At 71.6% G+C, this 111,291-nt stretch carries 112 protein-coding genes (2 of these 112 running past the window's edge); 67 read left to right on the plus strand and 45 right to left on the minus strand.

Going from position 1 to position 111,291, the window contains the following annotated elements:
- From EUA06_RS08890 to EUA06_RS08910, 5 genes are all read right to left on the minus strand, one after another.
- A protein-coding gene (locus EUA06_RS08890; RefSeq protein ID WP_129474720.1) for an AMP-binding protein crosses the window boundary here: on the minus strand, positions 1 to 1,828 show its 5' portion. It extends 701 nt beyond the left edge of the window; the window shows 1,828 of its 2,529 coding nt (coding positions 1–1,828); its start codon is at positions 1,826 to 1,828; the stop codon falls past the left edge of the window.
- A complete protein-coding gene (locus EUA06_RS08895; RefSeq protein ID WP_129474722.1) occupies positions 1,825 to 2,862 on the minus strand; it encodes an ABC transporter ATP-binding protein in 1,038 nt (345 codons plus the stop codon). The genes EUA06_RS08890 and EUA06_RS08895 overlap by 4 nt, the downstream gene beginning before the upstream one ends.
- Positions 2,859 to 4,373, minus strand: coding sequence for an ABC transporter permease (locus EUA06_RS08900; RefSeq protein WP_242498044.1), 1,515 nt, complete (start codon positions 4,371 to 4,373; stop codon positions 2,859 to 2,861). Before EUA06_RS08900 ends, EUA06_RS08895 begins: the two co-directional genes overlap by 4 nt.
- Before the next feature lie 89 nt (positions 4,374 to 4,462).
- The gene (locus tag EUA06_RS08905) at positions 4,463 to 5,479 is read right to left on the minus strand and encodes an iron ABC transporter substrate-binding protein (RefSeq protein WP_129474724.1); all 1,017 of its coding nucleotides are present in this window, start codon (positions 5,477 to 5,479) and stop codon (positions 4,463 to 4,465) included.
- A gap of 100 nt (positions 5,480 to 5,579) precedes the next feature.
- Complete coding sequence (locus EUA06_RS08910; RefSeq protein WP_129474726.1) at positions 5,580 to 6,980, minus strand: alkaline phosphatase; 1,401 nt, start codon at positions 6,978 to 6,980, stop codon at positions 5,580 to 5,582.
- Between the two features lie 64 nt (positions 6,981 to 7,044).
- Here EUA06_RS08910 and EUA06_RS08915 point away from each other — a divergent pair, with 64 nt between their 5' ends.
- Positions 7,045 to 8,244 carry an acyl-CoA dehydrogenase family protein gene (locus tag EUA06_RS08915; RefSeq protein ID WP_129474728.1) on the plus strand — a complete coding sequence of 400 codons (1,200 nt, stop codon included), beginning with the start codon at positions 7,045 to 7,047 and terminating at the stop codon, positions 8,242 to 8,244.
- A 12-nt stretch (positions 8,245 to 8,256) separates the two neighbouring features.
- Here EUA06_RS08915 and EUA06_RS08920 read toward each other — a convergent pair whose 3' ends face one another.
- The 3 genes from EUA06_RS08920 to EUA06_RS08930 all read right to left on the minus strand — a co-directional run bounded on the left by EUA06_RS08920 (position 8,257) and on the right by EUA06_RS08930 (position 10,777).
- Positions 8,257 to 8,592, minus strand: coding sequence for a YnfA family protein (locus EUA06_RS08920; protein ID WP_129474730.1), 336 nt, complete (start codon positions 8,590 to 8,592; stop codon positions 8,257 to 8,259).
- A gap of 28 nt (positions 8,593 to 8,620) precedes the next feature.
- Complete coding sequence (locus EUA06_RS08925) at positions 8,621 to 9,994, minus strand: HNH endonuclease (RefSeq protein ID WP_129474732.1); 1,374 nt, start codon at positions 9,992 to 9,994, stop codon at positions 8,621 to 8,623.
- 96 nt (positions 9,995 to 10,090) lie between these two features.
- Positions 10,091 to 10,777 carry a hypothetical protein gene (locus EUA06_RS08930; protein WP_129474734.1) on the minus strand — a complete coding sequence of 229 codons (687 nt, stop codon included), beginning with the start codon at positions 10,775 to 10,777 and terminating at the stop codon, positions 10,091 to 10,093.
- A 70-nt stretch (positions 10,778 to 10,847) separates the two neighbouring features.
- Between EUA06_RS08930 and EUA06_RS08935 the strand changes: the two genes are divergently transcribed.
- The 4 genes from EUA06_RS08935 to EUA06_RS08950 are packed head-to-tail and all read left to right on the plus strand — an operon-like array spanning position 10,848 to position 14,997.
- Positions 10,848 to 12,167: a sensor histidine kinase gene (locus EUA06_RS08935; protein WP_129474736.1), complete on the plus strand. Its 1,320-nt coding sequence runs from the start codon at positions 10,848 to 10,850 to the stop codon at positions 12,165 to 12,167.
- On the plus strand, positions 12,164 to 12,862 hold the full coding sequence (locus EUA06_RS08940; protein WP_129474738.1) for a response regulator: 699 nt from the start codon (positions 12,164 to 12,166) through the stop codon (positions 12,860 to 12,862). The genes EUA06_RS08935 and EUA06_RS08940 overlap by 4 nt, the downstream gene beginning before the upstream one ends.
- A gap of 51 nt (positions 12,863 to 12,913) precedes the next feature.
- A complete protein-coding gene (locus EUA06_RS08945) occupies positions 12,914 to 13,795 on the plus strand; it encodes an ABC transporter ATP-binding protein (protein ID WP_129474740.1) in 882 nt (293 codons plus the stop codon).
- Positions 13,792 to 14,997 (plus strand): ABC transporter permease, encoded by a 1,206-nt coding sequence (locus EUA06_RS08950; RefSeq protein WP_129474742.1) that lies wholly within the window; start codon positions 13,792 to 13,794, stop codon positions 14,995 to 14,997. The genes EUA06_RS08945 and EUA06_RS08950 overlap by 4 nt, the downstream gene beginning before the upstream one ends.
- 7 nt (positions 14,998 to 15,004) lie before the next feature.
- Here EUA06_RS08950 and EUA06_RS08955 read toward each other — a convergent pair whose 3' ends face one another.
- The 7 genes from EUA06_RS08955 to EUA06_RS08985 form a co-directional block, all read right to left on the minus strand.
- Positions 15,005 to 15,463 carry a YqaA family protein gene (locus EUA06_RS08955; RefSeq protein ID WP_129474744.1) on the minus strand — a complete coding sequence of 153 codons (459 nt, stop codon included), beginning with the start codon at positions 15,461 to 15,463 and terminating at the stop codon, positions 15,005 to 15,007.
- On the minus strand, positions 15,463 to 16,104 hold the full coding sequence (locus EUA06_RS08960; protein ID WP_242498045.1) for a CDP-alcohol phosphatidyltransferase family protein: 642 nt from the start codon (positions 16,102 to 16,104) through the stop codon (positions 15,463 to 15,465). The genes EUA06_RS08955 and EUA06_RS08960 overlap by 1 nt, the downstream gene beginning before the upstream one ends.
- Before the next feature lie 18 nt (positions 16,105 to 16,122).
- A complete protein-coding gene (locus tag EUA06_RS22960) occupies positions 16,123 to 16,740 on the minus strand; it encodes a Maf family protein (RefSeq protein WP_129474746.1) in 618 nt (205 codons plus the stop codon).
- Positions 16,737 to 18,431: a DUF885 domain-containing protein gene (locus EUA06_RS22965; RefSeq protein WP_129474748.1), complete on the minus strand. Its 1,695-nt coding sequence runs from the start codon at positions 18,429 to 18,431 to the stop codon at positions 16,737 to 16,739. The genes EUA06_RS22960 and EUA06_RS22965 overlap by 4 nt, the downstream gene beginning before the upstream one ends.
- A gap of 41 nt (positions 18,432 to 18,472) precedes the next feature.
- A complete protein-coding gene (locus EUA06_RS08975) occupies positions 18,473 to 19,474 on the minus strand; it encodes a type IV toxin-antitoxin system AbiEi family antitoxin domain-containing protein (RefSeq protein ID WP_129474750.1) in 1,002 nt (333 codons plus the stop codon).
- A 121-nt stretch (positions 19,475 to 19,595) separates the two neighbouring features.
- Complete coding sequence (locus EUA06_RS08980) at positions 19,596 to 19,817, minus strand: acyl-CoA carboxylase subunit epsilon (RefSeq protein WP_129474752.1); 222 nt, start codon at positions 19,815 to 19,817, stop codon at positions 19,596 to 19,598.
- On the minus strand, positions 19,817 to 21,424 hold the full coding sequence (locus tag EUA06_RS08985) for an acyl-CoA carboxylase subunit beta (protein ID WP_129474754.1): 1,608 nt from the start codon (positions 21,422 to 21,424) through the stop codon (positions 19,817 to 19,819). Before EUA06_RS08985 ends, EUA06_RS08980 begins: the two co-directional genes overlap by 1 nt.
- A 62-nt stretch (positions 21,425 to 21,486) precedes the next feature.
- Here EUA06_RS08985 and EUA06_RS08990 point away from each other — a divergent pair, with 62 nt between their 5' ends.
- The 6 genes from EUA06_RS08990 to purE all read left to right on the plus strand — a co-directional run bounded on the left by EUA06_RS08990 (position 21,487) and on the right by purE (position 26,034).
- Positions 21,487 to 22,287 (plus strand): biotin--[acetyl-CoA-carboxylase] ligase, encoded by an 801-nt coding sequence (locus EUA06_RS08990; RefSeq protein ID WP_129474756.1) that lies wholly within the window; start codon positions 21,487 to 21,489, stop codon positions 22,285 to 22,287.
- A 38-nt stretch (positions 22,288 to 22,325) separates the two neighbouring features.
- Positions 22,326 to 22,829, plus strand: coding sequence for a PH domain-containing protein (locus EUA06_RS08995; RefSeq protein ID WP_129474757.1), 504 nt, complete (start codon positions 22,326 to 22,328; stop codon positions 22,827 to 22,829).
- Positions 22,819 to 23,871: an adenylate/guanylate cyclase domain-containing protein gene (locus EUA06_RS09000; protein ID WP_129474759.1), complete on the plus strand. Its 1,053-nt coding sequence runs from the start codon at positions 22,819 to 22,821 to the stop codon at positions 23,869 to 23,871. The genes EUA06_RS08995 and EUA06_RS09000 overlap by 11 nt, the downstream gene beginning before the upstream one ends.
- Positions 23,872 to 23,962: 91 nt before the next feature.
- Positions 23,963 to 24,280 carry a winged helix-turn-helix domain-containing protein gene (locus EUA06_RS09005; RefSeq protein WP_129474760.1) on the plus strand — a complete coding sequence of 106 codons (318 nt, stop codon included), beginning with the start codon at positions 23,963 to 23,965 and terminating at the stop codon, positions 24,278 to 24,280.
- 109 nt (positions 24,281 to 24,389) lie between these two features.
- Positions 24,390 to 25,493, plus strand: a complete 1,104-nt coding sequence (locus EUA06_RS09010) for a 5-(carboxyamino)imidazole ribonucleotide synthase (RefSeq protein WP_242498075.1) — start codon at positions 24,390 to 24,392, stop codon at positions 25,491 to 25,493.
- Positions 25,494 to 25,503: 10 nt separating this feature from the next.
- Positions 25,504 to 26,034, plus strand: coding sequence for a 5-(carboxyamino)imidazole ribonucleotide mutase (purE, locus tag EUA06_RS09015; protein WP_129474764.1), 531 nt, complete (start codon positions 25,504 to 25,506; stop codon positions 26,032 to 26,034).
- On the opposite strand, the gene arfB is transcribed toward purE, so the two are convergent.
- Entirely contained in the window at positions 26,035 to 26,472 is a 438-nt protein-coding gene (arfB, locus tag EUA06_RS09020) for an alternative ribosome rescue aminoacyl-tRNA hydrolase ArfB (RefSeq protein WP_129474766.1), read from the minus strand. It lies immediately after the preceding gene.
- Positions 26,473 to 26,536: 64 nt separating this feature from the next.
- Between arfB and lhgO the strand changes: the two genes are divergently transcribed.
- From lhgO to EUA06_RS09035, 3 genes are read left to right on the plus strand one after another with little or no spacing between them, the layout of a single operon-like run.
- Positions 26,537 to 27,742 carry an L-2-hydroxyglutarate oxidase gene (gene lhgO, locus EUA06_RS09025; RefSeq protein WP_129474768.1) on the plus strand — a complete coding sequence of 402 codons (1,206 nt, stop codon included), beginning with the start codon at positions 26,537 to 26,539 and terminating at the stop codon, positions 27,740 to 27,742.
- A 10-nt stretch (positions 27,743 to 27,752) separates the two neighbouring features.
- The gene (locus EUA06_RS09030; RefSeq protein ID WP_129474770.1) at positions 27,753 to 28,754 is read left to right on the plus strand and encodes a Gfo/Idh/MocA family protein; all 1,002 of its coding nucleotides are present in this window, start codon (positions 27,753 to 27,755) and stop codon (positions 28,752 to 28,754) included.
- Positions 28,751 to 29,632, plus strand: a complete 882-nt coding sequence (locus EUA06_RS09035; RefSeq protein WP_129474772.1) for a phosphotransferase enzyme family protein — start codon at positions 28,751 to 28,753, stop codon at positions 29,630 to 29,632. Before EUA06_RS09030 ends, EUA06_RS09035 begins: the two co-directional genes overlap by 4 nt.
- Here the strand turns inward: EUA06_RS09035 and EUA06_RS09040 are convergent.
- Together EUA06_RS09040 and EUA06_RS09045 are read right to left on the minus strand one after the other, a co-directional pair.
- Positions 29,629 to 30,987 carry a hypothetical protein gene (locus EUA06_RS09040; RefSeq protein WP_129474774.1) on the minus strand — a complete coding sequence of 453 codons (1,359 nt, stop codon included), beginning with the start codon at positions 30,985 to 30,987 and terminating at the stop codon, positions 29,629 to 29,631. The two genes, EUA06_RS09035 and EUA06_RS09040, sit on opposite strands and share 4 nt — an antisense overlap.
- Before the next feature lie 44 nt (positions 30,988 to 31,031).
- The gene (locus EUA06_RS09045; RefSeq protein WP_129474776.1) at positions 31,032 to 31,475 is read right to left on the minus strand and encodes a CoA-binding protein; all 444 of its coding nucleotides are present in this window, start codon (positions 31,473 to 31,475) and stop codon (positions 31,032 to 31,034) included.
- A 54-nt stretch (positions 31,476 to 31,529) separates the two neighbouring features.
- Here EUA06_RS09045 and EUA06_RS09050 point away from each other — a divergent pair, with 54 nt between their 5' ends.
- On the plus strand, positions 31,530 to 32,702 hold the full coding sequence (locus EUA06_RS09050) for an acyl-CoA dehydrogenase family protein (protein ID WP_165354317.1): 1,173 nt from the start codon (positions 31,530 to 31,532) through the stop codon (positions 32,700 to 32,702).
- A gap of 32 nt (positions 32,703 to 32,734) precedes the next feature.
- Here EUA06_RS09050 and EUA06_RS09055 read toward each other — a convergent pair whose 3' ends face one another.
- The 3 genes from EUA06_RS09055 to EUA06_RS09065 form a co-directional block, all read right to left on the minus strand.
- Positions 32,735 to 33,154, minus strand: a complete 420-nt coding sequence (locus EUA06_RS09055) for a DUF1707 SHOCT-like domain-containing protein (RefSeq protein WP_129474778.1) — start codon at positions 33,152 to 33,154, stop codon at positions 32,735 to 32,737.
- Positions 33,151 to 33,798, minus strand: a complete 648-nt coding sequence (locus tag EUA06_RS09060) for a PadR family transcriptional regulator (RefSeq protein ID WP_129474780.1) — start codon at positions 33,796 to 33,798, stop codon at positions 33,151 to 33,153. Before EUA06_RS09060 ends, EUA06_RS09055 begins: the two co-directional genes overlap by 4 nt.
- 114 nt (positions 33,799 to 33,912) lie before the next feature.
- Positions 33,913 to 35,133: an LCP family protein gene (locus tag EUA06_RS09065; RefSeq protein WP_129474782.1), complete on the minus strand. Its 1,221-nt coding sequence runs from the start codon at positions 35,131 to 35,133 to the stop codon at positions 33,913 to 33,915.
- Positions 35,134 to 35,158: 25 nt separating this feature from the next.
- Here EUA06_RS09065 and EUA06_RS09070 point away from each other — a divergent pair, with 25 nt between their 5' ends.
- The 10 genes from EUA06_RS09070 to EUA06_RS09115 all read left to right on the plus strand — a co-directional run bounded on the left by EUA06_RS09070 (position 35,159) and on the right by EUA06_RS09115 (position 47,603).
- Positions 35,159 to 35,656: an acyl-CoA thioesterase gene (locus tag EUA06_RS09070; protein WP_242498046.1), complete on the plus strand. Its 498-nt coding sequence runs from the start codon at positions 35,159 to 35,161 to the stop codon at positions 35,654 to 35,656.
- Positions 35,657 to 35,663: 7 nt separating this feature from the next.
- Positions 35,664 to 36,275 carry a GNAT family N-acetyltransferase gene (locus EUA06_RS09075; RefSeq protein ID WP_129474786.1) on the plus strand — a complete coding sequence of 204 codons (612 nt, stop codon included), beginning with the start codon at positions 35,664 to 35,666 and terminating at the stop codon, positions 36,273 to 36,275.
- A gap of 122 nt (positions 36,276 to 36,397) precedes the next feature.
- Entirely contained in the window at positions 36,398 to 37,903 is a 1,506-nt protein-coding gene (locus EUA06_RS09080) for an LCP family protein (RefSeq protein ID WP_242498047.1), read from the plus strand.
- A 50-nt stretch (positions 37,904 to 37,953) separates the two neighbouring features.
- Positions 37,954 to 38,883, plus strand: coding sequence for a glycosyltransferase family 2 protein (locus EUA06_RS09085; RefSeq protein ID WP_242498048.1), 930 nt, complete (start codon positions 37,954 to 37,956; stop codon positions 38,881 to 38,883).
- Positions 38,880 to 39,794, plus strand: a complete 915-nt coding sequence (locus EUA06_RS09090) for a glycosyltransferase family 2 protein (RefSeq protein ID WP_129474789.1) — start codon at positions 38,880 to 38,882, stop codon at positions 39,792 to 39,794. Before EUA06_RS09085 ends, EUA06_RS09090 begins: the two co-directional genes overlap by 4 nt.
- A 48-nt stretch (positions 39,795 to 39,842) precedes the next feature.
- Positions 39,843 to 41,048, plus strand: coding sequence for a UDP-galactopyranose mutase (glf, locus tag EUA06_RS09095; protein WP_129474791.1), 1,206 nt, complete (start codon positions 39,843 to 39,845; stop codon positions 41,046 to 41,048).
- Positions 41,045 to 43,045: a glycosyltransferase gene (locus tag EUA06_RS09100; protein ID WP_129474793.1), complete on the plus strand. Its 2,001-nt coding sequence runs from the start codon at positions 41,045 to 41,047 to the stop codon at positions 43,043 to 43,045. Before glf ends, EUA06_RS09100 begins: the two co-directional genes overlap by 4 nt.
- On the plus strand, positions 43,038 to 43,964 hold the full coding sequence (locus EUA06_RS09105) for an ABC transporter permease (RefSeq protein ID WP_129474795.1): 927 nt from the start codon (positions 43,038 to 43,040) through the stop codon (positions 43,962 to 43,964). Before EUA06_RS09100 ends, EUA06_RS09105 begins: the two co-directional genes overlap by 8 nt.
- Positions 43,964 to 44,734: an ABC transporter ATP-binding protein gene (locus EUA06_RS09110; protein WP_129474797.1), complete on the plus strand. Its 771-nt coding sequence runs from the start codon at positions 43,964 to 43,966 to the stop codon at positions 44,732 to 44,734. Before EUA06_RS09105 ends, EUA06_RS09110 begins: the two co-directional genes overlap by 1 nt.
- A 139-nt stretch (positions 44,735 to 44,873) precedes the next feature.
- Positions 44,874 to 47,603: an FG-GAP-like repeat-containing protein gene (locus tag EUA06_RS09115; RefSeq protein ID WP_129474799.1), complete on the plus strand. Its 2,730-nt coding sequence runs from the start codon at positions 44,874 to 44,876 to the stop codon at positions 47,601 to 47,603.
- 15 nt (positions 47,604 to 47,618) lie between these two features.
- On the opposite strand, the gene EUA06_RS09120 is transcribed toward EUA06_RS09115, so the two are convergent.
- The 4 genes from EUA06_RS09120 to cofD all read right to left on the minus strand — a co-directional run bounded on the left by EUA06_RS09120 (position 47,619) and on the right by cofD (position 51,082).
- Positions 47,619 to 48,326: a TIGR03089 family protein gene (locus EUA06_RS09120; RefSeq protein WP_129474801.1), complete on the minus strand. Its 708-nt coding sequence runs from the start codon at positions 48,324 to 48,326 to the stop codon at positions 47,619 to 47,621.
- A gap of 13 nt (positions 48,327 to 48,339) precedes the next feature.
- Positions 48,340 to 49,077: a DUF3105 domain-containing protein gene (locus EUA06_RS09125; RefSeq protein ID WP_129474803.1), complete on the minus strand. Its 738-nt coding sequence runs from the start codon at positions 49,075 to 49,077 to the stop codon at positions 48,340 to 48,342.
- A gap of 62 nt (positions 49,078 to 49,139) precedes the next feature.
- Positions 49,140 to 50,066 (minus strand): coenzyme F420-0:L-glutamate ligase, encoded by a 927-nt coding sequence (cofE, locus tag EUA06_RS09130; RefSeq protein WP_129474805.1) that lies wholly within the window; start codon positions 50,064 to 50,066, stop codon positions 49,140 to 49,142.
- Complete coding sequence (gene cofD, locus EUA06_RS09135) at positions 50,063 to 51,082, minus strand: 2-phospho-L-lactate transferase (RefSeq protein ID WP_242498049.1); 1,020 nt, start codon at positions 51,080 to 51,082, stop codon at positions 50,063 to 50,065. Before cofD ends, cofE begins: the two co-directional genes overlap by 4 nt.
- Before the next feature lie 118 nt (positions 51,083 to 51,200).
- Between cofD and EUA06_RS09140 the strand changes: the two genes are divergently transcribed.
- The 3 genes from EUA06_RS09140 to EUA06_RS09150 are packed head-to-tail and all read left to right on the plus strand — an operon-like array spanning position 51,201 to position 55,811.
- Entirely contained in the window at positions 51,201 to 51,458 is a 258-nt protein-coding gene (locus tag EUA06_RS09140; protein ID WP_121140335.1) for a WhiB family transcriptional regulator, read from the plus strand.
- Between the two features lie 41 nt (positions 51,459 to 51,499).
- Positions 51,500 to 54,418, plus strand: a complete 2,919-nt coding sequence (locus EUA06_RS09145) for a glycosyltransferase family 2 protein (protein ID WP_129474809.1) — start codon at positions 51,500 to 51,502, stop codon at positions 54,416 to 54,418.
- The gene (locus EUA06_RS09150; protein ID WP_129474811.1) at positions 54,411 to 55,811 is read left to right on the plus strand and encodes a DUF5719 family protein; all 1,401 of its coding nucleotides are present in this window, start codon (positions 54,411 to 54,413) and stop codon (positions 55,809 to 55,811) included. Before EUA06_RS09145 ends, EUA06_RS09150 begins: the two co-directional genes overlap by 8 nt.
- A gap of 18 nt (positions 55,812 to 55,829) precedes the next feature.
- Here EUA06_RS09150 and EUA06_RS09155 read toward each other — a convergent pair whose 3' ends face one another.
- On the minus strand, positions 55,830 to 56,261 hold the full coding sequence (locus EUA06_RS09155; RefSeq protein WP_242498050.1) for a metallopeptidase family protein: 432 nt from the start codon (positions 56,259 to 56,261) through the stop codon (positions 55,830 to 55,832).
- Positions 56,262 to 56,310: 49 nt separating this feature from the next.
- Between EUA06_RS09155 and EUA06_RS09160 the strand changes: the two genes are divergently transcribed.
- The 4 genes from EUA06_RS09160 (at position 56,311) to EUA06_RS09175 (ending at position 58,569) form a co-directional block, all read left to right on the plus strand.
- Entirely contained in the window at positions 56,311 to 56,676 is a 366-nt protein-coding gene (locus EUA06_RS09160; protein WP_129474812.1) for a DUF3499 domain-containing protein, read from the plus strand.
- A 15-nt stretch (positions 56,677 to 56,691) separates the two neighbouring features.
- On the plus strand, positions 56,692 to 56,868 hold the full coding sequence (locus EUA06_RS09165; RefSeq protein WP_129474814.1) for a Trm112 family protein: 177 nt from the start codon (positions 56,692 to 56,694) through the stop codon (positions 56,866 to 56,868).
- Complete coding sequence (locus EUA06_RS09170; RefSeq protein WP_129474816.1) at positions 56,868 to 57,899, plus strand: SIS domain-containing protein; 1,032 nt, start codon at positions 56,868 to 56,870, stop codon at positions 57,897 to 57,899. Before EUA06_RS09165 ends, EUA06_RS09170 begins: the two co-directional genes overlap by 1 nt.
- Positions 57,900 to 57,972: 73 nt before the next feature.
- Positions 57,973 to 58,569 (plus strand): hypothetical protein, encoded by a 597-nt coding sequence (locus EUA06_RS09175; protein WP_129474818.1) that lies wholly within the window; start codon positions 57,973 to 57,975, stop codon positions 58,567 to 58,569.
- 62 nt (positions 58,570 to 58,631) lie between these two features.
- Here EUA06_RS09175 and EUA06_RS09180 read toward each other — a convergent pair whose 3' ends face one another.
- Genes EUA06_RS09180 through EUA06_RS09190 form a run of 3 tightly spaced genes read right to left on the minus strand, consistent with a single transcriptional unit; the run spans position 58,632 to position 59,881 of the window.
- On the minus strand, positions 58,632 to 59,135 hold the full coding sequence (locus EUA06_RS09180; RefSeq protein WP_242498051.1) for a GNAT family N-acetyltransferase: 504 nt from the start codon (positions 59,133 to 59,135) through the stop codon (positions 58,632 to 58,634).
- Between the two features lie 4 nt (positions 59,136 to 59,139).
- Positions 59,140 to 59,511 (minus strand): nuclear transport factor 2 family protein, encoded by a 372-nt coding sequence (locus tag EUA06_RS09185; protein ID WP_129474820.1) that lies wholly within the window; start codon positions 59,509 to 59,511, stop codon positions 59,140 to 59,142.
- A 31-nt stretch (positions 59,512 to 59,542) separates the two neighbouring features.
- On the minus strand, positions 59,543 to 59,881 hold the full coding sequence (locus EUA06_RS09190; protein WP_129474822.1) for a VOC family protein: 339 nt from the start codon (positions 59,879 to 59,881) through the stop codon (positions 59,543 to 59,545).
- 71 nt (positions 59,882 to 59,952) lie between these two features.
- Between EUA06_RS09190 and EUA06_RS09195 the strand changes: the two genes are divergently transcribed.
- Positions 59,953 to 60,384, plus strand: a complete 432-nt coding sequence (locus tag EUA06_RS09195; protein ID WP_129474824.1) for a hypothetical protein — start codon at positions 59,953 to 59,955, stop codon at positions 60,382 to 60,384.
- An 11-nt stretch (positions 60,385 to 60,395) separates the two neighbouring features.
- Here the strand turns inward: EUA06_RS09195 and EUA06_RS09200 are convergent, their stop codons facing one another.
- Together EUA06_RS09200 and uppS are read right to left on the minus strand one after the other, a co-directional pair.
- Positions 60,396 to 61,142 carry a nucleotidyltransferase domain-containing protein gene (locus tag EUA06_RS09200; protein ID WP_129474826.1) on the minus strand — a complete coding sequence of 249 codons (747 nt, stop codon included), beginning with the start codon at positions 61,140 to 61,142 and terminating at the stop codon, positions 60,396 to 60,398.
- A complete protein-coding gene (gene uppS, locus EUA06_RS09205; protein WP_129474828.1) occupies positions 61,139 to 61,840 on the minus strand; it encodes a polyprenyl diphosphate synthase in 702 nt (233 codons plus the stop codon). The genes EUA06_RS09200 and uppS overlap by 4 nt, the downstream gene beginning before the upstream one ends.
- A 135-nt stretch (positions 61,841 to 61,975) precedes the next feature.
- On the opposite strand from uppS, the gene EUA06_RS09210 reads away from it, so the two are divergent.
- Positions 61,976 to 62,362: a hypothetical protein gene (locus EUA06_RS09210; RefSeq protein WP_129474830.1), complete on the plus strand. Its 387-nt coding sequence runs from the start codon at positions 61,976 to 61,978 to the stop codon at positions 62,360 to 62,362.
- A gap of 82 nt (positions 62,363 to 62,444) precedes the next feature.
- Here EUA06_RS09210 and EUA06_RS09215 read toward each other — a convergent pair whose 3' ends face one another.
- Positions 62,445 to 63,854 carry an HNH endonuclease signature motif containing protein gene (locus EUA06_RS09215; RefSeq protein WP_165354318.1) on the minus strand — a complete coding sequence of 470 codons (1,410 nt, stop codon included), beginning with the start codon at positions 63,852 to 63,854 and terminating at the stop codon, positions 62,445 to 62,447.
- Positions 63,855 to 63,938: 84 nt separating this feature from the next.
- On the opposite strand from EUA06_RS09215, the gene EUA06_RS09220 reads away from it, so the two are divergent.
- Entirely contained in the window at positions 63,939 to 64,430 is a 492-nt protein-coding gene (locus tag EUA06_RS09220; RefSeq protein WP_129474833.1) for a GNAT family N-acetyltransferase, read from the plus strand.
- Here EUA06_RS09220 and EUA06_RS09225 read toward each other — a convergent pair.
- Entirely contained in the window at positions 64,399 to 65,091 is a 693-nt protein-coding gene (locus EUA06_RS09225; protein ID WP_129474835.1) for an isochorismatase family protein, read from the minus strand. The genes EUA06_RS09220 and EUA06_RS09225 overlap by 32 nt on opposite strands.
- An 80-nt stretch (positions 65,092 to 65,171) precedes the next feature.
- Here EUA06_RS09225 and EUA06_RS09230 point away from each other — a divergent pair, with 80 nt between their 5' ends.
- The 10 genes from EUA06_RS09230 (at position 65,172) to secA (ending at position 78,480) form a co-directional block, all read left to right on the plus strand.
- On the plus strand, positions 65,172 to 66,242 hold the full coding sequence (locus EUA06_RS09230) for a DUF808 domain-containing protein (RefSeq protein WP_129474837.1): 1,071 nt from the start codon (positions 65,172 to 65,174) through the stop codon (positions 66,240 to 66,242).
- A gap of 93 nt (positions 66,243 to 66,335) precedes the next feature.
- Positions 66,336 to 67,778 (plus strand): adenosylhomocysteinase, encoded by a 1,443-nt coding sequence (gene ahcY, locus EUA06_RS09235; protein WP_129474839.1) that lies wholly within the window; start codon positions 66,336 to 66,338, stop codon positions 67,776 to 67,778.
- Positions 67,779 to 67,830: 52 nt separating this feature from the next.
- Positions 67,831 to 68,529 (plus strand): MtrAB system response regulator MtrA, encoded by a 699-nt coding sequence (gene mtrA, locus EUA06_RS09240; protein WP_129474841.1) that lies wholly within the window; start codon positions 67,831 to 67,833, stop codon positions 68,527 to 68,529.
- A 34-nt stretch (positions 68,530 to 68,563) separates the two neighbouring features.
- Entirely contained in the window at positions 68,564 to 70,165 is a 1,602-nt protein-coding gene (gene mtrB, locus EUA06_RS09245; RefSeq protein WP_242498052.1) for an MtrAB system histidine kinase MtrB, read from the plus strand.
- Positions 70,162 to 71,895: an LpqB family beta-propeller domain-containing protein gene (locus tag EUA06_RS09250; RefSeq protein ID WP_129474843.1), complete on the plus strand. Its 1,734-nt coding sequence runs from the start codon at positions 70,162 to 70,164 to the stop codon at positions 71,893 to 71,895. Before mtrB ends, EUA06_RS09250 begins: the two co-directional genes overlap by 4 nt.
- A gap of 58 nt (positions 71,896 to 71,953) precedes the next feature.
- Positions 71,954 to 72,673, plus strand: coding sequence for a ComF family protein (locus EUA06_RS09255; RefSeq protein WP_242498053.1), 720 nt, complete (start codon positions 71,954 to 71,956; stop codon positions 72,671 to 72,673).
- A gap of 346 nt (positions 72,674 to 73,019) precedes the next feature.
- Positions 73,020 to 73,649 carry a ribosome hibernation-promoting factor, HPF/YfiA family gene (gene hpf, locus EUA06_RS09260; protein ID WP_129474847.1) on the plus strand — a complete coding sequence of 210 codons (630 nt, stop codon included), beginning with the start codon at positions 73,020 to 73,022 and terminating at the stop codon, positions 73,647 to 73,649.
- A 39-nt stretch (positions 73,650 to 73,688) separates the two neighbouring features.
- On the plus strand, positions 73,689 to 74,378 hold the full coding sequence (locus EUA06_RS09265) for a response regulator (RefSeq protein WP_129474849.1): 690 nt from the start codon (positions 73,689 to 73,691) through the stop codon (positions 74,376 to 74,378).
- 7 nt (positions 74,379 to 74,385) lie between these two features.
- Complete coding sequence (locus tag EUA06_RS09270; protein WP_129474851.1) at positions 74,386 to 75,615, plus strand: winged helix-turn-helix domain-containing protein; 1,230 nt, start codon at positions 74,386 to 74,388, stop codon at positions 75,613 to 75,615.
- Between the two features lie 15 nt (positions 75,616 to 75,630).
- Positions 75,631 to 78,480 (plus strand): preprotein translocase subunit SecA, encoded by a 2,850-nt coding sequence (secA, locus tag EUA06_RS09275; RefSeq protein WP_129474853.1) that lies wholly within the window; start codon positions 75,631 to 75,633, stop codon positions 78,478 to 78,480.
- A gap of 10 nt (positions 78,481 to 78,490) precedes the next feature.
- Here the strand turns inward: secA and EUA06_RS09280 are convergent, their stop codons facing one another.
- Both EUA06_RS09280 and EUA06_RS09285 read right to left on the minus strand, forming a co-directional pair.
- Positions 78,491 to 79,015 (minus strand): Rv3235 family protein, encoded by a 525-nt coding sequence (locus EUA06_RS09280; protein ID WP_129474855.1) that lies wholly within the window; start codon positions 79,013 to 79,015, stop codon positions 78,491 to 78,493.
- Positions 79,012 to 79,674: a LysM peptidoglycan-binding domain-containing protein gene (locus EUA06_RS09285; RefSeq protein WP_207208274.1), complete on the minus strand. Its 663-nt coding sequence runs from the start codon at positions 79,672 to 79,674 to the stop codon at positions 79,012 to 79,014. The genes EUA06_RS09280 and EUA06_RS09285 overlap by 4 nt, the downstream gene beginning before the upstream one ends.
- Before the next feature lie 109 nt (positions 79,675 to 79,783).
- On the opposite strand from EUA06_RS09285, the gene EUA06_RS09290 reads away from it, so the two are divergent.
- Complete coding sequence (locus EUA06_RS09290; protein WP_129474859.1) at positions 79,784 to 80,326, plus strand: hypothetical protein; 543 nt, start codon at positions 79,784 to 79,786, stop codon at positions 80,324 to 80,326.
- Between the two features lie 3 nt (positions 80,327 to 80,329).
- Here the strand turns inward: EUA06_RS09290 and EUA06_RS09295 are convergent, their stop codons facing one another.
- Genes EUA06_RS09295 through EUA06_RS09310 form a run of 4 tightly spaced genes read right to left on the minus strand, consistent with a single transcriptional unit; the run spans position 80,330 to position 83,706 of the window.
- A complete protein-coding gene (locus EUA06_RS09295) occupies positions 80,330 to 80,659 on the minus strand; it encodes a sec-independent translocase (RefSeq protein ID WP_129474861.1) in 330 nt (109 codons plus the stop codon).
- A gap of 17 nt (positions 80,660 to 80,676) precedes the next feature.
- The gene (locus tag EUA06_RS09300) at positions 80,677 to 81,837 is read right to left on the minus strand and encodes an Mrp/NBP35 family ATP-binding protein (RefSeq protein WP_129474863.1); all 1,161 of its coding nucleotides are present in this window, start codon (positions 81,835 to 81,837) and stop codon (positions 80,677 to 80,679) included.
- 31 nt (positions 81,838 to 81,868) lie between these two features.
- The gene (locus EUA06_RS09305) at positions 81,869 to 82,414 is read right to left on the minus strand and encodes a DUF1003 domain-containing protein (protein WP_129474865.1); all 546 of its coding nucleotides are present in this window, start codon (positions 82,412 to 82,414) and stop codon (positions 81,869 to 81,871) included.
- Positions 82,411 to 83,706: a magnesium transporter MgtE N-terminal domain-containing protein gene (locus tag EUA06_RS09310; RefSeq protein ID WP_129474867.1), complete on the minus strand. Its 1,296-nt coding sequence runs from the start codon at positions 83,704 to 83,706 to the stop codon at positions 82,411 to 82,413. The genes EUA06_RS09305 and EUA06_RS09310 overlap by 4 nt, the downstream gene beginning before the upstream one ends.
- A gap of 223 nt (positions 83,707 to 83,929) precedes the next feature.
- On the opposite strand from EUA06_RS09310, the gene EUA06_RS09315 reads away from it, so the two are divergent.
- From EUA06_RS09315 to EUA06_RS09335, 5 genes are all read left to right on the plus strand, one after another.
- Positions 83,930 to 85,861, plus strand: coding sequence for an exonuclease/endonuclease/phosphatase family protein (locus EUA06_RS09315; RefSeq protein ID WP_129474869.1), 1,932 nt, complete (start codon positions 83,930 to 83,932; stop codon positions 85,859 to 85,861).
- A 134-nt stretch (positions 85,862 to 85,995) separates the two neighbouring features.
- The gene (locus EUA06_RS09320) at positions 85,996 to 87,090 is read left to right on the plus strand and encodes an endonuclease/exonuclease/phosphatase family protein (protein ID WP_165354319.1); all 1,095 of its coding nucleotides are present in this window, start codon (positions 85,996 to 85,998) and stop codon (positions 87,088 to 87,090) included.
- Between the two features lie 28 nt (positions 87,091 to 87,118).
- Positions 87,119 to 88,693, plus strand: a complete 1,575-nt coding sequence (locus EUA06_RS09325; protein WP_129474872.1) for a class I SAM-dependent methyltransferase — start codon at positions 87,119 to 87,121, stop codon at positions 88,691 to 88,693.
- A gap of 10 nt (positions 88,694 to 88,703) precedes the next feature.
- Positions 88,704 to 88,913 carry a DUF6752 domain-containing protein gene (locus EUA06_RS09330; protein WP_129474874.1) on the plus strand — a complete coding sequence of 70 codons (210 nt, stop codon included), beginning with the start codon at positions 88,704 to 88,706 and terminating at the stop codon, positions 88,911 to 88,913.
- Positions 88,910 to 89,956: a hypothetical protein gene (locus tag EUA06_RS09335; protein ID WP_129474876.1), complete on the plus strand. Its 1,047-nt coding sequence runs from the start codon at positions 88,910 to 88,912 to the stop codon at positions 89,954 to 89,956. Before EUA06_RS09330 ends, EUA06_RS09335 begins: the two co-directional genes overlap by 4 nt.
- Positions 89,957 to 89,963: 7 nt before the next feature.
- On the opposite strand, the gene EUA06_RS09340 is transcribed toward EUA06_RS09335, so the two are convergent.
- Positions 89,964 to 90,566 (minus strand): hypothetical protein, encoded by a 603-nt coding sequence (locus tag EUA06_RS09340; protein WP_129474878.1) that lies wholly within the window; start codon positions 90,564 to 90,566, stop codon positions 89,964 to 89,966.
- Between the two features lie 137 nt (positions 90,567 to 90,703).
- Between EUA06_RS09340 and EUA06_RS09345 the strand changes: the two genes are divergently transcribed.
- Positions 90,704 to 91,897: an acyl-CoA dehydrogenase family protein gene (locus tag EUA06_RS09345; protein ID WP_129474880.1), complete on the plus strand. Its 1,194-nt coding sequence runs from the start codon at positions 90,704 to 90,706 to the stop codon at positions 91,895 to 91,897.
- 74 nt (positions 91,898 to 91,971) lie between these two features.
- On the opposite strand, the gene EUA06_RS09350 is transcribed toward EUA06_RS09345, so the two are convergent.
- A complete protein-coding gene (locus EUA06_RS09350; protein WP_242498054.1) occupies positions 91,972 to 93,162 on the minus strand; it encodes an ROK family transcriptional regulator in 1,191 nt (396 codons plus the stop codon).
- 97 nt (positions 93,163 to 93,259) lie between these two features.
- Between EUA06_RS09350 and EUA06_RS09355 the strand changes: the two genes are divergently transcribed.
- From EUA06_RS09355 to EUA06_RS09390, 8 genes are all read left to right on the plus strand, one after another.
- Positions 93,260 to 94,801, plus strand: a complete 1,542-nt coding sequence (locus EUA06_RS09355) for a sugar ABC transporter ATP-binding protein (protein ID WP_242498055.1) — start codon at positions 93,260 to 93,262, stop codon at positions 94,799 to 94,801.
- On the plus strand, positions 94,798 to 95,892 hold the full coding sequence (locus EUA06_RS09360) for an ABC transporter permease (RefSeq protein ID WP_129474884.1): 1,095 nt from the start codon (positions 94,798 to 94,800) through the stop codon (positions 95,890 to 95,892). Before EUA06_RS09355 ends, EUA06_RS09360 begins: the two co-directional genes overlap by 4 nt.
- Positions 95,893 to 95,968: 76 nt before the next feature.
- Complete coding sequence (locus EUA06_RS09365; protein ID WP_129474886.1) at positions 95,969 to 97,036, plus strand: substrate-binding domain-containing protein; 1,068 nt, start codon at positions 95,969 to 95,971, stop codon at positions 97,034 to 97,036.
- Positions 97,037 to 97,123: 87 nt separating this feature from the next.
- A complete protein-coding gene (locus EUA06_RS09370; RefSeq protein ID WP_129474888.1) occupies positions 97,124 to 98,305 on the plus strand; it encodes a Gfo/Idh/MocA family protein in 1,182 nt (393 codons plus the stop codon).
- A gap of 46 nt (positions 98,306 to 98,351) precedes the next feature.
- Positions 98,352 to 99,359, plus strand: a complete 1,008-nt coding sequence (locus EUA06_RS09375) for a sugar phosphate isomerase/epimerase family protein (RefSeq protein ID WP_129474890.1) — start codon at positions 98,352 to 98,354, stop codon at positions 99,357 to 99,359.
- 28 nt (positions 99,360 to 99,387) lie between these two features.
- Positions 99,388 to 100,251, plus strand: coding sequence for a DUF1707 SHOCT-like domain-containing protein (locus tag EUA06_RS09380; RefSeq protein WP_129474892.1), 864 nt, complete (start codon positions 99,388 to 99,390; stop codon positions 100,249 to 100,251).
- Positions 100,252 to 100,274: 23 nt separating this feature from the next.
- Positions 100,275 to 101,135 carry a DUF1707 SHOCT-like domain-containing protein gene (locus EUA06_RS09385; RefSeq protein WP_165354320.1) on the plus strand — a complete coding sequence of 287 codons (861 nt, stop codon included), beginning with the start codon at positions 100,275 to 100,277 and terminating at the stop codon, positions 101,133 to 101,135.
- A 57-nt stretch (positions 101,136 to 101,192) separates the two neighbouring features.
- Complete coding sequence (locus EUA06_RS09390; protein WP_129474896.1) at positions 101,193 to 102,224, plus strand: MaoC family dehydratase; 1,032 nt, start codon at positions 101,193 to 101,195, stop codon at positions 102,222 to 102,224.
- Here the strand turns inward: EUA06_RS09390 and EUA06_RS09395 are convergent.
- Positions 102,211 to 103,278 carry a hypothetical protein gene (locus EUA06_RS09395; protein WP_129474898.1) on the minus strand — a complete coding sequence of 356 codons (1,068 nt, stop codon included), beginning with the start codon at positions 103,276 to 103,278 and terminating at the stop codon, positions 102,211 to 102,213. The genes EUA06_RS09390 and EUA06_RS09395 overlap by 14 nt on opposite strands.
- Before the next feature lie 49 nt (positions 103,279 to 103,327).
- On the opposite strand from EUA06_RS09395, the gene EUA06_RS09400 reads away from it, so the two are divergent.
- Together EUA06_RS09400 and EUA06_RS09405 are read left to right on the plus strand one after the other, a co-directional pair.
- A complete protein-coding gene (locus EUA06_RS09400; protein WP_165354321.1) occupies positions 103,328 to 104,149 on the plus strand; it encodes a class I SAM-dependent methyltransferase in 822 nt (273 codons plus the stop codon).
- An 81-nt stretch (positions 104,150 to 104,230) separates the two neighbouring features.
- On the plus strand, positions 104,231 to 104,416 hold the full coding sequence (locus EUA06_RS09405; RefSeq protein ID WP_129474902.1) for a DUF5302 domain-containing protein: 186 nt from the start codon (positions 104,231 to 104,233) through the stop codon (positions 104,414 to 104,416).
- Positions 104,417 to 104,419: 3 nt separating this feature from the next.
- On the opposite strand, the gene EUA06_RS09410 is transcribed toward EUA06_RS09405, so the two are convergent.
- The gene (locus tag EUA06_RS09410; protein ID WP_242498056.1) at positions 104,420 to 105,601 is read right to left on the minus strand and encodes an MFS transporter; all 1,182 of its coding nucleotides are present in this window, start codon (positions 105,599 to 105,601) and stop codon (positions 104,420 to 104,422) included.
- Positions 105,602 to 105,650: 49 nt separating this feature from the next.
- Between EUA06_RS09410 and EUA06_RS09415 the strand changes: the two genes are divergently transcribed.
- The 4 genes from EUA06_RS09415 to EUA06_RS09430 all read left to right on the plus strand — a co-directional run bounded on the left by EUA06_RS09415 (position 105,651) and on the right by EUA06_RS09430 (position 108,302).
- On the plus strand, positions 105,651 to 106,220 hold the full coding sequence (locus EUA06_RS09415; protein ID WP_129474906.1) for a histidine phosphatase family protein: 570 nt from the start codon (positions 105,651 to 105,653) through the stop codon (positions 106,218 to 106,220).
- Positions 106,221 to 106,227: 7 nt separating this feature from the next.
- Positions 106,228 to 107,067 (plus strand): PHP domain-containing protein, encoded by an 840-nt coding sequence (locus EUA06_RS09420; protein ID WP_129474908.1) that lies wholly within the window; start codon positions 106,228 to 106,230, stop codon positions 107,065 to 107,067.
- On the plus strand, positions 107,064 to 107,603 hold the full coding sequence (locus tag EUA06_RS09425) for a P-loop NTPase family protein (RefSeq protein WP_129474910.1): 540 nt from the start codon (positions 107,064 to 107,066) through the stop codon (positions 107,601 to 107,603). Before EUA06_RS09420 ends, EUA06_RS09425 begins: the two co-directional genes overlap by 4 nt.
- A 78-nt stretch (positions 107,604 to 107,681) precedes the next feature.
- On the plus strand, positions 107,682 to 108,302 hold the full coding sequence (locus tag EUA06_RS09430; RefSeq protein WP_242498057.1) for a hypothetical protein: 621 nt from the start codon (positions 107,682 to 107,684) through the stop codon (positions 108,300 to 108,302).
- A 75-nt stretch (positions 108,303 to 108,377) separates the two neighbouring features.
- On the opposite strand, the gene EUA06_RS09435 is transcribed toward EUA06_RS09430, so the two are convergent.
- The gene (locus tag EUA06_RS09435) at positions 108,378 to 109,130 is read right to left on the minus strand and encodes an SDR family NAD(P)-dependent oxidoreductase (protein ID WP_129474912.1); all 753 of its coding nucleotides are present in this window, start codon (positions 109,128 to 109,130) and stop codon (positions 108,378 to 108,380) included.
- 60 nt (positions 109,131 to 109,190) lie between these two features.
- On the opposite strand from EUA06_RS09435, the gene EUA06_RS09440 reads away from it, so the two are divergent.
- Positions 109,191 to 110,039, plus strand: coding sequence for a ParA family protein (locus EUA06_RS09440; protein WP_129474914.1), 849 nt, complete (start codon positions 109,191 to 109,193; stop codon positions 110,037 to 110,039).
- A gap of 7 nt (positions 110,040 to 110,046) precedes the next feature.
- Here the strand turns inward: EUA06_RS09440 and EUA06_RS09445 are convergent, their stop codons facing one another.
- A protein-coding gene (locus EUA06_RS09445; protein ID WP_242498058.1) for a DEAD/DEAH box helicase crosses the window boundary here: on the minus strand, positions 110,047 to 111,291 show its 3' portion. 195 nt of this gene lie beyond the right edge of the window; only the last 1,245 of its 1,440 coding nucleotides appear in the window; its start codon lies beyond the right edge, outside the window; the stop codon is at positions 110,047 to 110,049.

Below are 111,291 nucleotides of genomic sequence, written 5' to 3' on the forward strand. Positions count from 1 at the left end.
GGGCGAGCCCGGACAGGCCGTGGCGCAGTCGGGTGCGGGCGTCGCCGGCGGCGGAGAGCTGGAAGCGCGCGAAGTTGAACCCGGCCAGGGCGAGGAGCAGGTGGGCGCCGCCCTCGAGCGCGACCAGGTCGACGTGGCTGGCCACGACGAAGAGGATCGCGAGTGCGCGGAGGGCGACGGTGGTGTCGAGGCGGGCCCAGCGGCGGACCGGCTCGGCGTCGGTCACGGTTCCCGCGGCCGCTAGGCGCTCGAGCTCGCCGATGCTGCGGGTGTGCCAGCCGACGGGCAGGGCTCCGCCGAAGGCCCCGCCGAGTCGCGTGGCGAGCTCGACGTAGGAGAGCGAGTCGCCGCCGAGGTCGACGAAGGAGTCGGTGTCGCGGGCGTCGGGGCGGCCGAGCACCCGGACGTACGCCGCCCGGACGGAGCGGTCGACGTCGGTCGTCGGCTCCTCGGCCCGGCGGGCGAGGTCGCCCAGGCCGGCGTAGTCGACCTTGCCGCTGCCGGTGAGCGGCACCTGGGGCAGGACGGTGACCTGGACGACGTGGTCGGGGACGCCGCAGTGGCTGGTCGTGAGTGCGCGAGCCGCGGCACTGCCGCGACCGGAGGTCAGGAAGACGTGGACGCTGCGGTCGGTCGCGACGACGCGGGCGCGTGGGTCGACCTCCCCCTGGAGCCGGCGCTCGAGGCTGTCGAGGTCGAGGCGCAGGCCGAAGACCTTGCCGCGGCGGCTCAGCCGTCCGACGACCTCGAAGAGCCCGTCGACCTCGCGGGCGAGGTCGCCCGTGCGCAGCTCGTCGGTGTCGCGCGGCCGGGCGAGGTCGTCGGGCGACTCTGCGTAGCCGAGCATGACGTTCGGGCCGGAGTAGACGAGCTCGCCCACCCCGGCCCTCCCGTCCACACCCTCGTCGAGGCGTAGCCGTCCCCCCGGAATGGCCACGCCGATCGCCGCGGGGTGGTCTGTGGTGAGGTGCGGCGGGAGGTAGGCCATCCGCGCCGTCGCCTCGGTCGCGCCGTACATCACGACGAGGTCCCAGCCGTGGTCGCTGCCGAAGCGGCTCCAGCGGCGTACGTCATCAGGGTCGAGCCGCCCGCCGGCCTGGGTGACCTGGCGCAGGGTCGGCACCTCGCGGGCCTCGAACCCGCTGGCCGTGAGCAGGTCGAAGGTGTGCGGGACCGCGGCGAGCGTCGTCGCGCCGGTGCGCGCGAACAGGTCCCAGAAGCACTCGTCGACGACGCTGAGGTCGGTCAGCGCGACGCTCGCGCCGGCCACGAGGTGCGAGTGCAGCACCGAGAGGCCGTAGCAGTAGTGCAGCGGCAGCGCGGTGATCGCGCGGTCGGCCGGCGTGAGCGCGAGGTAGTCGGCGATGGCCGCGGCGTTGCTGGCGACGTTGTCGCGCGAGAGCCGGACGAGCTTGGGCGAACCGGTCGTGCCCGAGGTGCTGAGCAGGAGCGCCAGGTCGGGGTGGAGGTCGTGCGCACTCGCCGGACGGCGTACGTCGTCGGGCTCGTCGACGAGGCACACGATGTCCGGGTCGTAGGCCGCGACGATCGCCTCCCGCTGCGCCGCGCGGCCGTCGGGGACGACCAGGGCGACGTGGCCGTGCTGCAGGGCGGCGAGGTAGGCGACGAGGGAGTCGAGGTCGTTGGCGCCCTCGACCAGCACGAGGCGGCGCTCCGGCCCCCACGTGCGAGCGCGGTCGGCGACCCGGCGCTCGAGGTCGGCGTGGCTGAGCGTCCGGTCGCCGGCGAGCACGGCGGGCGCGTCGCCGAACCGGGCGTGGTCGAGGACGGGCGACGTCACGGTCGTCCGGTGCGGGGTGAGGGTCACGGCGCCGCCGGTCGGTAGGCGCGGACCAGGCCCGTCACCCGCAGGTGCACGGTGTCGCCGGGGCTCGGGTGGCGGACGCCGGACATCCGCGACAGGACCGGCGTGCCGTCGTCGAGGCGCACCTGCACCGCGCAGTCGTGGCCGTAGTAGCTGACCTCGTCGACGGTCCCGCGGACGCCCTCGTCGTGGGACAGGTCGACGTAGACCTGCTCGGGCCGGATCATCAGCGAGACCTCGCCCTCGGCGGCCTCGGTGAGCACCACCTCGCCGAGCGCGCAGCGCGCGTGCGCGCCGGACGCGGTGCCGGGCAGGACGACCGCGCGGCCGACGAACGCGGCGACCTCGGGGTCGCTCGGCGAGAGGTAGACCTGGCTCGGCGTGGCCGACTGGACGAGGCGTCCGGCGCGCATCACCGCCACCTCGTCGGCCAGGGAGAGGGCCTCGTTCTGGTCGTGCGTGACGAGCACCGCGGTGGTGTTGCTGGCCTCGAGGGCACGGCGTACGGCCCGCGACGTGCTGCCACGCAAGCTCGCGTCGAGCGAGGAGAACGGCTCGTCGAGCAGGACGAGCGCCGGCTGCGGTGCGAGCGAGCGCGCCAGGGCCACCCGCTGCTGCTGGCCGCCGGACAGCTCGTCGGGCCGGCGGTGGCGGAAGTCGGCGGGCAGCTCGACGAGGTCGAGCATCTCGGCCACCCGGTCGGAGCCGCGGGCGCCCTTGCCCAGGCCGAACGCGATGTTGGCCGCCACGTCGAGGTGCGGGAACAGCGCGCCCTCCTGCGGCACGTAGCCGACGCGGCGCGTCTGCGGCGGCATCGGGCGTACGCCGTCCCCGGCCACGACCGTGTCACCGAAGGCGATGCTGCCCGACTCGGGCGCGAGGAAGCCGGCGACCAGGCGCAGCAGCGTGGTCTTGCCGCAGCCCGAGGGGCCGAGCACGGTCGTGAAGCACCCGTGCGGCACGTGGAGGGTGACGTCGTCGACCGCGACGGTCGCGCCGTAGCGCTTCGTCACGCCGGTGATGGTCAGCGAGCTCATGCCGGCCCTCCCGGCACGACGCCGTCCTCCGCCTGGGCGGCGGGCCCGTCGGTGCGCATCAGCAGCACCGTCGCGGGGATGGAGACGAGCACCAGCAGCAGGGCGTAGGGCGCCGCCGCGCCGTAGCGCAGCTCGGACGACGCCGACCAGAACTCGGTGGCCAGCGTGCGGGTGCCGATCGGGGAGAGCATGAGGGTCGCGGTCAGCTCGGTCGAGATCGCGAGGAAGACCAGCGCGGCGCCGGCGCCGAGGCTGGGCGCGATCAGCGGCAACGTGACCCTTCGGGCGGTGGCGATCGGCCCGAGGCCGAGGCTGTGCGCGACGTCGTCGAGCACGACGGGCGCCTGCTCCAGCCCGGCACGCACGGTCACCACGGCCCGCGGCAGGAAGAGGATGGCGTACGCCGCCACGAGGAGGGTCGCGGTCTGGTAGACGACCGGCACCAGCCGCAGCGAGGCCACGACGAGCGCCAGGCCGACCACGATGCCCGGCAGGGCGTTGGCGACGTAGGTGCTGCGCTCGATGAGGGTGGAGAGGCGCCCGCGGTGGCGCACGGCGAGCCACACCACGGGGATCGCGGCGAGCGTGGTCACGACCGCGCCTGCGAGGGCGAGCGCGACGGTGGCGACGAGGGCCTCGGTGAGCTCGGCCAACGGGAACTGCGTCGAGGTGCCCACCACGAGCCACCGCACGAGCGAGATCGCGGGCACGCCGACGGCGAGGCCGACGACCGCGCCGACGGTGGCGAGGACCGGCAGCCGCCACGGACCGAGGGGAACCGGTACGACGCTGCGCGCGGCGCCGCGGCCGACGCGGGCGTACCTCCGGTCGCCGCGGAGCCGCAGGTCGGCGAGCAGCAGGACGAGGCAGAGCAGGACCAGCACCCCGGCCATCGCGGTCGCGGCGGCGCCGTTGAAGGTCGAGCCGTACTGGTCGTAGATCGCGGTGGTGAAGGTCGGGAAGCGCAGCAGGGACAGCGCTCCGAACTCCGCGAGCAGGTGCAGGCCGACCAGCAGGGCGCCGCCGAGGAGGGCGGGTCGCAGCTGGGGCAGCACGACGGTGCGGAAGGTGCGCGCGCGGGAGTGGCCGAGCGACCAGGCCGACTCCTCGAGCGCCGGGTCGAGGCGGCGCAGCATCGCGACCACCGGGAGGTAGACGAGCGGGTAGTAGGACAGGGTGACGACGCCGAACGCGCCGGCGAAGCCGTGCACGCTGCGGTCGAGCGAGACCCAGGCGTAGCCGTTGACGAACGCCGGCACGGCCAGCGGCGCGACCAGCAGGCCGTGCCACACCCGGCGCCCCGGCAGGTCGGTGCGCTCGACGAGGAAGGCGAGACCGACGCCGAGCACCGCAGTGGCGGCCATGCACGCCGCCGCGAGGGTGATCGTGTTGCGCAGCAGCTCGACGATCCGCGGGCGCGCGACCAGCTGCCACAGCTCGACCGGCCCGATGACGACGACGTAGGTCGCGACGTAGGCCAGCGGGATCAGCGCCAGGACGGCGACGGCCACCCCGGCCGCGAGCAGCAGGGGCGGCGTACGACGCCCGGTGACCGACCCGGGGGCCGACCTGGTGTCGGGCCGCGCGGGTGTGGCCGTGGTCAGAGCAGCCCTGCCGCGGTCATCAGGTCGGTGACCTGCGGTCCGTTGAGGCTGGCGACGTCGACGTCCGGCGGCTCGAGCTCGTCGAACGGCTTCACGTCGGGGTTGAGGCCGGCGTCGGGGTTGAGCGGGTACTCCAGGGCGTACGACTCCGCCATCGCCTGCTGCGCCTCGGTGCCGGTCAGCCAGGTGACGAACTCCTCCGCGGCGGCCTGGTGCTCGCTGCTGGCGAGGATGCCCGCGCCCGAGATGCTGAGGAACGCGCCGGGGTCCTGGTCGCCGAAGAAGTGCAGCGCCGAGCTGTCGGAGTCGGTGCCGTTCTCCTCGCGGTCGCGGTACCAGTAGTAGTGGTAGGCGATGCCGGCGTCGACCTCGCCGGAGTCGACCGACTGCATCACGACGAGGTTGTTCTGCACGATGACGCCGTTGTCCTTGAGGCCCTGCAGCCACGCGGCGGTCGCGTCCTCGCCCTCGAGCTCGAGGACGGCGGAGACGATCGCCTGGAAGTCGGCGCCGGTGGGCGAGAAGGCGACGCGGCCCTTCCACTCGGGCTCGGCGAAGTCGAGGATCGAGGCGGGCATGTCGGCCTCGGTCATCGTGTCGGTGTTGTACATCGCGACCGTCGAGCGGGCGAGGAAGCCGGTCCACGTCCTGTCGGCGGGGACGTACTGCTCGGGGATCGTGGCGTACGCCGCCTCGGGCAGCTCGGCGAAGAGCCCGGCGTTGTCGACGATGCTCATCGCAGGCGAGTTCTCGGTGAGGAAGACGTCGGCGGGGGAGTCCGTGCCCTCCTCGACGATCTGGTTGGCGAACTCGAGGTCCTTGCCGCTGCGGAGCTCGACGTCGAGGCCGGACTCCTCCTCGAACATCGGGATGATCTCGTCGAGCAGCTGCTCGTGCTGCGCGTTGTAGATGACCAGGTCGGGCGAGCCGAAGACGCCGCAGCCCGACAGGGTCGAGGCGGTCAGCAGGGTCGCCGCGAGCGCGACGGGGAGACGGCGGGGGCGAGTCGTCACGGAGGTGGGTCCTTCACACGTTGCTTAGGGTTGCCTCACCTTAGACCCGCGGGGTGGGAGCGCCGCAATCGAGTGCGTCGCACGTCACGTCACGCCTGCGTCACCCGCCGAGCATGATCGCGTGGAGCTCGGTCTGGTCGATGACACCGGTGACCCGCTCGGAGCCCGGCCCGATCGCCGCGACCCGGATCTGGGTACCGGTGTGGGTGGCCTTGCTGTCGCCCGCCTCGCGGTACGTCGTCGAGTACGCGACGGTCATCGGGTCGCCGTCGGCGGTGGTGACCGTCGCGGTGTCGATGCCGCCCCTGTCGTCCATCACGATCTGCGTGGAGTGGGCGTGGTCGCCGGTGACGATCACGAGGGTCCCGGGGTGGGTGCTCTGGTGCTCGAGTGCGACCTGCACGGCGAGGTCGAGGTCCTCGAGCTCGCCGATCGCGCCGCAGATGTCGCGCTCGTGCTCGGCCTTGTCGACGCTGGCGCCCTCGACCTGGAGGAAGAACCCGTCCGCGTTGTCGAGGACGTCGATGGCGGTGGTCGTCATCTGCGCGAGCGTCGGCTGGGTGCCTCGGTCCTGCTCGACGCACCTGCCGTCGTCGGTGGTGGCCCCACCGCGCCGGGCCTCGAGGGGTGCGTACTTCCTGGTCAGGTGCACCGGGGCGAACAGCCCGAGCAGTCGGCCTCCGTCGAGGGCGTCGACGTCGGCCAGCTCGTCGGCCGTGCGCACGGACCGGTATCCGCGGTCCGTCGTGGCGTGCTCGAGCAGGCTCGCGGACCCGTCCTCCAGCGGCCGGTCGAACCGCTCCTGCCCGCCACCGAGCAGGACGTCGACGCCGGTGTCGAGGAGCTGCTCGGCGATCGACCCGCGACCGCCGGCGGACTTCAGCGCGGCGGGGCAGGCGGCCATGGTCGTCGAGTCCTGGCACGAGCGGTCGTTGACGTGGGCAGCGGCCGCCGCCGGGGTCGCGTCGGTGATGTCGGCGGTCGTGACGTTGCCGGTCAGCCGTCCTGACCGGGCGTAGGTCTCGAGCACGGTCTCGTGGTCCTCGCCGGGCGCCTCCGCGGCGGCCGACGGACCCTGCGAGATGCGTCCGTCGATCGTCTTCACCCCGGTCGAGAACCCGCTCGCGGTCGCCGCGGAGTCCGACACGTAGTCGACCGTGAAGTCCGGCCCGGGTCCGGGCACGAGGCCGTACGTCGTCATCGCGCCGGTCGCGGGCAGCCCGTCCAGCACCAGGCGGCCGGCCGCGCCGACCGAGTAGTTGCGCGCCGCGGTGATCATCGAGTCGTCCATGCCGTCGCCGATCAGCAGGATCACGCTGGTCGGTCGCTCGGCTGGCGCCTGGCTCGTGGGCGCCCCGCTCGACGGTGCCGCGGCCGCTCCGCTGTCGGGCGTCTCGTCGCCGTCGCCGCGCGAGGCGTCGTACGCCACCGTCCCCGTCACGCCGAGGGCGAGGCCGAGCGCCGTGCCGACCGCGAGGGTGACGAGGGGGAGCCGTTCCACCGCGCGAGGGTACGACGTCCGCGCGGGGTTAGCGATCGCTAACCTGTGGCGCTAGTCTCAGTCCATGACCTTCGAGCTGTCCCCCGAGCACGAGCAGTTCCGACGCAGCGTCCGCGACTTCGCCGAGAAGGAGATCGCGCCGCACGCCGCGCAGTGGGACCGCGAGCACCACTTCCCGACCGACGTCGTGCACCAGATGGGCCAGCTCGGACTGATGGGGCTCACCGCGCCGGAGGAGTTCGGCGGCGCGGGCATGGCAGGCGAGGACGGCGGCTTCACGTCGCTGTGCATCGCGATCGAGGAGATCGGTCGCGTCGACCAGTCGATGGGCATCACGCTCGAGGCCGCGGTCGGCCTCGGCATCAACCCGATCCTCACCTACGGCACCGCCGAGCAGAAGGAGACGTGGCTCCCCGCGCTCGTCGCCGGCGAGAAGATCGCCGGCTTCGGCCTGACCGAGCCCGGCGCCGGCTCCGACGCCGGTGCGACGAAGACCAAGGCCGTCCTCGACGACGGCGAGTGGGTCGTCAACGGCGCCAAGCAGTTCATCACCAACTCGGGATCGTCGATCACCTCGCTCGTCACCGTGACCGCCCGCACCGGCGAGCGCGAGGACGGCCGTCCGGAGATCTCGACGATCATCGTCCCGTCGGGCACGCCCGGCTTCACCGCCGAGAAGGCCTACGACAAGCTCGGCTGGCACGCCTCCGACACGCACCCGCTGTCGTTCGAGGACGCCCGCGTCCCCGAGGCGAACCTCCTCGGCGAGCGCGGCCGCGGCTACGCGCAGTTCCTCGCCACCCTCGACGACGGACGCGTCGCGATCGCGGCCCTCGCGGTCGGCTGCATCCAGGCGTGCCTCGACATGTCGCTGCAGTACGCCGGCGAGCGCCAGACCTTCGGTGGTCCGATCGGCCGCAAGCAGGGCCTCGCCTTCCAGGTCTCCGACCTCCAGGTGATGCTCGACGCCTCGCGCCTGCTGACCTACAAGGCCGCCGCGATGAAGGACGCCATGGACGCCGGGTCCTCCTCGGTGTCGATGGGCGCCTTCAAGCAGGCCGCCGCGGTCGCCAAGCTCTACGCCACCGAGTCCGCCGTCACCGCGACCCGGATCGCGACCCAGGTCTTCGGCGGCTACGGCTTCATGGAGGAGTACCCCGTCGTCCGGTTCTACCGCGACGCCAAGGTGCTCGAGATCGGCGAGGGGACCTCCGAGGTCCAGCGGATGCTCATCGCGCGGGGGCTCGGCCTGCCGGTCGAGTGACCCTCTCCGCGCTCAGGCGGACCGCGGGGCGTACATGATCACGGCAACGCCGACGACGCAGATCAGCGCGCCGGTGATGTCGTAGCGGTCGGGGCGGAAGCCGTCGACCGCCATGCCCCACGCCAGCGAACCGGCGACGAACACCCCGCCGTACGCCGCCAGGATCCGTCCAAAGTTGGCGTCCGGCTGCAGGGTGGCAACCAGCCCGTAGAGGCCGAGCGAAACGAAGCCGGCGCCGATCCAGAGCCAGCCGCGATGCTCCCGCACGCCCTGCCACACCAGCCACGCTCCGCCGATCTCCGCGACCGCGGCGAGGGCGAACAGGACGAGCGACTTCGCGACGGTCATGCCGGGAGTCTGGCAGCCGGGTCGGCGGTCAGCCGGCGAGGACGTAGTCGACCGTCAATGCAGGTGTCTCGCGTCTCGTGACGGTCGCGACCGGCGGCGGTCGGGTGGTGCGGGTGTGGCCGGTCGGGGTCGTGGTGGTCACGGTGCCGTCCGGCCCGGGTCTGGCTCGCCACCGGGGAGCGTCCTTGGCGTAGTTGCACGCCTCGCAGAGCCCTTCGCCGTTGCTGGCATCGGTCGGACCACCGGCGACATGGGGGACGACGTGGTCAAGGTGCCGGATGGGTGCGTCGCACCACGGGGTGCGGCAGACCTGGTCGCGCAGCCGGATGAACCGGGCGAGAGCGGCAGGGAAGAGCCTGGCGCGGCTGTCCATGGCGACCAGCTCGCCGGTGGTCGGCGAGGCGTAGAGCCGGCGGAGCCAGACTTCGTCACCCTGCCCGAGCGCGTTCGCGACGACCTCGCGGGCGAGCTCGGCCGGCACGGGCCCGAAGCCGGCGAGGCGGGCCTCGTCGTCGGCTGTGCCGAAGAGTGCGTCGTGGGACATCACGAGGTTGAGGTCGATCGTGCGTGAAGCGCGGCGGGAGTCGTCGGGAGGTGCGCTGTCTCCGTGCTCCTGCTGTTCCGCAGGGTCGTGGACCTCCACAACGCCGAGGACCCGGTCGACCAGTCCGTCGGCCATCACCTGGCCCCTCGTGCGCGGATCGCCCTGCGCTCTGGCGCTGTCGGCCTCGCGGGCGAGAGCGGCGTAGGCAGCCACGCCCGCGGCGACGGGCAAGAGGGTGCTCAACCAGACCATCGAGTCGGGAGCTGGCCGGATGGAAACGCGACGCTCGGACTCGGCCCTGCGCCGACGTGCGGTGATCGCCTCCGCGTTGAGACGCGCGGACTCGGTCAGCACGCGACCGATCACCTGCCGCTCGCTCATCGCCTCGAAGGCGTCGTGGTCGGCGGCCAGCAGCTCGTCGACGGCCAGCCGGTCCTCGAGGGACAGGCAGGCGGTCTCGCGAGCCATCACGGTTGCCCGCCACTCGGTGACGCGACCGGCGCGCCAGGCCGCCCAGGTGTGGGGGAGCTCCTGCCGGACGACCCTGGCAAGCCCGAGGTGGCGTTGTCCGCGGTGCGGGGACTCCCGTCGCGCGTGGGCGACCATCGACGCGACGCCTTGTCCGCGTCGCGCTGCCGGCACGCCCAGCCCCTCGTGGTCGGCCTCGACCGACTCCGCCAGGTCCGCGGCGTGCGCGGCCTGCGCCGCGGTCGCCGTGCAGACCAGCTCCTCGAGCGCCCGGATCAGGTCGATGCGCTCCGCGTCGCCGAGCCCGCTCGGTCCGTCGAGCGCTACCTGCACCTCGCGCCGCATCGCCGCGACAGCGGCTGCGGTGAGCGGGGGCTGGGAGGTGGTCATGGATCCACTCAACACGGAGGGTCTGACAGCCGAGGCACGGCTTGTGGACGACCACGTCTTCTGCCCGGGCTGTGGACGGTTGGTGGCTCGGCATCGTCAGACCGGCCGGATCACACCTTCGAAGAAGTCGCAGTGCCGGCGGAACCCGAGCCCGGCGAGGGCCGGACCGAACGCGTCGCCGACCTTCTGGTTGACCACCACGCCGGCGCAGCCGAGCGCAGGTGCCTGCCCGACCGCGGCCGCCAGTGCGACTCCGTCGGTCACGGCAGACACGAAGAGCATCGGGCCGGGCGGGGCGTACACCGGAGGCGCGGCAACGGTGACGGCGTCGGCGCCGGCCAGCTCGACGGAGGCTCCCGGCTCCCCACCTCCCGAGGCCAGCTCCAGGAGCCACCAGGTCTCGGCGACAGACAACCCGGCGGCCACGGCGCGGGCGGCGCGCTCCCTCTCGTAGGCAGGCGCGACGAACCGCACGTCGTCGCCGCCGCACGAGGAGGCGAAGGCGTTCCAGAGGTCGACCGCGTCCGAGGCGCCCTCGACGTGGACGTCGTCGACGAGCCAGCCCCCGCCCCGGCGCGCCGCGACGAGCGCTGAGGTCGACGTACGCCAAGCACGTGCACCGCCCTCCGTGAGGAGGTGGTGGAGGTACGCCCGGTGGCGGGCGTCCGCATCGGGAGCCGGCCGCCAGAAGACGGGTGCGTGCGGCACGAGCGCCTCCCGGCGCCGCCTCAGGACAGCGACCAGCCAGTCGAGGTCGTCCGGCGTGACGGCGGTGGCTGCCATGCGGGGACGGTAGCCGCATCTCCACCTCCCGACGGATCCGGACGGGGGAGCGGCGATCTACCCTCGCCCCATGCCGTCCCCGACCGAACGCGTGCTGACGTGGTTCGGCGTGGACGACGCGTGGGAGCGGCCGCGACCGGCGATCGGGCGGCAGGACGTCGTGCTGGCGGTGAGCGTCGAGGCGATCAGCCTGCTGGCGCTGGAGCTGGTGCGCAGCTCGGGCGGGCTGGAGAACACCGACGTCCCGGTGTGGACCGAGTGGTTCGCCGTGTCGACCGGTGCGGTGCTGCTCCTCGGACGTCGGCGGTGGCCGCTGGCGGTCGCGCTGCTGGCGGCCCTGCACATGTTCGTCGCCGGCGTGACGATGCCGGAGGTGATGGGCCAGCTGTCGCTGCAGATCGTCTACTTCGTCGCGCTGCTGTCCGGTGTCGCCTGGGCGCGGGACCGGCGAGCCATGGCGCTGGTCGTCTGCTCGATCGTGCTCTTCATGTTCGCGTGGCTGACGTGGCAGTTCGCGCTTGGGTCGGCCGTGCAGGAGTGGCTCGACGAGGAGGACCTGACCGAGACCACCGGCGTCTTCGCGCCGATCCCGGCTGCCATTGCCATCACCTTGCTCATCAACGCGATCTACTTCGGCGGCGCGATCGTCGGTGGCGGCGTCTCGTGGCGCGCGGCCCGCCAGCGCGCCCGCCTCCAGGACCAGGCCATCACCATCGCCGCCCAGGCCGGCCGGCTGCGCGAGCAGGCGGTGGTCGACGAGCGCCTCCGGATCGCCCGCGACCTGCACGACGTCGTCGCCCACGGGGTCTCGGCGATGGGCATCCAGGCGGGGGCCGCGCGACGGATCCTCGACCGCGACCCCGACGCCGCGCGGACGGCCCTCTCCCACGTCGAGGAGGCCTCCCGCGACGCGGTCACCCAGATGCGGCGACTGCTCGGCACGCTGAGGGAGGGCGAGGGTGAGGACAGGAGCGAGGCGCGTACGACCGACGCGGGCGTCGCCGACCTCCCCCGCCTGGTCGCCGAGGTCGACGGGCAGGGGCTCGCCGTGAGCCTCGACGTGGTCGAGGAGCAGGACGGCGCGGCATCCCGGCTGCCACGCGGTGTCGGCCTCGCGGTGTTCCGCACCGTGCAGGAAGCCCTGACCAACGTGCGCCGGCACTCGACAGCCGACACCGTGTCGGTCGTCGTGCGGGTGGACGAGCACGCGTACGCCGAGGTCGAGGTGGTCGACAACGGCCGCCCGCGCCACGGCACGTCGGGCAGCGGGCTCGGCCAGCTCGGCATCCGCGAGCGCGCCGCCACCCACGAGGGCCAGGTGGACATCGGGCCGCGGGTCACGGGTGGCTACCGCGTCCGGGTCCGCTACCCGCTGGGAGCCGCCTCGTGACCGAGCCGCCCACGACGCCGCTCAGGGTCCTGCTCGTCGACGACCACGCGATGGTGCGCTCGGGCTTCGCGATGGTGCTGTCGGTCGAGGACGACATCGAGGTCGTCGGCGAGGCCGCCGACGGGATCGAGGCGATCGAGCAGGCGCGCGCGACCCACCCCGACGTGGTGCTGATGGACGTCCAGATGCCGCGGATGGACGGCATCGAGGCCACCCGGCACCTCGTCGCCGACGACCTCGGGCACGTCGTCATCGTGACGACCTTCGACCGCGACGACTACCTCTTCGACGCCCTCCAGGCCGGTGCCAGCGGCTTCCTGCTGAAGAACGCGGGCCCGGAGCAGCTCCTCGACGCCGTACGCGCTGCCGGCCGCGGCCATGCCCTGCTCGCGCCCGAGGTGACGAGGCGGGTGATCGGCCGGATGGCGGGTGAGGCTGCGTGGAAGGAGGGTGGCGACCGGGCCGAGCGTCCCGAGCCGGCCGGGCTGGCGCACCTCACGGCACGGGAGCGGGAGGTCCTGGTGCTGCTCGGCCGCGGGCTGTCCAACGCCGAGATCGCCGCCGACCTCGTGCTGGGCGAGGCGACGGTCAAGACCCACGTCTCCAACGTCCTCGCCAAGCTGCACCTGCGTGACCGCGTGCAGGCAGTGATCTACGCCTACGAGGCCGGACTCATCCTCCCGACGGAGGAGTGATCCATCCCCGCGGCGGATCCGCTCGGCAGTCCCGGCCCCTAGCGTCGAGGCATGCTGGAGATCCGGGAGCTGACCAGACGGTTCGGTGACAACACCGCCGTGGACCACGTGTCGTTCGAGGTGCCGGCCGGTCAGATGACCGGCTTCGTGGGCGCCAACGGCGCGGGCAAGACCACGACCATGCGAATGGTCATGGGCGTGCTCGGCATCAACGAGGGCGAGGTGCTCTGGCAGGGCAGCCCGATCACCCGGCTGGACCGCCGCACCTTCGGCTACATGCCGGAGGAGCGCGGCCTCTACCCGAAGCAGCCGATCCTCGACCAGCTCGTGTACGTCGCCCAGCTCAAGGGCATGGGGCGGGTCGAGGCGCGGGCGCAGGTGCAGGAGCTGCTGGAGCGGTTCGGCCTCGGCGGTCGGACCAAGGACCACCTCGAGAAGCTGTCGCTGGGCAACCAGCAGCGCGTGCAGATCATCGCCTCCGTGCTGCCGAAGCCGGTCGCGCTGATCCTCGACGAGCCCTTCTCGGGGCTCGACCCGATCGCCGTGGACTCGATGGTCGACCTGCTGCGGGAGTACACCCGCGACGGGATCCCGGTCCTCTTCTCCAGCCACCAGCTCGACCTGGTGGAGCGCCTGTGCGACCGCCTGGTCGTGCTGGCCAACGGACGCCGGGTCGCCGCCGGGACGGTGACGGAGCTGCGCGACGCGGGGGTGCCGCGCTTCCGTCTCGTCCTCGGCGGCGACGCCGGTTGGGTGCGTGACCAGTCGGGGCTCGACGTGCTGGACCTCGACGGCACGACCGCTCTGGTCGAGGTCCGCGACGACGGCGCCGAGCAGCAGCTGATCGCCGAGGCCACGCGCCGCGGCAGCGTCCACGAGTTCGTCCGGGTCCGCCCGGCGCTCAGCGAGATCTACCGGGAGGCCACCGCATGAGCACCGCAGACAAGACCACCACGAAGAGCAACGGGTCGTCCGAGGCGCCGTGGCTGCTCGTCACCCGCCGCGAGGTGGTGTCCCGCATCACCGACAAGTCGTTCCTGCTCGGCACGGTCTTCATGGTCGTGCTGATCGCCGGTTTCATCGGCTTCACCGCCTGGCAGGAGGAGCGCACCGACAAGGTCACGCTCGGCGCCACCCCCGACTCGGTCGCCATGGCGACCGTGATCGAGGAGTCGGCACCCGACGTCGACGACAGTGTCGAGGTCAGCGTCGTCGAGCTCGATGACGAGACTGCGGCCGAGGCTGCCCTGCTTGACGACGAGGTCGACGCCTGGCTGCACCCGGTCGAAGGCGGCTGGGAGCTCACGTCGGAGTCGAGCGAGCAGGACTCCCTGACCGACGTCGTCAGCACTGTCGTACGACAGCAGGTGCTGACCGACAACGCCGCGGGCGTCGGCTCGACGGTCCAGGAGCTCGAGGCCGGCAGCGACGTGTCCACCGCCTTCCTCCGCGGCGACGCCGAGAGGGCTGCCGTCGCAGAGGTGGTCGGTTTCGTCTTCGTGTTCCTGTTCTACTTCGCGGCCCTGGTCTTCGGCATGCAGCTGGCCTCCTCGGTGATCGAGGAGAAGCAGAGCCGCATCGTCGAGATCATCGCGGCCGCGATCCCGCTGCGGCACCTGCTCGCGGGCAAGGTGCTCGGCAACACCGCGCTCGCGGTGATCCAGCTCCTCGTCTACCTCGTCGTCGGACTCGTCGGGATCTCGTTCACCTCGTACAAGTCCTATCTCCCGGCGCTGTCCGGACCGACGGCGTGGTTCATCGGCTTCTTCCTCGCCGGCTTCGTCGCGCTGGCCTGCCTCTGGGCCGTCGCCGGCTCGCTGGCCTCGCGCACCGAGGACCTCCAGGCCACCTCGACACCGCTGACGATGCTGATGCTCGCGATGTTCTTCGGCGGCCTCTCGCTCGACGGCCGCGGCCAGGTCATCGCGTCCTTCATCCCGCCCGTCTCGGCCGTCGTGATGCCGAAGCGGATCCTCGCCGGAGGCGTGGAGTGGTGGGAGCCGCTCGTGGCCCTCGGGCTGCTCGCCGCCTTCGCCGCCGTCACCGTGTGGGTGGGGGAGAAGCTCTACCGCAGGGCACTGCTGCAGACCGGCGGCCGGGTCACCCTGCGCCAGGCGTGGTCGGCGGCCGAGTGACCCCTGCTCAGAGGAAGTCGAGCACGGACGACGTCCCGTAGACGACGGCCCAGAACCGCAGCCCGCGGCCGAGCGTGCCGGTCACCAGGAAGATCCAGAAGGGCACCCGCAGGGTGCCGGCCAGCACGGCCGTGACGGCGTACGGCGGGAAGCCGGTCGCGGCGGAGACGAAGAGCAACGCGGCCGTGAACCACGGGCGCCCCTCGGCTCGCTCGTGCCACCTCTCGAGGGACGCTTTGGCCTTCGGCTTCTGCAGCTGCCGGCTGACCCAGGGGGCGCGGTCGATGTGCATGCCGCCCCAGTACCAGAGGATCTTGCCGAGCATCTGGCCGACGGTCGCAGCGATGACGAGCGCCCAGGCGTGGGACGGGGCCTGGCTGATGGAGACCGCGAGGATGGCCTCGATGTTGATCAGGGGCAGCAGGGCCGACGCGATCGAGGCGCCCAGCACGCTCCAGAAGAGCATCAGCCCGCGGCCCCGGGGACGGGCAGGCCGATCCGCGCCAGGCGGTGCAGCGAGACCACCTTGAGGGCGAGCAGGGCCAGGGCGATGACCAGGCCCACCCACATCCAGCCGGTGACCAGCAGGAGCACGGCGAAGAGGGCGCTGTTGACCGCCTTGGCGGGCTTCGACCAGTTCCAGAGCCAGATCGGTCGGTCGACGACGAAGAAGTAGTTGGGGCTGCGCACCGGCCAGGCGAGGAAGGCGATCGAGAGGAAGCAGTCGACGACCATGAACTCGGCGAGGTAGACGAAGATCGCCGGCGACAGGTCGGGCTGCAGCCAGGCGAGCCCGATGTAGAACGCGCCCGCGTTGAGCCGGTCGCACAGGATGTCGAGCACCGCGCCGATGCGGGTCTCGCAGTCGCGGACGCGGGCGTAGAAGCCGTCGAGCATGTCGCCGACCCAGTAGACGACGAGGGCGGCGACCAGCAGCTCGAGGCTCTCCTGGTGCGCAGCCATGGCGGCCAGGACGACGGAGGCGATCGTGCGCACTGCGGTGATGACGGTCGCGCCGGTCAGCAGCCGCTCCTCGCGGACGCCGTAGCGGTCCTCGGGGTCGGCGACAGGCTGGGCCTGCACGCCACCACCAACCCCGCTCCCCACGCTCGGGATGCTAGCGCGTCAGGTCCGGGACCACAGGCTCGGCCACGCGTGTCCGAGCTCGAGGACGAGCTCGCGCAGCAGCGGCAGGCTGACCCCGACCACGTTGTGGTGGTCGCCCTCGAGCCCGGTGACGAAGGCCCCGCCGAAACCGTCGATGGTGAACGCGCCGGCGACCTCCAGCGGCTCGCCCGTGGCGACGTAGGCGTCGATCTCCTCGTCGGTGACGTCGGCGAAGTGCACCGTCGTCGACCCGGTGGCAGCGGCCACCCGGCCGCTCGCGACGTCGCGCAGGCAGTGCCCGCTGTGGAGCACGCCCGACCGCCCGCGCATCGCCCGCCACCGGAGCCTGGCCTCGTCCGCGTCGTGCGGCTTGCCGAGGGCCTCCCCGTCGAGCTCGAGCACCGAGTCGCAGCCCAGCACGAGCGCGTCGGCCGGCACCTCCTCGCGCCCGACGACCGCCGCGCACTTGAGCTCGGCCAGCTGGAGTGCGAGCTCGGCCGGGGTCACGTCGACCACCTGGGACTCGTCGACCCCGCTCACCACGACGATCGGGTCGAGCCCGGCCGCGCGCAGCGTCGTACGACGTGCGGGCGACGCCGAGGCCAGCACCAGCCGGGTCGCGGGGGGAGTCGTCACAGGCGCTCCAGCGCCGTGCGGAGCGGGTCGAGCCCGAGCGAGCCGAGGTCGAGGGCCGCGCGGTGGAAGGCCTTGAGGTCGAAGGCGTCGCCCTGCCGCTGCTGGACGGCCTCGCGGGCCTCGAGCCAGATGCGCTCGCCGACCTTGTAGGACGGCGCCTGGCCGGGCAGGCCGAGGTAGCGCTTGACCTCGAACTGGATGAACTCGTCGTCCATCCGGCAGTGCAGCCGCATGAACTCCAGGCCGAGCTCGGGCGTCCACGTCTCGCCGGGGTGGAAGGCGGTGCCACCGGCGCCGAGGCGGTTGTCCTCGGGGATCGTCAGCTCGAGGTGCATGCCGATGTCGACGATGACCCGCGTCGCGCGCAGCGACTGGCCGTCGAGCATCCCGAGCAGGTCGGCCGGGTCGTCGAGGAAGCCGAGCTCCTCCATCAGCCGCTCGGCGTAGAGCGCCCATCCCTCGCCGTGGCCGCTGCACCAGCACATCAGCCGCTGCCAGCGGTTGAGCGTGTCCTGGCGGTAGGCCGTCTGCGCGACCTGGAGGTGATGGCCGGGCACGCCCTCGTGGTAGACCGTCGTGACCTCGCGCCAGGGGTGGAAGTCCTCGATGCCGTCGGGCACGGACCACCACATCCGGCCCGGTCGCTCGAAGTCCTCGGACGGGCCGGTGTAGTAGATGCCGCCGTCGTTGGTCGGAGCGAGCATGCACTCGATCCGGCGGATCGGGTCGGGGATGTCGAAGTGGACGCCCGCCATCTCCTCGATGGTGCGGTCGGCGAGCTGCTGCATCCAGTCGCGGAACGCCTCGCGCCCGTGGACCACCCGGTCGGGGTCGGCGTCGAGGTGGGCGACGGCGGCGTCGACGTCGGCGCCCGGGAGGATCCGGTCGGCGGTGGCGTGCATGAGGTCGGAGAGGCGCTGGAGCTCGGTCCAGCCCCACGCGTAGGTCTCGTCGAGGTCGACCTCGGCGCCGAGGAAGTAACGGCTGGCGAGGGCGTACACCTCGCGGCCCACGCCCTCCTTGTCCTTGCCCTGCGGCTCCAGCTCGTCGGACAGGAACAGGCCGAACGACGCCGTCGCAGCACTAGCCGCTCCCGCCAGCGCCCGGAGGTGGGCGGGGTCGCCGCCACCCTCGAGCCGGTCGACCAGGCCGAGGTAGAAGTCGCCGGCGTCGCCCGTCTGGCCGGTCCAGCGGCGCACCTGCTCGGCCACCTCGGCGTACTGCCTCGCGGCGACGACGTTGCCCTTGCGGGCCTCGTCGGAGAGCGTGACGCGCAGCCCCTCGAGCGCGGCCGGGACGGCCTCGAGGCGGGCGGCGATCGCGGCCACCGCCTCCTCGCCCTCGGTCGGCATCAGGTCGAAGACGCCGCGGATCTCGTGGAGCGGGCTCCACAGCACCGACATGCGGGACCGGTTGACGCCGGCGTCCTCGAGCGCGATCTCGAGACGGGTGCGCTCGAGGAACGCGTCCTTGGCGGCGGCCTCGCGGTCGTCGACCGGCGTCGCTGCCTCGACGGCCGCCACGACCTCCCTGGCCAGCGCCTCGCGGGCGTCGAATCCGGCGGGGGAGTAGTCGGTCATCTCGTGCTCGTGGCCGGCGACCCCGATCGAGGTCGCGGTCAGCGGGTCGAGGGCGCAGTAGTCGTCGACGTAGGCGTCGCAGAGGGAGTCGATCGTGCGGGTCTGGGTCACGACTTCGACCCTAGCCTCGCCGACAGTGGAGCGCCTGTCCGCTAGGTCGGGCCGCTGGCTCCACCGTCGATCGCGCACTCGGCACCACAGGCCGTCGGGCTCCCAGCCCAGCCACGGCGTCGGAGGACCTCGCCGACGACGACCGCGAGGCGGCACGGCTCGAGGACCTGCGCCCACCCGGGCCGCAGCGTCACGTGGTCGTCCACTGCGGCATCGAGGTCCCTCTGCAGGTCTGCCCAGCGGTCGACGCTGTCGCGGTGACCGAAGGCACCGTCGAGCTCGACCAGCAGCCGCTCCTTCGGGTAGCGGGCATCACGGTGGACCACGCCGCTGGCTGTCGCCTCACGCAGTTGTCGCTCGCCGACGGGGAGGCCGTGCGCCCGCTCGACGTCGTGGAGGTATCGCTGCTCGAGGACCGAGCGCGTCCCCGCTGCGATGTCGGCAAGGATCTCGCGGAGCAGGGAGCGCCGGCGCAGTCGCGGCATCCGGTCGATCGTCTCCACCAGGCGCACGGCGGTCGTCATTCCCTGGTGCACGGCGTCGGAGAGGAGTGCGATCGAGTCCGCGTCGGTGCGATCTCCGGCCACCTTGAGGACCGCGAAGTCGAAGTCGGCGCGAGGTGGCCTCCGGTTGTCCTGCACCCACGTCTCCCGGTCGCTCACCCTCTCGACGATGACGCCGGGCGGCGGTGAGATGCGACGCTCCAGGTCGACCAGGACATGGATCTGGCGGTCCTTGACGGCCTGGGCCGGTCGGTCCCGCGTCATCCCGTGCGCGTCGAGCGCTGACTCGCGGTGCAGGGCCGCCGGTGCACATGCCAGCACCGCCGCCCACTCCCGCTGGCGGCGGGTGGGCTCGCCCGAGTGGTCGACGTACACGCGCGGGTGGACCGGCACGAGGTCTCCGCGAGCGATGAGTCGGCGTACGTCCGCGCGCGACGCGCCGAGACCGATCAGCTGGCCTCGCGACACCACGCCGTCCTGGCGCTTCAGCAGGCGCGCGAACGCGGACTCGTCGAGGGTGCTGGTCGCGCGCTTGGGCATGCGACGACGATGAGGTGCGGCGGCGTCCGCGTGCCAGACCGCTCGGCGATCTGTGGAGGAGCCATCAGTGGAGCCGTTGACCGCTAGGTCGGGCCGCTGGCTCCACTGTTGGCGTAGGTCCTCAGCGCGGGAGGCCGCTGGCGCGCCAGGCGCCGTCACCGTGATGGTGGGTGTGGCGCACGCTGCGCGCCGGGTTGCTCCACGCCGGCCGCGGCTTCTTCACCGGCTCGACCGCGGCCGAGCCGAGCGCGGAGAACACCGCGACCAGCGCGGCGATTTCCTCAGGGGTCGCGTCGGCGTTGACGACCTTCAGCAGCGGAGCCTGCACCTCCTGGTCGGCCATCAGAGGGGGATGTTCCCGTGCTTCTTGGGCGGGAGCGTCTCGCGCTTGGAGCGGAGCAGGCGCAGCGAGCGGATGATCTCGATGCGCGTCTCGTGGGGGGCGATGACGGCGTCGACGTAGCCGCGCTCGGCAGCGATGTAGGGGTTCGCGAGTGTGGTCTCGTACTCGTCGATCAGCTCGGCGCGCTTGGCCTCGACGTCGCCGCCCTCGTCCTGCACGGCCTTGAGCGTCTTGCGGTGCACGATGTTGGCCGCGCCCTGCGCGCCCATGACGGCGATCTGCGCGGTCGGCCAGGCGACGTTGATGTCGGCGCCGAGGTGCTTGGAGCCCATCACGTCGTACGCCCCGCCGTAGGCCTTGCGCGTGATGACCGTGATGAGGGGGACCGTCGCCTCGGCGTAGGCGTAGATCAGCTTGGCGCCGCGGCGGATGATCCCCTGCCACTCCTGGTCGGTGCCCGGCAGGAACCCCGGCACGTCGACGAACGTCAGCACCGGCAGGTTGAAGGCGTCGCAGAAGCGGACGAACCTTGCGGCCTTCTCCGAGGCGTCGATGTCGAGCGTCCCGGCGAACTGCATCGGCTGGTTGGCCACGATGCCGACCGAGCGGCCCTCGACGCGACCGAAGCCGACGAGGATGTTGGGCGCGAACAGCTCCTGGACCTCGAGGAACTCCTCGTCGTCGAGGACGGCGGTGATGACGTCGTGCATGTCGTAGGGCTGGTTCGAGCCGTCCGGGATCAGGGCGTCGAGGGCCCTGTCGGTGTCGGTGAACTGCATGTCCGGCGCCTCGTCGTACTCCGGCGCCGGGTCGAGGTTGTTCTGCGGGAGGTAGGACAGCATCGCCTTGACGTACTCGATGGCGTCCTCCTCGTCGGAGGCCATGTAGTGGGCGTTGCCCGACTTGGTGTTGTGCGTGCGTGCACCGCCGAGGTCCTCCATCGTGACGTCCTCGCCGGTGACGGTCTTGATCACGTCGGGACCGGTGATGAACATCGCCGAGGTCTGGTCGACCATCACGGTGAAGTCGGTGACGGCGGGGGAGTAGACGTGGCCGCCGGCGCAGTTGCCCATGATCAGGCTGATCTGCGGGATGACGCCCGAGGCGTGCACGTTGCGGCGGAAGATCTCGCCGTAGAGCCCGAGGCTGACCACGCCCTCCTGGATCCGCGCGCCCGCGCCCTCGTTGATGCCGATGATCGGGCAGCCGGTCTTGATCGCGAGGTCCATGACCTTGGTGATCTTCTCGCCGTAGACCTCGCCCAGCGACCCGCCGAAGACGGTGAAGTCCTGGCTGAAGACGCACACCATGCGGCCGTTGACCTCGCCGTAGCCGGTCACCACGCCGTCGCCGTAGGGACGGGTCTTCTCGAGGCCGAACGCCGTCGAGCGGTGCCGCGCGAGCTCGTCGAGCTCCACGAAGGTGCCCTCGTCGAAGAGCATCTCGATCCGCTCGCGAGCGGTCTTGCGGCCCTTGGCGTGCTGCTTCTCGACGGCCTTCGCCGATCCGGCGTGCACGGCCTCGTCGAGCCGCTGCTCGAGGTCGGCGAGCTTGCCGGCCGTCGTGTGCAGGTCGATCTGCTTGTCCTCACCCGGCTGTGCGCTCACGCGGGGGCCTCCTGAGTTGCCTGGTCTGCGGCGGTCGCTGGTCCATCCGGCAATCTAGTGCCATGACCGACGCACCGGCATCGCGCCCACCCATCGACCCGGACCGGCTGCTCGCGCCCGACGGGTGGCGGATCGAGGTCGAGGAGGCGACGCCCTCCACCAACGCCGCGCTCGCGGCACGGGCCCGCGACGGCGAGGAGCCCGGGCTCGTGCTGGTCACCGAGCACCAGACCGCCGGTCGCGGCCGGTTGGACCGCACCTGGGAGACGCCGCCGCGCGCGTCGCTGACCTTCTCGGTGCTCCTGCGCCCCGACGTGCCGCCCGAGTCGTGGTCGTGGCTGCCGCTCCTCACCGGGTACGCCGTCCAGGCGGCGCTCGCCGACCGCCTTCCCGACATCGCGCTGAAGTGGCCCAACGACGTGCTGGTCGACGGTGGTGACCTCGGCGCCGGCCGCAAGGTCGCCGGCATCCTGGTCGAGCGGATCGAGACCACCGCCGGGCCGATGGCGGTCGTCGGGGTGGGCATCAACGTCGACCAGACGCTCGACGAGCTGCCGATCGCGCTCGCCACCTCCGTGGCCCTCGAGACCGGCGAGCCGGTCGAGCGCACCGGTCTCCTCGGCCAGGTGCTGGGCTCGCTGCACGGCCTCCAGGGCCTGCTCGACGACACCGAGTCGCTGCGCAGGGCGTACGCCGACGTCTGCGTGACGCTCGGCCGCACGGTCGACGTGCACCTGCCCGCGGGCGACGTGCGCCGTGGGGAGGCGCTGGACATCGACGCGTCCGGGGCGCTGGTGGTCGGGACGGACGACGGCACGCTCACGGTCGCTGCCGGCGACGTGGTGCACGTGCGCCCAGCCTGATCGTCGCGAAGCGCCCTGACTGGTGACATGATCCTCGCGTGGCCTTTCCGACCAAGCTCCTCAACGCGGGCGAACACGTCGTCGTCTCGACCCGGACGCACGTCAAGGCGCTGATCCTGCCCGGGCTCGTCGTGCTCGTCGCCCTGGCCGCCGCGATCTTCCTCGGCCGGCTGATCGACAGCTCGGTCGGGTCGCTGGTGGTGTGGATCCTGTTCCTCGGCGTGCTGGTGTGGTTCCTGGTCGGACCGCTCCTCCGCTGGCTCACGACGACCTACACGTTCACCAACCGCCGCTTCATCAAGCGCTCCGGCTTCATCGCCAAGGAGGGCCGCACGATCCCGCTCAACCGGATCAGCGGCGTCGACTTCGAGATCGGCGTGATCGACCGGATCTTCGGCTGCGGCACGCTCGTCGTGGCCGACGCGAGCACCGACGGGCAGGTCGAGCTCCACGACATCCCCGACGTGGAGAAGGTCCAGCTCCAGGTCTCCGACGAGCTGCATCGCCTCTCCGGTGGTGACCGCCGCGACGATGGCACCTGAGCGCACGCCCAAGCAGAGCAAGCCCCGGCGAGGCAAGGCTGCTGGGAAGGCCGCCGGCAAGGCCGCCCCCAAGGCGCGCCCCGGGGAGCAGCTCGACCACGCGATCCTGCGCAGCAGGCCCGAGCTCAGCGCTCTCGAGGTGGCCGCCGAGACCGGCATCACCATCGACGAGACGCGCAGGCTGTGGCGAGCGCTCGGCTTCCCCGAGTTCGTCGGTGAGAAGGCGTACACCGCGGCGGATGTCGAGGCCGTCGCGACCCTGATGACCTTCGTCGACTCCGGCGCCGTGGACTTCGACACGGCCGTGAACCTCACCCGCGGCGTGGGCCAGACGATGGCGCGGCTGGCCGACTGGGAGGTCTCCGCACTGGTGAGCCGGGTGGAGGAGATGGAGGCCGGCGAGGAGGCCACCGGCTCGCGGATCGGGTCCGCGCTGCGGCTGATCGACGAGGTGAACCCGCCCTTCGAGCGGCTCCTCGTCTACGCCTGGCGCCGCCACCTCGCCGCCGCGGTCGCCCGGATCGAGGCGATGGGCGCCAAGGACGAGGACCTCCACACCATCGACGTCACCGTCGGCTTCGCCGACCTGGTGTCCTTCACCGCTTTGTCCAACACGCTCGACCGCGACGAGATCGGCGACCTCGTCGAGGTGTTCGAGAGCCGCTGCCAGGACGTCGTCGCGCGCTACGGCGGCCGGATCATCAAGAGCCTCGGCGACTCGGTGCTCTTCGTGACCAGCGGCGCCGAGGACGGCATCGCCGTGGCCGAGGGGATCATCAACGTCATCGGCCGCGACAGCAAGATGCCCGACGTACGCCTCGGGCTGGCCAGCGGACCGGTGGTCCAGCGCCTGGGGGACATCTTCGGCCCGCCGGTCAACATGGCCGCCCGGCTCACCGCCGTCGCCCGCCGCAACCGGCTCATCGTCGACCAGAACACCGCCGACCTGCTGCCCGCCACGGAGTGGGAGAACCGCCGGCTCCCCGCCCGTCCGGTGCGCGGGTTCGGGCTCGTGGAGCCCGTCGCCGTGCGCCGCCGCTGACCCGCAGAGGGGCGTCAGCTGGACCAGACCACTGGGCCGCAATTCGCCCATATGGGCCACCAACCGGGCGCCGGATCCTTAGGTTCAGCGCGTGTTGGCTGTGCAAGACGTGCGACTGGACCCGGGCACACGACAGGTGTGGCGGGGCGAACGCGAGATCCGATTGAGCCGCAAGGAGTTCCAGCTCCTGCAGGCTCTGATGGCGCGCCCCGGTGACATCGTCACCCGCGGCGAGCTGATGGCGGACGTCTGGCAGACGTCGTTCTACACCAACTCCAAGACCATCGACGTGCACCTCGGCTGGCTGCGTCGCAAGCTCGACGACGACCCGCGCAACCCGACGCTGATCACGACCCACCGCGGTCGCGGCCTCCGCTTCGAGACGAGCGCGGACCGCGTCGCGAGCTGATCCGGGAGCACCGGTCCGGAGGAGGCTTCTATAGGCTCCGGTCGTGTCCTCGACCGGCTCGCACCGCGCTCCCACGCTCGCCGTCATCGGGGGTGGGCAGCTGGCCCGGATGATGGCCCAGCCCGCGATCGCGCTCGGTCTCCCGCTGCGCCTGCTCGCCGAGGCCGAGGGTGTCTCCGCCGCCCAGGTCATCCCCGACCAGCTGGTGGGCGACTACACCGACCTCCCGACCCTCCGGAAGGTCACCGACGGTGCCGCCGTGGTCACCTTCGACCACGAGCACGTGCCGACCGACCACCTGCACGCGCTCGAGGCGGACGGCATCGCCGTACGTCCCGGGCCGGGAGCGCTCGTCCACGCGCAGGACAAGGCCGTCATGCGCCGCCGCCTCGCCGAGCTCGACGTGCCGTGCCCCCGCAATGCCGTGGTCACCACGACCGAGGAGGTCGCGGCCTTCGGGCTGCCGTGCGTCCTCAAGACCACCCGCGGCGGCTACGACGGCAAGGGCGTCTGGGTCGTCCGTGCCCTCGACGAGGCGCAGGTCGCCTTCGACGCGGCTGCGGCCGCCGGCGTCGAGGTGCTCGCCGAGGAGCTCGTCGACTTCCGCCGCGAGCTGTCGGCCCTCGTCGCCCGCTCTCCGAGCGGGCAGGCCGCGGCGTACCCGGTCGTCGCCTCGACCCAGCTCGACGGCATCTGCCACGAGGTCGTCGCCCCCGCGCCGGACCTCTCGCCCGCTCTCGCCGGTCAGGCGCAGGAGATCGCCCTGCGGATCGCCGGTGCGCTCGACGTCACGGGCATCCTCGCCGTCGAGCTCTTCGAGACGACCGACGGCCGGATCCTGGTCAACGAGCTGGCGATGCGCCCCCACAACACCGGCCACTGGTCCCAGGACGGCGCGGTGACGTCCCAGTTCGAGAATCATCTGCGCGCCGTCATGGACCTCCCGCTGGGTTCGCCGGCCCCGCGTGAGCGTTGGACCGTGATGGTGAACATCCTCGGCGGACCCACCGACACCGGCCGGCTCTACGACGGCCTCCCGCACGCGATGGCCCGTGACCCGCGGCTGCGCGTGCACTTCTACGGCAAGGACCTCCGGCCCGGCCGGAAGGTCGGCCACGTCAACGCATACGGCGACGACCTCGACGACTGCCTCGAGCGCGCGCGGCACGCCGCCGCGTGGTTCCGTGGCGACCTGGGCAACGAGAGCGAATAGGAGCACGCAGATGAGCGAAGAGTCCGCAGTGAAGGTCGGCATCGTGATGGGCTCGGACTCCGACTGGCCGGTCATGCAGGCCGCCGGCGAGGTGCTCACCGAGCTCGGCGTGGCGTGGGAGGCCGACGTCGTCTCCGCCCACCGGATGCCCGCCGAGATGATCGAGTGGGGCCAGCAGGCCCACACCCGCGGCCTGTCGGTGGTCATCGCCGGCGCCGGGGGAGCGGCCCACCTGCCCGGCATGCTCGCCAGCGTGACGCCGCTGCCGGTGATCGGCGTCCCGGTGCCGCTGAAGTACCTCGACGGGATGGACTCCCTGCTGTCCATCGTGCAGATGCCCGGCGGGATCCCGGTCGCCGCCGTCGCCATCGGCAACGCCAAGAACGCCGGCATCCTCGCCGCCCGGATCCTGGGCACCAGCGACCCCGAGCTCCAGCAGCGCCTCGTCGACTACGCCGCGGGGCTCGCCGAGACCGCCCACGCCAAGGGCGACGTCGTACGCCAGGCGGCCAGGGGCAGCGGCAGCAAGGTCGGCTTCTAGCTACTCCGGGCGCCCGCGCACCCGACCCCGCAGCGCCTTGGTCTGCGCGCGCTCCTTCTTCGACTTCAGCCGCCGCTCCTTCGACCCGCGCGTCGGTCTGGTCGCCCGCCGTGGCGGCGGCGGTGGCGCGAGCGCCTCGCGCAGCATCTCGGCGAGCCGCTCGCGGGCGGCGACGCGGTTGCGGTGCTGTGAGCGGTGCTCGGACGCCGCGATCGAGACGGTCCCGGACGGCCAGCGCCGCAGCGCTCGGGCGCGCTGCGTCGAGGTGAGGACCGCCGAGGACGAGACGTCGTACTCCAGCTCCACGCGTGAGTCCGTCGTGTTCACGGACTGCCCGCCGGGTCCGGGCGACTTGGAGAACCGCTCGACCAGCTCGGCTGCGGGCACGACCAGTCCGTCGGGAAGCCCGGGACCGGCCGGGACGTGGAGGTCGCGCACGACCCCATCCAACCCCCACCAGTGGGGTTGACGTCACGTGTCGCGAGCCGGGAGCGTCTGGGACATGGCAGAACAGAGGGTCGGCGTCGTCGGCGGCGGGATCCTTGGCGTCGCGATCGCGCGCGAGATCGTCCGTCGCCGCCCCGGCACCGAGGTCGTGGTGCTGGAGAAGGAGGACCGGCTCGCCGCCCACCAGACCGGCCACAACTCCGGCGTCGTGCACGCGGGCATCTACTACAAGCCGGGCAGCCTCAAGGCCGAGCTCTGCACCCGCGGCCGTGCGCTGCTGAAGGACTTCTGCGCCGAGCACGCGATCGCCTACGTGGAGTGCGGCAAGCTCGTCGTCGCCGTGGACGCGACCGAGACGGGGCGGTTCGACGCCCTCGAGCGGACCGCGACCGCGAACGGCGTACCCGGACTGCGACGCCTCGCGGCCGAGGAGATCCGCGACGTCGAGCCGTACGCCGTCGGGCTGGCCGCGCTGCACTCGCCGGCCACGGCGATCACCGACTACGACGCCGTCACGAAGGCCATCGCACGCGAGGTCGAGGCTGCCGGCGGCCGGGTGAGGCTCGGTGCCCGGGTCGACGGGATCCGGCGGCAGGGCGACGGCGTCGTCGTCACCGTCGAGGGCGAGCACGCGTCGATGCGGTTCGACCACGTCGTGGTGGCGGCCGGGCTGCACGCCGACCGTGTCGCGGCGCTGGCCGGGGGTGACCGAGGCCCGGTCATCGTGCCGTTCCGCGGCGAGTACCTCGCCGTCAGCGACGCCAAGCAGGACCTCGTCCGCGGGATGGTCTACCCCGTCCCCGACCCGCGCTACCCGTTCCTCGGCGTCCACTTCACCCGCCGGGTGACCGGCGGGCTCGAGGTCGGACCCAACGCCGTCCTCGCCACCCGTCGTGAGGGCTACCGCCGCCGCGACGTGTCGGTCCGCGACCTGCGCGACGTCGCGGCGTGGCCGGGAACGTGGCGGATGGCGCGCGCCCACTGGCGCACGGGCCTCGAGGAGGTCGTCGGCTCGGCCTCGCAGCGGGCGTTCATGCGCAGGGCCTCGCGCTACGTCCCCGACATCGGCGTCGCCGACGTGGTCCGCGCCGGCAGTGGCGTGCGCGCCCAGGCGGTCGACCGCGACGGCAGCCTCGTCGACGACTTCCGGATCACCCGCGACGACGGCGTCACGTGCGTGCGCAACGCCCCGTCGCCCGCCGCGACGTCCAGCCTGGCCATCGCCGCACACGTGGTCGGGCGGATCTGGGAGACGTCCTAGGGTTGCGGCCATGACGACTCGCTGGGGCATCGCCGCGACCGGGGGGATGGCCGCGGCCTTCTCCGAGGACCTCGCCCACGTGCCGGGCGCCGAGATCGCGTTCGTCGGCAGCCGCTCGCCGGAGTCGGCCGCCGACTTCGCCGGTCGGTTCGGGGCCGGTGCCTCGGGCACCTACGCCGACCTGCTCGCCGCCGGACGGGACGGCGAGGTGGACGTCATCTACGTCGCGACGCCGCACCCGCAGCACCACGACCTCGCGCTCGCCGCGATCGAGGGTGGCACGCCGCTGCTGGTCGAGAAGGCCTTCACGGCCACCCTCGCCGGTGCGCAGGAGGTGGTCGACGCCGCACGTGCCGCGCAGGTCTTCTGCATGGAGGCGATGTGGACCCGCTTCCAGCCGGCGGTCGTGCACGCACGCGAGCTGGTCGCGGGCGGCGCGATCGGTGACCTGCTGCTGGTGCAGGCCGACTTCTGCGCGCAGCGCGACTACGACCCGACCAGTCGGCTCTTCGACCTCGCGCTCGGCGGCGGTGCTGTCCTCGACCTCGGGGTCTACCCGGTGTCGCTGGCCCAGCACTTCCTCGGCCGTCCGGACCAGGTGACCGTGACCGGCACGACGTACCCCAACGGTGCCGACCGCTCGGCCGCGATCCAGATGTCGTACGCCGACGGGCGGGCCGCGTCGCTCACCACCTCGCTCGCCGCCCAGACGCCCGGCCGCGCGACGCTCGTCGGCACGGAGGGATCGCTCGAGCTGGTGCCGCCGTTCTACCACCCGACCCGGCTGGTCCTGCACCGCAACGGCGAGCAGCCCGAGGAGCTCGAGCGCCTGCAGACCGGGCGCGGCTACGCCCACCAGGCCATCGAGGTGCAGGACTGCCTGGCCGCTGGGCGCACCGAGAGTGCCGTCATGCCGTTGGCCGACACCCTCGACGTGCAGTGGGTGCTCGAGGAGTCGCTGCGCCAGCTCGGCATCGAGATGGCCGAGGCGCGCGTGGACCTGGACGCGTGACGGACCCGAGCCGGCTGCTCGCCGAGCGCTGGGGTATCACCGCGCCGGCACGCCCGCTCGGCGGCGGGATGAACTCCGACACGTGGCTGGTCGAGCACGAGGGGTCGACCTTCGTCGCCAAGCTCGTGCCGGCCGCGGGTGCGGAGGGCCTCGCTGCCGGGTGCGAGGTCGCTGCCCGGCTCGCCGACGCGGGCTTCGTCACCGGACGCCCGGTGCCGGACCGCGACGGGCGGCTCGTCGCCACGGCACCCGACGGCTCCGGCCTCGCCCTCCTCGAGCACGTGGACGGTCGCGAGCTCGAGGGCGAGACGGCCGACGAGCAGGTCTGGATCGCCGAGGTGCTCGCGGGCGTGCACGCGGCGACGGACCCCGCCCCCGGGCCGGCCACCGCGACGTTCGCGGCGGACTGGCTCGCGCCGGACGCGCCCGGGGTCGAGGAGCACGGCTGGCTGGTGACGGCCATCGCCGGCGTGCGTGCCGAGACCGACGCGCTGGCGCTCACGTGGGCCGTGCTGCACGCCGACCCGGCGCCCGAGGCGTTCGTCCACGACGACGCGACCGGCGTCACCGGCCTGATCGACTGGGCCGGCTCGACGCGCGGTCCGGTGCTGTACGACGTCGCCTCGGCGGTGATGTACCTCGGCGGCAGTGAGCACGCGACGGCGTTCCTGGACGCCTACCGCGCGAGGGGCCCCCTGGCTGACGGCGAGATCGAGCACCTCGACGCCTTCCGTCGGCTCCGCGAGGTGGTGCAGGGCGTCTACTTCGCGGGTCGCCTGGCAGCCGACGACCTCACCGGCGGCATCGAGCGGGAGGACAACGAGCAGGGCCTCTCCGACGCGCGACGCCGGCTGGCTGCGCTGGGCGTCCGCGGCTAGCCCGCCGCGACGGCGGCTGCGAGGTTGGCGGCGACGAGCTGGCCGGCCTCCCGGAGGGAGGCGGTGTCGACCGAGCGCGATCCGTACCTCCCCTGTCGGAGCGAGCCGGTGAGCTCGAGCACGTAGCGGTCGAGCAGCAGGTAGGACCGGAAGCTCGACGTCTCCCCGGACAGGACCAGCACGTAGGAGACGTCGACGTCGGACAGGCCGCCCGGCGTCATGGAGTCCCTGATCCGGTCGACCTGGCGGCGGCTCGGCGTCGGGTCCTCGAACAAGAAGTTCCCGAGGTAGGAGTCGAGGACGTCCTCGGCGGTGTCGTCCGGGGCGACGTACTGCACGTGGAGCTCGGCCGTGCCGCGGCGGTCCTCGGTCCGCCACTCGCAGCTGTTGTCGAGGGAGCGCCCGGCGGCGCTGTCGGCCCCCAGGTTGACGTCGGGCTCGAGATCGATCGACGAGGTGCTGACCGTCTCGGGGCGCGCCCCGAGGAGCGTCTCGGCGCCATCCGCGTCTAGCAGTGAGCACGGATCGAGGAAGGCCGGCCAGTCCTCGTCCTGCTCGAAGAACGGCGGGAGGGGCGTGGTGGGCAGCTCGTCGTCCGCTGCGTGCTCGATGGCTCGCAGGAGCACTCGTTCGGCAAGGGCGGCGTCCTTCTTGGTGAGCTTCGGCGTGAAGCCGAAGTTCTCGGCCCGGTCGAAGGTCAGGAACAGGTTGCCGGCGGTGGCGACGAACTCCGTGGAGCCGGTGCGCCACAGGATCCGTGGGTCGATCCCCGGCACCCGGACCCCGCCGACCGACTCCCGCGCGTCCTCGAGGATCGCCTGCAGCGCTGCATCGAGCTCCTGGAACGTCGTGGGGCCACCGGTCAGCCGGGGCGGAAGTCGCCGCTCGCCGAAGCGCTTGATGGTCGTCCACTCGGAGCGGGCCGTCTTCTCGTCGACGTACTCCTTCACCTCGAGTCGCGCGCGAGTGTTCGACGCGTCCCCCAGCTGGTAGGCGCACGACGTGATGGCGAGCGCGGGCTCGACCGCATCGGGGTCCGGGAAGTCCTCCTCGGACGGGCTTCCTGCCAGCTGGTCCTGGGCGAAGTCGGCCTCGCCGGTGAGGGGCAGCAGCTCGATCGCGTCCTCGGGCGTGAGCAGCCGGCACGCGGGCCGGTGCCTGAAGTCGCCGACCATGATCGCCTCCTCGCCGGCCGCCTCAGGCTCGGTGGGCGTCGCGGTTCCGGACGCGTCGGTAGACCGGCTCGTGCTGTCCGTGCGCTCCGGTCCGTCGGGCGCGTCGGAGCTGCTCGAGCAGGCGCCGAGGACGACGCAGAGGGCAAGGAGGGTCGCGAGGAGCGGAGACGATCGAGGCACGGTGCGCCTCCTGCCCGGAGGCACGGTGCCCGAAACGCCCCGCACTACCGCTTGCGCCACTCGATGGCCGGGCAGGTGTCCATGACCATCGGGACCCCGGCCGCGCGCGTGCGGGCGAAGGCGTCCTCGTCGATCACGCCCAGCTGGAACCACACGCCACCGGCCCCGACCTGCACGGCCTGGTCGGCGAACTCGCCCGCCGCCTCGGAGCGCCGGAATACGTCGACGACGTCGATGTCGAAGGGCACGTCGGCCAGCGCGGCGTACCCCTTCTCGCCGAGCACCTGCGGCGCGTCGGGCTCCGCGAACATCGGATGGATCGGGACGACGCGCTTGCCGCGCTCCTGGAGCAGGCTGGCGATGGCGTACGCCGTTCGCGTCGGGTCGCCCGACAGGCCGACGACCGCCCACGTCTCGGCCCGGAGCAGCGCGTCGACGGTCTCGGGGTCCTGCCAGGACTGCTCGGTGCTGGTCGTGGGAGTGGCCATGACCACACCGTAGACGCCTCCTCCAGAATGCTTGGACGTCCTAGAATCCGAGGCATGAGCGAGTACCCCCTCTACGCCCTCTCCGAGGAGCACCAGGCCATCCGCGAGGCCGTCCGCGCGGTCGCCGACGCCAAGATCGCGCCGTTCGCGGCCGAGGTCGACGAGGAGGCCCGCTACCCCCACGAGGCCGCGGCCGCGCTGCTCGCCTCGGACTTCCACGCGCCCCACGTGCCGGAGGAGTACGGCGGCGCCGGAGCCGACGCGCTCGCCACCGTGCTGGTGATCGAGGAGGTCGCCCGTGCGTGCGTCTCCTCGTCGCTGATCCCGGCGGTCAACAAGCTCGGCTCGCTCCCGGTGCAGATCTCGGGCTCCGAGGAGCTCAAGCAGAAGTACCTCGGAGCGCTCGCCCGCGGCGAGGGCGGCTTCTCCTACTGCCTCTCCGAGCCGGACGCCGGGTCCGACGCCGGCGGCATGAAGACCCGCGCCGTCCGCGACGGTGACGAGTGGGTGCTCGACGGCGTGAAGCGCTGGATCACCAACGCCGGTGAGTCGGAGTTCTACACCGTCATGGCCCTCACCGACGCAGACAGGAAGACCCGCGGCGGCATCTCCGCCTTCGTGGTCGAGAAGTCCGACGAGGGCGTCTCGTTCGGCGCCCCCGAGAAGAAGCTCGGCATCAAGGGCTCCCCGACGCGCGAGGTCTACCTCGACAAGGTCCGCATCCCCGCCGACCGGATGATCGGCGAGGAGGGCACCGGCTTCACGACCGCGATGAAGACCCTCGACCACACCCGCGTCACCATCGCCGCCCAGGCGGTCGGCGTCGCGCAGGGTGCGCTCGACTACGCGCTCGACTACGCCAAGGAGCGCCAGCAGTTCGGCAGGTCGATCTCCGAGTTCCAGGGCCTGCAGTTCATGCTCGCCGACATGGGCATGAAGGTCGAGGCGGCCCGCCAGATGACCTACGCCGCTGCCGGCCGGTCCGAGCGCGGGGAGGACGACCTGACCTTCTTCGGCGCGGCCGCGAAGTGCTTCGCCTCCGACGTCGCGATGGAGGTCACGGTGAACGCCGTTCAGGTGCTCGGCGGCTACGGCTTCACCCGCGACTACCCGGTCGAGCGGATGATGCGCGACGCCAAGATCACGCAGATCTACGAGGGCACCAACCAGGTCCAGCGGATCGTGATGGCACGCCAGCTCCTCGCCGGGGTGCAGTCCGAGCTCTGACCGTCCCGGACCGGCCTCAGCCGGCCGGCCTCCTACTGGCCCCGGCGTCGGTAGTCGCCGTTCCCGTGGCCGAACCCATGGGGCGGAGCACAGGCCGTCGGGCCGCGGCGCGACCGGAGGAACATCAGCGGGAAGATCAGCAGCCAGAACGGTGCGTTGGTGAGCGCGCTGAGCAGGACCAGCACGGCGATGACCGGCAGCAGCGGGAAGCGGCGGCGAGGCCCGTCGACGCGTGCCCGGGGGCGGGCCTGCGCCGGCGGGTAGGTTACCTGCGGTCGCGGGAGGTCGCTGAACAGCACCGCCAGGTCGGCGCGGGTCCGCGCCGTCCAGATGGCGTCGAGGCGCTCGTCGTACTCCTCGTGGTCGAGGCGTCCGTCGGCGTAGTGGCCGGCCAGGTCCGCCATCGCGCGCTCGCGGTCGCTGTCGGCGATCCGCGTCCTGGGGTCGCTCATCGCTCGCCGTCCCGCCCGTCGGCGAGGATGCCGTAGAGACGGCGGCGGGTGTCGACGAGGGCGTCGAGTGCTGCCTTCTTCTGCTGGTCCGAGCCCTGGGTGGTCAGCTGCCACACCGCGCTGACGACCTGGCCGATCTCGCTCTTGATGTCGGCCTGGCCGGAGGGCTGGCCGCTGCGCACCGGCTCGTCCTCGGCGCGGGCGAAGGGCGCCCAGACCGACGAGAGCTCGTCGGCGTTCGCCTCGGCCCACGCGACGCCGGAGTCGGTGAGCCGGATGGTGCGGCGCCCGCGCTCGTCGTCGGACTCCACGAGGCCCTCGTCCTGGAGCTGCTGGATGGTCGGGTAGACCGAGCCGGGGGAGGGGCGCCACTCGCCGTTGCTCAGCTCGGAGATCTCCTGGATCACCTGGTAGCCGTTGATCGGCTCCTCGGCCGTCCGGGCGCGGTGCAGCACGTCGATGATCGCGGTGCGGACGTCACCGCGGCGCACCTTCGGCCCTCGCTGCGGCGCAGGTGCCTGGGCGGCGCCGACGAAGCCGAGGATGTCACCGAGCCACGGCGGCGGACCGCCGGGGCGACGTCCGTGGCGCGGGCCGTGCCGGTCGTCCTGGGGCCAGTCCGCCCCGGGCCAGGAGTGTCCCATGATCGTGCTCCCTCGAGTCAGTACGTGATGTATCGCTGGTCTATCGCGATATATCGTGAGCGTACGCCGGCGATGGAGACCGTTCAACCCTCCCGAGCGGAAAGCCGTGAGTGTCTAGCGAGCCCGACCGGTCGGGGTGCAGGCCCGCTTGGGCACCGTGGTGTCGTCGATGATCGCGTTGAAGAGCGCCGGTGCCCGGTCGGGGTCGGCGATGATCCGGTTCGGGTCGCTGGGGGCCGCGAGGTTCGGCATCGTGCAGGTCTGGCTGTCGCCGGTCATGGCGAGAGCGAAGCGACCGAGGTCGATCGGGTTCATCCCGTCGTCGATCCTGATGGCGCCCGACGCGGCGTCGTTGATCTTCCAGTAGCGCACCGGGTTGAGGAAGGTCCACGGGCTGAGCGCCTCGTCGCCGACCCCGCTGATCACCTCGCGCTGGCGGGCGACGCGGTCGAGGTCGCTCAGTGCGGTGACGTAGCGCGAGCGCGAGTAGCCGAGGGCGGTGAGGCCGTCTACCTGCTGGCAGCCCTTCTTGATGTCGAGGCGGGCGCGGGGGTCCTTCATGTCCTGCTTCGGGCAGATCTCGACACCGCCGAACGCGTCGACGGTGTTGATGACGCTGCCGAAGCCGAGCTCGACGTAGTGGTCGATGCGGATGCCGGTGAGTGCCTCCACCCGCTCTACGAGCAGGGTCGCCCCACCGCTGGCGAAGGCGGCATTGATCATCTGCGTGCCACCGTCAGGTGCCTCGACCAGGGTGTCGCGGGGGATCGACATCATCGTGCGGCCGCCCGAGCCGGTGTGCAGCACGATGATCGTGTCGGTGTTGGTGCCGCCGCGCTCGGGGGTGTCGAGCGCCTTGCGCTGCGCGGCGCTGAGGTCGTCGGCCTTGTCGGACCCGACGATCAGGTAGTTGGTGCCCGGCTGGTCGTCAGGGCGCTTGCTGCCGCTCGGCTCGGCGTCTACCTGGTCGATCTGCGTCCAGTGGTAGAGCGGGACGACGACGAGGTAGGCCACGAAGAGGAGGAGCAGGAGCGGGATCAGGCCGAGCCGCAGGCGGGGGCGCCAGCGGCGCTTCTTCTGCTTCGGAGCCGGGGGCGGGGCGGAGGCCGCGGCCATCCGGCGGTCGTCCGGCGGCTGCCCGCCACCGCCACGCGCCTCCCGCCGTGCCGCCGGCATCACCCGCGTCTCGTCGGGGCGGTCGGAGGCGGCTGCGCCCTGGGTCGGCACCCGCTGCGTCGAGTCGGACGGCGGGGACTGGGACTTGCCCCCGTAGAGCCAGTCGTACTCCGGCGTTCCCTTCTCGGGCATCCCGGAGCCCTGCGGACGATCAGCCATGAGAGGGAACGCTACCGTGCGGTGCGTGAGTGAGAGCCGCACCACGTCGTACAGCCGGGTGAGCCTCGGCATCATCGCCTCGGGCACCGAGGCCAACCTGCTCGGCAACGTCCACGGCGGCGACATCATGAAGCTCGCCGACACCACCGCCGGTGCGGTCGCCTACCGCCACAGCGGCGGTCCCGCGGTCACGGCCGCGATGGACGAGATGACCTTCCTGGAGCCGGTCCACGTCGGCGACATCATCACGACCTACGCCCAGGTCAACTGGGCCGGCACCTCGTCGATGGAGATCGGGGTGCGGGTCGAGGCGCAGCCGTGGGGCGACGCCGCCGACGCGCCGCTGCACGTCGCGAGTGCCTACTTCGTGTTCGTCGCGATCGACGAGGACGGCCGCTCGCGCCGGGTCCCGCCGCTGCAGACCGAGACCGACAGTGACGTACGCCGCCAGCGCGAGGCGGAGATCCGGCGCGCGCACCGGCTCGCCCGGAAGACCGAGATCGACCGGGGCCGCGAGGAGTGAGCGCGAAGTGAGCGACTGGCGGCAGGCGCGGACCGCGCGCCTGTGGCTCGACGAGCCGGTCGAGGGCGATGCCGACGCGCTCTTCGCGATCCACAGCGACCCGGCGTCCTGGCGGCACTTCCCCTCGGGACTGGTCACCGATCCCGCGGCGGGCGCGACGATGGTCGGAGCGAGCCGGCGACGCTTCGAGCGCGACGGACTCGCCTACTGGTCGGTGCGCGACGCCGACGGCGGGCCGGCCGTCGGTCGCGGCGGGTGCATGGTCCCGGACGAGGCCCTAGGGATCGACGGGGGCGGTCGCGGCTGGTGGAACCTCTACTACCGCTTCGACCAGCGGGTGCTCGGCCGCGGCTACGCCGCGGAGATGGGGAGGGCCGCGCTCGACGCGGCCCACGAGGTCGCCCCCGAGCGCCCCGTCCTGGCCTTCCTGCTCGAGCACAACGTCGCGTCGCGGAGAACGGCGGAAAAGGTCGGCCTGCGCCTGGTCTGGCGCGGGCCCGACGACGGCAACCCCGACCCCGACGCCGTACGCCTCGTGTTCCTCGACCGGGAGCCGGACGACCTGTTCGTGGCCGAGGTGGCCTCCGAGGGGTGGGACGCGGAGCGGAACGTCTGCTGACCTGCTGGCCACGGCGCGTCGCACACGGGTGTGACGGGTGTGACTGGTGATACTGGTCGGGCTGACTTCCCCCAGCTGAAAGGCCCCCGATGCCGCCCGCCACACCCTCCGGGGCGCACCAGATGCGGTTCACCACGCTCGACCGTGCGCAACGCGTCCGGTTCCGTCGCGCGGTGACGCTGATGCTGATGACGCTCGTGCTCCCGGGGTCTGCCCAGCTCGTCTCGGGCAACCGGCGCACCGGCCGGATCGCGCTGCGCACCTGGGCGACGCTGGTCGTCCTGGGCCTCGGCACGCTGGTGGCGTCGTTCTTCTTCCACGGCGTGGCGTTCTGGGCCGGCACCAACACGATGGTGCTCCAGGGGCTGCGGATCGCCCTGATGGTCCTCGCCGTCGGCTGGGCCTACCTCTTCGTCGACGCGTGGCGGCTCGGCCAGCCCCTCTCCCTCCGGCGGCAGCACCGGCTGGCGATCGTGGGCGTCAACGGCTTCCTGTGCTTCAGCGTCGCCGGCGCGCTGCTCTTCGGTGCGCACGTGGTCGGCGTGCAGCGCGACTTCATGATCTCGATGTTCGGCAACGGCACGGCGGTCGGCGCCCACCAGGGCCGGTACAACGTCCTGCTGATGGGCGGCGACGCCGGCGCGGGCCGCTGGGGACTGCGACCCGACTCGATGACGGTCGCCAGCATCGACGCCGAGACCGGCAAGACGGTGCTGATCTCGCTGCCGCGCAACATGCAGAACTTCCCGTTCGCCGAGGGCTCGGTGATGGCCGAGCAGTTCCCCGACGGCTTCGACGAGGAGGGGATGTACCTCAACGGCCTCGCCACTTGGGCGCTCGACCACGCAGCGCTCTTCAAGGGCTCGAAGAACCCGGGCGTGGACGCCACGATCCAGGGCGTCGAGGGCATCACCGGCCTGAAGATGAACTACTGGGCGATGGTGAACCTCGAGGGGTTCAAGGACCTCGTCGACGCGGTCGGCGGGGTCGAGCTCAACGTGCGCCAGAAGATTCCCGTCGGCCTCCCGAGCGACTCGTTCTTCCACTACATCGAGCCGGGCAAGCGCACGCTCAACGGTGCGGACACGCTCTGGTTCGCCCGGGCCCGCTACGACTCCGACGACTACTCCCGCATGGCGCGGCAGAAGTGCGTGATGGGTGCCATGCTGCAGCAGGTCAGCCCGCAGACGGCCGTGACGAACTTCCAGAAGATCGCCCGGGCGAGCGAGGCGATGGTCTCCACCGACATCCCGCGCGGCGAGGTGGACACCTTCGTCGACCTGGCGCTCAAGGCCAGGAACCAGAAGATCGCGACGCTGTCGCTCGTCCCGCCGATGATCAACACCGCCAATCCCGACATCGCGCTCGTACAGCAGAAGGTGGCCGCCGCCATCGCCAGGGCCGAGGGCGTCAAGCCTCCCGCGCAGGAGACTGCCGAGGCCGCGCCCGCCGAGGAGGCACCTCCGACGGAGGCACCCGCGACGGACGCGCCCGCGGAGGAGACGCCCGCCGCGAAGCCGTCGCCGCCCGCGCCTGTGGCCCCCCAGTCCGTCACCGGTGGTTCGGTCGGCTCGATGGCCGAGGGCTACGCGGCCAACGAGTCGGAGGACCTCGGCGCGGTGTGCTGAGCGCGACGCCCGGGACGGCCGTCCCTCGCCCGGCCCCTAGGGTGTACGCCGTGAGCACCGGACCACTGCCCCGCATCGTCGCGGTCGTGGTCACCTTCAACCGGCTCGGCCTGCTGCAGAAGCTGGTCGATCGCCTCGGCGAGATCGACGGGCTGGGCGAGGTGCTCGTGGTCGACAACGCGTCGTCCGACGGCACGGGGGAGTGGCTCGACGTGCGCGGCCACACCGGCGAGATCCCGCTGCGCTCGCGCACCCTGACCACCAACCGCGGCGGCGCGGGCGGCTTCCACGACGGGTTGGCCTGGGCCATCGACCGCGAGGCCGACCTGGTCTGGCTGATGGACGACGACGGCCTGCCCGACCCCGACTGCCTCGAGCGGCTGCTCGAGGAGGCCGACAACCTCGACTTCTGGGGACCGCTCGTCGTGGACGAGGCCGACCCGAGCCGGCTGGTGTTCCCGATCCGCCTCCCCGGCGGCACCCGCGTGGTGCACGCCGTCGAGGACGTACGGAAGGCCGCGAAGGACGATCGGATCGACGGCATCGTGATCCCGTTCAACGGCGTGCTCGTCACGAAGGAGCTCGTCGACCGGATCGGCCTGCCGCGCGAGGAGTTCTTCATCTGGGGCGACGACCACGAGTACCGGCTGCGTGCCGAGGAGGCCGGCGCGCGCGTCGCCACCGTCGTGACCGCGACGGTGCGGCACCCCAGCGTCGGCAACCTCGGGACACCGATGATGTTCGGCCGCACGACCTACAACGACTCGCCGAGCGACCTGAAGCACTACTGCATGGCCCGCAACAACCTGGTCAACCTCCGCGACTACCGCGGCCCGCTCCACGCCGCCGCGTTCGTCGTGAAGACCGCGTGGTTCTACACCTTCACCCGGCCCAGCCTGGCCCGGCTGCGGCTGAGCCTGCGGGCGATGCGGGCCGGCATCGCCGGCGACTACGAGGGGCACCGGAGGTACCTGTCGTGACCCGCGAGAGCGTCGCGGTCGTGGTCGTCACCCACAACCGCGCCGACCTGCTCGTCCGCATGCTCGACGGGCTGGCGGCGCAGACGCACGCACCCGACGCGGTCATCGTCGTCGACAACGGGAGCACCGACCACACCGCCGACGTGCTCGCGCAGCGGGTCGCTCGCGGTGACCTGCCGCTCGAGGTGATCGCCCAGGACAACGTCGGCGGGGCCGGCGGGTTCCACCGCGGCGCGCGTGCGGCGTACGACCACGGCTACGACCGCACCTGGCTGGTCGACGACGACGTGGTCCCCGCCCCCGGCTGCCTGGCGGCGCTGATGGCCGTGGACGAGGACTGCCTGATCGCCGTGCGCGAGGACCTGGCCGGGGTGCTCGCCGAGAAGGCCGCGATCGAGTTCGACCTCCGCAACCCGCTCGCGATCCGGCCGAAGCGGTCGTCGGTCGACTCGACCTACGCCGACCGCGCCTCGATGCCGGCCCTGGTCGAGGTGCAGAACGTCGCCTTCGAGGGCTTCCTCGTGCGCCGCAGCGTCGTCGAGGAGATCGGCTTCCCCGACCCCGCCTTCTTCATCTTCTACGACGACGTCGACTTCGCCGTGCGCGCGCGGGAGACCGGTCGCAAGGTCTGGGCGGTCCGCGACGCCGTCCTCGTCCGCCAGCTCGACTTCAACCAGCAGCACGACCTGTCGGGCTGGAAGGGCTTCTACATGTACCGCAACCTCTTCGTGGTGCACCTGCGCCACGGGGAGAACGTGCTGGTCCGGCTCAAGCCGTGGCTGATCACGCTGGCCGTGGTGGTGCTCAGCCCGCTGCGCGGCGGACGAGCCGAGGCCAGCAACGTGATCCGGGCCATGGCCTCCGCGCGGGGCATGCGCCGCGTGTCGGGACCGGCCCGTCCCCCTCGCTAGACTCGGGCGCGCCTCTCACGGCGCCTCTCAACCACAGGAGTTCATCCCTTGTCCCAGGGTCAGACGCACGATGCCTCGCTGCCCGACCTCGTCATCGTCGGCGCCGGACTGTTCGGCCTCACGATCGCCGAGCGCTGCGCCGAGGAGCTCGGCCTCCGCGTGCTCATCCTCGAGCGGCGCCACCACCTCGGCGGCAACGCGTACAGCGAGCGCGACCCCGAGACCAACGTCGAGGTGCACAAGTACGGCGCCCACCTCTTCCACACCTCCAACGAGCGCGTGTGGGAGTACGCCAACCGGTTCACGTCGTTCACCGACTACCGGCACAAGGTGTTCGGGAAGTACCAGGGTCAGGTCTACTCCCTGCCGCTCAACCTCGCCCTGATCAACCAGTTCTTCGGGAAGTCACACACGCCCGACGAGGCGCGCGCGCTGATCGCCGAGCAGTCGAGCGAGGTCGCGACCGAGGACGCCTCCAACCTCGAGGAGAAGGCGATCAGCCTGATCGGCCGCCCGCTCTACGAGGCGTTCATCAAGGGCTACACCGCCAAGCAGTGGCAGACCGACCCCACCGAGCTCAGCGCCGACATCATCACCCGGCTGCCCGTGCGCTACACGTTCCAGAACGGCTGGTTCAGCGACACCTACGAGGGACTGCCCACCGAGGGCTACACGGCGTGGTTGTCGAAGATGGCCGACCACCCCAACATCGAGGTCCGTCTCGAGACCGACTTCTTCGCAGTGGCCGACGACTACAAGGGCAAGGTGCCGATCGTCTACACCGGGCCGGTGGACGAGTACTTCGGGAGCTCCGAGGGGCGCCTGTCGTGGCGCACCGTCGACCTCGAGGAGAGCGTCGTCGACACCGACGACTTCCAGGGCACCGGCGTCGTCAACTACAACGACCAGGACGTCCCCTACACGCGCATCATCGAGTTCAAGCACTTCCACCCCGAGCGCGAGAAGACCCACCTGCCGGGCAAGAGCGTGATCGTCCACGAGTACAGCCGCTTCGCGGAGGAGGGCGACGAGCCCTACTACCCGGTGAACACCGCCGACGACCGCGCCAAGCTGCTGAAGTACCGCGAGCTCGCCCAGGCCGAGCCGATGGTCCTGTTCGGCGGCCGGCTCGGCACCTACAAGTACCTCGACATGCACATGGCCATCGGCGCCGCGCTGTCGATGTACGACAACAAGCTCAAGCCGCACTTCACCGAGGGCGCCGAGCTGACCAGCGGAGGCATCGACGCATGAGCACCACCACCCGACTGCTCCAGCGGCAGATCCTGCCCCTCGACCGCGACACCGACGTCTTCCCGCTCTACGTCGACCTCGAGGACGCCAAGCTCGACACCGACCGCGACGCGGTCGGCGGCGACAAGGCGGCCAAGGATCTCAACAACGCCGCGATCCGCCAGTCGACCTCCACCGGTCGCAAGCTGCACCCCGACCAGATCCGCTCGCGGACCGCGCTCCGTCTCGAGCCGTCGCAGCTGCTCTCCTTCGGCACCTACTTCAACGCGTTCCCGGCGTCCTACTGGCGCAGGCACACCGTCGTGACGGACGTCGAGCTCACCGTGTCGGTGACCGGCGCCGGGTCGATGGTGACGGTCTACAAGTCCATGGCACGCGGGCACTCGCAGCGCGTGGACGCCGCGACCGTCGAGGGGGACAGCGGCACCTTCACCTTCGCCCTGCCGCTCAAGCCGTTCGTCGACGGCGGCTGGTACTGGTACGACGTCGTCGCCGGCGACCACGGTGCCACGGTCGACGGCGCCGAGTGGACCGCGCAGGTTCCGGCCGACCGCGCCGAGCACGGCACCGTCGACGTCTGCATCACCACGATGCTCCCCGACATGAGCGCCCAGCTCCTGGGCCAGCTCGGTGACGCCGAGGAGCTCCAGCCCTACCTCGACACGGTCTTCGTGATGGACCAGGGCAAGGACAAGGTCACCGACAGCGCTCACTTCCCGTCGGCCAGGGCGGGCCTGGGGGACAAGCTCCGGGTGATCGTGCAGGGCAACCTCGGCGGCTCCGGCGGCTACGCCCGCGGCCAGCTCGAGAGCGTCCGCAAGGGCACCGCGACCTACGCGATGATGATGGACGACGACGTCGTCTCCGAGCCCGAGGGCATCATCCGGGCGGTCACCTTCGGCGACCTCGCCAAGCGGCCGACCATCGTCGGTGGCCACATGTTCAACCTCTACAGCCGGTCCGAGATGCACTCGTTCGGCGAGATCATCCAGCCGTGGCGCTTCTGGTGGCAGACCCGTCTCGACGGCTACAGCCAGTGGGACTTCGGTGCCCGCAACCTGCGCTCCTCGCGCTGGTTGCACAAGCGCGCGGACGTCGACTTCAACGGTTGGTTCATGTGCCTGATCCCGCGCGTCGTGCTCGAGGAGGTCGGGCTGTCCCTGCCGGTCTTCATCAAGTGGGACGACTCGGAGTTCGGACTGCGCGCCAAGCGGGCCGGCTACCCGACCGTGTCGTTCCCGGGCGCGGCGGTGTGGCACGTGCCGTGGACCGACAAGAACGACGGCCTCGACTGGCAGTCCTACTTCCACCACCGCAACCGGATCATCGCGGCGCTGCTGCACTCGCCCTACGAGCGCGGCGGCCGGATGGTCCGGGAGAGCCTCAACCACCAGGTGAAGCACCTCGCCTCGCTGCAGTACTCCACCGCGGAGCTGCGCCACCTGGCGATGGAGGACGTCCTGCGTGGCCCGCACGCACTGCACGGCGAGCTCGCGACGAAGCTGGCCGACATCAACGCGTTCCGCAAGCAGTGGCCGGACGCCCAGCTCCACGTGGACCGTGACGACCTGCCCCCCGTGCGTCGCAAGAAGCCGCCGAAGAAGGGCAAGTCCGACATCGAGATCCCCGGGCGCAAGTCCACCGCGATCAGTGCGGTCCTCGCTCCCTTGCGCCAGCTGCGGCCGGTGCGAGAGATGTCCGGCGAGTTTCCCGAGGCCGAGCTCACCGCGATGGACGCCAAGTGGTGGAACCTCGTGAAGTACGACTCCGCCGTGGTGTCGATGAACGACGGCTCGTCGGTCGCGCTCTACCAGCGCGACCCCGCCCACTACCGCGACCTGATGAAGCGCACGATCGAGATCCACCGCCGCTTCCACCGCGAGTGGCCCGAGCTCGCCCGCCAGTACCGCGAGGCCCTCGGCGACATCACCTCGCCCGCGTCGTGGGAGAAGACGTTCGCACCCTGGGCCGAGCAGCCCGCAGGTGATGATGAGTGAGCGGCTCGTGAGCTCGACGCCCGCAGAGCCGGCACGGCGTACGCTCAGCGAGCTCGAGTCCCTGCCCCTGGCGCCGCCAGCGGCGACGGGGCTCCGCGAGGTCGTCCGCCGCCGTTACCTGCTGGGGATGCTGGTCCGCAACACCATCCAGTCCCGCTACCAGGGGACCGTGCTCGGATGGCTCTGGAGCTACCTGCAGCCGGCCATCCGCTTCTGCATGTTCTACTTCCTCTTCCAGGTGATGATCGGCCGCGGGGAAGGGACGATCGAGAACTTCGCGATCCACCTGTTCGCGGGGATGGTGATGGTCCACTTCTTCACCGAGACCTTCAACGGCGGCACGCAGTCGCTCGTGCAGAACCGTTCGCTGATCACCAAGCTGCCGGTGCCGCGCGAGATGTTCCCGGTGGCGAGGATGCTCGTGGCCGCGTGGCACACCATCCCGATGATCATCATCCTGCTGGTGCCCTGCATCGCGCTGGGCTGGAGGCCCGACCTCGTCGGGATGGCGGCCGCCCTGCTGGGGTTCAGCCTGGCCGCGGCCCTGGGTCTCGCGCTGGGACTCGTCTTCAGCGTCGGCAACGTCTTCATGCGCGACGTCAGCAAGATCGCCCAGACCCTCACCCAGTTCGTCACCTTCAGCGTCCCGATGATGTATCCCTTCACGCTGGTCGACACGCGCTTCGGTGGCGACGTGGCGAACTACTACCTCGCGAACCCGATGGCCGAGGCCGTGCTGCTCATCCAGCGTGGATTCTGGATCGGTACGACGGCCGACCCGGAGGCGACGGCGGCCGTGCACATGCCTGACCACCTCTTCACGCGGGGGCTCATCATGCTCGCGGTGTCGCTGGTCCTCCTCGTGCTCGCCCAGCGCGTCTTCGCGCGGCTCGAGGCCAAGGTCCCGGAGCGCCTCTGATGACGACGATGATCCAGGTGGAGAACGCCACCAAGGCGTTCACGCTGTCCTACCAGCGCTCGCTCAAGCAGACGGTCCTGGCCAAGGCCCGCGGTCGCAAGACGCACGACACGTTCAATGCGGTCGACGACGTCACCTTCTCCGTCCACGAGGGCGAGGCGGTCGGCCTGATGGGCCTCAACGGGTCGGGCAAGTCGACGTTGCTCAAGCTCATCAGCGGCGTGATGCGTCCCGACTCCGGCTCCGTGCTCACCCGCGGCCGGATCGCGGGGCTCATCGCCACCGGCACCGGTTTCGACAACAACCTCAGCGGGCGCGAGAACCTCTACCTCAACGCCGCCATCCTCGGCATGTCGCGGGCCGAGACCGATCGCAAGTTCGACGAGATCGTCGACTTCGCCGACCTCGGCAAGTTCCTCGACACCGACGTCGCCTACTACAGCTCCGGCATGAAGGCGCGCCTCGGCTTCTCGGTCGCGGTCAATGTCGACGCCGACATCTTCATCGCCGACGAGGCGCTGGCGGTGGGGGACCGTCCCTTCAAGCGCAAGTGCAAGAAGCGGATGGACCAGATCGTCGCCTCCGGCGTGACCATGTTCTACGTCTCGCACGCCCCCGGCTCGGTCCGCAACCTCTGCAACCGCGTCCTCGTCATGGAGAACGGCCGCCTCGGCTTCGACGGCGACGTCGAGGAGGGCATCCACTACCTCCACTACGACGACAACGGCGACGACAGCGGCGACGACGACGAGCTCGGCACCGACATCTAGAAAAGAATTACACCCATGTAACGGCGTGTCGAGTGGAAATTACACGCTTGTAGTTACTCAGAAACTCTTCCGTGACTGGTGTGACTGGTGTGAAACTCCTGCCTTGTGTGACCTTCCCCCACACAGGAGTAGATCTTTCATGCGACCTCTTCAGGCCCGTCTCGTCACCCTCTGCCAGCAGGTGCTGGCCCTCGGTGTCGTGCTCGTCGTCCTCACGCCCGCGTCCGGCGTGGTCTCCCTCGACATCGTCGGTGGCCACCCCGGGCAGCAGCCCGCGCGCAGCGGCCAGGCGGTCCCCGCCGAGCTGATGTCGGCGACGGTGCCCACCAGGCCGGTCACGCCGACCGTGACCGAGGTGCCGCTCACCGGCACCCAGGGCGGCTTCGCCGGCCTGCGCGGTCGTACGGTCGCGGGCGGCGCCACGGATGCGCGCGTCACCAGCAAGCCACAGGCCGTCACGGGCTTCGCCGCGATCGGCGTGACCTGGCAGCACGGCGAGGACCTCGAGGAGGACCAGATCGCCCTGCAGGTGCGCACCCGCACCGGCGACAAGTGGAGCGACTGGGAGGACCTGCAGTACCGCGACGACCACGCCGCCGACGCCGGCAGTGCAGAGGCGGCGAACGCCCGCCCCGGCACCGAGGTGACGTTCGTCGGCGAGGTCGACGACGTCCAGGTCAAGGCGCTCACCGACGGCACCCCGCTGCCCGAGGACCTCTCCCTCGCGCTGGTCGACCCCGGCTCGGCGAGGTCGAGCGACGTCGAGAAGCCGGCCGACGGCCCGGGGACCGGCACGGAGTCCTACGACCAGGACTACGCGCAGCAGGGCTCGATGCTGGGCGACGACACGGAATCCGGCTCGCAGGGCCTCACCCTCCAGTCCGCCCGCACGAACAGGGCCGTCGCGGCGCCGACGATCTTCTCCCGCGCCCAGTGGGGAGCCGACGAGAGCATCCGCGACAAGAGCGCCCTGCGCTACGGCTCGATCAGCGGCGGCTTCGTCCACCACACGGTCAACGCCAACGACTACACCGAGGCGCAGGTGCCGGCGATCCTGCGGAGCATCTACGCCTACCACGTGAAGTCCCGCGGCTGGAGCGACATCGGCTACAACTTCCTCGTCGACCGGTTCGGCCGGATCTGGGAGGGCCGCTTCGGCGGCGTCGACAAGCCGGTCGTGGGCGCTCACACGCTCAACTACAACCAGTACTCGTTCGCGATGTCGGCCATCGGCAACTTCGACACCGTCCAGCCCCCCGACGCGATGCTGCGCGCCTACGGCCAGCTCTTCGCCTGGAAGCTCTCCCTCCACGGGGTCAACCCCGCCTCCACCTCGCAGCGGATCGGGAGCCGCACGTTCCAGGCCATCAACGGCCACCGCGACGCCGGCTCGACCGCCTGCCCCGGCAAGTACCTCTACGCCCAGCTCCCGCTGATCCGGCAGTACGCCTCGCAGGCCGCGCCGGTGACCCCGGTCGTCGTGCCGATCGAGGTGTCGGAGCCCAACCCACAGAACAACCTCGACGCCTCGCCCTACCCCGACCTCGTCGTCCGCCGCTCGGGCGACGGCCGCGGCCTGGTGATCCCCACCGGTGGCCTGACGTCGTTCCAGCAACGCATCGTCGTCGGCAAGAAGGGCTGGGACAAGCGCTCCGAGGTCCTCGTGTCGCCCGACCTCACCGGCGACGGCGTCGCCGACCTGGTCACGCTCGACACGTCCGGCGAGGCGCGCATCCGTGCGGGCTCGAGCAACGGCAAGTTCGGCAAGACCGCGAAGAAGCTCTCGCTGCGCGGCTACTCACTGCTCACCGCCGCCGGCGACATCAACGGCGACGGCCGCAACGACCTGGTCGCCCGCTTCAAGGGTCGTCTCACCACGCTCGTCGCGACCGGCCGCGGCGGCTTCGACCGCAAGGCCACCCGCAAGGGCTACGGGAACTACCGGCAGATCATCGGCGCCGGCGACGTCAACAGCGACGGTCGCGCCGACCTGCTGCTCCGCACGAAGAACCGCCTGCTCCTGCAGACGGGTTACGGCACGGGCCGCTTCGCGAAGCCGACGAAGGTCGCCGGCTCCTGGCGCTACAACCGCTACGTCGCGGGTGACTTCAACGGCGACGGTCGGGCCGACCTCGTCGCGCGCACCTACACCGGCAACATGATGCTGCTCCCCGGTCGCGGCGACGGCACCTACGGCGCCGCCCTCGGCCCCGCCACCAACCTCAAGTCGATGCGGCTGATCACCGGAGCGCAGATGGTGGGCGGCCAGGGTGCCGACCTCGTCGGCGTCGCGGGCAAGCAGCTGGTGGTCGTCGCCAACCGGGACACCTTCGAGCTCGGTGCGGCGATCGACACCGGCGTCTCCTTCGCGGGCATGGACACCCTGCTCAACGCCGGCGACGTGAACCGCGACGGCTTCGGCGACGTCCTGGCCCGCAATACCGCGGGCGAGCTGTACCTCTATGCCGGCAACGGGACCGGCGCCCTGGCGGCGCCGACCCTGCTGGGCGGCGGGTGGGCCGGCGTCGCCGGCCTGTCGGCGGTCGGCGACGTCACCGGCGACGGCCTGCCCGACCTGATCGGCACCCCGTCCGGGGGCGCACTCTCCGTCTGGACCGGCAACGGCAGCAGCTTCGGCGCCGCCGTCCCGGTGAAGGGCACGGTCCCGTCGCCCGCCGGGCTGCCCTCCGACCTCTCGGGCTACGACTGGGTGCTCGAGGTGCAGCCGATGAAGCTCAAGGGCAGGGCCGACTACATCGTCCGCGACCGCACGAGCGGTGTGGCGTACGTCTTCGGCGGCCGCAGGTCGGGCGTCTCCGCGCCGCGCCTGCTGGGCGAGGGACTGGGGGCCTTCGACCTGGCGGGCTAGAAGGGAGGGCCGCGGTCAGGCTCGGGCGGTCGCCCGCTCGGCGTCGTAGACGCCGTCGAGGCGGTCCGGGTCGGGATTGCGGACAAGGACCAGCGAGCCTCCTCGTCCGAGGGGCTCGGTGAAGGTGGCCATTCCTGGTGGGGAAGCCGGGTCGGCCACCGACAGAAGACGGCCGCCGTCGGTGAGAGAGCTCCCGACGGCGGCCGTCAGCTCGTTCACGTCTCCTTGAGTCAGGTCGTCGGTGGCGAGGTCGTCGTCGGTCGGCGGGTCCCACGGCGACCAGCCGTCGGGCTGCGACCAGATCTCGACGCCCACGTCGAGCACGCCGGCCGGCAGCGGCTCGGCGAAGCGGACGCCGAGCGGTCGCAGGCTGCAGGCCAGCACCGGGATCGAGCCGGCGCGGGGAGCCCAGGCGTCCAGCGTGTCCGAGCCGCACACGACGGCGTCGGGGGAGTCGGCGGTGGTGACCCGCAGGCCGACGCTCCACGCCGCGCCCAGGAACACCGGCGACAGCCAGTGCGGCGGCAGGTCGATGCGCAGCGCCATCCCGCGCTCGAGGTCGGCCACCTCGGTGAGGAGGCCGGCTGCCTTGGCCACCCAGTTGGCGTACGTCGTCACCGACAGCTCGACGCGCTCGTCGGTCGCGTGGTCGTAGAACGTCACCAGCGGTCGACCGGGGTCCCGCCGCAGCTGGGCGGCGAGGACCTCGGCGAAGGTGGCCACGGAGGGTGGGCCGTCAGACCGCGTTGGGCTCCGGGGAGTCCATGTAGGGGTAGTCCTGCATGAACGTCTCCAGTCCAGCGCCGCTCACGTCGGAGCAGTACTGCCAGACGCCGGCCTGCTTGGACGGGTCGGTCTCGCCGGCACCGCCGACGGACCAGTGGGTCATCGCGACGTGCTGGCCCTTCGGGAAGGCCTTGCCGTCCTCAGAGGTCCACGGCACGGCCTTGAACTTGTCGCGCAGGTCGGTGGTGCCCTGGAGCTTGGAGGCGATGCCGCGCAGGTCGTCCATCTTCGCCTCGCTGTCGGCGATCGTCTCGTCGTACCAGAGGATCGTGAAGCCGTGCTCGAGGTTGTGCACCAGCTCGCCCAGGTCGGGACGGTCCGAGGTCGTGTAGAGCTTGCGGTCCATGGAGTCCCACACGCTCCAGTGCTGGCCGAACGCCGGCGGGGCGTCGGGATAGCTCACGGGCGTGCCGGGGTCGACATGGTTCTGGTTGCCGTCGGCCTTCTGGGTCTCGACCTTCTGGCAGGCCGACGCCTTGGCGCCGATCTCACCGAGCGAGTCGGAGGCGTAGGAGCGGAGGTCGTACCAGTCCTTGACCGGCTTGAAGGCCGCGGCGCCCACGATGAGGACGGCGACGAGGACGCACACGCCCACGATGGCCAGGCCGCGTCGGTTCTCCGACTTCGACTGCTGGGAGCGGATGGAGTCGATGACCGCCTGGCGGTCGGTCTTTGCCTGCTTGGCCACGGTGCTCTGGGTCTCTCGGTTCGACTGCGGGAGGGTCGCTGCTGGGGCTGCGGTGGGAGAGTCTACGTAGTCGCAGGTGAGACGCGGAACACGACGTCGCTCTCCCACGCATCGACCTGCCAACCGTGGGCGAAGCACACGGCCTCCACGGCGGTGCGGTCGGACCGGTCGGGCAGCCGGCCGAGTGCGGCCCGCAGCTCGTCCTCGGGGACGGGTGCGCCGAAGGGGCGTCGGTCCGCGGCAACCCCGGCCAGCGCTCGTACGACGGCCTCGCGGGCGCCCCACCCGAACAGGTCGTGCCCGTCGGCGCGCACGAGCGAGGCGGCACCCGGCCCGTCCTCGCCGGGCGGCAGCACCAGGTCGGTCCGACCGCGCACGACGGCGACCGGCCGGCCCGTCAGCTTGCCCTGCGCCAGCTCGGCGGCGCCGGCGAGCTCGTCTGCGACGGCCGGCAGGGTCACGGCGAGCTGGTTGCCGTAGGGGTCGGTGCGACCGGCGAAGTCCTCCGCCACGAGCAGGCCGGCGGCGCCGATGGCGATGTCGGTCTGGCCCTCGCGCCACGCCCGACCGGCGGTGTCGGTGACGATCACGCCGACGTTCACGCCCGACCGCGCGTGGATCTCGCGGCGCAGCGATCGCGCCGAGGCGTCCGGGTCGAGCGGGAGCAGGACGATCGAGCCGGCCGCGACGTTGGACGCGTCGACGCCCGCCGCGGCCATCGTCAGTCCGAGCCGGTGGCGCACGATGCGGGTGGCGCCGCGCCGCGCCACGAGCCGTACGGACTCCTCGTCGATCGCGGCCTCGCGGTCGCCCTCGCGGGTCCGGCCCTCGGCCTTGCTCACGACCTTGCTGGTCACCGACACGACGTCGCCGTCGGCCAGGCCGGTCCCGCCTGCGCCGTCCGCCAGCGCTGCGAGCACGAGGCCGGCCAGGTCGTCGCCTGCGACGACCTCGGGGACGCCGTCGGGCGCCCAGACCTCGATCCTCATGACTGGACGAGGGCCACGGCCTCGGCCGCCATCGCGGCCGTCGCGTCGGGGGCGCTCATCATCAGCGGCACGGCGCGGGCGCGCAGCCCGGCCTCCTCCAGGAGCGGCACCTGGTCGGCGTCGCGCGTGTCGACGAGCCAGCCGTCGAGCACGCCACCGGCCGACCGGGCGCCGTAGTGGACGCCGACGGCCCCGGCGCCGACCTCGACACCGATGCTCGTCAGCATCTGGGCGGCCATGCCGTGCACGTGGGAGGCACCGACGATGGGGGAGAGGCCGACCACGGGGGCGGCGCTCGCGCGGACCGCGTCGCGGATCCCGGGCACGCCGAGGATGGTGCCGACCGAGACGACCGGGTTCGACGGCGGCACGATCAACAGGTCGGTGTCGGCGATGGCCTCGAGGACCCCTGGCGCGGGGGTGGCGGCGTCCTGGCCGACGACGATGACGGTCTCGGCCGGCACGGCCGCCCGCAGGCGCACCCAGTACTCCTGGAAGTGGATCACCGAGCGTCCGCTCGGGCTGTCGGGGTCGGCGACGGCGATGTGGGTCTCGACGCGGTCGTCGCTCATCGGCACGAGGGTGACCCCCGGCTGCCAGCGCCGGCACAGGGCCTCGGTCACCTGCGAGAGCGTGAACCCGGCCTCGAGCATCTGCGTGCGCACGAGGTGGGTGGCGATGTCGCGGTCGCCGAGGCCGAACCACGTCGGCTCGACGCCGTAGGCCTCCAGCTCCGTCTTCGCGCTCCACGTCTCGTCGCGCCGGCCCCACCCGCGGTCGACGTCGATGCCGTCGCCGAGGGTGTACATCAGCGTGTCGAGGTCGGGGCACACCTTGAGGCCGTGGATCCACCAGTCGTCGGCGGTGTTGGCGATGACGGTGATCTCGGTGTCGGCGGATCCACCGGGCACGGCGCCGGAGCGCAGGCCGTGCAGCAGACCCTGGACGAACCTTGCCCCGCCGACACCTCCGGAGAGGACGGTGATACGGCGGAGCGGGAGCGCAGATGATGGCACAGGACCAGCCTGCCGTACGGGGATTGGCCATATCAGATCCGGGCTTGACTTGCGGGGTACGACAGGCATGTAATTCCCACAGTGTCGTTAGCTTGATCAGGGTCGAAAGGGCTACACCATGAGAGCAGAACTGTTCCTCCTCGAGCCTGAGGGCGAGGAGCTGGGATGGCAGGACCGTGCGCTGTGTGCGCAGACGGATCCCGAGGCGTTCTTCCCCGAGAAGGGCGGCTCCACGCGCGAGGCCAAGAAGGTGTGCCTGACGTGCGAGGTCCGCGACGAGTGCCTCGAGTCGGCGCTGATGAACGACGAGCGCTTCGGCATCTGGGGCGGGCTGTCCGAGCGCGAGCGCCGCAAGCTCAAGAAGCGCGCCGTCTGAGCCGTTTTTGGCCGTCTGGAGCGCCTCGCTAAGGTGCTCCGGTGTCCGTCACTGCGCTTCTCGTCAGCCATGACGGGGCGAGGTGGCTGCCGGCAGTTCTCGCTGGTCTGATCGGGCAGACCCTCCCGGTCGACCGCGTCGTCGCCGTCGACACGACCAGCCGCGACGAGAGTGTCGAGCTCGTCGAGAACGCCTTCTCGTCGGCCGGTCCGGACCACCGGGTCCCGGATCTCGTCCTCGACGTCGTCCACGGCTCCACCAGCTATCCCGCGGCCGTGCGCCACGGCCTCGGACTCGCCCCCACCACCGGACCCGACGAGTGGGTGTGGCTGCTGCACGACGACAGCAATCCCGACCCGGCTGCCCTCGCCGAGCTGCTCGCCGCCGCCGAGGCGCACCCCACCGCCGCGATCCTCGGCCCCAAGCTGCGCGAATGGCCGTCCCTGCGCCGGCTCCTCGAGGTCGGCCTGACGATCACCGGCACCGGTCGCCGCGAGACCGGCCTGGAGCGCGGGGAGTACGACCAGGGCCAGCACGACGAGGTCCGCGAGGTCCTGGCGGTGAACACCGCCGGCATGCTGGTGCGGCGCGAGGTGCTCGAGGCGCTCGGCGGCCTCGACGAGGACCTGCCGATCTTCGGCAACGACATCGACTTCGGCTGGCGGGCGGCGCTGGCCGGGCACCGCACGATCGTCGTGCCGCAGGCCGTGGTGTTCCACGCCGAGGCCGCCCACCGCGGCATCCGGCGTACGCCGCTGACCGGCCGCCACACCCACTACCAGGAGCGCCGGGCCGCTCTGCTGACGTCGCTGGCCAACGTGTCCGGCCGCAGCTTCGCCTGGCACTACGTCCGCCTCTTCCTCGGCTCGATCCTCCGCGTGCTCGGCTTCTTCGCGGTCCGCGCGGTCGGGGAGGGCTTCGACGAGCTCGCCGCCGTCCTGTCCGTGCACGGGCGACCGGGCCAGGTGCTGGCCGCGCGCCGGGAGCGTGCGCGACGCCGCGAGGGCGAGCCCAGCGACGTACGACACCTGCTGGCGCCGGCGTGGCTGCCCTACCGGCACGGGCTCGACTTCGTCGCCGACCTCGGATCGGCGCTCACCGGCCAGGCCGCCGACGTCGCCGAGCGGCGGCGGGCCGCCCGGACCCCGGACCAGGCGGCGGCTGCCCAGCAGCGGCGCTCGCCCTCCGGTTCAGGCGAGGACGACGAGGAGGCCTACCTCACCGACAGCGGCCTGGTGGCGCGCTTCTTCACCAACCCGGTGGCGGTCGTGCTGGTGCTCTTCGGCGTCCTGGCCCTGGTGGCCGCGCACGAGGCCTTCGGCACGATCGTCGGCGGGGCGCTCTCGCCGGTGCCGGCCGCCGCCTCCGACTGGTGGTCGCTGCACGTCTCCACGTGGCTCCCGCTGGGCACCGGCACCGACGTGCCCGCCCCGGCCTACGTCCTGCCCTTCGCGATGGCCGCGTGGCTGATGTTCGGCCACACCGGAGCGGTGGTGTCGGCCCTGATGCTGCTGGCCGTGCCGTTCGCCGCGTGGGGTGCCTGGCGCCTGCTCGCGGTGGTGGGCCGCCTCGTCGACCCGCTCGGGCTGCCGCGCTGGCTCGTGGTGTGGGGCGCACTGACCTACGCGCTCGTCCCGGTGTCGTCGGGCGCCTGGGCCGAGGGTCGCTTCGGGACCGTCGCGGTCGCGGCCCTGCTGCCGTGGGCCGCCCACGCCGCGCTGGGGTTCGTCGACCCCGACCGCGACCGACGCTGGCGCGCGGCCTGGCGCACCGCCCTTCTGCTCGCCCTGGGTGCCGCGTTCGTGCCCGGCCTCTGGCTCTTCGCGCTGCTCTCCACCGCGGTCGTCCTCGGCGCCGCAGCGGTCATCTCGCCGCGCCTGCTCAAGGAGCGCGACAGCTGGGGCCCGCCGGTCGTGGCCGTCGCCGCCACCCCGGTGCTGCTGGCGCCGTGGCTGGTCCCGCTCGTCACCACCGGTTCGGCGTCCGGCCTGCTCCTGGAGGCGGGCCGGATCACCGTCGACCAGGTCACCTTCGGCGGCCTGCTCACCGGTCGGCTCAACGACCTCGGCGCTCCCGCCTGGCTCGGTGCCGTGCTCGTCGCCCTGGCGCTCGCCGCCCTTGCCCCGCGGCGTACGCGTGTGCCCGTCGTCATCTGCTGGATCGTCGCGCTCGCCGCCGCGGTCGTCTCGGGCGTGCTGTCGCACGTGAGCCTCGACCTGCCCTCGGTGACCACCCGCCCGAGCCTCGGCCTGTTCGTCGTGATCCTCCAGGGCACCTCGATCGTGGCCGCCGTGCTGGGTGCGGATGCGTACCTGCGCCGCCTCGACGAGCACCACCCCTGGTGGCAGCGCGGCCTGGCCACGGCGCTCGCGGTCGTCGCGGCGGCCGTCCCGCTCGGCGGCCTCGGCTGGTGGCTCACCACCCCGGGCAACGCCCTCGCCCGCGACGCCGAGACCTCCGTCCCCGTCTACATGGAGCAGAGCTCGCTGCTCGGCCAGGAGCACGGCGTCCTCGTGGTCAGCGGCTCGGTCGAGGACGGCATCACCTACCGCATCCGTCGTGACGACGGCACGACCGTGGGGGAGGACGAGGTGCTGACCCTCGCCGCCGAGGACACCGCCCTCACCGACGACGTACGCACCCTGGTGTCGTCGCCGACGCCCGCGGTGGTGGCCGAGCTGGGCGACCGGGGCGTGGAGTACGTCGTGCTGACCTCGCCCGCCGACGGGCAGGTCTCCTCCCTGCTCGACGCCACCGCCGGCCTCGACCAGGCGAGCGCGGAGGACCGCAGCACCCGTGCCTGGCGGGTCGACCGGCCGCTCGACCCCGCCTCCCTGGACCGGCCGCGCTCGTGGTGGCGCACCGGGCTGCTGGTGCTGCAGGGCCTCGCCGTCCTGGCCGCGCTGGTCCTGGCGGCGCCGACCGTGCGCCAGCGCAGGGAGGAGCAGCCCGATGCCTGACCAGAACCCACCCGTCACCCCGCCCGTCGGTCGCCGCCGGGTCGCCGAGGCCGCCGGCCGTCGGCCGTCCCCGCTGACCGTGCTGGCCCTGGCGATCCCTTTGCTCACCGTCGCCGCGCTCGCGCTCGTGCGTCCCGCCGAGAGCCCGCCCACCTCCTACGCGCCCACGAGCGCCGCGCTCGACCGGGCGACCGCCGTCTGCCCGGCCCGCCTGCCGGGCGCCGACGACCTCCGGCTGGGCAGCACCGGCCTCGGCTCGGGCGACCTCGCGCTGCGGGTCGGGCGCGACGACGACACCACCACGATCGACGGCGGCATCGGCTCGGTCACCGAGCGCGAGCCCGTCGTGGCCAACGGCAGCGGCGACCTCGCCACCGGCCTCGTGGTGACCCGCTCGGGCGCCGGGTCGGCGGTCGGCTGCGACCGGCCGGTCCCGGAGCAGTGGTTCACCGGCGTCGGTGCGTCGGCCGAGCACTCGTCCACCCTCACCCTCGTCAACCCCGACAAGGGCCCAGCCGTCGCGGACGTGACCGTGTGGGACGGCAGCGCACTGGTCGACGTGCCGGCCCTGCGCGGCGTCCGGGTCCCCGGTGGAGGCACCGCGTCCTTCGACCTCGGTGAGGTCGTCCCGAGCCGCGACGCCCTGGCGCTGCGGGTGCAGGTCTCGCGCGGCCGGCTCGCCTCCAGCGTGGTCGATCAGGTCGACCCCGTGGGGCGTGACCGGCCCGTCCGCGAGTGGCTGCCGTCGCAGGCCGCGCCCGCCACGACGTCGTACGTCGCCGGGGTGGGCACCCCCGCCGCCGACCGGACCCTGACGCTGGCCAACCCCGGCGACAGCGAGGTGCGGGTGACGCTCGAGCTGGTGAGCGAGGAGAGCGAGTTCGCCCCGTCCGGCCTGGAGGAGATCGCTCTCGCGCCGGCCTCCGTGAGCGAGGTCGACCTGTCCGGCGTGCTGCGCGGCCGGAAGGCCGAGGGCGTCCAGGCGATCCGGGTCGAGGCGACCGGACCGGTCACTGCGTCGCTGCGGTCCCGGATCTCCGACGACCTCGCGATCTCCACGGCCGGGCCGGTGATCACCGAGGAGGCGGCCGTGGCGCTGCCTGCCGGGGCCAAGCGCCTCGTCGTCGTGGGCGCCACCGCGCCGGGCGTGCTGACGCTGCAGGCCTGGGACGAGGACGGCGAGGCCGTCGTGAGCGAGCGCCGGGTGGAGCTCGACCCCTCGACCGCCGCGCGGGTCCGCCTGCCCGACGACGCCGTGCTCGCCCTGGTGCGGCTGGACCGCACCGAAGGGGTCGTGTCGCTCGAGGTGAGCGACCGCGGGCTGTCCGTGCTGCCGCTCGCGCCGCTCGCGACGACGAGCGAGGTCGCGGACGTGCGGCCCGCCCAGCGCTGAACCAGCGCTGACCCGGCGCTAGTCGTCCTCGCCGTACCTCTCGTCGACCTGGCCCGGCGTCAGGTTCAGCAGCTCGGCGAGCTGCTCGACCACGACCGTGTGCACCATCGCCTCGAGCTCGTCCCGGTTGGTCGCCCGGTGCTCGATCGGGCGGCGGAAGATCACCAGCCGGGTGGGCTCCTGGCCCTTGCCGCGGACCAGCGACGACAGCGGGACGGTCTCGTCGCCCCAGTCGTCGGGCAGCATCGGCGCGTCCTCGACGGCGTACTCCACGAGGCCGAGGTGGCGCTGCCAGCGCTCGTCGAGGGGAGTGACCACGTCGAGGACCAGCTGGTCGAACTTCTGCCGCGCCGTGCGCAGCGCGGGGGTGCCCGGATCTGCCGGGAGGATGCCGGGACCGCGCATCCCGCGACCCCTCCGGTCGCGCGTCCGCCGCCTCACGTCGTCCATGCCGCGAGCCTAAGCGCCGCGCGTGCAGGTGGCGGGTAGCGTCACCGGCGTGAGCCTTGCCAGTCGTCGTTGTTCCCGGACGGCATGTGGTCGTTCCGCGGTCAACACGCTGACCTACGTCTATGCCGACCAGACGGCCGTGCTCGGTCCGTTGGCGACCTATGCCGAGCCGCACGCCTACGACCTCTGCGACGTGCACAGCGAGCGGCTGTCCGCGCCGCGCGGCTGGGAGGTGCTCCGGCTGGCTCCGGACCCGAAGGCCCAGGGGCCGAGCAGCGACGACCTGCTGGCCCTCGCCGACGCGGTGCGCGAGGCCGGGCGCCCCGCCCCGGCGCCCGCGCCGCTGCACTCGACGGACGACCCGAGCCGCGGCGCGAAGCGCGGGCACCTGCGCGTCCTCACGTCCACCGACTGACCTAGTATCAGCGGCGTGAACATCGACCCCCAGCTGCTGAGCATCATCGTCTGCCCGGCCTGCCACGGGCAGCTCGAGCCCGCGGTCGTCGACGGCGCCGACGAGCTCGTGTGCCAGGGGTGCGGCAACGCCTACCCCGTGCGCGACGACATCCCGGTGCTGCTGGTCGACGAGGCGCGCAAGCCCGCCTGATGGCCACCTGGTTCGACGAGGCCCGGCTCGATGACGCCGGCGTGCTCGAGACCGTCGACCTGCGACTGCGCACACTCGCCGAGAGCGGCGCCCGGGTGCGCCGGGAGGCCCACGAGGCCGCGTCGGCGACGGCGGAGCTGATCGCGCGCGGCCGCGACGAGGCCCGCCCGCGTGCGGTCATCGCCGCCGGCCCCGACTCGCGCCTGCTGCGGGCGGTGCTCGAGCCCTGGTGCCCGGTGCCGTTCGTGGCCTGGCCCAATCCCGGCCTGCCGGGCTGGACGGGCTCGCTCGACCTGGTCGTCATGCTCGCCCCGGAGGGCAACGACCACGGGTCCGCGTCCGCCGTCGCCGAGGCCGTACGCCGCGGTGCCCAGGTCGTCGTCGCCTGTCCCCAGCGATCCCTGGTCGGCGAGCACGCGGCCGGCCGGCACGTCACGGTGCTGCCCACCGTGACCGGCGACCAGCTCGCCACCGCGGTCGTCATGCTCGACTACCTGGCCCACGTGCACCTCGGTCCGAGCGCCGACGCGGAGTCGGTCGCGGAGTCCCTCGACCGGGTCGCCACCGACTGCTCGCCGCACCGCGACCTCGCGGTCAACCCGGCCAAGATGCTCGCGATCGCGATGGCCGACACCAACCCGCTCGTGTGGGGCGGCTCGGTGCTCGCCGCCCGCGCCGCCCGTCGGCTCGCCGAGTCGCTGCGCCGCACCAGCGGCCGCTCCGCGATCGCCGGCGACGCCGAGCACCTGCTGCCCGTGATCGAGGCGACCAAGCCGCACGACGTCTTCGCCGACCCCTTCTCGGAGGAGCCGGCCGACCTGCGCCCGCTGCTGCTGATCCTCGACGACCGCTCGGACGACGCGGTGGTCCGCGAGCAGGCGGGTGTCCTGCGCGCGGCCGCCGCGCGGCACGGCGTACGTGTCGAGACGGTCGAGACCGACGCGGACGCCGAGGTGGCCCGCTACGCCTCGCTCCTGCTGGCCGGCACCTACGCCGCGGAGTACCTCCGGGTCGGGCTGGTCGAGGACTAGGGGATTGATCCGCCGCGAGGCGGGTAGGAGGCGGCGGCACGCAAGCCCCGTACCGACCTCCTCAGGAGATCCCATGATCCGCACGTCCTCGTCCATCGTCGGCATCGCCGCCGCCCTCGTCCTCGTGTCCGCGCCCGGCGCGCAGGCCGCCGTGACCGCCAAGGACGCCCCGAGCCAGGCCGACATCGTCGCGGCGTTCCCCGAGCTCACCGACGGCCAGTTCTCGACCGAGAAGGTCACGAAGATCGGCCTGCCGGGCAAGACGTGCGAGGAGACCGTGCGACTGAAGGTGAAGTCCGGCACGTACACGACCGGCGCGTCGGCGACCGTCTACCCCATCGTGCTGACTAGCACGGTCGAGCTGAAGACCGAGGCCAAGGCCAAGGCCTACATGGCGTCGTACAGGAAGTACGCCAAGAAGTGCTCGACCTACACCCAGCCCGAGACGGGCGCCACGGTCACCCTCACCAAGGGCAAGACGTTCCGCTTCGGCGACGAGTCCCTCACCGTCGACTCGCAGTCCGTGTTCGACACGGGCACGAACTACTCGAGCTCCGTGCTCACCCGCGACGGCAAGCGCATCAGCAACGTCATCGCCGTCGACGACGCCGCCGTGCCTGCCTCGAGCGTCAAGCCGCTCGCGAAGGTCGCCGCCAAGAAGATGAAGTAGCTCGTCCGTCGCCTCACGGAGCCCCGGGCCGACCGCAGTGGTCGGCCCGGGGCTCCTGTGTGTCAGGGGCGGTGCAGGCGCATGCCGAACACCAGCGCGTCGGTGCCGTGCACGAAGGCCGTGCGCTCGACCTCCATGCCGAGGCTGCGGGCGACGCCCTGCGACGGGAGGTTCTCGTGCCGGATGAGCGCAATCAGGTGCTCGACGCCGTGCGCGGCTGCGCAGTCGCGTACGCCCCGGGCCGCCTCGCTCGCGTAGCCGCGCCGGCGCTGCTCGGGCATCACGTGGTAGCCGACCTCCACGTGCGGGGTGCCCTCGACGTCCTGCATCGTCAGCCCGCAGTCCCCGACGAACGTCCCGTCGTGCGCCTCGACGACCCACAGGCCGAAGTCGTGCTCGGCGTAGTTGCGCTCCTGCCACTCGATCCAGCGCACCGCGTCGTCCCGCGTCCTGCCGGGACGGTCGTGGGGATAGGGGTCTGGAGCCGACAGGACGGCCGTCACATGGTCGAGGTCCGCCATCTGCATCGGGCGGAAGCGGAGGCGTTCGGTGGGCTCGGGCAGCACCGCGTCAGGCCAGCCGTGTGCCGGGTGGCGGCGCCTGGTCGACGTCGGCCCAGACCTCGACGAGCTCGCTGAGCAGGCCCTCCTTCGTCGAGGCGTAGCTCGCCACCGCGAAGACCAGCTCCTCGCCCCCGTCGCCACGCCCGATCACCTTCGCACGCAGGACGCCGCGGTCGCCGTCGGTGACGAGGTCCTCGACCAGCATCCGCTCGAAGCCGGGGTAGTCGGCGTTGAACCGCACCCACTGCTCCCGGTCGAAGACCTCACCGGTGTGCGCGAGCCGGCAGGTGAAGTCGGGGTGCAGCAGGTCGGGGAGGTGGTCCCAGTCATGGGCATCGATGACCGCTGCAAGGCGGGTGAGGAGGGCGGCAGCGTCCATGCCGGCAGTCTGCCTCGCGGCACCGACAGCGTCAGTTCTCCAGGCAGAACTCGTTGCCCTCGGGGTCGAGCATCACCACGAGGTCGCCCTCCCCGCCCTGCACGGTCGCGCCGAGGGCAACCAGTCGCTTGCGCTCCTCGACCAGGTCGCCCATCACCCGGAGGTCGAAGTGCTGGCGGTTCTTGGCCACCTTGTCCTCGGGCACCTGCTGGAACCACAGGCTCGGGCCACCCCACCCCGCCGGCTCGACCCACGCCCGCTCCGGCGTGCTGTCCTCGTCGACGTCCGAGCCGAGGGCCGCAGCCCAGAACTCGGCGACGACCAGGGGCTCGTGGCAGTCGAACGTCACCGACTTGATGAACGAGGTCATGGTGCAGACCCTAGGTGCGCGTCCCGCAGGATGTCCGGCCTCGCTGCACGCGAATGGGGGAGGGTGGCGACGTGGACGACTCGAACTGGCTCACCGTGATGAGCGACGTGCTGGTTGCCACTGTGACGGAGGTCGTGGCCGATGTGGCCGCCGTCGTCCTCGACACCGACCCGAGGGCCGGGCACATCGCCCGAGCGACGCTCACGAGCATCGACGTGGTCGGCCGTCGCGCCGGGATCCGAGCCGCCACGACGGGATGGGTCGACCTCACCCTCTTCGGTCACCGTGTCAGCGCGATCATCTTCGACTACGACGAGGACGTCGCCGAGCTGCAGAAAGAGATCCGTGCGCTTGCCCTTGTGGCCCACGAGTACCTGACGGGTGGAGGACGAGTGGTCGAGCAGCGCGGGTGGTTCCGCGCGCGCGAGGTCGTCGTCATCGACACCGTCGACGGCGAGTGGGTCCTGGGGTATCGGTCGTCGAGGAATCCGCGCGGGCTCTAGCGGTAGGCGGGTCATCCCGACGTCGACGTCCTGTGGGGGCGAGCGTGCTCATGGATCGTGCGGCGGGTGTCGTGCCAGGCGTGGTGGGCGAGGATCGGTGCCACCGGCACGGCTCGTGACTCGCCCGTACGACGCCGACGCAGGCCGGCGACGACTCGCTGAGGTGCGCGGACGTCGGATGCAGCACGGGTCTTCGTGACGAGCTGCCCCGACTCGAGAGTGAGGCGGGCACGAGCCATGCTGAGCAGGGCGAGGTCAGCGTGCCGCGAGTTCAGGAACAGCCAGGGCCGCCGCGCCGCCCACGACCAGTAGCCCGTCAGCTCCTGGCGCACGGCGTCCCGCACGTCATCCCTCGACATCGGCTCGAGGACCACGGCGGGCTCACGTCCGAGGAGCGTCCGGCCGTGGTCGAGCAGCTCGGCTCGGACCATCGTCGACAGGCGTCGTTCGACGCGACGGCCGTGGGTCCACGCGGGGTGCCTCGCACCGGGTGCCGACAGGCGAGCCGCATCGACGTAGGTGCAGCCCAGGGCACTTCCGGGCCACGTCGACTCGACGTGGCGGTGCATCCGCTCGACTTCGCCCACGTCGCTCGCGTCGAGCGGTCGCGTCGTGATGGCGACGACGTCGATGTCACTCACCCCCGGACGGTGGTCCCCGGTGGCCAACGACCCGTGCAACCAGATGTCGCTGACCCACTCGCGCGAGGCGAGCTCGGCGACGAAGTCGCCGAGGGCTGGGTCGGGTCTCCCGCTCATCCAGCGGCCGTCGCGTACTGCGCCAGCGCTTCGTCGAAGTCGCCCTCGTCGAAGTCGGGCCAGAGCTTCGGGCTCACGTGCACCTCCGCGTGGGCAGCCTGCCAGGGGAAGAACCCCAACAGTCGTTGTTCCCCGCTGGTCCGGATGACGAGGTCGATGTCCTTGACCGGACCACCCGGCAGGTGCGCCGTGATGTCGGCCGGCTCGAGCCCTCCGTCCCTGTCGGCGACACCGGCGAGCAGGGCCCGGCGGATGCCGGCCACGATGTCCGCGCGACCGTCGTACCCGATGGCGAGGGTGACGTGTCCCGGCCGGCCTGCCGTCGACCCCTCGGCCCGGGTGAGCTCTGCGGCTGCGTCGTCAGGGAGCAGCGCGAGGTCCCCGCTGACGTGGAGCGACCAGTGCCCCGACCGGTCGACCAGCCCGGGAAGGACACGCGCCGCCAGTCCGAACAGGAACTCGACCTCCTGGCTGGAGCGCTTGCGGATGTTGGCGGCGGACAGCACGTAGATGCTGACGTGGCCGATGCCGCGCGACTCGCACCAGCCCAAGAGGTCCTCGACGTGGTCGGCGCCCCTGCGGTGCCCCTCGCTCGCGTTCACGAATCCGGCGAGGCGCGCCCACCGGCGGTTGCCGTCCATCACGACGCCGACGTGGCGCGGTCGTACGGTCTGCGTCCCGGTGCCCGCCGTCGTCATCCGGTCATCTTGTCCGAGGCCGGCTCGTGCCACCAGCGGCGCATCGTTCCGGCACCGTCTGCCGCGGAACTGCGACAGGATGGCGCCCACCAACCTCGCTCATGACCCACGGGGGTACTCATGACGGTTCAACAGATGCCTGAGGCGTCCTCGCACACTTCTGTCGCACCGGCGCGCACTGTCCTGCTCATCGTCCTCGGGGCCTTGCTGCTGGGAGCTGTCGCCGGCTATCTGGTCGGGCAGCGCAACCCCGCCATGCACGCGACGGAGGCCCGGTGCGATTCGTCGGAGGGTTCGATCTCGTGCCAACCGGTGGATGACAGCGGCAACGTCGAGGATGACGGCTGGACCTACGCCGTCCCGCTGGACGTCGCCTGGACCGGCGGCGGCGCACAACATCGCGGGCGTCCCGAGTGCCTGCCGCCGACCGGCAGCGCCGTCTCGGACGTCGTCCGCCTCGCCTGGGTCGAGGTCGAGGTCGACGGTGCGGGCTGGCGTCAGGTCGTCTCAGTGAGCTGCTGAGGCGGTACGACGGCTGGCAACAGCCACCTGTAGCGCGCCACTACCCCCTGATCAGGCTTCGATCCGGGGGTGCGGGGCGGGGTCATCGTCGGCAGGGTCGCGGGATGTCGGGCGGTCCGTGGTCGTCGATCGTGACGGTCCCGGTGTGGTCGCGTCGGTACCGGTGGCCGTGGGGGCTGGTCCACTCGAAGACACCGGCCGCGACCATGCGGTAGCGCCAGGCCGTGTGTGTCTTGAGCCGGTGGTGGAACCGACACAGGCACGCGAGGTTGGCCGACGTCGTCGGTCCGGGTTGCGCTTGGCCTTCTGCTGCGGCGTCGTGGTCGTAGGCGATGACGTGGTCGACGTCGCAGCCACGTGCTGGTCGGGTGCACCACGGAAAAACACACGTGCGATCGCGCAGGATGACTTGGTCGCGGATCCGGTCTGGGATGTCGTAGCCGGGTGCGGTCAGGTGGGCGTTGAGGTCGATGACGGGCTTGATCGTGATCTTGGTGCGCGAGTCGCCGCACCAGGACTGCAGCTGGTCCAGCAGGACCAGCCGCTGGCCCTCTTCGAGCCGGCCAATGGGACCGAACACGGTCTGCTCTCCGACGGACTCCGCAGGGAAGTGGGCGTGGAGGACGACCTCACGCGCGACCGGGAGCTTGTCCTCCGTACGGGAAGATCCCTGACCGGCGGTGTGGAGGTCGAGGGCGGTCTGGGTGCGGGCGAGGTCACCGAGGGCCTTCGCCCGGCGTACATCGAGAGACTCGGTGGAGCCGAGGGCCTTCTGCTCGGCGGCCTTCTGGGACAGGGCCTGGTTGAGGTCGAGGGCGTCGGCGATGTCGAGCTCGGCCTCGAACCTCATCGTGCCGGCGAAGTGGACGTCGTCGTCGTGCAGCGTCGCGTGGCGTGGGTCGACCGAGAGGTAGCCGTCCTCGGGATCAGCAGCCGGATCAGGTGCGGCGAGGTCGTAGCGCTTGATCGTCTCGGCGACCAGCCGGTCCAGCTGCGCGGGTCCGACCCGACCCGCAACGGCAGCGACCTGGGCGTCCACGAACGCAGCCGCCTCACGGGTCAAGGACGGAGTCGAATGGATGGTCGTCTCCGCGACCGACCGAGCCCGCCATGCCGGGACCCGGCCGGACTGGACCTGCGACCACAACCGAGGCAGGCGGTGGCGCAGCTCGAGGGCGTGACCGATGAGCTTCTTCGCCGACGTGGACGACATGCCGAGCACGGTGCCAAGCTCGGCGATGCAGAACTCCGCGACCAGCGGGCACCCCTCACCGGCGAGAGGCTCCTCATGGTCGGTGCCCGGGACGGTGAACGCCGCGGCTGAGTGGATCGACTCCGGTGGATGCAGGTCGGCCCACCGGGCGGCGAGGTCCAGCTGACGGGCGGCCGCGGCGTTCTCGACCTGCCGCTGTTCGCGGATCGAGGCGAGCAGGTCGGAGGCGGTGAGGGCGTCTGCCTCACCTGTCCCGGGTCCTGCCAGCGTGTCGATCATGCGTTCGATTCTAGGACAAGCCACCGACACTGAGGCCGCCATCCACAGGCATCCATGCGTACTGGTTCGCCCTAGCCTGACCCCATGCTGATCCCGAGATCCGTGCTCCGCGAGATGACGACCGATGACGTCCCCGCGGTGATGGCCGTCCAGGAACCCACGTCGATCGCGGGCCTGTCCGAGGTGTTCCCGCAGGACAGCTACCCGTTCCCGCGCGACGTGCTCGCGGACCGGTGGCGTGCGGAGATCGCGGATCCGGACATCGAGTGCCTCGTCATCCTCCGCCGCGACGAGGTCGCCGGCTTCGCTGCCGTGCAGGCCGACGAGGTCAAGCACTTCGGCGTGGCCGTGGACGAGTGGGGGAGCGGGCTGGCGACGACGGCGCACGACGAGCTCGTGGGACGGATGACGGACGCGGGCGTCCGGCGCGCCTGGTTGTGCGTCTACGCGGCCAACCCCCGTGGTCGCGCGTTCTGGGCGAAGCTCGGGTGGACGGACTCGGGCGAGCGGAGCGCCGGTCCGATGCCGCCGCACGCCGAGCAGCTCATCCTGGAGAGGGCGCTCCAGCCGAGATGAGCGCCAGCACCTCGGCGGTCGGGCGCACGTCGCCGAAGGAGCGGTAGACGACGTGGAGCGTGGCGTTGTGGTCCTGGTCGCGCATGGCCGCGCAGCCGTCGGCCACGAGGATGACGCGGAGGCCGGCGGCGCTGGCGCCACGGACGATGTCCTCGACGCAGACGTTGGTCACGGTGCCGGTCACGACGACCGTGTCGACGTCTAGCGCGGCCAGGAGCGAGGGCAGCTCGGACGCACCGGGCGTCCAGGCGCTGCGGGCGGTCTTCTCGGCCGCGAGGTCGTCGGACGCCACCTCGAGGGCCGGTGCCAGCCGCGAGCGCACCGGACCGGTGCCGCCCGACCCTGCATAGCGCGCGGCGACCTCGTCGCCGAAGAACTCCCGGTCCTTGGCCGAGGGCGGCGCGTGGCCCGGCACCACCCACGCCACCGTGCCGCCGGCGGATCGCAGGGCCGCCGCGAGCGTGTTGACCCGCGGCACGATCCCGCGGACGTACGCCGAATCGCGGAGGAAGAACGGCACGATGTCCACGACCACCAGCGCGGTCCGACGCGGGTCCAGGTGCTCGTACGCGTGCCGCCGGCCGCGGCGGGCCTCGTGCCGGGCGTACTCACGCTCCTCGACGAGCCACGCGTGGTCGGCGACGTCGGTGGGGGATGTCATCGGGCGAGGCTACTGTCCGGCCGTGCCGGGGTGCCCTCGATAGGCTGCAGCCCCGACCCACCGAACCGAAGGATCACCCCATGGCCGGCGGACTGTTCGCCCTCCTCGACGACGTCGCCGCGCTCGCGCGCATCGCCGCAGCCAGCGTGGACGACGTGGGTGCGGCCGCGGCCCGCGCCAGCGCCAAGGCCGCCGGCGTGGTCGTCGACGACACGGCGGTGACCCCGCAGTACCTCGCCGGGTCGGCCGCCGCGCGCGAGCTGCCGATCATCAAGAAGATCGCCATCGGCTCGCTGCGCAACAAGCTGCTCTTCATCCTCCCTGCGGCCGTGCTGCTGGGACAGTTCCTGCCCTCGCTGCTGCCGGTGATCCTGATCTTCGGTGGTGCCTTCCTGGCCTACGAGGGCGCGCACAAGGTCCACGAGAGGCTCACCGGCCACGCGACCGAGGCGGAGGAGGACATCTCCCCGCAGGGCGAGCTGACCCCCGAGCACGAGGCCCGCACCATCTCGCAGGCCATCCGCACCGACTTCATCCTCAGCGCCGAGATCATGGTGATCGCGCTCAACGAGGTCGTCGACTCCGACAAGGACGCCAGCATCTGGATGCGCGCGATCGTCCTCGCGGTGGTGGCCGTCCTGATCACCGTCCTCGTCTACGGCGTGGTCGCGCTCATCGTGAAGATGGATGACGTCGGCCTCCACCTCGCGGAGAAGCCGTCCAAGAGCGCGCAGCGCGTGGGACTCGCGCTGGTGGCGGCGATGCCGAGACTGCTTGCGGCGATCTCACTGATCGGCACGCTCGCCATGTTGTGGGTCGGTGGCCACATCCTCCTGCTCAACCTCTACGAGATCGGCGGCGAGGACGGACTGCTCGGGGGCACCGGGCTCGGCGACGTGCTCCACGCGCCGTACGACCTCGTGCACCGGTGGGAGGTCGACGTCCACGACGCCCTCGGCGGGGCGCTCGGCGCCGTCGCCGGCTGGCTGGTCAACACCCTGCTGTCGGCAATCGTGGGGCTGTTGGTCGGCGGGATCATCCTGGCCGCCCTGAAGGCTCTCGGCGTCGGCGGTGGGCACGGATCGGAGGAGGGAACGGACGACGGTGACCACCCCGAGGAGGCCGCCACCGAGGATTCTCCGAATCGCTGACCGCAGAATTACCCTCTTCTGGTCCGCGCGGGAGATCCCGACTACGCACAGATGTGCGGCGCAGACGGCCTCTTCCGCACCAGGAGAACACTGATGGACTTCAACGTCGCTGACCTCACCCTTGCCGCCTACGGCCGCAAGGAGATCGAGCTCGCCGAGCACGAGATGCCCGGACTGATGGCCATGCGCGAGCGCTACGGCAACGACAAGCCGCTCGCCGGCGCCCGCATCGCCGGCTCGCTGCACATGACGATCCAGACCGCCGTGCTGATCGAGACCCTCGCGGCCCTCGGTGCGGACATCCGCTGGGCCACCTGCAACATCTTCTCGACCCAGGACCACGCGGCCGCTGCGGTCGTCGTCGGTCGCGACGGCACCCCCGAGGACCCGCAGGGCGTCCCGGTCTTCGCCTGGAAGGGCGAGTCGCTCGCCGAGTACTGGGACGAGGCGGAGAAGGTGTTCGACTTCGCCGAGGGCGGCCCCAACATGCTGCTCGACGACGGCGGCGACATCACGATGCTGCTGCACCTCGGTGTGGAGTACGAGAAGGCCGGCGCCGTGCCGTCGCAGGACTCCACCGACAACGAGGAGTTCAAGGAGGTGCTGCGCGTCCTCGCCCGCTCGCTGGAGAACGACCCGCAGCGCTGGACGAAGCGCGCCCCGATGATCAAGGGCGTCTCCGAGGAGACCACCACCGGCGTGCTCCGCCTCTACGACCGCTTCCGCGAGGGCACGCTGCTCTTCCCGGCGATCAACGTCAACGACTCGGTCACCAAGTCCAAGTTCGACAACAAGTACGGCTGCCGCCACTCGCTCATCGACGGCATCAACCGCGCCACCGACGTGATGATCGGCGGCAAGGTCGCGGTCGTCTGCGGCTACGGCGACGTCGGCAAGGGCTCCGCGGAGTCGCTGCGCGGCCAGGGTGCTCGCGTCATCGTCACCGAGATCGACCCCATCTGCGCGCTGCAGGCCGCGATGGACGGCTACGAGGTCAAGCGCCTCGAGTCGGTCGTCGAGACTGCCGACATCTTCATCACCACGACCGGCAACTTCGACATCATCACCGTCGAGCACTTCCACAAGATGAAGCACCAGGCGATCGTCGGCAACATCGGTCACTTCGACAACGAGATCAACATGGCCGGCCTGGCCAAGATCCCCGGCATCGTCAAGGACGAGATCAAGCCGCAGGTCCACCAGTGGATCTTCCCCGCCGAGGACGACAAGCCGAGCAAGAAGGTCATCGTGCTGTCGGAGGGCCGCCTGCTCAACCTCGGCAACGCCACCGGCCACCCGTCGTTCGTCATGTCCAACTCCTTCACCAACCAGGTGCTGGCCCAGGTCGAGCTGTTCTCGAAGGCCGACGACTACGAGCTCGGCGTGCACGTGCTGCCGAAGCACCTCGACGAGGAGGTGGCCCGCCTGCACCTCGACGCCCTCGGCGTGGAGCTGACCGAGCTCACCAAGGAGCAGGCCGCCTACCTCGGTGTCGACGTCGAGGGTCCCTACAAGTCGGACCACTACCGCTACTGATCCGGCCACTCGTGGCCGGGTCCAGGGGGACCCTGTCCCTAGACTGGACACCATGACCGACCTTGCCGAACCGGCGCGCGGCAGCGTGCTCGTCGTCGACGACGACGCCTCCCTGGCGGAGATGCTCTCCATCGTCCTCCGCCAGGAGGGGTTCGACAGCCGGATCGTCGGTCGCGGCGACATCGCGCTCGACGCCTTCCGCGACTACAAGCCTGACCTGGTCCTCCTCGACCTGATGCTGCCCGGCAAGGACGGCATCGATGTCTGCAAGGAGATCCGCGCCGAGTCCGGCGTGCCGATCGTGATGCTCACGGCGAAGGGCGACACCGTCGACGTCGTCGTGGGCCTCGAGTCCGGGGCCGACGACTACATCGTCAAGCCCTTCAAGCCCAAGGAGCTGGTCGCCCGGGTGCGTGCGCGCGTACGCCGCAACGACGTGTCCAACGACGAGGGCCTCACCATCGGTGACGTGTCCATCGACGTGGCCGGGCACTCCGTCACCCGGGGCGGCGCGGCGATCAACCTGACGCCGCTCGAGTTCGACCTGCTCGTCTGCCTGGCCCGCAAGCCGTGGCAGGTCTTCACCCGCGAGGTGCTGCTGGAGCAGGTCTGGGGCTACCGGCACAGTGCTGACACCCGACTGGTCAACGTGCACGTCCAGCGGCTGCGCTCCAAGGTCGAGCACGACCCGGAGAACCCGGAGGTCGTGGTGACCGTGCGCGGCGTCGGTTACAAGGCCGGCAAGTCCTAGGGCCCGCGACGGATGAGCCACCGATGAGCACCGGGTGAGCGGGCTCGACCGGCTGCCGCCGATCCTCCGCCACGGCCCGGCCTTCTGGCGGCGGTCCGTGCAGGCGCGCGTGGTCCTCAGCACGATGCTGCTGTCCGCCCTCGTCGTCGGCGTGGTCGGCGCCTTCCTCATCCAGCAGACCCGCGACGGCCTGCTCAAGAACCGCGTCGACGCCGTCGTGCAGGAGGCGGAGGGCGAGACCGAGACGGCGCGCGAGCAGCTCGCCGCCGCGTCGCCCACCGAGGTCGACGAGTCGGCCCAGCAGCAGGCGCTGGTCGAGCCGATCATCGCCCGCGGGTCGACACGCGGGTTCGCGGTGGTCCTGTCCCCGCCGGTGGACGAGGACGTCCGGCTCGCCGACGGCGGCGCCAAGTTCACCGAGGGGCTCGACCTCGCCAGCGTGCCCGACGAGCTCCAGGCCCGCTTCGAGTCGGTGTCGCCGACGGCGTGGACCTACACCGACATCACGACCAGCGAGGACATCGCCGGACTGCCGGACGGGCCGGGTGTCGTCGTGGGCAGCCAGGTCCGCCTCCCCGCGGACAGCAACACCTACACGCTCTACTACCTCTACTCGCTCGACGAGCAGCAGCGCACCCTCGCCCTGGTGTCGCGCGCGATGCTCGTCGCCGGCGTGCCGCTCCTGCTGCTCGTCGCGGGCCTCACCTGGCTGGTGACGCGCCAGGTGGTGACCCCGATCCGGATGGCGCGGCGCGTCGCCGAGCGCCTCGCGGCGGGCCAGCTGCAGGAGCGGCTCCGGGTGCGCGGTGAGGACGACCTCGCCCGCCTCGCCACGTCGTTCAACCAGATGGCCTCCAACCTGCAGAAGCAGATCCGCCAGCTCGAGGAGCTCAGCCGCCTCCAGCGCCGGTTCGTCTCCGACGTCTCCCACGAGCTGCGTACGCCGATCACGACGGTGCGGATGGCCAGCGACGTCATCCACGACGCGCGGCCCTTCCTCGACCCCGTCACCGGTCGCGCCGCCGAGCTGCTGCAGAAGGAGCTCGACCGCTTCGAGACGCTGCTCGCCGACCTGCTCGAGATCAGCCGCTTCGACGCCGGCGCCGCCGTGCTCGAGGCCGAGGACGTGGACCTCGTCGACGTCGCGCGCCGCGTCGTCGACATGACCTCGGCCCTCGCCGCGCAGCGCGACACCCGCGTCGTCGTGCACGACCCGGGCGTGCCGTGCGTCGCCGAGGCCGACGTACGACGGGTGGAGCGCATCGTGCGCAACCTGGTCACCAACGCGATCGACCACGCCGAGTCGCGCGACGTGGAGATCTTCGTCGGCGCCGACCCGCAGTCGGCGGCGATCGCCGTGCGCGACCACGGCATCGGGCTCGGACCGGGGGAGTCGGCGATGGTCTTCAACCGGTTCTGGCGCGCCGACCCGGCGCGCGCCCGCACGAGCGGCGGCACCGGGCTCGGCCTGTCGATCTCCCTGGAGGACACCCACCTCCACGGCGGCTGGCTCCAGGCCTGGGGACGCCCCGGCGAGGGCGCCCAGTTCCGGTTGACCCTCCCGCGCCACCTGACGACCCAGCTGCGGCACTCGCCGCTCCCGCTCGTCCCCGACGACGCCCGGGAGACCGCATGATCCACCACCTCACGAAGGTCTTCCTGGTCATCGCCGGCTGCGCGCTCCTGGCGGGGTGCGTGTCGATGCCGACCGACGGCCCGGTCGTCGAGCCGCAGGTCACCAGCGCCACCGACGACGTGCCCGGCATCTCGTTCGACCCGCCTCCGCCGCGGGCCGGCGAGTCGGCGCCCGAGGTCGTGGAGGGCTTCCTCGAGGCGATGCGGGCGACGCCGATCTCCCTGACCGTCGCGCGCGAGTTCCTGACGGCCGAGGCGGCCGACGCCTGGGACCCCGAGCAGCAGATCATCACGTACGCCGAGCCGGGCACCGCCTCCGGCGAGGAGTCGGTGCGGCTGGTGCTGAGCGACATCAACGTCTACGACAACCGGGGCGCGTGGCAGCGGGCGCAGGCCCAGCGACTCCTCGAGACGGGGCTGGTCCAGGAGGACGGCGAGTGGCGCATCGACTCGGTGCCCGATGCGCTCATCGTGCCCGAGTCGTGGTTCGACGACTGGTACGAGCTGGCCTCGCTGTACTACTTCGACCCCACCTCCGAGGTGCTGGTCGCCGAGCCCGTCTTCGTGCCGCGCGGCGACCAGTCGGCCTCGTCGCTCGTGACCGGCCTCGTCACGCAGCTCCCGGAGGAGCTGCAGGACGTCGTGCGCACCGACTTCCCGGCGGGCACCCGCGACGGCCTCTCGGTGCCGGTCGTGGGCGGGGTCGCCGTGGTGGCGCTGTCCGGGGACCCAGCCGCGATCGACGAGGAGACGGGCCGGCGGATGCTCGCGCAGCTCGCGTGGACCCTCCGTCAGGACCCGCAGGTCCGCGCCGTCCAGCTCAACGTGGGCGGTGGTGCGATCACGCTGCCCGAGGGCTCCGCGCAGGGCTATCTCGACGCCGGCGACCCGTTCGACCCCGACGGTGAGCGGCCGGTCCCCGACCTCTACGCCCTCCAGGACGGGCGCGTCGTGAGCGGCGAGCTCGACGCCTTCGTCGACACCCTGGGTCCGCTCGGCGAGGAGGGCTACGACCTCCGCTCCATCGGCGTCACCATCTCCGGGTCGCACGTCGCGGCAGTGTCCGCGAGCGGCACCGAGGTCTTCGTCGCGCCCACCCAGGCGCCGGAGGGGGAGGTCAGCAACCCGGTCACCGGGGCGGTCGACCTCGCCCAGCCCCACTGGGACTACCGCGACCGCATGTGGGTCCTGGACCGCGGTGCCGGGCGGGCCCGCGTCACGGTGGTGGTCGACGGGGTGGCCACCGAGCAGCGGGTGCCGGGCATCAGCGGACGGACGGTGACCGAGCTGCTGGTGTCGCGCGACGGCAGCCGCCTGGTCGCGGTCGTCCGCGGCCGGAAGGCCGACCGGGTGGTGTCGACCCGGATCCGCCACGACATGGCCGGCGGGATCCTCGGGTTCACCCCGCCGCAGGTCGTGCCGCTGCCCGAGGAGGGCAGCCCGCGCATCCGCGACATCGGCTGGCGCACCCCGACGTCGATCTCGGTGCTGCGGACCTTCACCGACGACCTGTCGCTCGTGCGCACCTTCTCGGTCGACGGCTCGCCCGGCGAGATCGTGGTCAACGGGCTCACCCGCCTCCGGGGCCGCGTCAGGACGCTCGTCTCCGCGCCCGTCGACGGCAGCGAGGTGCTGGCCCTCGGCCGCGGGACCGTCGCGAGCCTGACCCGTCCCGACCGGATCGTGCCCACCCTGCCCGAGGGCCTGTCCGCGCTCACCTACGTCGGCTGATCCACAGGCCGCGACCGCCCGGTTGCCGGCGTACGTCCGCGCCTGCTGGCATGGTCGCGTGCTCGACGCGGCCCTCGACCTCTTCCTCGGCAGCCGGTGCGTCGGCTGCGACGAGCCCGGACGGATGCTCTGCCCGCGCTGCCGCGCTGCACTGTCCACGACCGCCCACGTCGCCTGGCCGACGCCGGTGCCTGCCGGGCTCGTCGCGCCGTGGGCGACCGAGGAGTACGACGGTGCGGTCCGCGCGCTCGTCGTGGGCCACAAGGACCGCGGCCAGTGGGGCCACCGGCGGGTGCTCGGCGACCTCCTCGCCACCGCGGTGCTGGAAGCGACCGCCGGCCTCGACCCGGACGTCCCGGTGCTGCTCGTGCCGGTCCCGTCGCGGCCGGGGGCCGGGCGGTCACGGGGCTACGAGGCGACGACCGCCCTGGTGCGCGCCGCTGCGACCACGGTCCGCCGCCAGCGACCTGCGGCGGTGGCGCAGCTGCTCGTGTCGCGTGGCGCAGCGGACCAGAAGGCGCTGGACGCACCGGGCCGGGCCGTCAACGTGAGCCACTCGATGCACTGTCCCTCGACCGCGCTCGCGCGGGCCGGTCGACGCCGGCCGCGCGGCCACGTGGTGGTGTGCGACGACGTCGTCACGACCGGCTCGACGGCCCGCGAGGCGCAGCGGGCGCTCGAGGCGGTCGGGCTGCCGCCCGTCGCGGTCGCGGCCGTCGCCGCCACCCGGCGCCGAGGGGTGGTCCCCCTGGTTGGCCCGGGGGCCGGGAGGGGCTAGCGTCTTGTCATGGAGTCCGCCTGGGTCCGTGGTTGCGTCACGACGATGGATTCGTCGTGGCAAGCCGATGCCAGTCGCAGGCGAAACGGTCCACGTAAGTCCCTCGCGGGACGATCACGGTGCGGCTTAGAAGTAAGTCCTGCCTCGTCGCCGACGTCATATGCGTCGGTTGCCGGGAGAAGGCCAGTAGTGGCGGAGAAGCTGCGAACGTCTCAGCAGGCGATTGTGGGGTCGAAGACCAGGTCGGCCGGGCGGACTCCATCCCACCCTGCCCCGGCGCACCTCCCAGCAGGGGCGCCCGGGACCAATGGAAGGGTGCGGACGCTCGCTAGTTGAGGAGGTTCACATGGAGGTTGTGGTCACGGGACGGCACTGCGAGGTGTCCGATCGGTTCCGCGAACATGTCTCGGAGAAGCTCACCCGTCTGGAGAAGCACGACCACCGCATCATGCGGGTCCAGGTGGAGGTGGAGCTCGAGAAGAACCCTCGCCAGCACGATCGCGCGACCAAGGTCGAGCTCACGGCCTTCTCCAAGGGGCCGGTGATCCGGGCCGAGGCGGCCGCCGAGGACAAGATGGGCGCGCTCGACCTGGCGGTCGACAAGATGCAGGCGCAGATGCGCCGTGCCGCCGACCGCCGCCGCGTCCACAAGGGACGCAATGCCCACGTCGGCGTCGGTGAGGCGCTGGCCGGCATGCCGGAGGTGGAGGACGCCGCCGAGGCGGATGACGGCGTCGTCGAGCGCAAGGTCGGCCCGATCACGGTCACCGGTGACGGACCGCTCGTGGTCCGCGAGAAGTCCCACGGCGCCACTCCGATGACGCTCGACCAGGCGCTCTACGAGATGGAGCTCGTCGGGCACGACTTCTACCTCTTCGTCGACAAGGAGAGCGAGCGCCCCTCCGTCGTCTACCGACGTCGCGGCTACGACTACGGCGTCATCTCGCTCGACGTCGACGGCGACACCACCGCCTGACGTCCTGCCCCGGTCACGCGTGCATGACATGATGCGCGCGTGACCGAGGCAGCAGGAGACAACCCCGTCGGCAGTGAGCCCGTCCGCGTCCTGGTCGTCGACGACCAGGAGCTCTTCCGCCGCGGCCTGATCATGCTGCTCAGCGGCGACACCGACATCGAGGTGGTCGGCGAGGCCTCCGACGGCATCACGGCCACCGAGCTGGCGGTCAAGACCGCGCCCGACGTGATCCTGCTCGACGTACGCATGCCGCGGCGCACCGGCGTCGAGGCCTGCCGGGGCATCAAGGAGGCCGTGCCCTCGGCCAAGATCATCATGCTCACCGTCTCCGACGAGGAGGCCGACCTCTACGAGTCGGTCAAGAACGGCGCCTCGGGCTACCTGCTGAAGGACTCCTCGATCGAGGAGGTCGCGCAGGCGATCCGCGTGGTCAACGAGGGCCAGTCGCTGATCAGCCCGTCGATGGCGGTCAAGCTGATCGACGAGTTCAAGCAGATGTCGAAGCCCGAGCGCGAGCAGGGCCCGGCGCTGCGCCTCACCGACCGCGAGCTCGAGGTGCTGCGGCTGGTGGCCAAGGGCCTCAACAACCGCGAGGTGGCCAAGGAGCTCTTCATCTCCGAGAACACCGTGAAGAACCACGTGCGCAACATCCTGGAGAAGCTGCAGCTCCACTCCCGCATGGAGGCCGTCATGTACGCCATGCGCGAGAAGCTGCTCGACCTGCCCTGAGGTCCCCGTGGACCAGCTGACACAGCGCCAGGCCCGCCGCATCGCCCTGGCCGCGCAGGGCTTCACCGACCGTGCCCACGCGACGCCCGCGCTGAAGACGCTCGAGCGCACGGTGGCCCGCACCGGCGTGCTCCAGGTCGACTCGGTCAACGTGCTCCAGCGCGCGCACTACATGCCGCTCTACTCGCGGATGGGTCCCTACGACGTCGACCTGCTCCGCCGCGCGTCCACCACGGGCGGGCGCCGCCCGCGGCACCTCGTGGAGTACTGGGCGCACGTCCAGGCCCTGATGCCGGTCGAGCTCTGGCCGCTGATGCGCCACCGGATGGAGAAGTACCGCTCCGAGCGGGGCAAGTGGGGGTTCGTCGCGTCCGATCCCGACCTCGAGCAGCGGGTGCTCGACGTCGTCGACGACCGCGGACCGGTGACGGCCCGTGACCTGGAGGAGGAGTTCAGCGCGGGCCCCCGCACCAAGGAGCACTGGGGCTGGAACTGGTCCGAGGCGCGCAAGGTCCTCGACTACCTCTTCCTCGTCGGCGACGTCGCCATCACCGGTCGCAACGCCCAGTTCGAGGTCGTCTACGACCTGCCCGAGCGGGTGCTGCCCGCCGCCGTCCTCGCTGCGCCGACGCCGACGCCGCAGGAGGCGGTCACCGAGCTCGTCCGACGTGCTGCCCGGTCGCACGGCGTCGCCAGTGCGGCCGACCTCGCCGACTACTACCGCCTGCGCCTCCAGCCCGCGCCCGGCAAGCCCAGCACCAAGGTCGCGGTCGACGAGCTCGTGGAGGCGGGGGAGCTGGTCCCGGTCGCGGTCCAGGGTTGGAAGCGCCAGGGCTACCTCCACCGCGACGCGCGACTGCCGCGCAAGGTCGGCGCACGCACGTTGCTCAGCCCCTTCGACCCGGTGGTCTGGGAGCGGGAGCGGGCCGAGGCGCTCTTCGACTTCTTCTACCGCATCGAGATCTACGTCCCGGCCGAGAAGCGGCTCCACGGCTACTACGTGCTGCCGTTCCTGCTGGGCGACGAGCTGGTCGCGCGCGTCGACCTCAAGGCCGACCGGGCCGCCCGCGTGCTGCTGGTCCCGGGGGCGTTCGCCGAGGACGGCGCCCCGGCCGGGACGGCGGAGGAGCTGGCCGCCGAGCTGCGGCGCCTCGCCGGCTGGCTCGACCTCGACGACGTGGTCGTGGGCAGCCGCGGCGACCTGGCGCACGCATTGGGAGCAGCGTTGGGCCGGTAGGTAGAGTTACCGCTCGTGCCTGCCATCATCGACAAGCTGCTCCGCATCGGCGAGGGCAAGATCCTTCGAGAGCTCGAAGCCATCGTCAAGGCGGTCAACGCCATCGAGGACGACTTCGTCAAGATGAGCGACGACGAGCTCCGCGGCATGACCGCCGAGTTCAAGGACCGCCTCGAGGCCGGCGAGACCCTCGACGACATCATGCCGGAGGCGTTCGCCACCGTCCGCGAGGCGAGCAAGCGCGTGCTCGGCATGCGCCCCTTCGACGTCCAGATCATGGGAGCGGCCGCGCTCCACCTCGGCAACATCGCGGAGATGAAGACCGGTGAGGGCAAGACCCTCGTCGCCGTGCTCCCGTCCTATCTCAACGCGCTGGCCGGCGAGGGCGTGCACGTCGTCACGGTCAACGACTACCTCGCCAAGTTCCAGTCCGAGCAGATGGGCCGCGTGCACCACTTCCTCGGCCTGACCGTCGGCGTGATCCTGCCGTCGATGCGTCCCGCGGAGCGTCGCGAGGCCTACGCCTGCGACATCACCTACGGCACCAACAACGAGCTCGGCTTCGACTACCTGCGCGACAACATGGCCGACTCGGTCGAGGAGTGCGTGCAGCGCGGCCACTTCTTCGCGATCGTCGACGAGGTCGACTCGATCCTCATCGACGAGGCGCGCACCCCGCTCATCATCAGCGGCCCGACGCAGGACGAGGTGAAGTGGTACGCCGAGTTCTCCAGGATCACGCGCACCCTCGTCAAGGACGTCGACTACGAGGTCGACGAGAAGAAGCGCACGATCTCGGTGCTCGAGCCGGGCATCACCAAGGTCGAGGACCACCTCGGGATCGACAACCTCTACGACTCGGTCAACACCCCGCTCATCTCGTTCCTCAACAACTCCATCAAGGCCAAGGAGCTGTTCCGCAACGACAAGGAGTACGTCGTCATGGACGGCGAGGTGCTCATCGTCGACGAGCACACCGGTCGCATCCTGGCCGGGCGCCGCTACAACGACGGCCTGCACCAGGCGATCGAGGCCAAGGAGAACGTGACCGTCCGCGAGGAGTACCAGACCCTCGCCACGATCACCCTGCAGAACTACTTCCGCCTCTACGACAAGCTCTCCGGCATGACCGGTACGGCCATGACCGAGGCCTCGGAGTTCGACAAGATCTACAAGCTCGGCGTCGTCCCGATCCCGACGAACCGCCCGATGCAGCGTGTCGACAACGTCGACCTCGTCTACCGCACCGAGGAGGCGAAGTACGAGGCCGTCGCCGACGACATCCGCGATCGCCACGAGAAGGGCCAGCCGATCCTCATCGGCACCGTGTCGGTCGAGAAGTCGGAGTACCTCTCCAACCTGCTGCGCAAGCGCGGCATCCCGCACACCGTCCTCAACGCCAAGCAGCACGCCGACGAGGCCAAGGTCGTCGCGCTCGCCGGCCACAGGGGCTCGGTCACCGTCGCCACCAACATGGCCGGCCGCGGCACCGACATCATGCTCGGCGGCTCGGTCGACTTCCTCGCCGACCAGGAGCTGCGCAAGCAGGGCCTCGACCCGGTCGAGGCGCCGGAGGACTACGACGAGGCGTGGCCCGCGATGGTCGAGCGGATCAAGGCGCAGGTCGCGGCCGAGCACGACGAGGTCCGCGACCTCGGCGGCCTCTACGTCGTCGGCACAGAGCGCCACGAGTCGCGTCGCATCGACAACCAGCTGCGCGGTCGCTCCGGCCGTCAGGGCGACCCGGGCGAGTCCCGGTTCTACCTGTCGCTGCAGGACGAGATGATGCGCCTGTTCAAGTCGGAGTGGGTCGACCGGATCCTCACCGTGCTGAAGGTCCCCGACGACGTGCCGATCGACGCCAAGCGGGTCAGCAACGCCATCGCCGGCGCGCAGGCCAACATCGAGTCGCAGAACTTCGAGTCCCGCAAGAACGTCCTCAAGTACGACGACGTGATGAGCCGCCAGCGTGAGGTCATCTACGCCGAGCGCCGCCGCGTCCTCGAGGGCGCCGACCTCGGCGAGCAGATCCGTGGCTTCATCGACGACGTCATCACCGCCTACGTCCACGGCGCGACCGAGGGCTACGCCGAGGACTGGGACCTCGACGCCCTCTTCACGGCGCTCGGCCAGCTCTACCCGATCGGGCTGACCAAGGACGGCGTCATCAAGGAGGCCGGCGGCCTCGAGAACATCAGTCGCGAGAAGCTCATCGAGGACCTCCAGAAGGACGTGCAGGAGGCCTACGACCGCCGCGAGGACGAGATGGGCGAGGAGGTGCAGCGCGAGCTCGAGCGTCGCGTCGTCCTCTCCGTGCTCGACCGCAAGTGGCGCGAGCACCTCTACGAGATGGACTACCTCCGTGAGGGCATCTCGCTGCGTGCGTACGCCCAGCGCGACCCGCTGGTGGAGTACCAGCGCGAGGGCTTCGACATGTTCGCCGCGATGATGGACGGCATCAAGGAGGAGTCGGTCGGGTTCTTGTTCAACCTCCAGGTCGAGGTGGACGAGGACGGCGGCTCCGCGGACGACACCGTGGTCGAGGGCGAGGAGGTCGCGGCGACGCCGCAGGCCCCCCAGGTCTCGGCGGCCACCCCGCAGATCGACTTCGCGCAGGCGCAGGCGCACGCCCCGCAGATCCGGGCCAAGGGCCTGGAGAAGCAGAGGCGTCCGCAGAACCTCTCCTACAGCGCGCCGTCCGAGGACGGCGAGGCCGAGGTGCGGGCTGCGGCGACCGACGTGGACGACGAGTTCGCCGGTGTCGGGCGCAACTCGCTCTGTCCCTGCGGCTCCGGGCAGAAGTTCAAGCGCTGCCACGGCGCCCCCGGCGGGGCCTCGGGCTACACCACGCGCGCTGGCGGCTAACCCCAGCTCCTCAGCCGAAGCTGAGGGCGACGCACTGCCAGCGGTCGCGCACGATCTCGAAGCGGGCGGCGACGGCGCGTGAGCGTCGCCCGTAGCGGACGTGCGCGCTCGCCTCGACGGCGTCGTCGCGGACCATCGCGGTGCGGACACCGATGACGACCGGCCGGGCCGGGTTGGGTCCGCGGACCTGGCCGGGCGCGGTGCCGAGCGCGGTGGTGACAGCTCGCAACCTGCCGGCCAGGTCCTCGTAGACCTCGGGCACCGAGTGGCGCAGCACCTGCGAGACCGGCCGGTCGCCCGCGGCGATCTCCACGACCGCCTGCAGGTAGCGCCCGACGAACGCGTCCACGTGGCGGCGCTCCGCGGTGGCGACGTCCACCAGGTCGAGGCTGCGCGCGCTGCGCAGCCGCGGGCGCGGGCGCGGGGGAGCGGTGCGCGGGGTGAGGTCGAGGGCGAGCGAGCCCTGCACGCTCGTCACCGGTGCGGGCGTGCGCAGCGGGATCACCCGTGCGTGCTCGGTGTCTGTGCCACTCATGATCGGTCTCCGTCCTCGTCGGGCTGGGTCTGGGCCTCGTGGTGGGTGCCGGGCAGGCGGAGCGCCTGGCCGGGGTGGATCAGGTCGGGGTCGTCGCCGACGACGTCCCGATTTGCTCGCCAGAGCGCGCGCCACCGGTCGTCGAGCGATCCCGCGCCCGGGTGGGCGAGCGCGATGGAGGAGAGCGAGTCGCCGGGGCGCACGACATAGGTGCCCGTGCCCGTGCCCGTGTGCGATGGCGCGGCCGGGCGCGGCTCGGCACGCTGCTGGTGCGGTGCGACCGCCCGCTCGGGGAGGGAGAGGCCCGCCAGGAGCTCGCTGCCGTCGCCCCCGGAGGCGAGTGAGGGGGCGCTGGTGCCGGCCACGACCGCGACACCGCACGCGAGGAGCACCAGTCGGCGCGTGACACCGCCCGGTGCCGTTCTGCCGCGCAGCAGGCCGAGCACGGTCACGGTCGTGACGAGCCACAGCCAGACGAGCGACAGCGCCAACCCCGTGACGCAGGCGGCGACGACCAGGTCGCTGACGGCGGCCGCGCCGGAGGCCGACCGTGCCGCCGACCAGGCGGGCGGTGTCGAGATGAGCGCGAGCGCGGCGGCCGTGCTCGCGCCCAACCAGACGGCGAGCGAGCGGGCAGGCGATCCGAGACTCCGAGGCACCACACGAACCTTTCGTTTGCGTGCGTTTGCGTCATTCAACGCCTGCTAGAGGTCATCGTCAACGACCAGAGTCAGGGCTGTGGAGAACGACAGCACCTAGGCTCGCGCCATGTCCTGGGAGCACGACCTCTTCGCGCTGTTCGACGACCTCGAGGGCCAGGCGGCCGCCGCGTGGGAGGAGGACCGCGAGGCCGAGCTCGCCGACCGGGCGCGGTCGGAGTACGGCTCGGTCACGCTCGCCAGTCGGCTGATGGCGTCACGCGGCCGCGACGTCGCGCTCGAGCTGCCGCACGTCGGCCGCGTCGAGGGGATCCTCGACCGGGTGGGCGACGGCTGGTGCCTGCTCAGCGGTGCGGGCCAGGACTGGATCGTGCCGCTCGCCGCGGTCGCGGTAGTGCACGGTGCCAGCGGGCGCTCGGTGCCCGAGGTCGCGTGGTCGGCCGTCGACCGGCTCGGCCTCCGCTCAGCCCTCCGCCGGTTGGCGGACGCCGACGAGCGCTGCCTGGTGCACCTCACCGACGGCACCCGCCATGAGGCGTACGTCCAGCGCGTCGGCGCCGACTTCCTCGAGGCCCGCGGGCCGGCCGGCGAGCGCCTGCTGCTCCCGTACGCCGCCCTCGTGGCGATCCAGCGACGCGACGACCGGACGTAGGGGTCAGGTGGCCTCGACGTCGTAGGGCGGGACCTGGCCCTCCGGCAGCTTGTCGTCCTGGAAGGCCTGCGCCTGCTCGCGGTCCACGTCGGCCATCGCCTCGGTGATGTGCTTGCGCACGATCGCGCGCGGGTCGAGGTCGCGGAGCTGGAGGTCGGCGTACTCCGGGCCGAGCTCGGTGCGCAGCTCGTCGCGGGCGTTGGTCGCCATCCCGCGGACCCGGTGGATCAGCTGGGCCGCCTGGCGGGCGAGCTCGGGCAGGCGATCGGGCCCCAGCACGATGACCGCCACCAGGGCGATCACGGCCAGCTCGAGGAGCCCGACGTCGAACATGACTCAGAACCTACTGGTCAGAGCCGCCCAGAGGGGGTCAGTCCGAGCTGGAGCCCGGCGAGTCCTCGGCCTCGGCCGGCCAGCGTCTGTGCCACGCGGGTGAGCTCGCGTGCCGCCAGCGCGGTCGGGTCGGCCTCCACGATCGGCTTGCCGATGTCGCCGCCCTCGCGCAGGGAGATGTCGAGCGGGACCTGGGCGAGGACCGGGACGTCGTACCCGAACCGCTCGGAGAGCGTCTTCGCGACCCGAGCACCGCCACCCGAGCCGAAGACCTCGAGACGGTGGTCGTCCTCGGCGGGGCAGTGGGGGCAGGGGAGGTAGCTCATGTTCTCGATGACTCCGACGACGCGCTGGTGCATCATCGAGGCCATCGTGCCGGCGCGCTCGGCGACCTCGGCGGCCGCCTCCTGCGGGGTGGTGACGACGACGACCTCGGCGCTCGGAAGGTGCTGGCCCAGCGAGATCGCCACGTCGCCGGTGCCCGGCGGGAGGTCGAGCAGCAGGGCGTCGAGGTCGCCCCAGTAGACATCGGCGAGCATCTGCACGAGGGCCCGGTCGAGCATCGGGCCGCGCCACGCGACGACCTGGTCGCGGCGGGGCTTGAGCATGCCGATCGAGATGACCGACACGCCGCTGGGCGTGGGCACGGGCATGATCAGGTCGTCGACCTGGGTGGGCCGGGAGTCGGCGATGCCGAGCATGGCTGGCACCGAGTGGCCGTAGATGTCGGCGTCGACGATGCCGACCTTGAGTCCCTGGGCGGCGAGCGCGAGGGCGAGGTTGACCGTGACCGACGACTTGCCGACCCCGCCCTTGCCGCTGGCGATGGCGTAGACCTTGGTCAGCGAGCCCGCCTGCGCGAAGGGGATCTCGCGCTCGGCGCGGCCGTTGCTGAGGATCTCCTTGAGGCCCGCACGCTGCTCGGCGCTCATCACGCCGAGGCTCAGGTCGACCGAGGTGACCCCGTCGACACCGGTGACGGCGGCCGTCACGTCGCGGTTGATCGTGTCCTTGAGCGGGCAACCGGCCACGGTCAGCAGCACGTGGACGGCGACCGACCCGTCATCGGCGACCTCGACGGAGTCCACCATCCCCAGCTCGGTGATCGGGCGCTTGATCTCCGGGTCGTTGACGCCTCCCAGGGCGTCCATCACCTGCTGCTGCGTGGGGGTGCTCATGATGCCGAAGTCTACGAGCCACCCCGCAGGACTAGGTGGCCGACCGGGGAGCGGGCTCGCCCGGTGTGGGCGGTGTCTCGTTGGCCGGCTCCTGGCGCTGCAGGTCCTCGATGTCGCCGAGGAGGCCGCGCAGCTCCGAGCGGAGGAAGTCGCGGGTCGCCACCTCGCCGACCGACATTCGCAGCGACGCCACCTCGCGGGCGAGGAACTCCATGTCGGCGTGGGCCCGCGCGTTGGCCTGCCGGTCCTGCTCGGCGACCACCTTGTCGCGCTGCTCCTGCCGGTTCTGCGCGAGCAGGATCAGCGGGGCGGCGTAGGACGCCTGCAGGCTCAGCATCAGCGTGAGGAAGATGAAGGGGAACTCGTCGAAGCGCAGCTCGCGGGGCGCCAGCACGTTCCACAACACCCAGATGGCGACGAACATCGTCATCCAGAGCAGGAACTTCGCGGTGCCCATGTAGCGCGCGAACGACTCGGCGAAGACGCCGAACGTGTCGGCGTCGACGCTCGGGCGGCGCACGATCTGGCGACGGGTGTCGCGGGGGGTGTCCAGGCGCGCGCGGCGGCTGTCGCTCATCGGGCCCTCCCTGCGGAGGGGCCGCCGTTGATGGAGCCCGGCCGCGGTGCGCGGTCGCGCCAGCCCTCGGGGAGCATGTGGTCGAGAAGGTCGTCGACCGTGACCGCACCGAGCAGCCGGCCCTCGTCGTCGACGACCGGCGCCGCGACCAGGTTGTAGGTCGCGAGGTGGGCGGCGACCTGGTCCATCGAGGCATCGGGTCGGAGCGGGTCCATCGAGTCGTCGAGCGCGGCGGCGACGAGGGTCGAGGGCGGCTCGCGCAGCAGTCGCTGGATGTGGGCGGCGCCGAGCAGCTTGCCGGTCGGCGTCTCCAGCGGCTGGCGGCAGACGTAGACCAGGGCGGCCAGCGACGGGGTGAGCTCGGGGTTGCGCACGTGGGCGAGCGCGTCGGCGATCGTGGCGTCGGGGGAGAGGATCACGGGCTCGGGCGTCATCATCGCGCCGGCCGTGTTGTCGGCGTAGGACATGAGGCGCCGGACGTCCTCGGCCTCGTCGGGCTCCATCAGCCCGAGCAGGGTGGCCGCGGTCTCCGGGTTGAGGTCGGCGATCAGGTCCGCGGCGTCGTCGGCGGACATCTCCTCGAGGATGTCGGCCGCGCGCTCGGAGTCGAGGTGCTCGAGGATCTCGACCTGGTCCTCCTCGGGCAGCTCCTCCAGCACGTCGGCGAGGCGCTCGTCGTCGAGCGCGGCCACGACGGCCGTACGCCGCTCGCGCGGGAGGTCGTGGATCATGTTCGCCGCATCGGCCGGGCGCATGTCGTTGAGCGCGGCGATCAGGTGCGTGGCGCCCTGCGACGGCTCCTGCTTGGTGAGCCCGGTGACGTCGCGCCACTCCACCACGTGGGTCTGTCCGCGGCGGCGGAAACCCTTGCTCGGCTCCTGGATCGCGACGCGCGACAGCACCCAGTCGCGGTTGCGGGCCTGTTCCATCCCGACGTCGTAGACGGTGCCGGTGACGCCGCCCTCGCGCGCGGAGTCCTTGATGGTCACGGTGCGGTCGAGCATCTGGCCCATCACGAGCGTCTCGGTCGAGCGCTGCTCGAAGCGCCGCATGTTGAGCAGGCCGGTCGTGTGGACCTGTCCGCTGTCGATGGCGGTGATGCGCGTCATCGGCACGAAGATCCGACGGCGGCCGAAGACCTCGGCGACCATGCCGAGCACCCGCGGCTGGCTCGTCTCGGTCCGCAGCGCGACGACCAGGTCGCGCACCTTCGCCACCTGGTCACCCTGGGGGTCGAAGATCGGGAGTCCGACGAGCCGGGCCACGAAGACGCGGGTCGGGGTGGTGCTCACGCCGGCAACGTTAGCGTGCGTGCCGCTCGCCGCGGCGCGGGCGCGCAGCCGTTGCGAGCCCGGATCAGCGGGGTGGTTGGTGTACCCTAGAGCCGCAGGAGTCACTCCTGTCACATCGATCGGGCTCGGGGGACACGTCTCCAGGGGGTCGCGGTCGCACCCCCTCCACGACGCCACCCCTTCCCCAATGATCCGCCCCGACGACGTATGTGAGGCCGCCGCCATGCCCGCCAGCACCACCACGACCTGGAGCTCACGCGTGTTCATCCGCGCGGGCGCCATCTCTGCCGCCCTCGCGGTCGCCGCCACCGCCACCATCGCCGTCGCGTCCGGCTCCGGCCCCGTCGGGCCCGCGGCCCCGGCCGCCGCGACCGTGACGAAGGCCTCGACGAATTCGGCCGCCCTGACCGTGCCGCAGACGACGCCGGCGACGTTCTTCCGCCCCGCCAACTTCAACGTGCTGGGCGCCGACCACACGGCGCCCGGCGGCAACCGCAAGGGCTGGGACTCGGGCGTCGTACGCATCGAGCGGGTGGTCCAGCTGCTCACCCAGAACTCGATCGACGTCGTGGGCTTCCAGGAGTTCCAGCCCCCGCAGGCGCTGCGCTTCCAGGAGCTGACCGGGACCTCGTGGCAGACCTACCCCGGCGCGAACAACCCCGCCGGCCCCTCGGTCAACTCCATCGGCTGGCGCACCGACGTGTGGACGCTCCTGGAGGCACGCACGCTCCCGATCCCCTACTTCGACGGGGTGCCCAGCCGGATGCCGGCCGTGCTGCTCCAGAACAACGAGACCGGGCGACGGGTGTGGTTCTTCAACACCCACAACCCCGCCGACGTGCGCGGTCCGGCCCAGCAGTGGCGTGACGCGGGCTTCGCGATGGAGGTCGCCCTGGCCAACGAGCTGCGCACGAGCTATCCCGACGCCCCCTTCATCTCCCTGGGCGACAAGAACGAACGTGCCCGCTACTACTGCGCGGTCGCGCCGGCCGCGGACATGTGGTCGGCGAGTGGCGGCTACATCGACGGCGCGACCTGCTCCGCCCCGGGCGGCGGCGCCATCGACTGGATCATGGGCACCAAGGACGTCTTCTTCAACGGCTACACCCGGCTGATGAACGACTTCGTCGCCCAGACGAGCGACCACCCGCTCTACTACGCCAACGCCGTCGTCCCGGCGTCCCGTCCCGCGGGCGTCGACCATGTCGTCGTCGTCGCGGTCCCCGGCCTCACCTCCACCGTCGTGCGCAAGATGGGCTCCGAGCTGAGCGAGCTCGACCGGATGGTGCAGGGCGGCGCGTCGACCAGGAACGCCCGGACCGCCACCGAGTCCACCTCGCCCGACGCCAACCTCGTCTCGCTCCTCACCGGTCGCCGGGTCTTCCCCAAGGCCGGTGGGCACGGCGTGGGCTCGAAGTCCACGCTGCCCAGGACCGTCCACGAGTCCGCCGGGCAGTACGTCTCCAGCGTCTTCGACCTCGCGCACAACCTCTCGCGGCGCACGAGCTTCGTCTCGAGCCGTCCGCAGAGCAAGCTCGTCCGGGAGAGCTGGAACAAGCGCTCGGGTGGCAAGGACCCCTACGGGGTCGACGACGGCACCGCGAAGTTCGACCAGGTCAAGACCCTGCGCGACGACGCTGCTGTGGTGAGCTGGTGGCGCGAGAAGATGGCGAAGAGCCCTGCCTCGATCAGCGTGGTCGAGCTGTCCGGCGCCGCGAGCGCCGGCGCGGAGGACGGGTACACCAGCGACGCCTACCAGAAGGCCGTCAAGAAGGTCTCGCGCCGCGTGGCGGCCATCCGGCGCGGCATCGACGCCCAGCCCGCGATGACGGGCACCACGCTCCTCGTGGTCACCGGCACCAGCGGTGCGCAGAAGACCAGGGGCTCGTCGCGGTCGTGGGTCGAGAGCTACCGCGTCCCGATGTTCGTCACCGGCCCCGGCGTCCCGGCGGGTGCCGACCTCTACGGTCTCAACCCGTCCCTCGCCTACCCGGGCAAGGACCAGCCCGGCTATTCCGGCACGCAGCCGCTGCGCGTGGGCTTCCTGGCCAACCTCATCAACCGCACGCTCGGCCTGCCCCCGATCCCGGGGTCCACGCACGATCCCGAGCAGCTGTTCCAGGTGTTCGACCCACTCGCCGTGCCCGGATCCTGATTGCCGGTTAGGCTTGTCCTCCGAGCCACCCACGTCGAACAGTCCGCGGTGAACGCTGGCTCACGTCGATCAGAAGGTGGGCCGTGAATCACAGGAAGCGTCCCCCCCGCACGCGCACCGTCCCGGTGCCGCGCGTGGGAGTGCGAGCCTCCCTGGCGGTCGCCCTCCTCGTTGCGCTCCTGGCGTGGGCCACCACCTGGGCCGTGACCGACGACGGTGGGAGCACGTCCGCGACCACCGGCGGCTCGCAGAGCCCACCGGTCGGGGGTGACGAACCGGGGACGTCGGACGACGGCGACTCCGCATCCGGCTCCGACAAGGGCTCCGACGACCAGTCCGACGGCGGGTCCGGCTCGGCCGGCGCCGGCGAGGGCGGGGCCGACGACGAGAAGCTCGAGAAGTCCGTACGCCGCTTCCGCGCCGCCCAGCGCAAGCTGGCCGAGCGGGTGTCCGAGCAGCTCGCCCGCCGGACTGCACCCGTCGAGCTCCGCGTGGCGTCGTTCAACGTGCTCGGCGACTCCCACACCGGGCCCGGTGGCAACAAGCCCGCGTTCTACCCCGACGCGTCGGCCCGGATGAACATGACCATTGGGCTGCTGCGCGCCAACGACATCGACGTGGTGGGTTTCCAGGAGTTCGAAGCCTCGCAGTACGGCATGTTCACCTCGCGCGCGGGGGAGTACTCGCTCTACCCGGGCCTGTCGCTCGGCGACAAGTCCGTGCGGTTCAACATCGCCTGGCGCTCGAGCGCCTTCCAGCTGGTGGAGGCGCGCTCGCTCTCGATCCCGTACGCCGGGGGGAGCCGCATCGAGATGCCGGTCGTGCTCCTCGAGTCGACCACGACCAAGCGCCGGGCGTGGTTCGCGAACTTCCACAACCCCGCCGACACCCCCAGCCTCGGCAACAACGCGCGATGGCGGGCGGAGGCGGCCGGTATCGAGATCGCCTACCTGACCGATCTGCACCAGGCGGACGGCACCCCGGTCATCGTGACCGGCGACTTCAACGAGCGCGAGGAGATCTTCTGCCGGTTCACCGCTGCGGGCGTCTTCTCCGCCGCCGCAGGTGGCAGCAGCGGAGGCGGCTGCGCCCCTCCGTCGAACATGCAGGTCGACTGGGTCTTCGGGTCCACCGGTGTCGCCTTCGACGACTACGCGGCCACGCCCACCGGTCGGGCCAGCGACCACAACCTGGTGCACGCGCGCGCGACGCTGGTCGCGGGCGAGTGAGCACGTGCCGCTCGATATAGTGCGCGCCGTGAAGGCCCTGTCCCAGCTGCGACGCTCCGGTCCGCTGGACGTACGGCGGGTGGACGTCGACGGCCTCCTGATCGGCCCGCAACGTGACCGCCTCGTGGACATCGCGTTCGACGGCCGGCGGATCTGGAGCTTCTGGCTGATGCGCGACGGCGAGGAGACCGACGCCGGCATGCTGCTGACGTGGCCCAAGCCGCTGCGGCCCTTCCTCGACGGCGTCGCCGACCTGACCCTCACCGACCCCGAGCACGGCACGGTGCTCTTCGAGGAGACCGTCCGGTTCGGCACGAGCCCCGAGCGCATCGACATCGTCAACCCGGCGGGTCGCCCCCTGGCCATCGACAAGTCGCTCAAGCTCGTCGAGACCTTCGACACCCGCGACGCGGCGCACGTCGAGCCGTTGCTCGACGCGATCGAGGAGGTGCTCGGCGCGCTCGACAAGGTCGGCGTGCGGCCGTTCCTGGCCTACGGCACGGCGCTCGGCGCCATCCGCGACGGAGGCCTGATCGGCCACGACAGCGACGCCGACCTCGGCTACGTCAGCGACCACGACCACCCGGTCGACGTGATCCGTGAGTCCTTCCGGATCCAGCGGGCGCTCACCGACATGGGCTACCGGGTCACCCGCTACTCCGCGATCGCGCTCAAGGTGCACGTCGAGGAGAGCGACGGCCTCGACCGCGGCCTCGACGTCTTCGGCGGGTTCATGCGCGACGGCAAGCTCTACCTCATGGGCGAGATCGCCGTCCCGTTCCAGGAGTCGTGGATCTACCCCCTCGGCACGGCCACGCTGGAGGGCCGCGAGTTTCCGGTGCCGGCCGACAAGGACCGGTTCCTGACCGCCACCTACGGTCCGCGCTGGCGCACGCCCGACCCGGCCTACAAGTTCACCACCCCCGCCAGCACGATCGAGCTCTTCAACGGCTGGTTCCGGGGGATGCGCACGGGCCGCGCCGGCTGGCACGGCTACCACAAGCGCACCGTCGACCACTCCCGCTCGGTCTCCGCCGTCGCGCGCGAGGTGGCCGAGCGCCACCCCGACCTGGCGACGTACGTCGACATCGGGTGCGGCCGCGGCACGGACGTGGCGTGGTTCGCCGACCGGGGCACCGCCGCGGTGGGCCTGGACTTCCAGCCGTACGCCTACGAGCCCGAGGCCGAGCGTCGTGCGGACGACCCGCACGTCTCCTTCCAGCTCTTCAACCTCCTCGAGCTGCGCCACGTGCTCGCGGTCTCGGCCTGGGTCGCGCGGATGCCCGGGCCCAGGGCCGTGGGCTGCGTGCACGTCGTCGAGCGGCTCGGCCACCGCGGCCGGCTCAACATGCTTCGTGCCGCGCGGATGATGGTCGCCGGCACCTCGGGGACGCTGCACCTGCAGTTCCTGAGCGAGAAGGGTCGCGACAGCTATGCCCGGCGCACCGGCGCCCGCAAGCCGCTGGCGCCGGAGGTGGTGCTGGCCGAGGTCGCCGAGTCCGGCGGCCGCGTGCTGGAGCTGGTCCGCGAGCACGTCTCGGACGACCCCGAGAGCTCGCAGGTGTGCCGGATGACCATCGACTGGAACCAACCCCATTCCTAGGGAGACCCATATGTTCGGACGACGCACCACGCAGGTCCTCGGCGGCGACCTCGCCGCCAGGGTGACCGCACTCGAGGAGGCCGTGCAGGAGAACCGCGCGCTCAACGTGCGGCTGGCCGAGCTCACCGACGTGGTGACCGAGCTCTTGCTCCCCGTCGCCGCCCGCGACGAGCAGAAGCTGGAGGCGCTCCTCGAGAAGTACCGCGGGGACTTCTCGTGAGTCCGGGCCGGGTGCTGCTGCACATCGGCCTGCCGAAGACCGGGACGACCTACCTGCAGCAGGTGGTGTGGGGGAACCGCGACCGCCTGGCCTCCGACGGCATCCTCCTGCCCGGCTTCGGGCACCGCGAGCACCTGTGGGCCGCGCTCGACCTGCAGGAGCGGCCCCGACTGGCCAAGCGGCACCGGGACGCACCAGGCTCGTGGGACCGGCTGGTGGCCCAGGCCCGCGAGCAGTCGCGCGACGTCCTGCTGACCCACGAGTTCTTCTGCGGTGCCAGCGCGGAGCAGGCCGCGCGGGCGATCGAGGCGTTCCCCGACTCCGAGGTGCACCTCGTCGTCACCGCCCGCGACGCGGCCAGCGTGGTGTCGGCCGGCTGGCAGGAGTCGGTGAAGAACGGCGGGACCGTCGACCTCGACGCCGTCCTGGCGGGCCGCTCGGCGGGCGGCCCCGAGTTCAGCATGCGCACCTGGGACCTCGCGGGGGTCCTCGAGAGGTGGACACCGGGCCTGCCGAGCGAGCGGGTCCACGTGCTGGTGATGCCGGGCAGCGGCCAGCCGCACGACCTCCACTGGCGCCACTTCGCCGAGGTGCTCGGCGTCGACCCTGATGCGTACGACCTGCCCACCGACGCGGTCAACCCCGCGCTCGGGATCGTCCAGATCGAGATGCTCCGACAGGTCAACGCCCACCTGCCGTCGTACTCGGCCCGCGACCGGGGCGTCTGGATCCGCGGCTACCTCGCCGAGGACCTGCTCGCCGGGCAGCCGCGCGAGCGCGGCGCGATGCCGGCCGAGCACCTGGGCCGGTTCGCCGAGCTCGACCGGACGGCGATCGACCTGGTCCGCGAGCGTGGCTTCCACGTCCTCGGTGACCTGTCCGCACTGGCCCCAGAGCGGTCCGGGAGCACGGGTGGACGCGAGCCCGGGACCGTCTCGGCGGCCGAGCTGGTGGAGTCGGCGGCCCGACTCGTGGCCGACGTCCTGGCGGACGTCCGGGCCTCGACGGGGGACGTGCCGCCGCGCTCCAGCGGGACGTCCTGACCCGGGCTCAGCCCTCCTGGGCGGGCGCGTCCTCGGCGGGGAGCAACGACTTGGCGAGGTCGGAGACGGTGTCCTGGTCGGCTCCCTGGAGCACGACCGTGCTGCCCTTCAGCTCGTGGGTCAGCACCGCTGCGCCGTCCTTGTCCCACGCGGACCAGGTGCCGATGCCCCACGCGGAGAGGTCGACCTCACCGGAGGACGCGAGGCCCTGGTCGCCGAGCACCGCGTCGGTGTCGCCGGGGAACTGGTCGAGCGTCACCGCGCCGGTGGGTGCGGTGTACTCCATGTGCCACCACTGCGGCTCCGCCTGGTAGCCGCCACCGGCCGTCGTCCAGCCGTCGGGGAGCGTCGAGGGCACCATCGTGATGAGCTCGTCGTCGGCGGCCTGCAGCGCGGCGTCCTTGTAGGACGCCTCGATGGCCGGCTCGTCACCGAAGTCGATCAGCACGACCGGCTCGGTCGAGGCCTCCGGAGTCTGCGACGGCGTCTCGGACGCCGAGGAGTCCGCGGCCGGGTCGTCGGCCCGCGTGGGGCCGTCGTCACCGCACGCGCCGAGCAGCAGCACCAGGGATGCCCCGAGGGCCGGAACGGTCAGGCGGGTGGCTCGCATGCACTCCAGTGTCTCACGTCGTTCCACCCGCGCCCGGATGTGACAACAGTCTCGGAGTCGTCCCCTGCCCAGGTGAACGACCAGTAACTAGGCTCGGGAGCCTCGCCCAGCGTTCCCGCGACTGCACAGGAGCCCGCATGCCCCGCCTCTGCCAGACCGAAGGCCTCTCCGAGGACCAGACCGAGATCCTCAAGGCGGTCCGTCAGTTCGTGGACGAGAAGATCATCCCGGTCGCCACGGAGCTCGAGCACAAGGACGAGTACCCCACCGAGATCGTCGAGGGCCTCAAGGAGCTCGGCATCTTCGGCCTGATGATCCCCGAGGAGTACGACGGCCTCGGCGAGTCGCTGCTGACCTACGCGCTGTGCGTCGAGGAGATCGCGCGCGGCTGGATGAGCGTGTCGGGCGTCATCAACACCCACTTCATCGTCGCCTACATGCTGATGCACCACGGCACCGAGGAGCAGAAGCAGAAGTACCTGCCCCGCATGGCCACCGGCGAGGTGCGCGGCGCGTTCTCGATGTCCGAGCCGGGCCTGGGCTCCGACGTGGCAGCCATCTCGACCAAGGCGGTCAAGGACGGCGACGACTACGTGATCAACGGCCAGAAGATGTGGCTGACCAACGGTGGCTCGTCCACGCTGATCGCGGTGCTGACCAAGACCGACGAGGGTGCGGACACGGCGTACAAGAACATGACGGCCTTCTTGGTGGAGAAGGAGCCCGGCTTCGGTGAGACAGCGCCCGGCCTCACCATCCCCGGCAAGATCGACAAGATGGGCTACAAGGGCGTCGACACGACCGAGGCCATCTTCGAGAACCACCGGATCTCCTCCGATCAGGTCCTCGGCGGCGAGCCCGGCAAGGGCTTCTACCAGATGATGGACGGCGTCGAGGTCGGCCGCGTCAACGTCGCGGCCCGCGCCTGCGGGATCGCCAACCGGGCCTTCGAGCTCGGCATCGCCTACTCCCAGCAGCGCGAGACCTTCGGCAAGCCGATCGCCGAGCACCAGGCGGTCCTGTTCCGCCTGGCCGAGATGGCGACCAAGGTCGAGACCGCCCACACGATGATGGTGAAGGCCGCGCGTCTCAAGGACTCCGGCCAGAGGATGGACGTCGAGGCCGGCATGGCCAAGATGCTCGCCAGCGAGTACTGCAACGAGGTCGTCGAGGCGTCGTTCCGCATCCACGGCGGCTACGGCTACTCCAAGGAGTACGAGATCGAGCGCCTCTACCGCGAGTCGGCCTTCATGCTGATCGGCGAGGGCACCTCCGACATCCAGAAGATGATCATCGGCCGCAGCCTCCTGAAGGACTACAAGCTGCGCTGAGGCCATACCTCGCGTGCCTGAGCGACTCGCTGCGCTCCTGGCTCAGCCACCTCGGGGACTACAAGCTGCGCTGATCAGCTCCGCGCGGCCTCGGCCGCCGCGTCCGCTGCGGCCAGCGCCTCGCACGCTGCCTCGACGACGTCGGGGGAGAGGACGTGCTCGATGGCGAGGGCGGACGCGCCGAGCACGGCTGCCTCGCCTCCGGCACGCGAGGTGACGATGCGCAGGTGCTCGGTGGCGAGCGGGAGGGAGCGCTGGTAGACGGACTCCCGGATCCCGGCCAGGAGGTGCTCGCCGGCGCCGGCCAGCTGGCCGCCGATCACCACGACCGACGGGTTGATCAGGTTGGTCATCGAGGCCACGACCTCGCCGATGTCGCGGCCCGCCTGACGGACGACCGCCATGGCGACGAGGCTGCCGCCGCGCACGAGGTCGACGACGTCGCCGCCGGTCTTGGCGTCCTCACCCTGCTCGCGGACCGCCGCGGCCAGGGCCGGGCCCGCCGCGACCGCCTCGAGGCAGCCGGTGTTGCCGCAGCGGCACAGCACGTCGTCGGCACGGCGTACGCGGACGTGCCCGAGGTCGCCTGCGGTGCCGCGGGCCCCGCGCTGGAGGACGCCGCCCGAGACGATGCCGGCACCGATGCCGGTGGCGACCTTGATCAGGACGAGGTCGTCGACGTCGCGCAGGTGGGCGCGACGCTCGCCGAGCGCCATGATGTTGACGTCGTTGTCCACGAGGACCGGCACGGGGTAGACGGCGCGGAGGTGGCCGGGCACGTCGTAGCGGTCCCAGCCAGGCATGATCGGCGGGTTGATCGGGCGTCCCGTCGAGTGCTCCACGGGCCCCGGCAGGCCGATGCCGATCGCTGCGAGGTCGGTGATCTGCCGGTTGCTGGCGGCCACCAGGTCGCGCACCGTGTCGACGACCCAGCCCAGGACCTGCTCGGGCCCGGCAGCGACCTCGATCTGGGCGTCCGCCTCACCCAGGATCTTGCCGTCGAGGTCGGTGAGGGCGGCGCGGGCGTGGGTCGCGCCGATGTCGACCCCGACCACGAGCTTGGCGCTGGGGTTGAGCGCGAAGAGGGCAGGCGGTCGACCGCCGGTCGAGCGCGCGCCGCCGTAGGGAGCGACGAGTCCGAGCCGGATCAGCGTGTCGATCCGGGTGGTCACCGTGGAGCGGGCGAGACCGGTCACCTCCGCGAGCTGGGCCCGGGTCCAGGGCCTTCCGTCACGAAGGAGGTCGAAGAGCTCGCCGGTGCGCACGGGTGAAGTGAAGCACATTGCGGGACTTTCCACATCGGTGCAAACACTTTTGCCGGGTGCTCGACAAAAGTAGGTGACGCATGCCACAGTGCTGCCCGTGACCTCCCCGTCCACGGCTGCATCGGCCTCGGCCTCGGCGCCCCTCCTCGAGATGCGCGGCATCGTGAAGCGATTCCCCGGCGTGCTCGCGCTCGGCGGCGTCGACCTCGACGTCCGCCCCGGCGAGGTCCACTGCCTGCTCGGCCAGAACGGCGCCGGCAAGTCGACCCTGATCAAGGTGCTCTCCGCGAGCTACCAGCCCGACGACGGCGAGATCCTGTGGGAGGGCCAGCCCGTGACCCTGGGCACGCCCCAGGCGGCGATGAAGCTCGGGATCTCCACGATCTACCAGGAGCTCGACCTGGTGCCCGGCCTGTCGGTCGCTGAGAACATCTTCCTCGGCCACGAGCTGTCCTCGGCCGGCATGAGCCAGCGTGGACGCACCAACCGCGAGGCCGCCGCGCTGCTCGCCCGGCTCGGCCACAGCGAGATCTCCCCGACCCGCGAGGTGGGCCGACTGACCCCGGCGGCCCAGCAGGTCGTCAGCATGGCCCGGGCCCTCTCGCAGGACACCCGCCTGCTCGTGCTCGACGAGCCGTCGGCGGTGCTGGACCAGGGCGAGGTCGACAACCTCTTCCGGGTCATCCACGACCTGACCGCCGAAGGCGTCGCGGTCGTCTACATCTCCCACCGGCTCGAGGAGATCCGCCAGATCGGCGACCGGATCACGGTGCTCAAGGACGGCCGGACGGTCGCCACCGGGCTGGCCGTGGCCGACACGCCGACCGCAGACCTCATCAAGCTGATGACCGGGCGCTCCATCGAGTACGTCTTCCCGCCCCGCGGCGGTCAGGCGGCCACGTTCGGCGAGCCGGTCCTCGAGGTCAGCGACCTCGCTCTCGAAGGCATCTTCTCCGGTGTCGACCTGAAGGTCCGCGCGGGGGAGATCGTCGGGCTGGCGGGCCTCGTCGGCGCCGGTCGCTCCGAGATCCTCGAGACCGTCTACGGCGCTCGCCGTCCGTCCGCGGGCACCGTGAAGGTCGACGGCCAGGAGCTGCGCCGCGGCTCGGTCCCCGCAGCCGTCAAGGCCGGCCTCGGCCTCGCCCCGGAGGAGCGCAAGAGCCAGGGCCTGCTCCTCGACCAGGCGATCTACAGCAACATCACGATCTCGACGCTCGGCCGCTTCGCCCGCCTCGGTTTCCTCGACCGCGGCGAGGAGCGCAAGCGCGCCACCGACGTCACCCAGTCCCTCGACGTCCGCCCGGCAGGGGTCGAGCGTCTCGTACGACTCCTGTCGGGCGGAAACCAGCAGAAGGTCGTCCTGGCCCGCTGGCTGCTCCGTGAGTGCCGCGTCCTGCTGCTCGACGAGCCCACCCGCGGCGTCGACGTCGGCGCCCGGTCCGAGATCTACGCAGTCGTCCGCGCGCTCGCCGACTCCGGCGTCGCCGTCGTCGTCGTGTCGAGCGAGGTGGAGGAGGTGCTCGGTCTGGCCGACCGGGTGCTGGTGGTCCGCGAGGGCCGCGTCGTCCACGAAGGACCCGCACACGAGATCGACGAGTCCCGCGTCCTGGACCTCGTCATGGAAGGAAGCGCCGCATGAGCGAGCACAGCACCGACCCCGGGACGAACCGGGCACCCGACCTGGGTGCCGTCGAGAACCCCGTTGCCCCGACGACCGGCACCATCCAGGTCGAGCGCACCGCTGCCGAGTCCGGACGGACGTCGCGCGGTGCCGGACTGATGAGCGGCGCCGTCGGCCGCAACAGCGGCCTGGTGCTCGCCCTGCTCGCGATCTGCGCCGTCGGTGTCGCCACCGCCGGTGACCGCTTCGCCAGCATCGACACCATGGTGACGATCCTCCGACTCGCCTCCATCGTCGGCGTGGTCAGCATCGGCATGACGTTCGTGATCATCGGCGGCGGCATCGACCTGTCAGTGGGCGCCATCGTCGCGCTCTCGTCGGTCTGGGCGACCACCTTCGCCACCCAGACGATGGCCGAGGACACCCACTGGATCGTGATGGTCTTCGTCGCCCTCGCGGTCGGCGGGGCCTGCGGGCTCGTCAACGGCGTGCTCATCGCCTACGGCAACGTCGTCCCCTTCATCATGACGCTGGCCATGCTGGCAGCCGCACGCGGCCTGGCCGAGATCATCTCCGAGCGACGCACCCAGATCGTGAACGTCGAGGGGTTCAAGGACTTCTGGACCGCCGACGTCGTCGGTGTCCCGCTGATCGTCGTCATCTTCGCCCTGGTCTCGGTCGGAGGCTGGTTGCTGCTCAACCGGACCACCTTCGGCAGGCGCACCCTGGCTGTCGGCGGCAGCCCCGAGGCCGCGCGACTGGCCGGGATCAACGTCAAGCGCCACACGACGATGCTCTACGTGCTCGTCGGGCTCCTCTGCGGCCTCGCCGCACTCATGTTCCTCGCGCGCACCTCGACCGGCAGCTCCACGCACGGCACGCTCCTCGAGCTCGACGCGATCGCCGCGGTCGTCATCGGCGGCACGCTGCTCACCGGCGGGCGCGGCACCATCGTCGGCACCGTGATCGGCGTGCTCATCTTCAGCACCCTCAGCATCGTGTTCGTCCTCAACAACCAGGACAGCTCGACCCAGGCCGTCGCCAAGGGCCTGATCATCGTCGTCGCCGTGCTGCTCCAGCAGCGGCTGGCCCGGCGCTCGACCAGCTGACCGCACCACCCCGTACTCGGACCCACCCTCACCATCCGCACACCAGGCACACCCTCAGAAACAAGGAGCACACCCCATGCGACTGCGCACCACCACCTCACGCCACCGCTACCCCGGCCTCGTGGTCGGCGCGGTCGCCGTCCTCGCCCTGTCCGCCTGCACCGGGAGTGCCGAGGACGCGGCAGCCGACGAGGAGAGCTCGTCGGACGCCGCCCCCGCGGCCGCCGAGGGGGGCAACGACGAGGAGGGTGACCAGGTCACCATCGGCTTCTCGGCGCCCGCCGCCGACCACGGCTGGATGGCGGCCATCACCAACAACGTCCGTGACCTCGCCGAGCAGTACCCCGACATCGACCTGCAGGTGGCCGAGGGCACCAACGACGTCAACCTGCAGATCAGCCAGGTCGAGACCTTCATCAACGACGGCGTCGATGCCATCGTGCTGCTCCCGTTCGACGGCGCCGCGATGACGCCGGTCGCGCTCAAGGCGATGGAGGCCGGCATCACGGTCGTCAACGTCGACCGTGAGTTCGACGACCCCAACGCCGCCCGCGTCACCGTCCTCGGTGACAACTACGGCATGGGCGTCTCCGCCGGTCAGTACGTCTGCGAGCAGGCCGGCGGCAACGAGGACGCCGTCGTCGCCGAGATCGCCGGCATCGACTCGCTGCCCCTGACGCAGGACCGCAGCCAGGGCTTCGAGGACGCGCTGTCCGAGTGCGGTCTCGACGTCGACGCCCGCCAGGCGGCCGAGTTCACCGTCGAGAGCGGCGAGGAGGTCGCGGCCGCGCTGCTGCAGTCGGAGGAGAAGATCGACTTCCTGTGGAACCACGACGACGACCAGGGCGTCGGCGTCCTGGCCGCCATCGAGAACGCCGGTCGCGACGAGTTCGTGATGGTCGGTGGCGCTGGTTCGGCCAACGCCATGCGTGAGATCCAGGACGACAGCGGCGTCCTCAAGGCGACGGTCATCTACCCGTCGACCCAGGGTGCCGACGGCGTCAAGCTCGCCCGCCTGATCCTGCAGCAGAAGGCGATGACCGACCTGGTCGAGGTCGAGGTCCCGCGCCTGGTGCAGCTCTACGCACCGGTCGTCACCGGTGACAACGTCGACCAGTACATCGACAGCGCGTTCGAGTCCTGAGCTGACATTCCGTCCGGCGCCCTCACACTGGGGGCGCCGGACGGGCTCTGCCCCCTCGAGCCGGTCGACGACAGAACAGGAACCACAATGGCCTCCGAGCACGACACGCTGTCCGTAGGGATGGTGGGCTACGCCTTCATGGGTGCTGCGCACTCACAGGCGTGGCGCAACGCCCCGCGCTTCTTCGAGCTTCCGCTGCGCGTGCAGATGTCCGCGGTGGCGGGACGCGACGAGACGAAGGTGGCCGCGGCCGCCGCGCAGCTCGGGTGGGAGTCGACCGAGACGTCCTGGCAGGCGCTCGTCGCCCGCGACGACATCGACCTCATCGACGTGTGCACCCCCGGGGACACGCACGCCGAGATCGCCATCGCCGCGCTCGAGGCGGGCAAGCACGTCCTCTGCGAGAAGCCGTTGGCCAACACCGTCGAGGAGGCCGAGGCGATGGTCGCGGCCGCCGAGAAGGCCAAGGCCTCCGGCGTCCGCTCGATGGTCGGCTTCACCTACCGACGGGTGCCGGCGATCGCGCTGGCCCGCAAGCTCGTCGCCGACGGTCGGCTCGGCACGATCCACCACGTCCGCGCGCAGTACCTCCAGGACTGGATCGTCGACCCGGAGGCGCCGCTGTCGTGGCGCCTCGACAAGTCGAAGGCCGGCTCCGGTGCCCTGGGCGACATCGGTGCCCACATCGTCGACCTGGCGCAGTTCATCACCGGCGACACCATCGCCACCGTGACCGGCCGGCTGGAGACCTTCGTCAAGGAGCGCCCGCTGCCGGCGGAGTCGCACACCGGTCTCTCCGGCACCGCGGACTCGACCGAGCGCGGACCGGTCACCGTCGACGACGCCGCCGCCTTCCTCGCCCACTTCCGCGGTGGCGCACTCGGCGTCTTCGAGGCGACCCGGTTCGCCAACGGCCGCAAGAACGCCATCCGCATCGAGGTCAACGGCTCGCGCGGCAGCCTGGCATTCGACTTCGAGGACATGAACATCCTCCACTTCCACGACGGTGACGTCGACTCGGAGACGGCGGGGTTCCGCCGGATCCTCGCCACCGAGCCCGAGCACCCCTACGTCGCCGCGTGGTGGCCGCCCGGCCACCTGCTGGGCTACGAGCACGGCTTCACCCACCAGGTCGTCGACCTGGTCAGCGACCTCGCCCGCGGCGTCGACCCGAGCCCGTCGTTCGCCGACGGCCTGCAGGTGCAGCGGGTCCTCGCGGCCGTCGAGGCCAGCTCGCTCAGCTCCACCTGGCAGGACATCCCCGGCTGACGCCGGTCCACCTCACAGCCGTTCCACCACAGAAGGGACACACCCCATGCCTCGCCCTGTCACCTTGTTCACCGGCCAGTGGGCCGACCTGCCGTTCGAGGAGGTCTGCAGGCTGGCCTCGGGGTGGGGTTATGACGGTCTGGAGATTGCGTGCTGGGGTGATCACTTCGACCCGTGGGCCGCGGTCGAGGACGACGCGTACGTGCCGGCGAAGCTGGAGGTGTTGAAGAAGCACGACCTGCAGGTGTTCGCGATCTCGAACCACTTGAAGGGTCAGGCCGTCTGTGACGACCCGATCGACGAGCGGCACCGCGGGATCCTCCCGGACCGGATCTGGGGCGACGGCGATGCGGAGGGCGTGCGCCAGCGTGCGGCGGAGGAGATGAAGATGACTGCCCGCGGGGCCCGCAAGCTGGGCGTGGACGTGGTGGTCGGGTTCACCGGGTCGGCGATCTGGAAGTACGTCGCGATGTTCCCCCCGGCGACGCAGGACATGGTCGATGCGGGTTATCAGGACTTCGCTGATCGGTGGAACCCGATCCTCGACGTGTTCGACAGTGAGGGGGTGAGGTTCGCCCACGAGGTGCACCCCTCGGAGATCGCCTATGACTACTGGACGACCGTGGCGGCGATGGAGGCGATCGGTCACCGGGAGGCGTTCGGCCTGAACTGGGACCCGTCGCACTTCGTGTGGCAGGACCTGGATCCGGTGGGGTTCTTGTGGGACTTCAAGGACCGGATCTACCACGTGGACTGCAAGGACGCGAAGAAGCAGGTCGGCAACGGTCGCAACGGGCGGATGGGTTCGCACCTGCCGTGGGCTGATCCGCGTCGTGGGTGGGACTTCGTGTCGACCGGTCATGGTGACGTGCCGTGGGAGGCGTGTTTCCGGATGCTGAACACGATCGGCTACGACGGTCCGATCTCCGTGGAGTGGGAGGACGCGGGGATGGACCGGCTCGTCGGTGCCCCGGAGGCGCTGGAGTTCGTGCGCCGCCTCGCGTTCGACGCCCCCGACGCCGCCTTCGACGCCGCCTTCAGCACGAAGGACTGACGCGTCCGTCTGGTCCTAGACTCCCGTCATGAGAGGATTCCGGGCCAAGGACGCGGACCGTGACGCCTGCGTCGAGCTGATCGAGGCGGCGTTCGTCGACGGCCAGCTCAACTCCGCCGACCGCGACCTCCGCGTCGGACGCGCGCTGTCGGCGGAGACCGTCGACGAGCTCCAGACGCTGACGCGCGACCTGCAGCTGCCGCCGGGCGCCGTCGTACCCACGAACACGTCGGCGTCGGTGCAGCGACCGCGACCCTCGCTCGCCCCGCGCGTCGTCGGCGGGGTCTTCGCGCTCGTCGTCGTCGGCGTGGTGCTCTTCATCGGCGTCGTCGCGGTGACGATGTTCGCCTCCCTGGGCGGCGAGTCGTCCTCCGACGTCGACTCCGGGACCATCTTCGAGTCCGAGCTCGCCGATCCGGAGATCATGTTCGAGGAGCAGGCCCCGGCGCCGACCTTCGAGATGACCGCCGGTCAGGTGCGGACGTTCCTGCGAGCCTACGAGGAGCAGTTCGGCACGCTCGAGGTCTACGAGGCGGGGTTCTACCCGACTCGGGTCGGCGTGATGGTGCCGGTGCGCGGCTCGCGCCCGCGGATGGAGCGCTGGTCGTGGACCGGCGAGTGGCGCCAGGACACCGAGGCGTCGCGGGTGACCGGACCGGGCGGGATCGTCGACCTCGGCACCGTCGACGTACGCCGGATGTTCGCCAACATCGACACGGCGCGCCGGACGCTCGACGTCGACCGGGGCAAGCTCACCCACGTGCTGGTGAACCGCTGGTTCGACGACCGGGCCGCGGTCAACATCTACATCGGCAACCAGTTCGGCGAGAGCGGCTACCTCAGGACGACGCCGTCCGGCGAGGTGGTCCGCGCCTACCCCTACGACGCCTGAGGCTGGGCCTAGAATCCCGGACCGTGGGGGGATTCCGCGCCAAGGACGCTGACCGCGAGCGCTACGTCGAGGTGATCGAGTCGGCCTACGTCGACGGGCAGCTCGGCGACCAGGACCGCGAGCTGCGGATCAGCCGCGCGCTGACGGCCGCGACGCTCGACGAGCTCGACGGGCTGACCCGCGACCTCCAGAACCAGCCGGCGCCCGTCGTGGTGCGGAGGCCGGCACCGAGGGTGGTCGAGCAGGCTCCCGTCGCAGCTCCGCGGGAGCCCGTGCAGTGGCCGGTGCCGCCGAGGACCGGGCTGCCGGTCAAGGCCGTGTGGTTCATCGTGGCCGGCGTCTTCGGACTCTCCATGATGGCCATCGCCGCGCCGAGCCCGGGCCCGATGGACGCGGCGCCCTACGAGGGCTACGAGACCACGTGGGAGTCCGGTGTCGACCAGTCCTACGAGCTCTCCGAGTCGACGGTGCGCACCGTCGTCCGGCGTTACCGGTCCAGGTTCCAGACCGGCGAGGCGCAGCGGGTCACGTTGTTCACCTACCAGGCCCAGGCGCAGGTCCCCGCCGGTGCCACCCGGCCGTCCAGCGAGGTGTGGACCTGGGACGGCGACGCCTGGAACCGCGCGGCGGGCCGGGAGGCCGAGCCGGTCACCGGCGTGGTCGACCTGTCCGTGCTGGACGTGAAGGCGCTCTTCCGCAACGTCGCCGTCGCGACGACCGGCCTCGGGGCGGCTGACGCAGAGGTGCAGCGCATCGAGCTGCGGCCGAGCGCCGACGGGCGGGGCAGGGTGACGATCCACGTCCGCGACGGTTCCGGGGGCAGGGCCGTGCTGGAGACGACCCTGCAGGGCTCGCGGGTCCGCGAGGTCCCCTTCGAGGGGTGAGCAATCCCACGTGACCGGCGCGAGCCACCGGCCGCCGGCTGCGGCACGATGTCCGGCATGAAGACGAACCCCGGCAACTTCTTCGAGGACTTCACCGTCGGGCAGGTCATCGACCACGCCACGCCCCGCACGATCACCGAGGGCGACCGGGCGCTCTACGGCGCTATTTACCCGACCCGCTTCGCGGTCCCGTCGTCCGCCGAGCTCGCCGCGTCCGTCGGCCTGGCGCCCCACCCGGTCGAGGAGCTGGTCGGCTTCCACGTCGCCTTCGGCAAGACCGTGCCGGACGTCTCGCTCAACGCCGTCGCGAACCTCGGCTACGCCGAGTGCCGCTTCCACGTCCCGGTCGTCCCGGGCGACACCCTGCGCACACGCTCGGAGGTCATCGGCCTCAAGGAGAACTCCAACGGTCGCACGGGCGTCGTGTGGGTCCGCTCGACCGCGACCAACCAGCGGGGCGAGGCCGCGATCGAGTGGGCGCGCTGGGTGATGGTGCACAAGCGCTCCGCGGACTCACCGGCCCCCGCGACGGTGGTGCCCGACCTGGCGCCGGCCGTCGATGCGACCGACCTGGTCGTGCCCGCCGGCCTCGACCTCTCGGCGTACGACGACGTGGCGGCAGGCTCGCCGCACCGGCTCGGCGACTACGAGGTCGGGGAGCGGATCGACCACGTCGACGGCGTGACCCTCACCGACGCCGAGCACATGATGGCGACGCGGCTGTGGCAGAACACCGCCAAGGTGCACTTCAACACCGACGCGCGCCCCGACGGCAGGCGGCTCGTCTACGGCGGGCACGTGATCTCGCTGGCCCGCGCCCTCTCCTTCAACGGCCTGGCCAACGCCCAGCTCATCGCCGCGATCAACGCCGGCGCGCACGTCGCCCCGGCCTTCGCCGACGACACCGTCCACGCGTGGTCCGAGGTGCTCGACACCGCCACGCTCGACGCACCGGGTGTCGGCGCGCTCCGGCTCCGACTGGTGGCGACCCGCGGTCGCGACGAGTCGATGACGCTGCGATCCGACGACGGGAAGTACGCCGACGGCGTGCTGCTCGACCTCGACTACTGGGCGCTCATCCCACGCTGAGCAGGTGCCCGGCCAGGGCGTCGAGGGCCTCGCCGAGCGAGTCCGCGCGGCCGAGGTCGAGCCGGGCCAGCACGGTGGCAGCGGCGGCGAGCAGCTCGGCCTCGCTGACCTGGTCGGGCGTGCGGCCGTCCGGGGCCACGGCGGGGAGCAGGTCGTCGACGTCGCCCACCAGGTCGTAGGAGCTGGAGCGCAGCGCCGCGACCGCCGTCGCGCCCGCCTCCTCGATCCATGCGACGTGGTTGTCGGGCAGTGCGAAGGAGTCACGCGGGGCGCTCCCGACCAGCGCCGTGGGCACGAACGTGCCCTTGACGTGCCGGGAGTAGGCCAGGGAGCGACGGTCGCGGGGGACGGCGTCGTTGATCCGTCGCAGCAGCTCGGCCTCGACGACGCCGAGGGAGTCGTTGGGCCGAAGCGCTGCGGTGTCGAGCCCGGTGACGTCGAGCCCGAGCACCGATGCCGTACGCAGCCAGAGCTCGTCGCGCGGCGCACCCGGCGCGGGCACCACGACGACGTGCACGCGCTCACCGGGAACACCTGCCGACCAGACGTCGAGGATGCCGGGGACGTCCTGGTAGCGCCAGAACTTCTGGTCGCCGTCCTCACGCCGCACGCTCCCGAGGAACTTGCGGTAGGGCATCCGGGCGCCCATCTTGACCCGCTGCTGCCACGCCGACGGGAGCACCCGCCCGAGGTCGCGCGCCGTGACCAGCACGTGCACCTCGGCGGCCGCGGACGCGAGGTCGGCGAGCGCCGCGGCGGCTGCGTCGGCGGGGGAGTCGGCGAAGTGCTCGTTGCTGACGAGCACGTCGCCGGGCCACGCGCGCGTCTCCTGCACGAGCCGGTCCCACACGTCGCGGTCGCGGTCGCCCAGGTCGTCGACGACGGCCGTCATGCCCTTGACCAGCGCGGCCGCGGTGAAGTGGTCGCGGCGGCGACGGCCCGGCAGCAGGAGCCCCCGGTCGCCCAGCTCGTCGCGGTGCCGCCACCACAGGTCCTGGAGATAGCTGGTGCCCGACTTCGCGGTCCCGACGTGGAGGAACGCACGGCGAGCCATGCCGGTGACCCTACTCAGTGCAGATCTGGGGGCAGGGCAGACTCCCTCCGTGGCCTGGGACCGTGACTTCTTCTACGACAGCTATCCGCGCATCGAGCAGGCGTTCGGCGCGCGGCTCGACGAGAGCCTGTCGCCACGCGGCCCGTCGGTGCTGCTCCAGGTGGTGCGCGAGCTGGACCTGCCGCCCGACAGCCGGGTGGTCGACGTCGGCTGCGGCGAGGGGGCGCACGCGTTCCGGCTGGCGACGCACTTCGGGTTCCGCGTGCTCGGCATCGACCCCGTCCAGCGCCACCTCGACCTGGCCCGCGAGGCGCGCCGCTCGGAGGTGCCGGAGATCGGCTCGCGCGTCTCCTTCGAGCGCGGCAGTGCCACGCGGATCCCGGTGCCCGACTCCTCGGTCGACCTGGTCTGGTGCCGCGACGTCATCGTGCACGTCGAGGACCCGGAGGAGGCGATGCTCGAGATCGCCCGCGTCCTGCGCCCCGGTGCGTACGCCGTCCTCTACTCGATGGTCGCCACCGACCTGCTCGCCCCGGAGGAGGCCGACCAGCTCTTCGACGTGATGGGCGTCGTGCCGTCCTCGGCCGACCCGCGGGTGCTCGACGACGCGATCGCCGCCTCGGGGCTCGAGGTCGTCGAGACGATCGACCTCGCCAGTGAGTGGGGCGAGTGGGCGCAGGAGCAGGACGGCCAGGCGGCGCGATCGCTGCTCCACCTGGCCCGGCTGCTGCGCGAGCCGGAGCGCTACCGCGCGGAGTTCGGTGGTGCGGCGTACGACGTGATGGTGGGGGACTGCCGCTGGCACGTCTTCCGGATGATGGGCAAGCTCGCCGGGCGGATCGACGTGCTGCGGCGACCCGCACGCCGATAAACCGTGGACCCTGCTTGACGGGTTTGGGAGGGTGGCAGCGCACGAGAGACAGATGCGAACCGCTCGGATCCAGGAGGACCCATGGCTGACCAGGACCCCAACGCAGACCTCAAGGCGAAGATGCGCGAGGCCCTCGACCGCAAGAAGGGCCACCAGCACCCGGACGACAGTGCGGAGTCGCGCGAGAAGGCGCACGGCTCGGAGATCAACGACAAGAACGTCGCCAAGCCGATGCACCGCCGCAAGGCCGGTGGCGGCGGCGCCTGAGGCCTAGTGCTGCGCGCCGGCGGACAGCTCGTCCGCCGGCGCGAAGGCCTTCGCCAGCCAGAAGAGGGCGAGCACCAGCACCAGCGGGACGGCGAAGCCGATGCGCAGCGAGCTCGCACCGACCGCCCCCGTCATCACCGCACCGAGCAGCGCACCGACGTAGTTGAACTGGTTGAACCGCGCGACCACCGCGTCAACACGCGCCTGTCGCGTGGCGGGATCCGCGTCGCGTCCGGCGAGCGCGGCTGCCGCGGAGAAGCTCAGCGGGGCGACGACGGCGACCCCGCAACCGAGCAGGGTGAAGCCGATGACCGCGACAGGCCACGACGGCGCAGCGACGATCACCGCCAGCGACACGAAGGCGACGAGTGCGCCCACGCGCAGCAGCCGCACCGCCCCGACCCGCTCGGTGAGCCGGTCGCCGACCAGGCGCACCAGCCCGCTCGCCACCAGGTAGGGCAGCGTCGCCAGTGCGACGAGCTCCTCGGGCGCGGCGAAGACGTCGTCGAGGTACACAGGTCCCCAGGTCGCCGCTGCGGTGTCGACCGTGTAGAAGACGACGAGCGCCAGGCCGATCATCACGATGGCGCGCCACGGCACGTCGGTCTCGGTGGCCGTGGCCGCCTCGCCGTGGTCACGAGCCAGGAACGGGGCACCCGCTGCCAGCAGCGGCAGGATCGCGACGAACGCGATCGCCGACCACGGGACGTCGGTGGTGGCCAGGGTGAGGACCGCGCCGATGACCCCGCCCAGCGTCCACGCTCCGTGGCACGACGGCAGCACGACCCGGCCGATCCGGTGCTCGAGCGCGACCGCCTGCATGTTGCCCGTCGCGTCGACCAGCCCCAGCCCGACGCCGTACGCCGCCAGGCCGAGGACGAAGACGATCGTCGTCGGAGCGAGGATCGCGACCGCCACCGACACCGCGACCACCAGCAGCCCGGCGCGCAGCACGACTGCGCTGTCGAGCCGGGGCGCGAGGCGCTCGGCCAGCAGCGAGCCGACGCCGGCGAGCAGCACCATCATCAGCAGCACGCCGGACAGGGCGAGCTCGCCGAGGTCCCAGCGGTCCTGGATGCGGGGGAGGCGGGTGGTGAGGCTGATGAAGACCAGGCCCTGCGTGAGGAACGCCGCAGCGATGGCCAGCCGCGCCCGGCCGAGGTGTGCGCTGGGGTCTGCACTCATGGCGAGCATCGTGGCAGGCCGCCGGTCCGCCCGTGGCAGACTCGCGGGCATGGCCTCCGGAGTGCATCGCGAGCTGTGGATCGTCCGGCACGGCGAGACGGAGTGGAGCCGCGACGGCAAGCACACGTCCACCACCGACCTGCCCCTCACCGACGTCGGCGAGGAGACCGCCGCGTCGCTGGCGCCGAGACTGGCCGAGGTGTCGTTCGACCTGGTGCTGACGAGCCCGCGCCAGCGCGCTCGTCGTACGGCCGAGCTGGCGGGCTTCCCCGACGCCGAGGTCGACGACGACCTGGCCGAGTGGGCGTACGGCGACTACGAGGGCATCACCACCGACGAGATCCGCGAGACCGTGCCCGGCTGGACGGTCTGGACGCACCCGTCGCCGGGAGGGGAGACCGCCGACGAGGTGTCCGACCGACTCGACCGCGTCGTCGAGCGGGCGCGCGAGCACGACCGCACCCTCGTCTTCGCCCACGGGCACTCGCTGCGCGTGCTGACCGCGCGCTGGCTGGAGCAGCCGGCCGTCGAGGGGCGGTTCTTCCGCCTCGACACCTCGACCGTCTCGGTGCTGGGCTTCGAGCGCGAGACCCCGGTGCTGCTGAAGTGGAACGGCTGAGGCCGACGTGCGGATCGACCTCCACACGCACAGCTCCGCCAGCGACGGCACCGACACCCCCGCCCAGCTGATGCGGGAGGCCGCGGCCGCCGGCCTCGACGTCGTCGCGCTGACCGACCACGACGCGATGTCGGGATGGGCCGAGGCGCAGCAGGCCGCCGACGCGGTGGGCATCACCCTGGTGCCGGGGCTTGAGGTGAGCACCACGTTCGAGCACCGCGGGGTCCACCTGCTCGGCTACCTGCCCGACCCGACGTACGCGCCCCTTGTCGCCGAGCTCGACCGGATCCTGGCGGGACGCACGTCGCGGACACCGGGCATGGTCGCCGCGCTCCGCGACGCCGGCATCGAGATCACCGAGGAGGACGTACGTCGTGAGTCCGGTGGATCCGTCGCCGCGGGCCGACCGCACGTCGCCGACGCGCTCGTGCGGCTCGGGCTCGTGGACGACCGGACGGCCGCGTTCGCGAAGTTCCTCGACCCGGGCCGCCCCGGGTACGTCAACCGCTACGCCACGCCGCTGGAGGAGATGATCGCGCTGATCGTCGACGCCGGAGGCGTGCCCGTGATCGCGCACCCGTGGGGTCGTCGGGGCGAGACGGTGCTCGACGCCGCTGCCCTGTCGGGCCTCAAGGACCTCGGCCTGGCCGGGATCGAGGTGGACCACCAGGACCACCCGCCCGAGCTGCGCGCCCGCCTGCGCGCCATCGCCGCCGACCTCGACCTCGTCGTCACCGGCAGCAGCGACCACCACGGCCTCGGCAAGATCGACCACGACCTCGGGGTGAACACGACGGACCCGGAGCAGTACGAGCGGCTGGTCTCGCTCGCCCGTCCACACGCATGACCGTCCTCCCCGACCGCGTCCTCGTCTACGGCGTCACGGGCAGCGGCAAGAGCACTGCAGCACTCGCCATCGGGGACCTGACCGGGCACCCGGTGACCCTCGTCGACGAGCTGACCTGGCAGCCCGAGTGGATGCCGGTCCCGGATGCGGACCAGCGCGAGCTCATCGGGGAGATCGTCGCGGGGGAGCGCTGGCTGCTCGACACGGCGTACGCCTCGTGGCGCGACCTCGTCGTCCCGCGTGCCGAGCTCGTCATCGGCCTCGACTACCCGCGCTGGCTCTCGCTCGCGAGGCTGGTCCGGCGGACGGTCACGCGCGCGATCACGAAGGAGCCGATGTGCAACGGCAACGTCGAGTCCTGGCGCAAGATCATCGCCCGCGACTCGATCATCGCGTGGCACTTCCAGTCGTTCGCCCGCAAGCGGGACCGGATGCGCGCGTGGGCTGCCTCGCCCGACGGACCCGAGGTGCTGCTCTTCAGGCACCCGCGCGAGCTGGAGGCGTGGCTCTCAACGCTCCGCGGGACCAGTCGCTGACGATCGGGGAGCCTTGTCCTGACATTTCGCGAACGATCTTCCCCACTGCCGGGCTGGCAAGACATCTAGGCTCCCCGCGTGGACCACGACGAGATCGTCCGGCTCTACGGGCCGTGGGCGGCACGGACGCCGCAGGACGCGGCGGACCTCCTCGCGGGCTACGACCGGCCGTGGTGGATCGCCGGTGGGTGGGCGATCGAGGCATTCGCCGGCGTCCCACGGGAGCACGGTGACGTCGACCCGAGCATCCCGCGGTCGGACATCGGACCGCTGCGACGCCACCTCGCCGGTCGCCTCGACGTGTGGGAGGCGGACAGCGGCACGTTGCGTCCGCTGCTCGACGGCGACGACGAGGTCACCGCCGAGTGCGAGAACCTCTGGCTGCGCCCGAGCGGCGCGGACCCGTGGGAGTACGACGTCATCCTGATGCACACGACACCGACGACCTGGACCTTCAAGCGCGACGCCCGGATCAGCCTGCCGTTGGCCGAGATCCTCTGGGAGCGCGACGCCATCCGGTACCTGGCACCGGAGGTGCAGCTGCTCCACAAGGCGCGGGCGCTACGGCCCCAGGACCAGGCGGACTTCGACGCGTGCGCCCCGCTGCTCGACGTACGCGCCCGGGTGTGGCTCCGCGACGCGCTGCAGCTGGCACACCCCGGCCACCCGTGGACGCACGAACTGGGAGGGCGAGTCTGACACTTGGAGGCCTTTGCAACCCCCTCCAAGTGTCAGACTCCCCGCACGTGCGGGGACTCAGACAGGGGCGCGCCCTCAGCGGCGCCCGATCGACTGCGTCAGCCGCAGCACCCGGTTCGGGATCGCCTTGGTCAGCGCGATGATCGTCTTGTACTGCGCGCCGGGGATCGAGAAGGCGCGGCCCCTGTCGAAGTCCTCCAGAGACTTGCGGACCAGGAACTCGACGTCGAGCCACATGAACCCGTCGCCGCGCTTGACCTGCATCCGCTCGTGGAACTCGGTCTTGGTGAAGCCGGGGCAGAGCGACATGACCGTGACGCCGCGGGGGCCGTACTCCATGTGGGCCCACTCGCTGAACGAGTTCACCCACGCCTTGGCGGCGGAGTAGGAGCCGCGGGGGAGGAAGGCGGCGACACTCGAGACGTTGATGATGCCGCCGTGGCCGCGCTCGGCCATCGGGCCGAGGGCGGCGTGGGTCAGTCGCAGCACCGCGGTGACGAGCACCTCGAGCATCGCGGTCTCCTCGTCGGCGGTGTTGTCGAGAAAGCGCTTCTTGAGCCCGAAGCCGGCGTTGTTGACCAGCAGGTCGACCGGCCGGTCGTGGTCGGCGAGCCGGGCCTCGACGCGGGCGAGGTCGGCCCGGTCCGTGAGGTCGGCGGCGAGCACCTCGACCTCGACCTGGTGGGCGCGGCGCAGCTCGTCGGCCACCAGGTCCAGGCGGGCGACGTCGCGCGCGACGAGGACGAGGTCGTGGCCGCGCGCGGCGAGCTGGACGGCGTACTCGTGGCCGATGCCGGCGGTGGCGCCGGTGATGAGAGCGGTAGGCATGGGGCCAGCGTTTCAGGACACCGGTCGGGTCCGCGACCCCGTCCTGCACAATGGGCCACGATGAGCATCCAGAGCGCGCCCTCAGTCACCCTGGCCGTCGCGAACCAGAAGGGCGGCGTGGCGAAGACGACGTCCATCGCGTCCATCGGGGCGGCCCTCGCCGAGCTCGGCCACCGGGTGCTGCTGGTCGACCTCGACCCGCAGGCCTGCCTGACCTTCTCCCTCGGGATCGACCCCGAGGACCTCGAGGTGTCGGTGCACCACGTGCTGACCCAGGGCGTCGACCCGGCCGAGGTCATCATCGCGACCGAGGACGGCGTCGACCTCCTGCCGGCCACGATCGAGCTGGCCCGTGCCGAGGCCGACCTGCTCACCCGGACGGGCCGCGAGCACGTCATCAAGGGCGCCCTCGAGCAGCTCGCCGACGACCTCGCGGACACCGAGGAGGGACCCTACGACTGGGTCCTTCTCGACTGCCCGCCGTCCCTCGGCGTGCTGACGGTCGCCGCGCTCACCGCCGCCGACGGCGTGCTGGTGCCGCTGCAGTGCGAGACGCTGTCGCACCGCGGGGTCGGCCAGCTGCTCGACACCGTCCACGACGTACGCCGGTTCACCAACCGCGGCCTCGAGGTGTGGGGCGTGCTGCCGACGCTCTACGACGGCCGCACCAACCACGCGCGCACGGTGCTGGAGACGATCAGCGACACCTACGACCTCGAGGTCGTCGAACCGCCGATCCCCAAGACCATCAAGTTCGCCGAGGCGCCCGCCGCCGGTCGCTCGATCCTGGCGACCAGCCGCACCAACAAGGGCGCCCAGGCCTACCGCGAGGTGGCCGTGAACCTCGTCGAGCGGGCCTCCCGCCCCAAGAAGAAGGCGGCGAAGAAGCCCGCTCGCGCGAAGAAGTAGGCGCCGGTCAGCTCTTCGGCGTCTCCACCGCGGATCCGCCGCGGGTGCGCGTACGGCTGCGGCTGCGGTTGCGACGACGCGGGGCGTCGCCGGACTTCTCCGAGGAGCCCGAGTCCGAGCGGCTGGAGTCGGAACGACCCGAGTCCGAGCGGCCCGAGTCCGAGCGGCCCGAGCCACCGGAGCGGCCGCCGGCGCGCTCGCGCGGCGGGCGGTCGGCCTTGGGGGGCTGCGGCGCGGGGTCGACGATGCGGCCCTTGGTGCCCTCCGGGATGCCCTGGTCGTGGAACAGGTGCGGGGAGGTCGAGTAGGTCTCCTGCGGCTCCGGGAAGGGCAGGTCGAGCGCCTTGTTGATCATCTTCCAGCGGTGCAGGTCGGCCCAGTCGACGAACGTGATCGCGATGCCCGAGGCGCCCGCGCGGCCGGTGCGGCCGATGCGGTGGACGTAGGTCTTGTCGTCCTCGGGGCAGGTGTAGTTGATGACGTGGGAGACGCCGCGCACGTCGATGCCGCGGGCGGCGACGTCGGTGGCCACGAGGACGCGGATCTTGTCCTCGCGGAACTTGGCGAGCGCCTTCTCGCGCGCGACCTGCGCCATGTCGCCGTGCAGGGGCGAGGAGCTGAAGCCGCGCTCGGCGAGGTCGTCGGCGACGCGCTGGGCCTGACGCTTGGTGCGGGTGAAGACGATGATCTTCTCGGCGTCCTCGGCCTGCAGGACGCGGCCGATGATCTCGGGCTTGTCGAGGTCGTGGGCGAGGTAGATGAACTGCGCGGTGGCCGGCACCATCGTGGTGTCGTAGGACGACTCGGCGCGGATGTTCATCGGGTGGCGCATGTGGGTGCGGGCGAGCGCGACGATCGCTGCCGGCATGGTGGCCGAGAACAGCATCGTCTGGCGGGTCTCGGGGGTCTTCGAGAGCAGCGTGATGACGTCGGGCAGGAAGCCGAGGTCGAGCATCTCGTCAGCCTCGTCGAGCACGAGCGCGTGCACGTGGGAGAGGTCGAGGGCGCGACGGTTGGCCAGGTCGATCAGGCGACCGGGGGTGCCGACGACGATGTCGACGCCGGACTCGAGGGCCTCGAGCTGGGTGTCGTAGCCGACGCCGCCGTAGACGGTGAGGACCCGCAGGCCGAGGTCCTTGCTGGCGAGCGCGAGGTCGCTGGACACCTGGAGCGCGAGCTCGCGGGTCGGGGCGACGATCAGCGCCTGCGGCTTGCCCTGCGGCATGTCGGCGTACGCCGGGTCGCTGGGCGC

Source organism: Nocardioides glacieisoli, from assembly GCF_004137245.1.
In the GTDB taxonomy this organism is placed as follows: Bacteria; Actinomycetota; Actinomycetes; order Propionibacteriales; family Nocardioidaceae; genus Nocardioides; species Nocardioides glacieisoli.

Excerpts from the sequence above, each read along its gene's own strand:
- EUA06_RS09330 (WP_129474874.1), top strand. The coding sequence starts at position 88,704 with ATGTTCGGACGACGCACCACGCAGGTCCTCGGCGGCGACCTCGCCGCC.
- EUA06_RS09345 (WP_129474880.1), top strand. The coding sequence starts at position 90,704 with ATGCCCCGCCTCTGCCAGACCGAAGGCCTCTCCGAGGACCAGACCGAG.
- EUA06_RS09185 (WP_129474820.1), bottom strand. The coding sequence starts at position 59,511 with ATGGACGCTGCCGCCCTCCTCACCCGCCTTGCAGCGGTCATCGATGCC.
- EUA06_RS09220 (WP_129474833.1), top strand. The coding sequence starts at position 63,939 with ATGCTGATCCCGAGATCCGTGCTCCGCGAGATGACGACCGATGACGTC.
- EUA06_RS09280 (WP_129474855.1), bottom strand. The coding sequence starts at position 79,015 with ATGAGTGGCACAGACACCGAGCACGCACGGGTGATCCCGCTGCGCACG.
- EUA06_RS09305 (WP_129474865.1), bottom strand. The coding sequence starts at position 82,414 with ATGAGCGACAGCCGCCGCGCGCGCCTGGACACCCCCCGCGACACCCGT.
- hpf (WP_129474847.1), top strand. The coding sequence starts at position 73,020 with ATGGAGGTTGTGGTCACGGGACGGCACTGCGAGGTGTCCGATCGGTTC.
- EUA06_RS09140 (WP_121140335.1), top strand. The coding sequence starts at position 51,201 with ATGAGAGCAGAACTGTTCCTCCTCGAGCCTGAGGGCGAGGAGCTGGGA.
- EUA06_RS08955 (WP_129474744.1), bottom strand. The coding sequence starts at position 15,463 with ATGCTCTTCTGGAGCGTGCTGGGCGCCTCGATCGCGTCGGCCCTGCTG.
- EUA06_RS09155 (WP_242498050.1), bottom strand. The coding sequence starts at position 56,261 with ATGGACGACGTGAGGCGGCGGACGCGCGACCGGAGGGGTCGCGGGATG.
- EUA06_RS08935 (WP_129474736.1), top strand. The coding sequence starts at position 10,848 with ATGCCGTCCCCGACCGAACGCGTGCTGACGTGGTTCGGCGTGGACGAC.
- EUA06_RS09055 (WP_129474778.1), bottom strand. The coding sequence starts at position 33,154 with ATGAGCGACCCCAGGACGCGGATCGCCGACAGCGACCGCGAGCGCGCG.
- uppS (WP_129474828.1), bottom strand. The coding sequence starts at position 61,840 with ATGACGACGGCGGGCACCGGGACGCAGACCGTACGACCGCGCCACGTC.
- EUA06_RS09435 (WP_129474912.1), bottom strand. The coding sequence starts at position 109,130 with ATGCCTACCGCTCTCATCACCGGCGCCACCGCCGGCATCGGCCACGAG.
- EUA06_RS09190 (WP_129474822.1), bottom strand. The coding sequence starts at position 59,881 with ATGACCTCGTTCATCAAGTCGGTGACGTTCGACTGCCACGAGCCCCTG.
- EUA06_RS08950 (WP_129474742.1), top strand. The coding sequence starts at position 13,792 with ATGAGCACCGCAGACAAGACCACCACGAAGAGCAACGGGTCGTCCGAG.
- EUA06_RS09225 (WP_129474835.1), bottom strand. The coding sequence starts at position 65,091 with ATGACATCCCCCACCGACGTCGCCGACCACGCGTGGCTCGTCGAGGAG.
- EUA06_RS08920 (WP_129474730.1), bottom strand. The coding sequence starts at position 8,592 with ATGACCGTCGCGAAGTCGCTCGTCCTGTTCGCCCTCGCCGCGGTCGCG.
- EUA06_RS09300 (WP_129474863.1), bottom strand. The coding sequence starts at position 81,837 with ATGAGCACCCCCACGCAGCAGCAGGTGATGGACGCCCTGGGAGGCGTC.
- EUA06_RS09250 (WP_129474843.1), top strand. The coding sequence starts at position 70,162 with ATGATCCACCACCTCACGAAGGTCTTCCTGGTCATCGCCGGCTGCGCG.
- EUA06_RS09440 (WP_129474914.1), top strand. The coding sequence starts at position 109,191 with ATGAGCATCCAGAGCGCGCCCTCAGTCACCCTGGCCGTCGCGAACCAG.
- EUA06_RS09050 (WP_165354317.1), top strand. The coding sequence starts at position 31,530 with ATGAGCGAGTACCCCCTCTACGCCCTCTCCGAGGAGCACCAGGCCATC.
- lhgO (WP_129474768.1), top strand. The coding sequence starts at position 26,537 with ATGGCAGAACAGAGGGTCGGCGTCGTCGGCGGCGGGATCCTTGGCGTC.
- EUA06_RS09425 (WP_129474910.1), top strand. The coding sequence starts at position 107,064 with ATGACCGTCCTCCCCGACCGCGTCCTCGTCTACGGCGTCACGGGCAGC.
- EUA06_RS08895 (WP_129474722.1), bottom strand. The coding sequence starts at position 2,862 with ATGAGCTCGCTGACCATCACCGGCGTGACGAAGCGCTACGGCGCGACC.
- EUA06_RS09010 (WP_242498075.1), top strand. The coding sequence starts at position 24,390 with ATGATGGCCCAGCCCGCGATCGCGCTCGGTCTCCCGCTGCGCCTGCTC.
- EUA06_RS09370 (WP_129474888.1), top strand. The coding sequence starts at position 97,124 with ATGGCCTCCGAGCACGACACGCTGTCCGTAGGGATGGTGGGCTACGCC.
- EUA06_RS09405 (WP_129474902.1), top strand. The coding sequence starts at position 104,231 with ATGGCTGACCAGGACCCCAACGCAGACCTCAAGGCGAAGATGCGCGAG.
- EUA06_RS08980 (WP_129474752.1), bottom strand. The coding sequence starts at position 19,817 with ATGGCCGACCAGGAGGTGCAGGCTCCGCTGCTGAAGGTCGTCAACGCC.
- EUA06_RS09410 (WP_242498056.1), bottom strand. The coding sequence starts at position 105,601 with ATGAGTGCAGACCCCAGCGCACACCTCGGCCGGGCGCGGCTGGCCATC.
- EUA06_RS09390 (WP_129474896.1), top strand. The coding sequence starts at position 101,193 with ATGAAGACGAACCCCGGCAACTTCTTCGAGGACTTCACCGTCGGGCAG.
- EUA06_RS09150 (WP_129474811.1), top strand. The coding sequence starts at position 54,411 with ATGCCTGACCAGAACCCACCCGTCACCCCGCCCGTCGGTCGCCGCCGG.
- EUA06_RS09060 (WP_129474780.1), bottom strand. The coding sequence starts at position 33,798 with ATGGGACACTCCTGGCCCGGGGCGGACTGGCCCCAGGACGACCGGCAC.
- EUA06_RS09395 (WP_129474898.1), bottom strand. The coding sequence starts at position 103,278 with ATGGCTCGCCGTGCGTTCCTCCACGTCGGGACCGCGAAGTCGGGCACC.
- EUA06_RS09315 (WP_129474869.1), top strand. The coding sequence starts at position 83,930 with ATGCCCGCCAGCACCACCACGACCTGGAGCTCACGCGTGTTCATCCGC.
- purE (WP_129474764.1), top strand. The coding sequence starts at position 25,504 with ATGAGCGAAGAGTCCGCAGTGAAGGTCGGCATCGTGATGGGCTCGGAC.
- EUA06_RS09365 (WP_129474886.1), top strand. The coding sequence starts at position 95,969 with ATGCGACTGCGCACCACCACCTCACGCCACCGCTACCCCGGCCTCGTG.
- EUA06_RS09080 (WP_242498047.1), top strand. The coding sequence starts at position 36,398 with ATGCGGTTCACCACGCTCGACCGTGCGCAACGCGTCCGGTTCCGTCGC.
- EUA06_RS09030 (WP_129474770.1), top strand. The coding sequence starts at position 27,753 with ATGACGACTCGCTGGGGCATCGCCGCGACCGGGGGGATGGCCGCGGCC.
- EUA06_RS09415 (WP_129474906.1), top strand. The coding sequence starts at position 105,651 with ATGGCCTCCGGAGTGCATCGCGAGCTGTGGATCGTCCGGCACGGCGAG.
- EUA06_RS09100 (WP_129474793.1), top strand. The coding sequence starts at position 41,045 with ATGAGCACCACCACCCGACTGCTCCAGCGGCAGATCCTGCCCCTCGAC.
- EUA06_RS09200 (WP_129474826.1), bottom strand. The coding sequence starts at position 61,142 with ATGAGCGGGAGACCCGACCCAGCCCTCGGCGACTTCGTCGCCGAGCTC.
- EUA06_RS09105 (WP_129474795.1), top strand. The coding sequence starts at position 43,038 with ATGAGTGAGCGGCTCGTGAGCTCGACGCCCGCAGAGCCGGCACGGCGT.
- EUA06_RS08925 (WP_129474732.1), bottom strand. The coding sequence starts at position 9,994 with ATGACCACCTCCCAGCCCCCGCTCACCGCAGCCGCTGTCGCGGCGATG.
- EUA06_RS09380 (WP_129474892.1), top strand. The coding sequence starts at position 99,388 with ATGAGAGGATTCCGGGCCAAGGACGCGGACCGTGACGCCTGCGTCGAG.
- EUA06_RS09230 (WP_129474837.1), top strand. The coding sequence starts at position 65,172 with ATGGCCGGCGGACTGTTCGCCCTCCTCGACGACGTCGCCGCGCTCGCG.
- EUA06_RS09375 (WP_129474890.1), top strand. The coding sequence starts at position 98,352 with ATGCCTCGCCCTGTCACCTTGTTCACCGGCCAGTGGGCCGACCTGCCG.
- EUA06_RS09340 (WP_129474878.1), bottom strand. The coding sequence starts at position 90,566 with ATGCGAGCCACCCGCCTGACCGTTCCGGCCCTCGGGGCATCCCTGGTG.
- cofE (WP_129474805.1), bottom strand. The coding sequence starts at position 50,066 with ATGAGGATCGAGGTCTGGGCGCCCGACGGCGTCCCCGAGGTCGTCGCA.
- EUA06_RS09170 (WP_129474816.1), top strand. The coding sequence starts at position 56,868 with ATGGCCACCTGGTTCGACGAGGCCCGGCTCGATGACGCCGGCGTGCTC.
- EUA06_RS08930 (WP_129474734.1), bottom strand. The coding sequence starts at position 10,777 with ATGGCAGCCACCGCCGTCACGCCGGACGACCTCGACTGGCTGGTCGCT.
- EUA06_RS09110 (WP_129474797.1), top strand. The coding sequence starts at position 43,964 with ATGACGACGATGATCCAGGTGGAGAACGCCACCAAGGCGTTCACGCTG.
- EUA06_RS09175 (WP_129474818.1), top strand. The coding sequence starts at position 57,973 with ATGATCCGCACGTCCTCGTCCATCGTCGGCATCGCCGCCGCCCTCGTC.
- EUA06_RS08915 (WP_129474728.1), top strand. The coding sequence starts at position 7,045 with ATGACCTTCGAGCTGTCCCCCGAGCACGAGCAGTTCCGACGCAGCGTC.
- EUA06_RS09360 (WP_129474884.1), top strand. The coding sequence starts at position 94,798 with ATGAGCGAGCACAGCACCGACCCCGGGACGAACCGGGCACCCGACCTG.
- EUA06_RS09065 (WP_129474782.1), bottom strand. The coding sequence starts at position 35,133 with ATGGCTGATCGTCCGCAGGGCTCCGGGATGCCCGAGAAGGGAACGCCG.
- EUA06_RS09000 (WP_129474759.1), top strand. The coding sequence starts at position 22,819 with ATGGCACCTGAGCGCACGCCCAAGCAGAGCAAGCCCCGGCGAGGCAAG.
- EUA06_RS09210 (WP_129474830.1), top strand. The coding sequence starts at position 61,976 with ATGCCTGAGGCGTCCTCGCACACTTCTGTCGCACCGGCGCGCACTGTC.
- EUA06_RS09295 (WP_129474861.1), bottom strand. The coding sequence starts at position 80,659 with ATGTTCGACGTCGGGCTCCTCGAGCTGGCCGTGATCGCCCTGGTGGCG.
- EUA06_RS09115 (WP_129474799.1), top strand. The coding sequence starts at position 44,874 with ATGCGACCTCTTCAGGCCCGTCTCGTCACCCTCTGCCAGCAGGTGCTG.
- mtrA (WP_129474841.1), top strand. The coding sequence starts at position 67,831 with ATGACCGACCTTGCCGAACCGGCGCGCGGCAGCGTGCTCGTCGTCGAC.
- EUA06_RS09290 (WP_129474859.1), top strand. The coding sequence starts at position 79,784 with ATGTCCTGGGAGCACGACCTCTTCGCGCTGTTCGACGACCTCGAGGGC.
- ahcY (WP_129474839.1), top strand. The coding sequence starts at position 66,336 with ATGGACTTCAACGTCGCTGACCTCACCCTTGCCGCCTACGGCCGCAAG.
- EUA06_RS08990 (WP_129474756.1), top strand. The coding sequence starts at position 21,487 with ATGACCGACGCACCGGCATCGCGCCCACCCATCGACCCGGACCGGCTG.
- EUA06_RS09215 (WP_165354318.1), bottom strand. The coding sequence starts at position 63,854 with ATGATCGACACGCTGGCAGGACCCGGGACAGGTGAGGCAGACGCCCTC.
- EUA06_RS08945 (WP_129474740.1), top strand. The coding sequence starts at position 12,914 with ATGCTGGAGATCCGGGAGCTGACCAGACGGTTCGGTGACAACACCGCC.
- EUA06_RS09045 (WP_129474776.1), bottom strand. The coding sequence starts at position 31,475 with ATGGCCACTCCCACGACCAGCACCGAGCAGTCCTGGCAGGACCCCGAG.
- EUA06_RS08975 (WP_129474750.1), bottom strand. The coding sequence starts at position 19,474 with ATGCCCAAGCGCGCGACCAGCACCCTCGACGAGTCCGCGTTCGCGCGC.